The organism is Halomonas sp. CnH100-B (assembly GCF_024124605.1).
Classification (GTDB): Bacteria; Pseudomonadota; Gammaproteobacteria; order Pseudomonadales; family Halomonadaceae; genus Vreelandella.
Window position 1 is genome coordinate 115,343 of sequence record NZ_JAMXRX010000006.1, and the last position, 114,101, is coordinate 229,443.

Annotated in this window: 110 protein-coding genes (2 of these 110 running past the window's edge); 43 read left to right on the forward strand and 67 right to left on the reverse strand. The window is 60.6% G+C overall.

Translation table 11 applies throughout. The features are described 5' to 3' along the window. On the reverse strand, positions 1-711 hold the 5' portion of the coding sequence (gene lptG, locus NH398_RS14335) for an LPS export ABC transporter permease LptG (protein WP_253019154.1). It extends 354 nt beyond the left edge of the window; the window shows 711 of its 1,065 coding nt (coding positions 1-711); its start codon is at positions 709-711; its stop codon lies beyond the left edge, outside the window. Positions 712-716: 5 nt separating this feature from the next. Further along, positions 717-1,796 (reverse strand): LPS export ABC transporter permease LptF, encoded by a 1,080-nt coding sequence (gene lptF / locus NH398_RS14340; RefSeq protein ID WP_159341102.1) that lies wholly within the window; start codon positions 1,794-1,796, stop codon positions 717-719. A gap of 134 nt (positions 1,797-1,930) precedes the next feature. Here lptF and NH398_RS14345 point away from each other — a divergent pair, with 134 nt between their 5' ends. The 16 genes from NH398_RS14345 to NH398_RS14420 all read left to right on the forward strand — a co-directional run bounded on the left by NH398_RS14345 (position 1,931) and on the right by NH398_RS14420 (position 23,572). Further along, positions 1,931-3,451, forward strand: a complete 1,521-nt coding sequence (locus NH398_RS14345; RefSeq protein WP_253019074.1) for a leucyl aminopeptidase — start codon at positions 1,931-1,933, stop codon at positions 3,449-3,451. A 153-nt stretch (positions 3,452-3,604) separates the two neighbouring features. Then, complete coding sequence (locus NH398_RS14350; RefSeq protein ID WP_253019075.1) at positions 3,605-4,726, forward strand: branched-chain amino acid aminotransferase; 1,122 nt, start codon at positions 3,605-3,607, stop codon at positions 4,724-4,726. An 82-nt stretch (positions 4,727-4,808) separates the two neighbouring features. Then, complete coding sequence (locus tag NH398_RS14355) at positions 4,809-5,240, forward strand: DNA polymerase III subunit chi (protein WP_253019076.1); 432 nt, start codon at positions 4,809-4,811, stop codon at positions 5,238-5,240. Between the two features lie 59 nt (positions 5,241-5,299). After that, positions 5,300-6,478, forward strand: coding sequence for an MFS transporter (locus NH398_RS14360; protein WP_253019077.1), 1,179 nt, complete (start codon positions 5,300-5,302; stop codon positions 6,476-6,478). A 71-nt stretch (positions 6,479-6,549) separates the two neighbouring features. Next, a complete protein-coding gene (locus tag NH398_RS14365; protein WP_253019078.1) occupies positions 6,550-7,329 on the forward strand; it encodes a SapC family protein in 780 nt (259 codons plus the stop codon). A gap of 34 nt (positions 7,330-7,363) precedes the next feature. Then, the gene (locus NH398_RS14370; RefSeq protein ID WP_253019079.1) at positions 7,364-8,791 is read left to right on the forward strand and encodes a TolC family protein; all 1,428 of its coding nucleotides are present in this window, start codon (positions 7,364-7,366) and stop codon (positions 8,789-8,791) included. Then, the gene (locus NH398_RS14375; RefSeq protein WP_253019080.1) at positions 8,778-10,916 is read left to right on the forward strand and encodes a type I secretion system permease/ATPase; all 2,139 of its coding nucleotides are present in this window, start codon (positions 8,778-8,780) and stop codon (positions 10,914-10,916) included. Before NH398_RS14370 ends, NH398_RS14375 begins: the two co-directional genes overlap by 14 nt. Then, a complete protein-coding gene (locus NH398_RS14380; protein WP_253019081.1) occupies positions 10,913-12,229 on the forward strand; it encodes an HlyD family type I secretion periplasmic adaptor subunit in 1,317 nt (438 codons plus the stop codon). Before NH398_RS14375 ends, NH398_RS14380 begins: the two co-directional genes overlap by 4 nt. A gap of 106 nt (positions 12,230-12,335) precedes the next feature. Beyond that, the gene (locus NH398_RS14385) at positions 12,336-15,182 is read left to right on the forward strand and encodes a valine--tRNA ligase (protein ID WP_253019082.1); all 2,847 of its coding nucleotides are present in this window, start codon (positions 12,336-12,338) and stop codon (positions 15,180-15,182) included. A gap of 205 nt (positions 15,183-15,387) precedes the next feature. Further along, positions 15,388-16,437: an aminoglycoside phosphotransferase family protein gene (locus NH398_RS14390; RefSeq protein ID WP_253019083.1), complete on the forward strand. Its 1,050-nt coding sequence runs from the start codon at positions 15,388-15,390 to the stop codon at positions 16,435-16,437. A gap of 24 nt (positions 16,438-16,461) precedes the next feature. After that, positions 16,462-17,679, forward strand: a complete 1,218-nt coding sequence (locus NH398_RS14395; RefSeq protein ID WP_253019084.1) for an ABC transporter substrate-binding protein — start codon at positions 16,462-16,464, stop codon at positions 17,677-17,679. Between the two features lie 36 nt (positions 17,680-17,715). After that, the gene (locus NH398_RS14400; RefSeq protein WP_253019085.1) at positions 17,716-19,404 is read left to right on the forward strand and encodes an ABC transporter permease subunit; all 1,689 of its coding nucleotides are present in this window, start codon (positions 17,716-17,718) and stop codon (positions 19,402-19,404) included. Between the two features lie 24 nt (positions 19,405-19,428). Beyond that, positions 19,429-20,064 (forward strand): ATP-binding cassette domain-containing protein, encoded by a 636-nt coding sequence (locus NH398_RS14405; RefSeq protein ID WP_253019086.1) that lies wholly within the window; start codon positions 19,429-19,431, stop codon positions 20,062-20,064. Next, entirely contained in the window at positions 20,051-20,770 is a 720-nt protein-coding gene (locus tag NH398_RS14410; RefSeq protein ID WP_290441516.1) for a TIGR04283 family arsenosugar biosynthesis glycosyltransferase, read from the forward strand. Before NH398_RS14405 ends, NH398_RS14410 begins: the two co-directional genes overlap by 14 nt. Beyond that, entirely contained in the window at positions 20,760-21,383 is a 624-nt protein-coding gene (locus tag NH398_RS14415; RefSeq protein ID WP_253019087.1) for a TIGR04282 family arsenosugar biosynthesis glycosyltransferase, read from the forward strand. The genes NH398_RS14410 and NH398_RS14415 overlap by 11 nt, the downstream gene beginning before the upstream one ends. A gap of 53 nt (positions 21,384-21,436) precedes the next feature. After that, on the forward strand, positions 21,437-23,572 hold the full coding sequence (locus tag NH398_RS14420; RefSeq protein ID WP_253019088.1) for a bifunctional TVP38/TMEM64 family protein/FAD-dependent oxidoreductase: 2,136 nt from the start codon (positions 21,437-21,439) through the stop codon (positions 23,570-23,572). A gap of 32 nt (positions 23,573-23,604) precedes the next feature. On the opposite strand, the gene NH398_RS14425 is transcribed toward NH398_RS14420, so the two are convergent. After that, complete coding sequence (locus NH398_RS14425; protein WP_159341069.1) at positions 23,605-24,021, reverse strand: transcriptional regulator; 417 nt, start codon at positions 24,019-24,021, stop codon at positions 23,605-23,607. A 145-nt stretch (positions 24,022-24,166) separates the two neighbouring features. Here NH398_RS14425 and NH398_RS14430 point away from each other — a divergent pair, with 145 nt between their 5' ends. The 3 genes from NH398_RS14430 to NH398_RS14440 all read left to right on the forward strand — a co-directional run bounded on the left by NH398_RS14430 (position 24,167) and on the right by NH398_RS14440 (position 27,097). Then, positions 24,167-25,564 carry a GGDEF domain-containing protein gene (locus tag NH398_RS14430; RefSeq protein WP_253019089.1) on the forward strand — a complete coding sequence of 466 codons (1,398 nt, stop codon included), beginning with the start codon at positions 24,167-24,169 and terminating at the stop codon, positions 25,562-25,564. A 46-nt stretch (positions 25,565-25,610) separates the two neighbouring features. Further along, positions 25,611-26,798, forward strand: a complete 1,188-nt coding sequence (locus NH398_RS14435) for an FAD-dependent oxidoreductase (protein WP_253019090.1) — start codon at positions 25,611-25,613, stop codon at positions 26,796-26,798. A gap of 119 nt (positions 26,799-26,917) precedes the next feature. Next, positions 26,918-27,097 (forward strand): hypothetical protein, encoded by a 180-nt coding sequence (locus tag NH398_RS14440; RefSeq protein ID WP_253019091.1) that lies wholly within the window; start codon positions 26,918-26,920, stop codon positions 27,095-27,097. 3 nt (positions 27,098-27,100) lie between these two features. On the opposite strand, the gene NH398_RS14445 is transcribed toward NH398_RS14440, so the two are convergent. After that, a complete protein-coding gene (locus NH398_RS14445) occupies positions 27,101-27,553 on the reverse strand; it encodes an META domain-containing protein (RefSeq protein ID WP_253019092.1) in 453 nt (150 codons plus the stop codon). A gap of 156 nt (positions 27,554-27,709) precedes the next feature. On the opposite strand from NH398_RS14445, the gene NH398_RS14450 reads away from it, so the two are divergent. Next, entirely contained in the window at positions 27,710-28,423 is a 714-nt protein-coding gene (locus NH398_RS14450; RefSeq protein WP_253019093.1) for a hypothetical protein, read from the forward strand. A 19-nt stretch (positions 28,424-28,442) separates the two neighbouring features. Here the strand turns inward: NH398_RS14450 and NH398_RS16835 are convergent, their stop codons facing one another. The 3 genes from NH398_RS16835 to NH398_RS14465 are packed head-to-tail and all read right to left on the reverse strand — an operon-like array spanning position 28,443 to position 30,810. Continuing rightward, positions 28,443-29,819: an ATP-binding protein gene (locus NH398_RS16835; RefSeq protein ID WP_253019094.1), complete on the reverse strand. Its 1,377-nt coding sequence runs from the start codon at positions 29,817-29,819 to the stop codon at positions 28,443-28,445. Next, entirely contained in the window at positions 29,804-30,466 is a 663-nt protein-coding gene (locus NH398_RS14460; protein WP_253019095.1) for a response regulator transcription factor, read from the reverse strand. Before NH398_RS14460 ends, NH398_RS16835 begins: the two co-directional genes overlap by 16 nt. A gap of 2 nt (positions 30,467-30,468) precedes the next feature. Then, positions 30,469-30,810, reverse strand: a complete 342-nt coding sequence (locus NH398_RS14465) for a hypothetical protein (protein WP_253019096.1) — start codon at positions 30,808-30,810, stop codon at positions 30,469-30,471. A 150-nt stretch (positions 30,811-30,960) separates the two neighbouring features. On the opposite strand from NH398_RS14465, the gene NH398_RS14470 reads away from it, so the two are divergent. Further along, a complete protein-coding gene (locus NH398_RS14470) occupies positions 30,961-31,596 on the forward strand; it encodes a hypothetical protein (protein WP_253019097.1) in 636 nt (211 codons plus the stop codon). Positions 31,597-31,598: 2 nt separating this feature from the next. Here the strand turns inward: NH398_RS14470 and gloA are convergent, their stop codons facing one another. Beyond that, positions 31,599-32,039 (reverse strand): lactoylglutathione lyase, encoded by a 441-nt coding sequence (gene gloA, locus NH398_RS14475; RefSeq protein ID WP_253019098.1) that lies wholly within the window; start codon positions 32,037-32,039, stop codon positions 31,599-31,601. 214 nt (positions 32,040-32,253) lie between these two features. On the opposite strand from gloA, the gene NH398_RS14480 reads away from it, so the two are divergent. Then, positions 32,254-33,324, forward strand: coding sequence for a metal-dependent hydrolase (locus NH398_RS14480; protein WP_253019099.1), 1,071 nt, complete (start codon positions 32,254-32,256; stop codon positions 33,322-33,324). A gap of 18 nt (positions 33,325-33,342) precedes the next feature. Here NH398_RS14480 and NH398_RS14485 read toward each other — a convergent pair whose 3' ends face one another. From NH398_RS14485 to rho, 8 genes are all read right to left on the reverse strand, one after another. Then, positions 33,343-34,071, reverse strand: a complete 729-nt coding sequence (locus NH398_RS14485; RefSeq protein ID WP_253019100.1) for an MliC family protein — start codon at positions 34,069-34,071, stop codon at positions 33,343-33,345. Positions 34,072-34,119: 48 nt separating this feature from the next. After that, the gene (locus NH398_RS14490) at positions 34,120-34,629 is read right to left on the reverse strand and encodes a DUF3087 family protein (RefSeq protein ID WP_159341047.1); all 510 of its coding nucleotides are present in this window, start codon (positions 34,627-34,629) and stop codon (positions 34,120-34,122) included. Between the two features lie 79 nt (positions 34,630-34,708). Next, entirely contained in the window at positions 34,709-35,773 is a 1,065-nt protein-coding gene (locus NH398_RS14495) for a 3-deoxy-7-phosphoheptulonate synthase (RefSeq protein ID WP_253019101.1), read from the reverse strand. Between the two features lie 314 nt (positions 35,774-36,087). Beyond that, on the reverse strand, positions 36,088-36,228 hold the full coding sequence (locus NH398_RS14500; protein WP_253019102.1) for a hypothetical protein: 141 nt from the start codon (positions 36,226-36,228) through the stop codon (positions 36,088-36,090). 100 nt (positions 36,229-36,328) lie between these two features. Next, on the reverse strand, positions 36,329-36,457 hold the full coding sequence (locus NH398_RS16760; RefSeq protein WP_285263815.1) for a hypothetical protein: 129 nt from the start codon (positions 36,455-36,457) through the stop codon (positions 36,329-36,331). Between the two features lie 64 nt (positions 36,458-36,521). Then, the gene (locus NH398_RS14505; RefSeq protein ID WP_253019103.1) at positions 36,522-37,286 is read right to left on the reverse strand and encodes an NAD(P)H-flavin reductase; all 765 of its coding nucleotides are present in this window, start codon (positions 37,284-37,286) and stop codon (positions 36,522-36,524) included. Positions 37,287-37,327: 41 nt separating this feature from the next. Next, the gene (ubiD, locus tag NH398_RS14510) at positions 37,328-38,821 is read right to left on the reverse strand and encodes a 4-hydroxy-3-polyprenylbenzoate decarboxylase (RefSeq protein ID WP_253019104.1); all 1,494 of its coding nucleotides are present in this window, start codon (positions 38,819-38,821) and stop codon (positions 37,328-37,330) included. A 61-nt stretch (positions 38,822-38,882) separates the two neighbouring features. Next, on the reverse strand, positions 38,883-40,142 hold the full coding sequence (gene rho / locus NH398_RS14515; protein WP_038481222.1) for a transcription termination factor Rho: 1,260 nt from the start codon (positions 40,140-40,142) through the stop codon (positions 38,883-38,885). A gap of 463 nt (positions 40,143-40,605) precedes the next feature. Here rho and ppx point away from each other — a divergent pair, with 463 nt between their 5' ends. Next, positions 40,606-42,156, forward strand: a complete 1,551-nt coding sequence (ppx, locus tag NH398_RS14520; protein ID WP_253019105.1) for an exopolyphosphatase — start codon at positions 40,606-40,608, stop codon at positions 42,154-42,156. On the opposite strand, the gene tilS is transcribed toward ppx, so the two are convergent. From tilS to rpsB, 18 genes are all read right to left on the reverse strand, one after another. Next, on the reverse strand, positions 42,153-43,442 hold the full coding sequence (gene tilS, locus NH398_RS14525) for a tRNA lysidine(34) synthetase TilS (protein WP_253019106.1): 1,290 nt from the start codon (positions 43,440-43,442) through the stop codon (positions 42,153-42,155). The genes ppx and tilS overlap by 4 nt on opposite strands. Beyond that, the gene (gene accA / locus NH398_RS14530) at positions 43,423-44,379 is read right to left on the reverse strand and encodes an acetyl-CoA carboxylase carboxyl transferase subunit alpha (RefSeq protein WP_159341033.1); all 957 of its coding nucleotides are present in this window, start codon (positions 44,377-44,379) and stop codon (positions 43,423-43,425) included. The genes tilS and accA overlap by 20 nt, the downstream gene beginning before the upstream one ends. A 145-nt stretch (positions 44,380-44,524) precedes the next feature. Continuing rightward, positions 44,525-48,028, reverse strand: coding sequence for a DNA polymerase III subunit alpha (gene dnaE / locus NH398_RS14535; RefSeq protein ID WP_159341031.1), 3,504 nt, complete (start codon positions 48,026-48,028; stop codon positions 44,525-44,527). 42 nt (positions 48,029-48,070) lie between these two features. Then, entirely contained in the window at positions 48,071-48,688 is a 618-nt protein-coding gene (gene rnhB / locus NH398_RS14540; RefSeq protein WP_253019107.1) for a ribonuclease HII, read from the reverse strand. Then, the gene (lpxB, locus tag NH398_RS14545) at positions 48,678-49,853 is read right to left on the reverse strand and encodes a lipid-A-disaccharide synthase (protein WP_253019108.1); all 1,176 of its coding nucleotides are present in this window, start codon (positions 49,851-49,853) and stop codon (positions 48,678-48,680) included. Before lpxB ends, rnhB begins: the two co-directional genes overlap by 11 nt. A 28-nt stretch (positions 49,854-49,881) precedes the next feature. Next, the gene (gene lpxA, locus NH398_RS14550) at positions 49,882-50,649 is read right to left on the reverse strand and encodes an acyl-ACP--UDP-N-acetylglucosamine O-acyltransferase (RefSeq protein ID WP_253019109.1); all 768 of its coding nucleotides are present in this window, start codon (positions 50,647-50,649) and stop codon (positions 49,882-49,884) included. Continuing rightward, complete coding sequence (fabZ, locus tag NH398_RS14555; protein ID WP_044629712.1) at positions 50,646-51,089, reverse strand: 3-hydroxyacyl-ACP dehydratase FabZ; 444 nt, start codon at positions 51,087-51,089, stop codon at positions 50,646-50,648. Before fabZ ends, lpxA begins: the two co-directional genes overlap by 4 nt. Positions 51,090-51,224: 135 nt before the next feature. Next, positions 51,225-52,262: a UDP-3-O-(3-hydroxymyristoyl)glucosamine N-acyltransferase gene (gene lpxD / locus NH398_RS14560; protein WP_159341025.1), complete on the reverse strand. Its 1,038-nt coding sequence runs from the start codon at positions 52,260-52,262 to the stop codon at positions 51,225-51,227. A gap of 51 nt (positions 52,263-52,313) precedes the next feature. Then, the gene (locus tag NH398_RS14565) at positions 52,314-52,814 is read right to left on the reverse strand and encodes an OmpH family outer membrane protein (protein WP_253019156.1); all 501 of its coding nucleotides are present in this window, start codon (positions 52,812-52,814) and stop codon (positions 52,314-52,316) included. 19 nt (positions 52,815-52,833) lie between these two features. After that, complete coding sequence (gene bamA / locus NH398_RS14570) at positions 52,834-55,164, reverse strand: outer membrane protein assembly factor BamA (RefSeq protein ID WP_159343697.1); 2,331 nt, start codon at positions 55,162-55,164, stop codon at positions 52,834-52,836. Between the two features lie 121 nt (positions 55,165-55,285). Further along, the gene (gene rseP / locus NH398_RS14575) at positions 55,286-56,644 is read right to left on the reverse strand and encodes an RIP metalloprotease RseP (RefSeq protein WP_253019110.1); all 1,359 of its coding nucleotides are present in this window, start codon (positions 56,642-56,644) and stop codon (positions 55,286-55,288) included. Positions 56,645-56,687: 43 nt separating this feature from the next. Continuing rightward, entirely contained in the window at positions 56,688-57,884 is a 1,197-nt protein-coding gene (gene ispC / locus NH398_RS14580) for a 1-deoxy-D-xylulose-5-phosphate reductoisomerase (protein ID WP_253019111.1), read from the reverse strand. Next, positions 57,881-58,702 carry a phosphatidate cytidylyltransferase gene (locus tag NH398_RS14585; protein WP_253019112.1) on the reverse strand — a complete coding sequence of 274 codons (822 nt, stop codon included), beginning with the start codon at positions 58,700-58,702 and terminating at the stop codon, positions 57,881-57,883. Before NH398_RS14585 ends, ispC begins: the two co-directional genes overlap by 4 nt. After that, entirely contained in the window at positions 58,695-59,480 is a 786-nt protein-coding gene (gene uppS, locus NH398_RS14590) for a polyprenyl diphosphate synthase (RefSeq protein ID WP_253019113.1), read from the reverse strand. The genes NH398_RS14585 and uppS overlap by 8 nt, the downstream gene beginning before the upstream one ends. 88 nt (positions 59,481-59,568) lie before the next feature. Next, positions 59,569-60,126 carry a ribosome recycling factor gene (gene frr, locus NH398_RS14595; RefSeq protein WP_159341010.1) on the reverse strand — a complete coding sequence of 186 codons (558 nt, stop codon included), beginning with the start codon at positions 60,124-60,126 and terminating at the stop codon, positions 59,569-59,571. Between the two features lie 4 nt (positions 60,127-60,130). Continuing rightward, complete coding sequence (gene pyrH, locus NH398_RS14600) at positions 60,131-60,901, reverse strand: UMP kinase (RefSeq protein ID WP_139528317.1); 771 nt, start codon at positions 60,899-60,901, stop codon at positions 60,131-60,133. Between the two features lie 122 nt (positions 60,902-61,023). After that, complete coding sequence (gene tsf, locus NH398_RS14605) at positions 61,024-61,893, reverse strand: translation elongation factor Ts (RefSeq protein ID WP_253019114.1); 870 nt, start codon at positions 61,891-61,893, stop codon at positions 61,024-61,026. A 214-nt stretch (positions 61,894-62,107) separates the two neighbouring features. Next, a complete protein-coding gene (rpsB, locus tag NH398_RS14610) occupies positions 62,108-62,860 on the reverse strand; it encodes a 30S ribosomal protein S2 (RefSeq protein WP_159341006.1) in 753 nt (250 codons plus the stop codon). 321 nt (positions 62,861-63,181) lie between these two features. Here rpsB and map point away from each other — a divergent pair, with 321 nt between their 5' ends. The 7 genes from map (at position 63,182) to NH398_RS14645 (ending at position 70,973) form a co-directional block, all read left to right on the forward strand. After that, positions 63,182-63,973 carry a type I methionyl aminopeptidase gene (gene map, locus NH398_RS14615; RefSeq protein WP_159341004.1) on the forward strand — a complete coding sequence of 264 codons (792 nt, stop codon included), beginning with the start codon at positions 63,182-63,184 and terminating at the stop codon, positions 63,971-63,973. Then, a complete protein-coding gene (locus tag NH398_RS14620; RefSeq protein WP_253019115.1) occupies positions 63,973-66,648 on the forward strand; it encodes a [protein-PII] uridylyltransferase in 2,676 nt (891 codons plus the stop codon). Before map ends, NH398_RS14620 begins: the two co-directional genes overlap by 1 nt. Before the next feature lie 122 nt (positions 66,649-66,770). After that, positions 66,771-67,967 carry a succinyldiaminopimelate transaminase gene (gene dapC / locus NH398_RS14625; RefSeq protein WP_253019116.1) on the forward strand — a complete coding sequence of 399 codons (1,197 nt, stop codon included), beginning with the start codon at positions 66,771-66,773 and terminating at the stop codon, positions 67,965-67,967. Between the two features lie 33 nt (positions 67,968-68,000). Beyond that, positions 68,001-68,345: a Spx/MgsR family RNA polymerase-binding regulatory protein gene (locus NH398_RS14630; protein ID WP_253019117.1), complete on the forward strand. Its 345-nt coding sequence runs from the start codon at positions 68,001-68,003 to the stop codon at positions 68,343-68,345. Positions 68,346-68,402: 57 nt separating this feature from the next. Continuing rightward, positions 68,403-69,428: a 2,3,4,5-tetrahydropyridine-2,6-dicarboxylate N-succinyltransferase gene (gene dapD / locus NH398_RS14635; RefSeq protein WP_253019118.1), complete on the forward strand. Its 1,026-nt coding sequence runs from the start codon at positions 68,403-68,405 to the stop codon at positions 69,426-69,428. Next, positions 69,415-70,587, forward strand: a complete 1,173-nt coding sequence (dapE, locus tag NH398_RS14640) for a succinyl-diaminopimelate desuccinylase (RefSeq protein ID WP_253019119.1) — start codon at positions 69,415-69,417, stop codon at positions 70,585-70,587. The genes dapD and dapE overlap by 14 nt, the downstream gene beginning before the upstream one ends. Next, positions 70,584-70,973, forward strand: coding sequence for a hypothetical protein (locus NH398_RS14645; RefSeq protein ID WP_159340993.1), 390 nt, complete (start codon positions 70,584-70,586; stop codon positions 70,971-70,973). Before dapE ends, NH398_RS14645 begins: the two co-directional genes overlap by 4 nt. Before the next feature lie 91 nt (positions 70,974-71,064). On the opposite strand, the gene NH398_RS16765 is transcribed toward NH398_RS14645, so the two are convergent. Continuing rightward, positions 71,065-71,598: a cold shock domain-containing protein gene (locus tag NH398_RS16765; protein WP_159340991.1), complete on the reverse strand. Its 534-nt coding sequence runs from the start codon at positions 71,596-71,598 to the stop codon at positions 71,065-71,067. Positions 71,599-71,708: 110 nt separating this feature from the next. Between NH398_RS16765 and NH398_RS14655 the strand changes: the two genes are divergently transcribed. Further along, positions 71,709-71,957 carry a SlyX family protein gene (locus NH398_RS14655; protein WP_159340989.1) on the forward strand — a complete coding sequence of 83 codons (249 nt, stop codon included), beginning with the start codon at positions 71,709-71,711 and terminating at the stop codon, positions 71,955-71,957. 26 nt (positions 71,958-71,983) lie between these two features. On the opposite strand, the gene ald is transcribed toward NH398_RS14655, so the two are convergent. The 7 genes from ald to radC form a co-directional block, all read right to left on the reverse strand. Continuing rightward, positions 71,984-73,099 carry an alanine dehydrogenase gene (gene ald / locus NH398_RS14660; protein WP_253019120.1) on the reverse strand — a complete coding sequence of 372 codons (1,116 nt, stop codon included), beginning with the start codon at positions 73,097-73,099 and terminating at the stop codon, positions 71,984-71,986. Positions 73,100-73,278: 179 nt separating this feature from the next. Further along, complete coding sequence (locus tag NH398_RS14665; protein WP_253019121.1) at positions 73,279-73,716, reverse strand: acyl-CoA thioesterase; 438 nt, start codon at positions 73,714-73,716, stop codon at positions 73,279-73,281. Positions 73,717-73,762: 46 nt separating this feature from the next. Then, on the reverse strand, positions 73,763-75,001 hold the full coding sequence (locus tag NH398_RS14670) for a class I SAM-dependent rRNA methyltransferase (protein ID WP_290441532.1): 1,239 nt from the start codon (positions 74,999-75,001) through the stop codon (positions 73,763-73,765). Positions 75,002-75,032: 31 nt separating this feature from the next. Further along, positions 75,033-75,860, reverse strand: coding sequence for a bifunctional DNA-formamidopyrimidine glycosylase/DNA-(apurinic or apyrimidinic site) lyase (mutM, locus tag NH398_RS14675; RefSeq protein WP_253019122.1), 828 nt, complete (start codon positions 75,858-75,860; stop codon positions 75,033-75,035). Positions 75,861-75,998: 138 nt separating this feature from the next. Beyond that, positions 75,999-76,154: a 50S ribosomal protein L33 gene (rpmG, locus tag NH398_RS14680; protein WP_009098622.1), complete on the reverse strand. Its 156-nt coding sequence runs from the start codon at positions 76,152-76,154 to the stop codon at positions 75,999-76,001. Positions 76,155-76,191: 37 nt separating this feature from the next. Next, the gene (rpmB, locus tag NH398_RS14685) at positions 76,192-76,428 is read right to left on the reverse strand and encodes a 50S ribosomal protein L28 (RefSeq protein ID WP_038481085.1); all 237 of its coding nucleotides are present in this window, start codon (positions 76,426-76,428) and stop codon (positions 76,192-76,194) included. Between the two features lie 263 nt (positions 76,429-76,691). Continuing rightward, positions 76,692-77,366, reverse strand: a complete 675-nt coding sequence (gene radC, locus NH398_RS14690) for a DNA repair protein RadC (RefSeq protein ID WP_159340979.1) — start codon at positions 77,364-77,366, stop codon at positions 76,692-76,694. Positions 77,367-77,516: 150 nt separating this feature from the next. Between radC and coaBC the strand changes: the two genes are divergently transcribed. The 5 genes from coaBC to slmA all read left to right on the forward strand — a co-directional run bounded on the left by coaBC (position 77,517) and on the right by slmA (position 82,307). Next, a complete protein-coding gene (coaBC, locus tag NH398_RS14695; protein WP_253019123.1) occupies positions 77,517-78,785 on the forward strand; it encodes a bifunctional phosphopantothenoylcysteine decarboxylase/phosphopantothenate--cysteine ligase CoaBC in 1,269 nt (422 codons plus the stop codon). Positions 78,786-78,787: 2 nt separating this feature from the next. Then, positions 78,788-79,249: a dUTP diphosphatase gene (dut, locus tag NH398_RS14700; protein ID WP_253019124.1), complete on the forward strand. Its 462-nt coding sequence runs from the start codon at positions 78,788-78,790 to the stop codon at positions 79,247-79,249. A 42-nt stretch (positions 79,250-79,291) separates the two neighbouring features. Further along, the gene (locus NH398_RS14705) at positions 79,292-80,680 is read left to right on the forward strand and encodes a phosphomannomutase/phosphoglucomutase (RefSeq protein ID WP_253019125.1); all 1,389 of its coding nucleotides are present in this window, start codon (positions 79,292-79,294) and stop codon (positions 80,678-80,680) included. A 97-nt stretch (positions 80,681-80,777) separates the two neighbouring features. Further along, positions 80,778-81,677: an acetylglutamate kinase gene (argB, locus tag NH398_RS14710; RefSeq protein WP_159340971.1), complete on the forward strand. Its 900-nt coding sequence runs from the start codon at positions 80,778-80,780 to the stop codon at positions 81,675-81,677. Positions 81,678-81,698: 21 nt separating this feature from the next. Continuing rightward, positions 81,699-82,307 (forward strand): nucleoid occlusion factor SlmA, encoded by a 609-nt coding sequence (gene slmA, locus NH398_RS14715; protein ID WP_159340969.1) that lies wholly within the window; start codon positions 81,699-81,701, stop codon positions 82,305-82,307. 79 nt (positions 82,308-82,386) lie between these two features. On the opposite strand, the gene rpoH is transcribed toward slmA, so the two are convergent. The 4 genes from rpoH to ftsY all read right to left on the reverse strand — a co-directional run bounded on the left by rpoH (position 82,387) and on the right by ftsY (position 86,605). Beyond that, entirely contained in the window at positions 82,387-83,256 is an 870-nt protein-coding gene (rpoH, locus tag NH398_RS14720) for an RNA polymerase sigma factor RpoH (RefSeq protein ID WP_159340967.1), read from the reverse strand. Positions 83,257-83,496: 240 nt separating this feature from the next. Continuing rightward, on the reverse strand, positions 83,497-84,549 hold the full coding sequence (gene ftsX, locus NH398_RS14725) for a permease-like cell division protein FtsX (RefSeq protein WP_253019126.1): 1,053 nt from the start codon (positions 84,547-84,549) through the stop codon (positions 83,497-83,499). Beyond that, positions 84,546-85,214 carry a cell division ATP-binding protein FtsE gene (ftsE, locus tag NH398_RS14730; protein WP_159340963.1) on the reverse strand — a complete coding sequence of 223 codons (669 nt, stop codon included), beginning with the start codon at positions 85,212-85,214 and terminating at the stop codon, positions 84,546-84,548. Before ftsE ends, ftsX begins: the two co-directional genes overlap by 4 nt. Beyond that, entirely contained in the window at positions 85,211-86,605 is a 1,395-nt protein-coding gene (gene ftsY, locus NH398_RS14735; RefSeq protein ID WP_253019127.1) for a signal recognition particle-docking protein FtsY, read from the reverse strand. The genes ftsE and ftsY overlap by 4 nt, the downstream gene beginning before the upstream one ends. 89 nt (positions 86,606-86,694) lie before the next feature. Here ftsY and rsmD point away from each other — a divergent pair, with 89 nt between their 5' ends. Both rsmD and NH398_RS14745 read left to right on the forward strand, forming a co-directional pair. Then, on the forward strand, positions 86,695-87,315 hold the full coding sequence (gene rsmD, locus NH398_RS14740; protein ID WP_159340958.1) for a 16S rRNA (guanine(966)-N(2))-methyltransferase RsmD: 621 nt from the start codon (positions 86,695-86,697) through the stop codon (positions 87,313-87,315). 115 nt (positions 87,316-87,430) lie between these two features. Beyond that, on the forward strand, positions 87,431-87,625 hold the full coding sequence (locus tag NH398_RS14745; RefSeq protein WP_159340955.1) for a cell division protein ZapB: 195 nt from the start codon (positions 87,431-87,433) through the stop codon (positions 87,623-87,625). Here the strand turns inward: NH398_RS14745 and rimI are convergent. The 8 genes from rimI to NH398_RS14785 form a co-directional block, all read right to left on the reverse strand. After that, positions 87,622-88,080, reverse strand: coding sequence for a ribosomal protein S18-alanine N-acetyltransferase (gene rimI, locus NH398_RS14750; RefSeq protein ID WP_253019128.1), 459 nt, complete (start codon positions 88,078-88,080; stop codon positions 87,622-87,624). The genes NH398_RS14745 and rimI overlap by 4 nt on opposite strands. Then, entirely contained in the window at positions 88,065-88,859 is a 795-nt protein-coding gene (locus NH398_RS14755) for a hypothetical protein (protein ID WP_253019129.1), read from the reverse strand. Before NH398_RS14755 ends, rimI begins: the two co-directional genes overlap by 16 nt. Beyond that, positions 88,856-89,164: a BolA/IbaG family iron-sulfur metabolism protein gene (locus tag NH398_RS14760; protein ID WP_159340952.1), complete on the reverse strand. Its 309-nt coding sequence runs from the start codon at positions 89,162-89,164 to the stop codon at positions 88,856-88,858. The genes NH398_RS14755 and NH398_RS14760 overlap by 4 nt, the downstream gene beginning before the upstream one ends. Positions 89,165-89,204: 40 nt before the next feature. Then, positions 89,205-90,608 (reverse strand): MFS transporter, encoded by a 1,404-nt coding sequence (locus NH398_RS14765; RefSeq protein WP_253019130.1) that lies wholly within the window; start codon positions 90,606-90,608, stop codon positions 89,205-89,207. An 89-nt stretch (positions 90,609-90,697) separates the two neighbouring features. Beyond that, the gene (locus tag NH398_RS14770; RefSeq protein ID WP_062359457.1) at positions 90,698-91,084 is read right to left on the reverse strand and encodes a hypothetical protein; all 387 of its coding nucleotides are present in this window, start codon (positions 91,082-91,084) and stop codon (positions 90,698-90,700) included. 89 nt (positions 91,085-91,173) lie between these two features. Next, positions 91,174-92,685 carry a lysine--tRNA ligase gene (lysS, locus tag NH398_RS14775; protein ID WP_253019131.1) on the reverse strand — a complete coding sequence of 504 codons (1,512 nt, stop codon included), beginning with the start codon at positions 92,683-92,685 and terminating at the stop codon, positions 91,174-91,176. Between the two features lie 34 nt (positions 92,686-92,719). Next, a protein-coding gene (gene prfB / locus NH398_RS14780) for a peptide chain release factor 2 (protein WP_366070669.1) occupies positions 92,720-93,818 on the reverse strand; the annotation gives its coding sequence in 2 pieces (ribosomal slippage) (positions 92,720-93,742 and positions 93,744-93,818; 1,098 coding nt in all). A 260-nt stretch (positions 93,819-94,078) separates the two neighbouring features. Then, a complete protein-coding gene (locus tag NH398_RS14785) occupies positions 94,079-95,431 on the reverse strand; it encodes an outer membrane protein transport protein (RefSeq protein WP_253019132.1) in 1,353 nt (450 codons plus the stop codon). A 254-nt stretch (positions 95,432-95,685) separates the two neighbouring features. Here NH398_RS14785 and NH398_RS14790 point away from each other — a divergent pair, with 254 nt between their 5' ends. Both NH398_RS14790 and NH398_RS14795 read left to right on the forward strand, forming a co-directional pair. Then, positions 95,686-96,138 carry a MerR family transcriptional regulator gene (locus NH398_RS14790; RefSeq protein ID WP_253019133.1) on the forward strand — a complete coding sequence of 151 codons (453 nt, stop codon included), beginning with the start codon at positions 95,686-95,688 and terminating at the stop codon, positions 96,136-96,138. Beyond that, positions 96,111-98,624, forward strand: a complete 2,514-nt coding sequence (locus tag NH398_RS14795) for a heavy metal translocating P-type ATPase (protein WP_253019134.1) — start codon at positions 96,111-96,113, stop codon at positions 98,622-98,624. The genes NH398_RS14790 and NH398_RS14795 overlap by 28 nt, the downstream gene beginning before the upstream one ends. 75 nt (positions 98,625-98,699) lie before the next feature. Here NH398_RS14795 and NH398_RS14800 read toward each other — a convergent pair whose 3' ends face one another. The 11 genes from NH398_RS14800 to ffh form a co-directional block, all read right to left on the reverse strand. Continuing rightward, entirely contained in the window at positions 98,700-99,317 is a 618-nt protein-coding gene (locus NH398_RS14800; protein WP_159340938.1) for a YitT family protein, read from the reverse strand. Positions 99,318-99,388: 71 nt separating this feature from the next. Further along, entirely contained in the window at positions 99,389-101,185 is a 1,797-nt protein-coding gene (locus tag NH398_RS14805; protein ID WP_253019135.1) for a DHHA1 domain-containing protein, read from the reverse strand. 6 nt (positions 101,186-101,191) lie between these two features. After that, a complete protein-coding gene (gene thrC, locus NH398_RS14810; RefSeq protein WP_159340934.1) occupies positions 101,192-102,580 on the reverse strand; it encodes a threonine synthase in 1,389 nt (462 codons plus the stop codon). 3 nt (positions 102,581-102,583) lie between these two features. Beyond that, complete coding sequence (locus NH398_RS14815; RefSeq protein ID WP_159343695.1) at positions 102,584-103,900, reverse strand: homoserine dehydrogenase; 1,317 nt, start codon at positions 103,898-103,900, stop codon at positions 102,584-102,586. Between the two features lie 85 nt (positions 103,901-103,985). Beyond that, positions 103,986-104,777 carry a DsbC family protein gene (locus NH398_RS14820; protein WP_159340932.1) on the reverse strand — a complete coding sequence of 264 codons (792 nt, stop codon included), beginning with the start codon at positions 104,775-104,777 and terminating at the stop codon, positions 103,986-103,988. Then, a complete protein-coding gene (gene xerD / locus NH398_RS14825; protein WP_253019136.1) occupies positions 104,752-105,633 on the reverse strand; it encodes a site-specific tyrosine recombinase XerD in 882 nt (293 codons plus the stop codon). The genes NH398_RS14820 and xerD overlap by 26 nt, the downstream gene beginning before the upstream one ends. Before the next feature lie 104 nt (positions 105,634-105,737). Beyond that, positions 105,738-106,094: a 50S ribosomal protein L19 gene (gene rplS, locus NH398_RS14830; protein ID WP_054640811.1), complete on the reverse strand. Its 357-nt coding sequence runs from the start codon at positions 106,092-106,094 to the stop codon at positions 105,738-105,740. Between the two features lie 148 nt (positions 106,095-106,242). Then, on the reverse strand, positions 106,243-107,019 hold the full coding sequence (gene trmD, locus NH398_RS14835) for a tRNA (guanosine(37)-N1)-methyltransferase TrmD (RefSeq protein ID WP_159343694.1): 777 nt from the start codon (positions 107,017-107,019) through the stop codon (positions 106,243-106,245). Positions 107,020-107,108: 89 nt separating this feature from the next. Continuing rightward, positions 107,109-107,654 carry a ribosome maturation factor RimM gene (rimM, locus tag NH398_RS14840; RefSeq protein WP_159340927.1) on the reverse strand — a complete coding sequence of 182 codons (546 nt, stop codon included), beginning with the start codon at positions 107,652-107,654 and terminating at the stop codon, positions 107,109-107,111. 58 nt (positions 107,655-107,712) lie between these two features. Further along, entirely contained in the window at positions 107,713-107,961 is a 249-nt protein-coding gene (rpsP, locus tag NH398_RS14845) for a 30S ribosomal protein S16 (protein ID WP_009098555.1), read from the reverse strand. Between the two features lie 294 nt (positions 107,962-108,255). Beyond that, positions 108,256-109,668: a signal recognition particle protein gene (gene ffh, locus NH398_RS14850; protein WP_253019137.1), complete on the reverse strand. Its 1,413-nt coding sequence runs from the start codon at positions 109,666-109,668 to the stop codon at positions 108,256-108,258. 268 nt (positions 109,669-109,936) lie between these two features. Between ffh and ccsA the strand changes: the two genes are divergently transcribed. Both ccsA and NH398_RS14860 read left to right on the forward strand, forming a co-directional pair. After that, complete coding sequence (gene ccsA, locus NH398_RS14855; protein ID WP_159340923.1) at positions 109,937-110,734, forward strand: cytochrome c biogenesis protein CcsA; 798 nt, start codon at positions 109,937-109,939, stop codon at positions 110,732-110,734. A gap of 102 nt (positions 110,735-110,836) precedes the next feature. Further along, positions 110,837-112,111: an HlyC/CorC family transporter gene (locus NH398_RS14860; RefSeq protein ID WP_159340922.1), complete on the forward strand. Its 1,275-nt coding sequence runs from the start codon at positions 110,837-110,839 to the stop codon at positions 112,109-112,111. Here NH398_RS14860 and NH398_RS14865 read toward each other — a convergent pair. Together NH398_RS14865 and NH398_RS14870 are read right to left on the reverse strand one after the other, a co-directional pair. Then, positions 112,108-112,788: a 1-acyl-sn-glycerol-3-phosphate acyltransferase gene (locus NH398_RS14865; protein ID WP_159340920.1), complete on the reverse strand. Its 681-nt coding sequence runs from the start codon at positions 112,786-112,788 to the stop codon at positions 112,108-112,110. The two genes, NH398_RS14860 and NH398_RS14865, sit on opposite strands and share 4 nt — an antisense overlap. After that, positions 112,785-113,399 carry a TetR-like C-terminal domain-containing protein gene (locus tag NH398_RS14870; RefSeq protein ID WP_159340918.1) on the reverse strand — a complete coding sequence of 205 codons (615 nt, stop codon included), beginning with the start codon at positions 113,397-113,399 and terminating at the stop codon, positions 112,785-112,787. The genes NH398_RS14865 and NH398_RS14870 overlap by 4 nt, the downstream gene beginning before the upstream one ends. A 189-nt stretch (positions 113,400-113,588) precedes the next feature. Between NH398_RS14870 and NH398_RS14875 the strand changes: the two genes are divergently transcribed. Continuing rightward, positions 113,589-114,101: the 5' portion of an SOS response-associated peptidase gene (locus NH398_RS14875; protein ID WP_253019138.1), read on the forward strand. 174 nt of this gene lie beyond the right edge of the window; only the first 513 of its 687 coding nucleotides appear in the window; the start codon lies at positions 113,589-113,591; the stop codon falls past the right edge of the window.

Genomic DNA, 114,101 nt, shown 5'->3' on the forward strand with positions numbered 1-114,101 from the left:
CAGCAAACGCTCCAGCTGGGTCGGTGTGAGCGCCGTTTCCCAAGCCGCACTGGGCTGGTACGCCGACTCGGTGCGATTATCAAAAATGCGCGTGGTGGTCACCCCTTCGAGCAGCCATGCGCCCTCTTCCCAGCGGGCACGATTGGCATGGGTGGCTTCGACTAAGCGGCGTTCGTCGAAGCGGTAGCGGGTTAAATCCAGCACGACGTTATCCGCCCGAATGGCACCGAAGCGGTAGACGCTATCGCCTTCGAACTGCCAGCCGCTGCGGGTGGTAAGCATGGCCCCCTCGCCTTGGCGCTGCTCTAAGCGCCAGGCTTCGGCGTACTGCTCGGTCCGTGGGCTGACGAACTCTGCCACCAGTAGCACCACAACGACAACCAGCAGCACGGGCTTCATCACGCCCCAGACAATGCGCGCCAGCGATCGGCCAGCAGCACGCATCACCGTCAATTCGTTGCTAGAGGCCATGCTGCCCAGGCCAATCAGCGCGCCAATCAGCACCGCGACCGGCGCGTACTGATAAAAGCGCCAGGGGAGTCGCATCCCCAAGTAGAGCAGCACGTCTAGCGCGCTGTAGTCGCCCTGGGTATCCCCTAAATCTCCGATATAGGCAATGGTGATATCCAGCCCCAGCAGCACGAACTGCACCACCACGATGGCGGCCAGCACGTTACGGGCGATATAGCGATCCATTTGATCCATTGCGATCAGCATTAGCGCATTCCCTTACGTTGCGAGTGCCATAACAGCAGTAAGCCAAGCCCCAAGAACAGCGCATGCACCGGCCACACGCCCAGCGCCACCGCGAGCGAACCACTCCCGATGGCATCGACGGCGGCCAGCAGCAAACTCAAATAGGCAACGTAGAGAAACACGGCGGGCAGCAGTTTGGCGAAGCGTCCTTGGCGAGGGTTTACCCGTGAAAGCGGCTGGGCCAATAGTGCCAAGATGAAGACCATGAGCGGCAATCCTGCCCGCCACTGGAACTGCGCCTGGGCGCGCGGGTCGGGGTTTTGCCACAGCTCAGCGGTGGTGGCGTATTCGAGGGAGTCCAGCTCTTGACGATCCCGACTCAGCCCTAGCCGCAGCGTGTAGCGCTCGAAGGTCAAACGCTCGGCATCTTGGCGACCGGGGGTGACACCGTAGCGTTCGCCATCTTCAAGAACGAGAAAGCGACTGCCGGTGTCGACGTTCGTTTCCTGATAACCCGTACCCGCCCGTGTGATGTAGCTATGGGTCTTCTCAGCGCCGGCCATGGGCTGCTCGTGCACCAGGACTTCCTGCATTTCCGTGCCGTCACTGCTGAAGTCGGTGATGTAGGCCGTCCGCCCACCGCCGAAGTCTTGGAAACGGCCAGGGGCGAGCACCGACACGTCCAAACGGCTGCGTTGCTCCTCCAGCGTCGCCTCGGTTTGCAGCGCCCCGGCCGGAGTCAACCATACACTACATACCCCCACCAGCACCGCGACCACTGTGGCGGGCAGCAGCGTGACGCGAAAGAGCCGCGTTGGGCTCATGCCACAAGCCACCATCACGGTGATTTCACTGTTCATATAGAGCTGCCCATACGCCAGCAGAATGCCGAGGAAAAACGACAGCGGCAGAATCAGCTCCATGAAGCCCGGCAGATGAAACAGCATCAGGCTGCCTAAAATCGTGACCGGGAAGTCCCCCTCGGCAGCATCCGAGAAGTAGCGGATGAAGCGGCTGCCCATGATGACCAGCAGCAGAATGCCTGCCACGGCAGACATCGTCAGTAACACTTCGCGAGTTAAGTACCGAAATAGAATCAACGCACTCTCCGACTAGTGGTGCAGGTGACCATGCAATGCGTCCATGGCTTGGGTACACTAATCAAACTGGTAGCAAACACTAAATAACGGGGCATTATCCCGAATCACTCGTTGCTTGTCTTGTTGGAGACGTCATGGAATTTTCCGTTCAGACCGCGAACCCCGCCAAAGCCGAAACGGCTTGCCTCGTTCTCCCTGTCTATAAAGGTAGCGACTTACTGCCCGCCGTGGCCAAATTAGACGACGCCAGCGAGCGCTTGATCGGCCAGCTGCTGGAGCGCGGCGACTTCGACGCGGCGTTGGGCAACACGCAGCTAGTGCCTTTCGCACCGGGCTTGGGAGCCGACCGCATTCTGCTGGTGGGGTTGGGTGAGCGCGACAAATGCCAGGAAGCGGCCTTTATCAAGGCACTCGATGCCGCCATGGCCGCCCTGGTCAAACTGCCCGTGGACGAAGCCAGCGCCACCTTTACTGACGTACCGCTCGACGATCGCGACGCCGTCTGGAAAGCACGCAAGACCCTAGAAGCCGCCGAACGCGCGATTTACCGATTCGATCACTTCAAGTCATCGCCGGCCAAAGCGCCTAGCTTGGCCAAACTGACGCTGATCGTCAGCGATGCCGGCGATGCGCCGCTCGCCAAGCAAGGCGCCGCCCTAGGCACCGCCATTGGTCAGGGCATTAATTTCACGCGCACGCTCGGCAACCTGCCGGGCAACGTATGCACGCCGCGCTATTTAGCCGAGCAGGCAGAAGCATTGGGGCGCGATTCCCAAGGCGCGCTCGACGTTGAGATTCTAGACGAAGAGGCACTAGAGGCTCTGGGCGCTCATTCACTGCTGTCAGTGGGCCGTGGCAGCGTCGAGCCAACACGCCTCATCGTGATGAAATACCAGGGTGCAGACAACCCCGACGAGGCGCCCCATGTCCTGGTCGGCAAAGGTATCACCTTCGATACGGGCGGTATCTCGCTGAAGCCCGGCGAAGGCATGGATGAAATGAAGTTCGATATGGGCGGTGCGGCCAGCGTCTTCGGTACCGTCAAAGCCGTGCTGGCCATCAAACCCAAGCTCAACGCCGTGTTTATCGTTGCCGCCGCCGAGAACATGCCTGATGGTGCCGCCACCAAGCCGGGCGACATTATCAAAACGCTCAAAGGCCTGACGGTGGAAGTGCTCAACACCGATGCCGAAGGCCGTTTAGTACTGTGCGACGCGCTCACCTACGCCGAGCGCTTCACGCCTGCCAGCGTGGTCGATATCGCCACGTTGACGGGCGCGGCCATTATTGCCCTTGGTCACCACGCCACCGGCCTGCTCTCCAACGACGATGACCTAGCGCTTGATCTGCTGGATGCCGGTGAAACCGCCTGGGACCGCGCGTGGCACCTGCCGCTATGGGATGAGTACCAGGAGCAGCTGGACTCCAACTTCGCCGATTTGGCCAACATTGGCGGTCGCCCGGCGGGCACCATTACCGCTGCCTGTTTCCTATCACGCTTTGCCGACCACTTCCCCTGGGCGCACCTGGATATTGCCGGCACCGCTTGGCATTCGGGCAAACAAAAAGGCGCCACCGGCCGCCCGGTGGGTCTGTTGACCCAGTACCTACTCGACCGTGAAGCCGACGCCCAAGTCGAAAATGGCGACGCCTAACCTCACAAACCGGCCACCAATGGTTGCCTTTCGTTAACGCAACCGTTAAACCTGAACGTATGTGCGTGTGCCAGCGCGTCCAGGCACACGCCAACCATACGATACGCTTAATAGATGCCCTTCGGGGCTTGGCTCTAGCGGAGAGAACACGCCGTGCCCACAGCTTCAGATGCTCAGTCAGCAACACGTTTTGAGATCCTGCCATCCAATCAGCCGATGGCCGATGAGATCCGCGATAACATCCTGCAAAACCCAGGGTTTGGTAAACACTTCACCGACCATATGGCCCACGTGCGCTGGACCGTCGATGCCGACTGGCACGGCCACCAAGTACGCCCCTACGGCCCGCTCACCCTCGACCCTGCCGCCTCCGTGCTGCACTACGGGCAGGAAATTTTCGAAGGCATCAAGGCGTACCGCCATGCCGACGGCTCTATCTGGACCTTCCGCCCAGAGAAAAACGCCGAGCGTTTCCGCCGTAGCGCCCGCCGCCTAGCGCTGCCCGAGCTTTCCGATGACGACTTCATCGGCTCGCTGAAAGCACTGCTGGCCCAAGACCACGCCTGGGTACCTACCCCAGCCAGCGACGCCGACGAGTGCAGCCTCTACCTTCGCCCGTTTATGATCGCCTCAGAAGCCTTCCTTGGCGTGCGCCCGGCTCACGAAGTGGACTACTACGTGATTGCATCCCCGGCGGCGGCCTACTTCAAAGGCGGTATCGAGCCGGTCTCTATCTGGCTCTCCTCACACTACAAGCGCGCGGCCCCTGGCGGCACCGGTTTTGCCAAGTGCGGTGGCAACTACGCCGCCTCGCTGGCCGCCCAAAAAGAAGCCGCCGCCAACGGTTGCAGCCAGGTCGCCTTCCTGGACGCTGCTGAAAACAAGTGGATCGAAGAGCTGGGCGGCATGAACCTGTTCTTCGTTTATAAAGATGGCCGCATCGTCACACCGCGCCTGACCGACACCATCTTGGAAGGCGTGACCCGCAACTCTGTCCTCACTCTGGCCAAAGACGCGGGCCTCACCCCCGAAGAGCGCGCGATCAGCATCGACGAGTGGCGCGAAGGTGCCGCCTCCGGCGAGATTACCGAGGTGTTCGCCTGCGGTACGGCCGCCGTGATTACCCCGGTGGGCGAACTGGTCACGGAAAACGAGCGTATTCGTCTTCAGGGTGATGGCAATAACGAAGTGGCCAAGCGCATTCGCAAAACCCTGCTCGACCTTCAGTATGGCCGCAGCGAAGACAAATATGGCTGGCTGACCCGCTTGGTATGACCCTCTAGCGTTACCCAACACCTGGCCGCCACTCACCGTGGCGGCCAGGCTGCCAAGCGCGTTGACCCCGCTGGAGCCACCGATGGCACGCATCGATTTTTATATTCTGCCCGATACCACCCTAGAAGCGCGTTTACAGTTCGCCTGCAAGCTCGCCGAGACGATCCACCGCAAAGGGTATCGACTGCACCTCCACTGCGAAGACAAAGCGCTGGCCGAACAGGCCGACGAAGCGCTGTGGCAGTTCCGCGATGATGCCTACCTTCCCCATGCACTGGAAGATAGCGAGCTGGCCGACACTGTGCCCATCACACTCGGCTGGCAGCAGCTACCGGTGCCCACTGAAGAGACGGCGCTGCTGAACCTGCACCCCGATATTCCCGATGGTATTGAGCACTTCGCCCGGATTGCCGAGATCATCAACCAACACCAACACGTGCTGGTCGCTAAACGCGCCTGCTGGCAGCGCTACAAGGCGCTTGGGCATGAGGTCGTGCCGCATAAGCTGGGGTAGCGCTCTGCACGTTAAACGTCCCAAGCCCCATAACAACAACTCAATGGATGAGATTGCCGATGCTTTCCCATACCTTGTTAGCCCGCACGCCGCTAGCGGTTATCGTGATTGCCCAGCTGTTTGGCACCTCGCTCTGGTTTAGCGTTAACGGTGTCGGCTTAGCGCTGCAGGAAGCCGTAGGCCTTAGCGAAAGCGACCTCGGGCTGCTCACCATCGCCGTGCAGGCGGGGTTTATTACCGGCACCCTGCTGATTGCGACCACTGGCTTGGCCGACCGCGTGCGCGCCAGCCACCTGTTTGCGATGTCTGCTGTACTGGGCGCGCTGATTAACGCGGCCTTTATTAACGTCGCAGATAGCGTCACCTTGGCGGCAATGGCACGTTTCTTAGTCGGGCTTTGTCTGGCGGGCATTTATCCGCTGGGCATGAAGCTGGTGGTGAGCTGGACACCTACCCACGCAGGCTCGGCGCTTGGCTGGTTGGTCGGCATGCTCACCCTCGGCATTGCCTCGCCGCACCTGCTGCGCGGGCTCACCCTGCATCTTCCCTGGCAGTGGCCACTGCTGTTGGCCTCTGCCCTTGCTCTTCTGGCAGCGCTGATGATTTTCCAACTAGGCGTGGGGCCACATCTGCCTGCTAAGGCCAACGGCGGGCGACCTTGGGCGGGGCTTGCCGCATTCAAAGAGAAGAACTTCCGCGCCGCCGCGCTGGGTTACTTCGGCCACTGCTGGGAGCTTTACGCCCTCTGGGCGCTGGTGCCTTTTTTGGTCGCCAGAGAGCTGGAACGCTTAGGCGCGGCCCCGGGCCTGCAGCCGTGGCTAAGCTTTGCGGTCATTGCCTTGGGGCTTCCCGGCTGCGTATGGGCAGGCTGGTGGAGCCGACGTATCGGTAGCGCGCGGGTCGCATTTATCGCGTTGGCGGTATCTGGCACCCTGTGTCTTATTTATCCGCTGCTAGGCGGCCTCTCCCCCTGGCTACTGCTGGCGCTGCTTGCCCTATGGGGCGTGAGCGTGATTGCCGACTCGGCCCAATTCTCTGCCTTGGCCTCCGCCAGCGCGCCGCCCGAGCGGCTGGGCGCGGCGCTGGCCATGATGAATGCGATTGGCTTTGGCCTCACGATTCCCTCCATCGCGCTGGTCACGGCGCTATGGGCAAGCCAAGGGCCTTGGGTGATTGGGTGGCTGCTGCCTGGGCCCATCATTGGCCTCATCACGATGCGTAGGCTGATCACCCGCTGACGGTAGGGGCTACGTTTGGTAAGGTGCCCTCACCATTACCTCTCCACGCCCGATCAAAGAAGGTTGTCGCCATGAACCACGCTGCCCAGTGGGTGCCGCTCAGCCAAGAGCACCACGGCGGTTTAATGTGGCAGCGTTTTACTGCCTACCACTTCGCGCAAACCACTACCCAGGTCGCACTGGCAGACGCTGAGCTTCGCCATGTGGCGGCGAATGTTCCAATCGCGCTAACGGAAACCGCCGAAGGTTGGCAGGCCGTTGCGCTGCTGGGGCTGGACGATGGTCAGAACCTTCTGGTAGACGACCAGGGGCGCTGGCGGGCAGCCTATGTGCCTGCCGCACTGCGCAGCCACCCGTTTGGGCTACATTCTGACTATCCTGGCAGGCTGTGTATTGATCAGCACTCGCCCTATGTCGTTGAACGCTTAGATGCCGAACCTTTTTTCAACCAGCACGGCGAGCTTGCCCGCTTTCCCGCCCAGGTGCTGGCATTTCTACAGCAGCGTGAGCAAGGCTGTCAGCGGCTCTCGAAGCGTATTACCGCGTTGGCCAAGGCGGCACTGCTGACGCCCTGGCAGCCCCACGGTTATCAAGGCAGCACACCGCTGTATGAAATCGACGAGCGCGCTTGGCAGGCACTTTCTGCCAAACAAGTAGGGCTTTTCTGGCAATTGGGTGCCGTCCCTTTGGTGTACGCTCTGCTGCAATCGCAACAGCAGCTTGGCCGTTTGCAGCTCTATCAGCAACGCAAGGCGACGACAGAACCGTCCGTGCCGCCCTCAGATCCCCTTGCCCAATGGCAAGAAGCGCTGAGCAGCGACGCCGAATATGACTGGCCGAGCGCTACCTAAACGCGCTAAGTACCGATGCTCTTCAGGAACGATAATGAATGTGAACGTAACCAGGTCGCTCATACTCGGCCTACTGCTGGTCAGTCCTCCACTGATTGCTCAACCCGTGCTGGAGGAGCCGCTGGCCGAGATGCCCCCCTTGCCTGCTTCCTCTCTGGATGGCCCGGCTTTTTCGCCTGAGCTTAAAGAACTCCTTGATCGCTTTCGCTGGCAAGCCAGTGAGGCGACGGGCAGCTCTGTGGCACTGGTTGCGTTACGTGAAAAAATTCAGCGAGCCATTGAGCAGCAGCCCGGCATTCTGGCTCAGCGCTCTCGGGAGCGGGAATCCGTGCTGCGCATTGACGAAGTGCGCGCCGTGCGTCGCCCACAGGTGAACGCAGGCCTTGAGTACCGCAACGACCTCCAACGTACTGAATCACTTCCCGACCGCGGCTCCCGCGTCGATGCCGTGGTCACGCTGAGCCAGCTACTGCTGGATTTCGGCGCGAGTAGCGAACGCGTACGCGCTGCCGACCTCAGCGCAGAAGCGGCGTTTTGGCAGTCCCAGTCCAGCGTTGAAGAGGAAGTCCTCTACGCGGTGAACGCTTACTTAGACGTGGCTCGCCTGACCGCACAGCGCCAGCTGGCCGAGCATAACCTTGAGCAGCACCAGCGTATTTTTGAAGACGTGAGCCTACGCCGTGAAGCAGGCGCAGGCTCACGCGCCGACGTTCTGCGCGCGCAAAGCCGCTTGAGCGATGCCGAATCACGCTTGGTCACACTGGAAGGCGAGCTGGCCCGGGCGATTAACGTGTATCAGGAAGCGTTTTTCACCACGCCGGATGTGCTGGCGCTGCCCCAGGGTGCCACGCTATTAAGCGATGCCAATGCAGACCGCCTGCTAGACAGAGCGCTGGCGCAAAACGCCGCGCTGCGCAGCCAGACGCTCACCAGTGAAGCCAGCGACGCCGAGGCCCAGGCCACCCGGAATGCCCGCCTTCCCAGCCTAAGCGTGGCGGTAGAGGGCCGCCAGTTCGATGTGAACGATTTCAACGAATCCGACAACGACGTCGCGCTGCTCTTTAACGTGGACTACACCCCCTACAGCGGCGGTGCTACCTCCTCGCGGGTTGCCCAGGCGGTCGAGCGCCAGCAGCAGAGCCAGTACGAGCAGCAGGCGCTGCGCCGCGAGCTAGAGCGCGAAGTACGTTCTGCCTACACCGATACCCGCACCCGACGCGCGGAGCTGGAAGCGCAAACCGCCACGCTCGCCGCCGAAGAGGAAGCCCTGCTGGCCTACCGCGACCAGTTTGCCGTTGGCCGCAGTAGCATCAACGACTTGCTCGACGCTCAGCGCGACCTATTTCAAACCGCGCTGGAGCTGATTAACCGCCGGGTGCGCTGGGAACAGGCCGCTTTCCAGCAGCTCGCGGTCACTGGTGAACTGCTGGATGTGATGGAGATTCACCTTGAACGCCGCTAACCCCCATCACGACGACCTAGAGCAGTGCTTGACCTTCGTGGCCGCCCACCTAACGCTGCCCGTTTCTGAAGCTGCCGTGCGTGCTCACCGGGTAGGCAACGAATCACCGCTGACCCCGGACGGCTTCATTGATGCCGCCGAACGCCACGGCATGGTCGCCGCACTGGGCGAGCATACCCTCGCCACCCTGGGTAACTCGCTGCTGCCTGCGGTGGCGCTGCTGAAAAATGGCCGCGCGGTGGTCCTTATCGAGCGTATCGATGAGGAGCGCTTTGCGCTGTTTGATCCGGCCTTGGGGAAACAGCCGGTGGAGACCAACGTAAGCGCCCTGGAAGAGGCGTATATCGGCCACCTCATTGCCGTACGCGCCCGCTACCGCCCGGTCAGCTTAAATAGTGAACCGGAGATTCAAGGCGGCCACTGGTTCTGGAGCGCGCTCTCCTCGAATCGCTGGGTGTATACCCAAGTGATCATTGCCGCCGCGCTCACCAACTTTTTAGGTCTGGCCACGTCGCTGTTCATCATGGTGGTGTACGACCGCGTACTGCCTAACGAAGCGGTAGAGTCGTTGGTGGCACTCACCATCGGTGTGAGTATCGCCCTGCTGTTCGATTTTGCGGTAAAAACCCTGCGCCAGCTGTTTATCGAGCGCGCTGGCCAGGAAGCAGATTTGCGCATGGGACGGCGTATTTTTGATCACGTGCTCAACCTGCAAATGAGCGCGAAGCGTGGCTCCACCGGCGGCTTTGCCAATACCCTCCGAGAGTTTGAGACACTGCGCGATTTTTTCGCCTCGGCGTCACTGGTCGCCGTTGTCGACCTGCCGTTTATCCTGCTGTTTATTGGCGTGATTTATCTGATTGGCGGGCCGCTGGCCATCATCCCCATGATCGCCGTTCCCCTTGTATTGCTGATTGGCATCGCCGTTCAGCCGTTTCTCAAACGCCTTTCTGGTCAAGCCTTTGAAGAGAGCCGTTCCAAGCAGGGCGTGTTGATCGAGGCCGTTGCTGGCTTGGAGACCATTAAGGCCAGCGGCGCGGCACCGATGATTCGTAAACGCTGGGAAGAGAGCGTTCACCAGCAGTCGAATGTAGGGCGTAAAGGGCGCGCGATTCAGCAGTTCGCCCTCAACGCCACTGCCTTTGCCCAGCAGGCCGCCCAGGTCAGCATCGTGGTGTACGGGGTCTTTTTGGTGGGCGATGGCACGATCTCCATGGGGGCCATGATTGCCTGCGTCATTCTCACCGGGCGCGCACTGGCGCCGCTGGCACAGCTGGCGCAAACCATGACGCGCATCAACCAAGCGCGTACCTCCTACCGCGCGCTCGACCAGTTGATGAACATGCCCTCCGAGCGCCCGGCAGGCCGCCACTACCTCAGCCGCCCCACGCTGGAAGGCAAGCTGCGCCTGCAGGACGTGAGCTTTCGCTACCCCGAGCAAACCACCGCAGCGCTGGCGAATATCAACCTGACCATCGAGCCCGGCGAGAAAGTCGCCCTGCTTGGCCGCGTCGGCTCCGGCAAGAGTACGCTGGCGCGCCTACTGCTGGGCATTTACCCACCGGAACAGGGCGCTGTCCTGGTCGATGATACCGACCTTCGCCAAATCGACCCTGCGGATTTACGTCACAACATTGGCAGCGTTCTGCAAGAAGCCTGGCTCTTCTCGGGCACCGTGCGGCAAAACATTGCCATTGGTGCCCACCACCCCACCGATGAGCAGATTCTCAACGCCGCCAAGCTGGCCGGAGCACATGACTTCATTGCCCGCCACCCCAAAGGCTACGACATGCCGATTGGCGAGCGCGGTGAGGGGCTCTCCGGCGGGCAACGGCAGTTGATCTGCCTGGCCCGCGCACTGCTGGGCGCACCACCCATTCTGCTGATGGATGAGCCCACCAGTGCCATGGATATCCAAACCGAAAAAGAGGTGATTGCGCGCCTGAAAGCCGCGAGTCCAACGCAAACGCTGGTGGTGGTCACCCACCGCACTAGCCTGCTGGAGCTGGTGGACCGCGTGGTGATTCTCGACCAGGGCCAGATCGTCGCCGACGGCCCCAAAGCCCAGGTCATGCGCCCTGTGGAAGCCGCTCCCCACCGCTCGCGTGAAGGAACTGCCCAGTGAACCGTCCTACTTCTCAACTGGATTTTGAGCACTTCGTACGTCACGGACGTGCCAAGCGCCCCATCGGCAGTAGCCTGTTACTGCTCACGATCATCGCGTTTCTGCTGATTGGCTTTATTTGGGCCTATCTCACGGAAGTCGATGAAGTCACCCGTGGCCAGGGCAAAGTGGTGCCTTCGCGCAGCCTGCAAGTGGTCGAAAGCTTGGAAGGCGGCGTGGTCACGGAGATCAACGTGCGCCGGGGCGATACGGTGGCCCAAGGCGATACGCTCATGGTGCTCAGCGGTGGCACGCTTAGAGGTGATTACGAAGAGAGCCTCCAGCGCTTGCGTTCACTACAACTGCGTATCCAGCGTTTAGAGGCCGAAATCAGCCAAACGCCGCTGGCGCTGGATGAGGCCCTAAGCCAAGCAGCCCCCAGCGTGGCCGCCAGCGAAACGCGGCTCTTTCATGGCCGCCAATTAGAACTGAATGCGGAGCTACAGGTGCTAGAGCAGCAGGGCTACCAGCGACGCCAAGAGACAGCGGAGCTGGAAGCCGCCCTTAGCACGGCCCGCTCAGGCGTTCAGCTGGCCGAACAGGAGCTAGCGATCATCCAACCGCTGGCCCAGCGCGGCATCGAACCGGAAACCTCGCTACTGCGGGTGCGCCAATCGCTCAATGAGCTGCGGGGTGAAGTGGCCCGTCAGCAGAGCGCCGTGGCGCGCGCCGAGGCGTCGATTGCGGAAATCGAAGATCGCAAGGTGGCGGCACGCAACGCCTTCGAGGCCGATGCGTTAGCCCAGCTGGCCGAAGCGACCTCCCAAGTCGCTGAGCTGCAAAAAACCCTGCCGGGGCGTGCGGACCAAGTCGCCCGCACCACGATTCGCTCGCCGGTAGACGGCGTGGTCAATCAAGTACACATCAGTACGGTGGGCGGCGTGGCAGGCTCTGGCGAGCCGCTGGTGGAAGTGGTGCCTGCCGATGATGCCCTGGTAGTAGAAGCGCATATTCGCCCGTCCGATATCGCCTTTCTATACCCCGGCCAGCCGGTCAAAGTAAAACTGACCGCCTACGATTTTGCCCGCTACGGCGGCTTGGACGGCGAGCTGGTGACCATCGCCGCCGACGCGGTAGAAATGCCGGAAAGCGGCGAGCTGATGTATCCCGTGGAAGTGCGTACCGACGGCTATCTTTACGACGCCGATAACCAGCCTTTGGATATCATGCCGGGGATGGTGGCAGAGATCGACATTCTCAGCGGCAAACGCAGCGTGCTGGACTACCTAATGGAGCCCGTGGTGAAAGTCCGCGACCGCGCACTGCGCGACTAAACGCTACACCGAGCGCCCCTGAAAGCAAGATGCAACGCCCCTGACGAGCGCGGGGCGTTCGCGCTATACTTGCTCCCATTTTTTGCAAGCCGTGAGCCGACTCCCCATGGAAAAGACCTACCAACCCGAACAGATCGAAACCCGCTGGTACGAACGCTGGGAAGCCGATAACCGCTTCGCCCCGTCTGGCCGCGGCAAGCCCTTCTCGATCATGATTCCGCCGCCCAACGTGACCGGCAGCCTGCACATGGGCCACGCGTTCCAGGACACCATCATGGACACCCTGACGCGCTGGAAACGGATGCAGGGCAACAACACCCTGTGGCAGGTAGGCACCGACCACGCCGGTATCGCCACGCAGATGCTGGTAGAGCGTAAAATTGCCGCCGAAGAAGGCAAAACCCGCCACGACCTCGGCCGCGATGCGTTCATCGATAAAGTGTGGGAGTGGAAGGAAGAGTCCGGTGGCCACATTACCCGCCAGTTGCGCCGCATGGGCGCAAGCGTCGACTGGAGCCGCGAACGCTTCACCATGGACGACGGCTTCTATAAAGCGGTTCAGGAAGTCTTCGTGCGCCTGCACGAAGAGAAGCTAATCTATCGCGGCAAGCGCTTGGTGAACTGGGACCCTACCCTGCACACCGCCATTTCCGACCTGGAAGTGGAAAACAAAGAGCAGCAGGGCAGCTTCTGGCACTTCCGCTACCCGCTGGCCGACGGCGTCAAAACCGACGACGGCAAGGATTACGTGGTGGTCGCCACCACCCGCCCGGAAACCCTGCTGGGCGATACCGGCGTGGCGGTTAACCCGGAAGACCCGCGCTACGCCTCCTTGGTGGGCAAATTCATCGAACTGCCGCTGGTGGGTCGCCGTATTCCTATCGTGGCGGACGAGCACGCCGATATGGAGAAAGGCTCCGGCTGCGTGAAGATCACCCCGGCCCACGACTTTAACGACTACGAAGTTGGCAAGCGCCAGAACCATCTGCTGATCAACGTCTTCACCAAAGATGCGACGATTCTTGAGCAGGCGGAAATTTTCGATCTAAAAGGTCAGCCGCAGCCCGATGAAGATGCCAGCCTGCCGGCCAAATACGCGGGCTTGGATCGTTTCGAAGCGCGCAAACAGATCGTCGCCGATATGGATGCCCTCGGCCTGCTGGTGCAGGTAGAGAGCGTCAACAACACCCTGCCCTACGGCGACCGCTCCGGCGATGTCATTGAGCCGCTGCTCACCGACCAGTGGTTCGTGGCCGTAGAGAGCCTCGCCAAGCCCGCCATCGAAGCGGTGGAGAACGGCGACATTCAGTTCGTGCCAAAGAACTACGAGAACATGTACTTCGCCTGGATGCGTGACCTGCAGGACTGGTGTATTTCTCGCCAGCTGTGGTGGGGCCACCGCATTCCGGCTTGGTATGACGCCGACGGCAATGTTTACGTGGCCAGGAGCGAAGAGGAAGCCCGCGAGAAGCATGGCCTGGGCGCTGACGTCGTGCTAACCCAGGACGAAGACGTGCTGGACACCTGGTTCAGCTCGGGCCTGTGGACATTTGGCACCCTGGGCTGGCCGGAAAAAACCCCGGAGCTGGACACCTTCCACCCCTCCAGCGTACTGGTGACGGGGTTTGACATCATCTTCTTCTGGGTCGCCCGGATGATCATGATGACGCTGAAATTCACTGGCGAAGTGCCCTTCAAAACCGTTTACGTACACGGCCTAGTGCGCGACGGTCAGGGTCAGAAGATGTCCAAATCCAAGGGCAACGTGCTGGACCCTATCGACCTGATCGATGGCATCACGCTGGATGACCTGCTGGAAAAACGCACCGGCAACATGATGCAGCCCCAGAAGGCCAAAGCGATTGCCAAAGCCACCAAAGAGGAATTTAAAGACGGTATCGAAGCCCACGGCACCGATGCGCTGCGCTTTACGTTCCTTTCCCAGGCCACCACCGGGCGCGATATCAAGTTTGATATGAACCGCCTGGACGGTTACCGCAACTTCTGCAACAAGCTGTGGAACGCCTCGCGCTACGTGCTGATGAATGCCGAAGGCGAAGATTGCGGCACCAGTGGCGAAGACGTTGAGCTGTCGCTAGCCGATCGCTGGATTATCTCTCAGCTACAGAAAACCGAGGCGCAGGTCACCAAAGCCATGGACGAGTACCGCTTCGACCACGCCTCCCAAGCGCTGTACGAGTTTGTTTGGAACGAGTACTGCGACTGGTACCTGGAGCTTTCCAAGCCGGTCCTGTGGGACGAAGCGGCCAGTGCCGACGCCAAACGCGGCACCCGCCGCACCTTGGTGCGGGTACTGGAAACTATCCTGCGCTTGGCTCACCCGATGATGCCCTATATCTCTGAAGAGATCTGGCAGCGCGTGGCACCGCTGGCGGGCACCTATGTGGGCGACGGTGCCTCCATCATGCATCAGGCGTGGCCGGAAGCCGACGAGAGCAAGATCGACGAGCAGGCCACCCGCGATATCGAGTGGCTGAAAGGCGTGATCATCGCGGTGCGCAACATCCGCGCCGAGATGAACATCGCCCCCGGTAAGCCGCTGGATGTGCTGTTGACCAAAGGCCAGCCCGAAGACGCCGAACGCCTGGAGCAGAACCGCCGCTTCCTGGCCAAGCTAGCGAAACTGGAAAGCGTGACGTGGCTAGCCAACCCAGAAGACGCCCCGCTTTCAGCCACGCAGCTGGTCGGCGATATGGAAGTCCTGGTGCCCATGGCGGACCTGATCGATAAAGACGCGGAGCTTGCCCGCCTCGCCAAAGAGATCGAGAAGCAGGACAAGCTCATCGGTGGCATTGAGAAGAAGCTTGGCAATGAAGGCTTTATCGCCAAAGCCCCCGACGCCGTGATCGAGAAAGAGCGCGGCAAACTGGCGGAATTCCAGTCCGCCAAAAAGCTGCTCGAAGAGCAGCAGGCGAAGATTGCTGCGATGTAAGTCAGCGCTAACGGCAGTAGTTCAACGGCACCCCCTGGGGTGCCGTTGTCGTTAATGCGCCTCGCAATCCCAGCCGCTGCGCGCAGCGTCATCGTTTTTTATGATGAACCGTGTAAGGTTGGTCATGATTCTGCCACTGAGTGGCAACACCGAAGGTTCAGCCATCGTTAATTCGGCTACCGTTTCTCACACTACGGAATGCGCTATGTCCACACTCTCTGAGGCTCAACTGCAGGCATTAGACACGACCCTGCAGCAAGCGGCGATCGACTACCAATCGCTGTCGCCCATGGCCGATACCGGCCTGGCCCATGACCACGTGTGGATTCACCGCAAGGCAGATGACTGGGTGGCGCGACTGCCCAAGCAGAGCCAGATGAACCTGCCGCCAGCGGAAAACTTGACGTATCAGGCCGCCTGCTACGAACGGGCTAGTCACGGCGGGCACACGCCACGCCTACACGGTGTACTGCCGCCCAGCGAAGCGCTGCCACGCGGCGCGCTGCTGGTCGAGGCGATTCGTGGGCGCTTGGCCGAACTCCCCCAGGACCTGCCTGCCATCGCCGACACCCTCGCCAGCCTGCACCGCCAGCCGCTGCCTCGCCAGCGCCCGCCGCTGCTGGCCCCCAAATCGCCTTGGCAGGCCATGGTGGAGGAGGTGTCTCAGCAGGCCCAGTGGTTGAGCGATGCCCAGCTTCCCAGCGGTATTCACCTGCGTATTCAGCAGGAGCTGGATTTACTGCCCCGCACGCTGGACGACGCCGCTCCTACGCTGATCAGCTTCGATACGCACCCCGGCAACTTTTTAATCACCGACGATGGCCGGGCAGTGCTGGTGGATCTCGAGAAGTGTCGCTATGGCCTACCGGGCATCGATTTGGCCCACACCTCGCTCTACACCTCGACCACCTGGGACCTCAACAGCCAAGCGGTGCTCAGCCTGGAGGAGGTTGTTGGGTTCTATCGCCGCTGGCAGGCTGCGATGGCCACAGCGCCTGAGGTTACGCTGCCCAGTGTCGATACGCTGATTGCTTGCCGACGCGCCACCTGGCTGTGGTCGCTCACCTGGTGTGCCAAGTGGCGCGCTCAGCACCTGCATCGCCAGGATGACGAGCGCCGGGGGGAGGATTGGTCGGCCGAACTGACCGATGCGGTCGTGATTGATCACGTGCGCGACCGTGTCGAGCACTACCTCTCGCTGCCCATTATCGAACACGTCCACAGTGAACTTCAGTGCCTACAAACCGCTCTATAACCAACTGATTTGATGAGGTGTGCGATGAAACCACGCTCTGCTCTGGCCACCGCCGTGGCGCTTGCTCTAGTCACCTTCACCGCCCCTGCGGTCGCCGCCCCCGACCCGCAAGAGTGGGAGAGCGTACTGGACGCCGCCGACGGCCAAACCGTGTACTGGAATGCCTGGGGCGGCGATGCGCGCACCAATCGCTACATTGCCTGGGTCGCAGAACAGATGCAGGAGAGCTATGGCGTTCGCGTGGAGCACGTGAAACTCGACGATACCAGCAGCGCCGTGGCGCGGGTGCTGGGTGAGCAGCAGGCGGGTAACGACAGCGAGGGCAGCATCGACTTGATTTGGATCAACGGCGAAAACTTCGCCGCCATGCACGAGCAAGACCTGCTGTTTGGGCCTTTTGCTGAATCGCTGCCGAACTTCGCCCTCACCTATCCTGACGAGAATCCCGAAGTCGTCACCGACTTCACCCTGCCCACCGAAGGCTACGAGTCCCCTTGGGGCAAAGCGCAAATCACCTTCTACTACGACAGCGCCCAAACCGACACGCCGCCCCAAAGCATTGAGGCGCTACTCGCCTGGGCCAAAGAGCATCCCGGGCAGTTTAGCTATCCGCGTATCCCCGATTTCACCGGCAGCACGTTCCTCAAGCAGGCGCTGATCGAGCTGACCGATCAAGATGAAGCGCTCTACGCGCCGGTCGAAGACGCCGATTTCGAGGAGATCACCGCACCGCTGTGGGCTTACTTGGACGAGCTTCACCCACATTTATGGCGCAGCGGGCGCAGCTTTCCCGAATCCGGCCCTAACCTTCGCACGCTTATGAGCGACGGCGAACTCAGCCTCGCTTTCTCGTTCTACCCCACCGATGCCGCCGTAGCAGTGATGGAGTATGAGCTGCCGGAAAGCGTGCGTAGCTATGTGTTGGAAGGCGGCACCCTGGGCAACGTGCACTTCGTGGCGATTCCCTACAACTCGCCCCATAAAGCGGGCGCGATGGCGCTGGCCAACTTCCTGCTCTCCCCGGAGGCGCAAGCCCAGAAGCAGTCGCTGAGCATGTGGGGCGACCGCAGCGTGTTAGCGATCCAGCAGCTTGAGCCAAGCGACCAAGCGCTCTTCGAGCAGGGCGAGAGCCACCCAGCAGCGCTGCCCGCCGATGCGCTCTCGCAAACCCTCGCCGAACCTCACCCCAGTTGGATGAACGCGCTACAGGATGCTTGGCTTGAGCGTTACGGTGTCAACTAAACGCACGACTCACACCCGCATGCGACTCACTGAACCATGCTGCGGCTAGCGCCTCTTCTGATCATTGCCCTGCTGGTGATTCCCGTCACCGCAGGGCTTGGCATGGTGTTGCTGCCTGCTTTTGGCTACCTGCCGGTACTGGGCAGCGAGCAGGCCAATCTATCCGCTTGGCAAATGCTGTTCGCCCAGCCGGGGCTTGGCCGCTCGGTGGCGGTGAGCTTTGCCAGCGGCTTGGCCAGTACGGCGCTGGCGCTGCTGATCGTCGTGCTGTTTTTAGCTGCCAGCCAAGGCACTTGGCTGGACCGCAGCCTGCGCCGCTTGGTGTCGCCCCTGCTGGCGATTCCCCACGCGGCGGTGGCGTTCGGCTTTGCGTTTTTGATCGCGCCTTCCGGGCTGATGGCGCGATTCATCTCCCCCTGGCTCTCCGGCTGGGAATCGCCTCCCGATGCGCTGATCGTCAACGACCCCTGGGGGCTTGCGCTCACCTTCGGCCTGGTACTCAAAGAAGCCCCGTTTCTCTTATTAATGAGCCTGGCGGCGCTGCCCCAGTTACAGGCGGAACAGCGCCTGCGGCTGGCGCGGTCGCTGGGTTACGCGCCCACGCTTGCCTGGCTCAAAGTGGTGCTTCCTTCGCTCTATCCGCTGATTCGCCTGCCGGTGTATGCGGTCATCGCCTACGCGACCTCCGTGGTGGATATGGCGCTGATACTGGGGCCACGCTTGCCGCCCACCTTGAGCGTCTCGATTCTTGGCTGGTTTAGCGATCCGGACATGACCCACCGTTTTATGGCATCAGCCGCCGCGGTACTGCAACTGGGCGTGACGCTGGCCGCGCTGCTGAGCTGGTGGTTGTTAGAGCAGCTAGCCCGCAGGCTGAGCCAGCGCTGGCTGACCAACGGCGACCGGCAGCGGGGGGAAGCCCTCTTCACCGTAACAGGCCGAGCGGGGCTAACCCTGGCAAGCCTAGCCGCGCTGGCGGCGCTGATCGGGTTAGGGCTTTTCTCGGTGGCCGGGTTTTGGCGTTTTCCTGAGCTGCTGCCGCAGTCGTTTACCGTCGACCACTGGCAGCGCAGCGCCGACATGCTGGCCGGGCCGCTGGTGAATACCGCGCTGGTTGCGCTGCTCGCGACCGGCTTGGCGGCCGTGTTGGTCGTCGCCACTCTTGAAAACGAGCAGCGCCAGCAGATTCACCCTACCCGTTCGCTCTGGCTGCTCTATTTGCCACTGCTGGTGCCGCAAATCGCATTTTTATATGGCTTAGTGGTGGCCGCCGAGCGCCTGGGCATTCGCCCCCAGCTAGCGCTGGTGGTGGCGGGCCACCTGCTGTTCGTGCTGCCGTATGTGTATCTCTCGCTAGCCGAGGCCTACCGCCGCTTAGATCCTCGTTGGCTCTACATTGCACAGTCGCTGGGCGTCTCGCGCCGCCGGGCGTTTTGGCGCGTGCGGCTGCCGCTCCTACTCGCCCCGCTGCTTACCGCCGTGGCGGTGGGTTTGGCGGTCAGTATTGGCCAATATTTACCCACCCAACTATTAGGCGCAGGCAGAGTACCAACAGTGACCACTGAAGCCGTGGCGCTGGCCTCTGGAGGAAACCGCCGCTTAATCGGCGTGTGGGCGCTGGTGCAAGCGGGCCTGCCGCTTGTAGGCTTTATGGCCGCCGTCGCCCTGCCCCGGTGGCTAGGCGCTCCACGCCGCGCCTCTCTCAACGTTCAACGCCAAGGTTAAGACGCCCTGTGGATAAGGAGCCCCGTGAATAACGCTGCCAATGCCCTGGCCCTAGAGCAAGTAAGCATTCACTTATCTGGCCGCCCGCTGCTGCATGTGAACGCCACGGTGGCCCCCGGCGAAGTGCTCACCGTGATGGGCCCCTCGGGTTCCGGCAAATCGACACTGCTGGCCTTTATCGCCGGCTTTTTACAGAGCACGTTCACCGCCCAAGGGCAGGTTCGCCTTGGCGACACCGACGTACTCAGCCTGCCCGCCGAGCAGCGCGGCGTTGGCCTGCTGTTTCAAGACCCGCTGCTGTTTCCCCACTTGAGCGTCGGCGGCAACCTGCGCTTTGGCCTGCCCCATCACAGCCCGCAAAAGAGCGCGCAGATTGCCAAAGCGCTCGATCAGGTAGGGCTTACGGGGTTTGAAGCCCGCGACCCGGCCACGCTCTCTGGCGGGCAGCAGGCTAGGGTAGCGTTGATGCGTTTGCTGCTCTCCCAGCCTCGCGCCGTGCTGCTGGATGAACCTTTCTCCAAACTCGATACGGCGCTGCGCCAAGAGATGCGCACGTTGGTTTTCGGCCAACTGCGGGAGGCGGGCCTGCCTGCCCTGCTCGTTACCCATGACGAAGCCGATGCCACCGCTGCAGGAGGGCCGATCATTGCCCTTGGCTGATCCACACCCCGCGCCTGCGTCCCTGAGCATCATCATTCCCATGCTCAATGAGGCAGCGGGTATTCAGGCAACGCTCACGCGGCTGCAACCGCTGCGCGCCTCAGGCGTTCAACTCCTCGTCGTGGATGGTGGCAGCACCGATGCCAGCGTGGCCCTCGCAGCACCGCTGGCCGATGCGGTACTCAGCAGCGCCCCCGGACGAGCACGGCAAATGAACCTGGGTGCGCAGCACGCCCACGCCCCGGCGCTGCTTTTTTTGCATGCCGATACCCAACTGCCCCCCGGCGAAGAGCAGCGTGCGGTGGTAGATCTACAAAAGGCGCTGGCCCAACACGCTTGGGGGCGATTCGATATTCAGCTCGCGGGGCGAAGCCGTTGGCTGCCGGTGGTCGCGAGCTTGATGAACCTGCGCTCGCGGATTAGCGGTATCGCGACCGGCGACCAAGGCATCTTTGTGCGCCGCGATACGTTTTGCGCGCTGGGCGGCTTTCCCGATCAGCCGCTGATGGAAGACATCGAACTTAGCAAACGCCTGAAGGCGCATTCGCCCCCCGCCTGCCTGCGCCAGAAGGTGATAAGCTCGGGCAGGCGCTGGGACGAGTTCGGCGCTTGGCCCACCATTCGCCTCATGTGGCGGCTACGCTACCGCTACTGGCGCGGTGTCAGCGCCACACAATTGGCTAAGGAGTACCGCGATGCACGTTAAGCCCGCCGCGCCCCACCTGCACCTGCTGGCCAAAGCGCCGCTGCCGGGTCAGGCCAAGACGCGTTTGATCCCCTGCTTGGGCGCAGAGGGCGCCGCCGAAGCCCACGCCGCCATGGTGCGCCACTGTGTTGCCACCGGCTGCGAAGCGCTGGGGGCGGAGAATGTCACGCTGTGGACCTCGTTAGACCACCATCACCCGCTATTTTTAGAGCTTCAGGCCCAACACGGCATTACCTTGGCCGCTCAGCAGCAGGGCGATGTGGGCATGCGTGTTCGTCACGCGCTAAACAGCACCGATGGCCCCGCTATGGTGATGGGCACCGACTGCCCCAGCATTACCAGCGCCATGCTCAAACGCTGCCGAGCGGCCTTGAGCACCTTCGCCGTGGTGATTCTACCGGCTGAGGATGGCGGCTACGGGCTGATTGGCAGCCACCAGGATCATCCAAGCCTGTTTGAAGACATTCCCTGGGGCACCGAACAGGTATTGAGCGTGACGCAAGCGCGCCTGGCGGCGTTGGGCCTGGAAGCCGCCTACCCAGATACCATGTGGGACATCGACCGCCCCGAAGATTGGCAGCGCTGGCAACAGTTGCGTCACGCCAGCGTGTAAGGAAACGTTCCGTTTTCGCACTGAGTACGAACCTCTTTTCCAAGGAGCCTGCCATGAACCGTCAGCGCCTGCTGATTATTGCCCTACTGCTACTGGCCGTGATTGGCTTCTACGTTAGCGGCGCCCATACGTTCTTCACTCTGGATACCCTGCAGGCCTACCGCAGCGATTTTCAGGCAGCGTTCCAGCAGTCGCCCTGGCAGGTGGCGGGCATTTTCTTTACGGTGTATGTGGCGATGGCTGCACTCTCGATGCCCGGCGCGTCGCTGTTAACGCTGCTAGGCGGCGCGCTGTTTGGGTTGGGCTGGGGGCTAGTGATCATCTCGTTTGCCAGCGCCATCGGCGCGACGCTCGCCTTTCTACTCTCCCGCTTTCTGTTTCGTCAGCCCATCGAAAAACGCTTTCCCCGCCAGTTCCATACGGTGAACCGGGGCGTCGAGAAAGATGGCGCGTTTTATCTGTTCACCCTGCGTTTGGTGCCCATTTTCCCGTTTTTCATGATCAACCTGGTGATGGGCCTAACGCGGATTAAAACCACCACGTTTTACTGGGTGAGCCAGCTCGGCATGCTGCCCGGCACGGCGGTTTACGTGAATGCGGGCGGCCAGCTCGGCGAGCTGGAAAGCCTGAGCGGCATTATCTCACCTGGGCTCATCGCCTCGTTTGCGCTGCTGGCGGTGTTTCCTTGGGTGGCCCGGCGCATTGCGCTGATGGTGCAAAAGCGCAACGCCTATAAAGGCTTCAATCGCCCTAGCCGTTTTGACTACGACATCGTGGTGATTGGCGGCGGCTCGGCGGGACTGGTGACCAGCTATATCGCCAGCGCCGTGAAAGCCAAGGTGGCTCTCATCGAAAAGCACAAGATGGGCGGCGACTGCCTTAACACTGGCTGCGTGCCTTCCAAAGCCTTGATTCGGGCTGCCCGCGCGGCCCATGAAATTCACACAGCAGAGCGCTTTGGCGTGAGCGCCAGCGAGCCCAGCGTGGATTTCGCCAAGGTGATGGGGCATGTGCATCAGGCCATCCGCGATATCGAGCCCCACGACAGCGTCGAGCGCTACACCAAGCTCGGTGTAGAGGTGTATCAAGAGCACGCCACCCTGGTGTCACCGTGGGAAATTCGCGTGGGCGATCAAACCCTCACCGCTCGCCATATCGTGCTGGCCACCGGAGCGCGCCCTCGCGTGCCGCCCCTGCCCGGTATCGAGCACGCGCCGCTGCTCACCTCTGAAAACCTCTGGTCGCTCACCGAGCTGCCCAAACGGTTGGTGGTGCTGGGTGGCGGTGCGATTGGCTGCGAACTGAGCCAGAGCTTTGCCCGCTTAGGTAGCCATGTCGTCTTGGTAGAGGGCGCACCGCAATTGCTGGGCCGGGAAGATAATGAAGTTGGCGAGCACGTAGAGCGCACGCTCACTCAAGAGGGCGTGACGGTGATGACCGGCGCGAAAGCGCTGGAGGTAAACCAAGTCGACGGGGAGCATCAGCTTGTTATTGAACACTTGGGTGAGCGCAGCACCTTAGCGTTCGATTACCTGCTGGTGAGCGCGGGCCGTCAGGCCAACGTGGAAGGGTTAGGACTGGAGGCGCTAGGGATTACCACCACCGAAGGCGGCACGCTGGCCCTCAACGAGCGGCTGCAAACGCGCCTGCCCAACATCTGGGCCTGCGGCGACTTAGCGGGCCCCTACCAACTTACCCACGCGGCAGCCCATCAGGCGTGGCACGCCGCCGTGAATGCGCTGTTTGGCGAGCTGAAAAGCTTCGCGGTGGACTACCGCTTTATGCCCGCCGTTACCTATGTTCAGCCGGAAGTAGCGCGAGTGGGTCTCAACGAAAAAGAGGCCACCGCGAAAGGTGTCGCCTTTGAAGTGACCCGCTACGCCATGAGCGAAAGCGACCGCGCCATTGCCGAAGGGGCGCCCGAAGGCTTTATCAAGGTGCTCACCGTGCCCGGCAAAGACAAAATTCTGGGGGCGACGATTGTCGCGGAAAACGCCGGGGAGTGGCTGGGCGAGTTCACCATCGCCATGAAGCATGGCCTGGGGCTGAATAAACTGCTCGGCACCATTCACCCCTACCCCACGCTAGGCGAAGCCGCCAAAGCCACCGCAGGCGTTTGGAAAAACGCCCACAAGCCAGAACGAGTGCTGGCACTATTGAAGCGGTATTTCGATTGGCGACGGGGATGAGATTGACGAGCGCGAGTGGCGCTACCTACAAGTCACTCGCGCTCGGGAAGTACTAGCGAGTCGCCGTACGCCTTGGAGAAGGTTTCCACCACTTCATGGACAATTTTACGCTGAGGCTGCGGCAGCGTCTTATACATTGCGAGAAGATGATGCTCTTCTCTAGTCAGCGAGGTTTCCCACTGCCCCTGCGGCTCCTTAACGGCGTTATCTTCTGCCCCGCCATAACGCAGATAATGGGGCGTGACAGATAACCAACGCGCCAGCACCTGCAGTTTTTCCTGACTTGGAATCGAGTCTCCTCGCAACCAGCGCCTAACGGCCTGGAAGGTGATCGGTTTTCCCCAGTAGCGCAAATTGAATTCACGCTCTAGCACGGAGGGCCGAGTGTCGTACCCCGCCGCTTGCATAGAGGATTTTAAGCGCTCGGCAAACATGATTTTTTCATTCATGCCGCCAATGTGAATCGATTATTCAATAGTTGTTGAATAATGATTTACCTTTTGATTGAATCATTAATTCAATTTTGATGTGAAGTGGCGCTCGGCCTATGGCCAACATGGACGTGCTATCTCGTGTTTTGAGGAGTCATTCAGGATGAGCGAACAGCGTCAACACTTGCTCCATGAGCACGGCGGCCTATACGACTCTCTGATGAAAATCAGCCACGCGCCGTCTCTGACGGCGCTTTTTGAGCAGCTAACATGCGCGCTTCACCGAATGACCCACCAAATGCCCATTGCTATATACCGTCATACCAAGACTATGGAGTTGCGTTTGATACACGTTTTTCCATCCGCATGCTCCCTAAAAGCGCACCCACGTCTTATCTCTATCCGCTCGGTCAGCACATTGTTGGCGTCGGAGCTGCAATATTATGAATTAAAATGTGAAGCAGAGACATGGGGCTACATAGCTCTCCCCCCCTCTTATCACCTCGTCTCATCCCGTTGGAGTCGCTTGGTCATTACGATTGCGGCGCAGCGACTAGGTCTATTAACCATGGAGCAACTGGCTGAGCGCCGAGCAGGCTTAAAACGATACCGCCAACAACTCTCTAGTGACATCAAGCGTTTTTCTGACTTCAAAGACATTGTCCGACATCACGGAGAGCGGCTATGCAAACTGTTCGAATCGCAAGGCATTGCCCTCCTAAGAAAACATCAAATGCACAGTTTTGGTGACTGTCCCTCCGAACGACACATTCTCAATGCTCTTGAAACTCTAACAAGAGGGAATACTAATGATGCGACCGTAGAGCTCGACGGCATGTGCCAAGGCGGCGTAGTAACAAGGCTAGATATCTCATGCGTCACGCCAAGCTGGCTCTTTCTTTTTCGTCACACTCCCCTCTCTCATCTGCCAGAGAACTTCTCGGCCAATGTTGATCCTATGGGTTACTGGTCACCATTGGAAATGGCCACGATGACGGAGTTAGCCGACCATATTGCCATGGCGATTACCGCCATGGACGCCGTTTACTTGAATCAGCAGTTGACGCACAGCAATCAACGCTTGCAAACATTAGCCCGCACCGATCCATTAACCCAGTGTTGGAATCGGCACTACACAGAAATGACACTGAGCCGCCTAATCGATTCGGACGTCTCCCTATCTGTCATACTGTTCGATGTTGACGACTTCAAAAATATCAATGATACGTTCGGCCATTCTGTGGGGGACGACGTCCTGAGGCGTCTAAGCCAAGTTGTCCAAAACACGCTTCGTGAAGAGGATCATCTTGGCCGCTGGGGAGGAGAAGAGTTCCTCATCATCATTCGAGAGACAGATACCGCTGCCAGCTTGCTTCTTGCACAACGTCTTTGCAGTATTGTGTCAACGACACCTTTCAAACTGCCGCTCCCCGTGACGATCAGCATTGGCCTTACGTCGAAGAAGACTGGAGATACAGTGCGTCATTTGGTGGAACGCGCCGATCACGGTATGTACTTGGCCAAGAAAGCTGGCAAAAATCGAGTGACTATCGGTAAATAACAATGCGCTAACAACGTCGTCTCATCGCTCCCTCAAGGAGGCGGACATGCAGCTACTGCTCATCGGCGCGGGTCACGCCCACGCCTTCGTACTGGAGGCGTTTGCTCAACGCCCGGATAAAGCGGTATCGATCACCGTCGTGAGCGACAGCCAACTGGCCGCCTACTCGGGCAGCGTACCTGCGTGGCTCTCTGGGGAGTGCACGCTGCGGGAGACTCAGATGGATATCGCGGCGCTCTGCCAGCGGGCGGGGGCTCTCTTTATTGTTTCTCCAGCCGTGGCGTTCAGCACGAGCGAGCGCCAGGTAACGCTGGCGGATGGCAGTGTGATTGCGTTTGACGTGGCCTCCTTCAACGTCGGCTCGACGCTCGCGTTGCCGAAAGTTATTGCCCCGCAAAGCGATGAGTGTATCGGGGCGAAAAGTATTGAGGTGAGTGCGCTGCCCACGCTGCTGGCCATGCGCCCACTCAGCTCGTTGCACCACCGTTGGCAAGCATTACGCGAAGAGGTGGCCAAACTGCCTGCAGGAGTGCTCCAGAACGTAGTGAGCGTAGGCGGCGGCGCAGCAGGCTGCGAGACGCTGATGAGCGTCCTGGCGCAGCTTCGCCAGCAGCGCCCGGACATTCACTGGCAAGGCGAGCTGATCAGCGCCGCCGAAACGCTGCTGCCCGGCGCTGGCTGGCTGCCCCGCCGGTTAACGGCGCGAGCGCTCACACGTGCGGGCGTGCGCGTCGATACAGGCGTGCGAGGGCACGCCTTGGTACCCGGCGGCGTGCAAACCGACACCGGCAACCACATCGCCGCGGATATCGTGCTCTGGGCGACCGGAGCCGTGGGCCAAACGTGGCTGCAGCAAACGGCGCTGCCGTTGGATGAGCAAGGCTTTATCCCGGTGGAGACGTCACTTGAGGTCATCGGCCAACCGGGCATCTTTGCCGCTGGCGACTGCGCTGCGCTGCGCTCGTCACCGCTGCCTAAGGCAGGCGTTTATGCGGTGCGAATGGGGCCCGTATTGGCAGAGAATTTACGGGCTGCCTGTCACGGCAAACAGCTCACCCCGTGGCAGCCTCCGCGTCGCGTGCTGGCACTGATTGGCACCGGCGACGGTCACGCCATTGCCAGCCGCGGAGCGATTGGCTTTTCGGGGCGCTGGGTATGGCAGTGGAAAAAGCAGATTGATGCGCGCTTTATCGCTCGCTTCAATCCGCCTTTTCATGCGTCGCAAAGAGAGTAAATAGAGCCTGAACCACTGATTCAGCGGTCATTCAGCAGGCCAGGGGTAACCTCAAGCACCCCGCTGTTTTCAGCGACTTGAAAACAGTTCCCCCTCTCCGTGTTGTTTGAGGATCTCTTATGCGCTCACTGCACACATTGAAAACATCCATCACGCTACTGTTTCTCGCGTTCATGCTTGCCGGCTGTAAAGGTCTTCACGGACCTGGTGGCTTTGGCAAGCACGATGAGTGGTTTTTACTCATTGTCGGTATCGCCATTGGCGCGGGTTGTATGGCCCTGTACCAGCGCCGTCACTGACCGTCAGTTAGCTTCCCGCCAACCGCCGAGCACACGGCTATCCGGTCCGAAGAACACCAAACGGTCGTGGTCGATCAAGTAGCGATACGCGGTATCCAGCATATCGGTGACCCGCTTGGCGTCTTCCATATTGGGGCAGGCCATTCGGGTGGAGGCCAGTTCGCTGAACTCAATGCGCTGGCTTTCGCCCAGGCTCACCTTGCCGGTGAACTGGTTGCAGCCATCCGAGCCGCTAACCTTGCCGTCGCGGCCGATGCGGAAAAACGGCGTCTCGGGCATTGATAGCCGTTCATCGGTCCCTACCAACAGCAAGTTCCAGCGCTGCTCGACCACTGGCCCAGAGAGCGTGCCGCCTTGCGGCGCGTCGATGCGCTCTTGTTGCGGTGCGCTGCTGCAGCCTGCCAGCGTGACCATGCTTAGCGCGGCTAGCCATCCTTTCATGCCCTGTGATGTCATCTCGACTCCCTTATCCGATCAGCTCGTTAATCCTGAATCAAACTTGAACCGGTGATTTAGTCTCGGTTCAGCAGCGGTTGCGTAGGCTTGGCATTGTCACTTGCGGGGCTATCTCTTCACAAGCTTGCCCCAACTTGCCAACAAGAGGAAACCGCTATGCAACCGACTCCATTAAAAGCCCTGGCTGCTGCCATCTGCACCCTTGCCCTCTCCGCTCCGCTGGCGGCGCAGGAAGAGGTGCGCATCAACGGCGAAGTGGTCGAACGCTTCAATGACCTGCTCGTGGTCGATGAAGGCGACCATCGTCTGCTGGTTCGCCCGCAAGGCAACAGTGGTGAGCGCTTCCAAGTAGGCGACGACATTATGGTGGAAGGCCGCTTGGAAGGCGATACCGTCACCGCTTCGTCGCTTCGCGGCTCGGCAGATGAGCCCGATAACGGTGACCAGCCACAAGCGCGCGTCGTCGCCCCCGACGTCGAGGCGCTACAGCGCCAGCTCGATGAACAAGGCTTCGGTGAGATGATTGAACTGAAGCGCCGCGACGACGTCTATCGCATTACTAGCATTAATGAGGAAGGTGTCGACGTTCACAGCTTCTTCTCACCGGACGGTGAGTTACTGGAATGGCACATCAAACGTCCTGGGCATGACCGCCCTCACCGCGATGAGAGCCTGTCGACCCTAGAGCAGAGTGACGTGGAGAACGCGCTGAGCGAACAGGGCTACCGTAATGCCGCCCTGGTCGACTTCAAGGGCCGCCATATGGAGTGGATGGCGCAGAATGACGCCGAAGAGCAGGTCATACTGCATGTGGACTACCGCGGCGACGTTTACCGCGAAAAACGCCTCCCCGCGTGGCCCGCTGAATAAACTCACTAATCTTTTGGCGTTACGATGTACCGGAAAGGTCGCCCTTGGGCGGCCTTTCGGCGGCGGGTAGCGTCAGCTCGACGCGTAACCCGCTGGGCGAGTTAGCGGCAAGCGCCAAATGCCCACCGTAAAGCCGCGCCAGATCCTGCACGATGGCAAGCCCCAAACCATCGCCGGGGGTCGATTCATCGAAGCGCTCGCCTCGCTCCACAGCTTTTAGCCGCTGGGTTTCGGGCATACCCGGGCCGTCATCGCTAATCACCACGGTCAACTGCTCTGGCGATACCCGGCGTGCCTCGATCATCACCTCCTGACGCGCCCACTTGCAGGCGTTATCCAGCAGGTTGCCTAACAGCTCATCGAGGTCTTGTGACTCACCTCGAAACGCTAGCGCATCATCGCACTGAACGCTGATATGGAGTGGCGCGGGGCCGCGGGCGTATACATGGCGCATCACGCTCACTAGCCCCTCTAACGTGTTTGCTACCTGGGTGCGCTCGCCCATGTGGTAGCCCGCACCGACGGCCCGAGCGCGGCGCAAATGGTGGTCGACCAAGCGCTGCAGACGTGACAATGCCTCCTCAGTGGTGGCGTCGTGTGTCTGCTGAGCCGATAGGCTGTTGGCTAACATCGCGAGGGGCGTTTTGAGGCCGTGAGCCAAGTTGCCCACGTGTTGACGGCTACGGGCAATCACCTCTCGGTTATGGGTCACCAGCGCATTGATCTCATCCACCAGCGGCTGTAGCTCTTCCACCGTGGCGTGGGCTAACTGTTCGCGGTACCCCTGACGTACCGCAAGAAGGTCGCGACGCAGCCGGGTGAGCGGCTTTAACCCCCAGCGAACTTGCCACCACACCGCCACCGCTAGCCCGACTCCCAGCAGCGCCAGCGAAGCCACTAAAGGAAGGACGATGCGCGACAGGGCATTATCAATGTCGTTTTGGGGGCCGGCCACGGTGATACTCAACGGCGGGCCGCTGCCTGGGGCTGAGAAGTGACGGCCTCGGGCGCGTAGCGCCTCGCCCTCTGGCCCGGTCAGCGCCAACGCCTGAGAAACATCGCTGGTCAGCGCGGGCAGGCTAGCATTCAGCAGCGAACGCGAGGCAATCAGCACCTCATCATCGTGGACAATTTGCCAATACCACCCCGAGTAGGCGCGATCGAACTGAGGGCCGCCAATATCACGGGTTTTGATCAACTGGCCCTGCTCATTGAACTCTACAGAGGCCATCAGCCCCAGTAGGTTGGCGTCCAGCCGGGCGTCAAAGGTGCGCTCGGCGTGATCTTTGAACAGCCAGTAGATAAATAGCCCCACGCCCACTAACGCAATGGCACTCCATAGGCCAGCGGATCCTAGCAGACGCGCTCGCAGTGACAGCTTCACGAGCGGCCGCACAGCCGATATCCCTGACCACGCAGGGTTTCGATACGCTCTGCCCCCACTTTGCGCCGCAACCGACTGATGATCACTTCGAGGGAGTTATGGTCACGGTCGTTATCGTAAGAGTAGAGATGTTCGGAGAGCTCGGTACGGCTGACCACCCGCTCAGCGTTATGAATCAGATACACGAGTAGCTGATGTTCAAAGGCGGTGAGTTTTAACGGCAGGCCAGCGAGATGGAAGGTGCCTAGCTGAGTGTCGTACTCTAGCTCGCCGCTGCGGATCATCACATCAGCGTGGCCCGACGCGCGGCGAATCAGCGCACGCAGCCGCATGATAATCTCCTCCATGCGAAAGGGTTTGGTGACGTAGTCATCCGCCCCGGCGCGGAACCCCTGCACCTTCTCACTCCAGCCATCCCGGGCGGTCAAAATCACCACCGGTAGCGTGCGGCCATGTTGTCGCCAATCGTGCAGAACACTTAAGCCATCCCGCCCAGGCAGACCCAGATCCAGCACCGCCGCGTCATAGGTTTCGTGATTGCCCATGTACACGGCTTCGTTACCGTCGTTGACAACATCGACGACGAAACCATTACCCTCAAGCGCTTCACGCATTTGAGCCGCGAGATGCTGCTCATCTTCGACAACTAACACTCGCATTATTAGGCTCCGCCGTTATCGCGGGTAGGCGGCAAACGCGCCTCAATTTGGCCCCTGCCGTCAATTTCAAGAAAACGACCATCTTCTCGGGCAATGCGAATTTTGAGTACGTTGCCTTGGGCCGTCAGCAGGCGCAGCTCATACACCTGCTCGCTATTTTCCCAGCCACGTCCGCTTTTCATTTCGATATCGAGTAGTTCGCCCTCATAGCGCTGCTGTACCACGGCGATGGCGTCATCCACCGTCAGGGCGGATTGAGCGCCCCCCGGGGTGGGAACGCTGACGAACAAGAGTGTGCTCAGCAGGGCGCAGCGAAGCACGCTGCCGCGATGGTCACTGTTCATAAAAGACTCCTGGCAAACGCCATACTCTAAGAGTAATCAAACACTATAACGGGAAGCGCCTTAACCTTGACTGAACAAGCGCGCCATTCAGGTTATCGTCAGCTTTCGGTGCGTATACTCGTTGCATTGGCGCTAAGTGAGGCCCGACCTATGATGTTCTCTATCGTACTGCTAAAACGGCGTGTTTGGTTACCCTGGGTGAACACGATGCGCGGCTTGTTGCTGTGTACACTCACGCTGCTGCTGGGCTTACCGGTGCTTGCGGCACCACCGTCTCTGGAAACGCCCGCCACCCCGATTGCCACTGCGCAAAGCGCGGGGGTTTACTTGAAAGGCCGCATTAGCGAGCGGTTCGGTAATAGTTTCATTCTTGAAGATGAGAGCGGTCGCGTCTTAGTCGATACCTGGCCGGAGGGGCGTTCAGCACTCACTGCGAACGCGGGTGATGAGATCGGTGTGTTTGGCCTGCCGACGGGCCAGCGCATGCAGGCTCGCTGGCTGGTGATCGGTGAAACGCTCGTCGAAGTGGAAGAGCCCTACGCGTCTCGCTTACCCGGAGACCGCTTGAACCGCTCGGCCCCAGTCTCCGCGCCTCCGCTCACCGAGCGGCCCAATAGCGATGCTTTTTTTATGCAGCGCGCCGAGCAGGCGGGTTATCAACCGCTGGGCGGCGTCGAGTACAAGCCTCGCCATGTGGAGCTACGCGCAATGAACCCCTATGGCGAGGCGGTTGAACTCCATATGGAGTTCAGTGGCGACATCTATAAAGAGCGCCACCGAGAGTAGTGTTACCAGCTACCGCTGTTTTCCATGGAAGCCCAGGGCTCCTGGGGGGCCAACGCATCGCCTTTTTGCAGCAACTCCACGGAGATGCCGTCCGGCGACTTCACGAAGGCCATGTGGCCATCGCGGGGCGGTCGGTTGATGGTGACGCCGTTATCCTGCAGATGCTGGCAAAGGGCGTAAATGTCATCGACCCGGTAGGCCAGGTGACCAAAGTTACGACCGCCAGTGTACTCCTCCGGGTCCCAGTTGTAGGTCAGCTCAAGCTCAGGGGCCGTGAGGCGCTCGGAGCGCGCTTCATCTTCAGGAGCCGCCAGGAACACCAGCGTAAAACGGCCCTTTTCGTTCTCTTTGCGGCGCACTTCTTTCAGGCCGAGCAGGTCACAATAAAAGTGAAGCGAGGCGTCTAAGTCGCTGACACGTACCATGGTGTGTAAAAACTGCATGTCATTTCCTCTTCATTGAAGAATGGTAATTATATCCCGTGCAACCGCCGAGTGCGGTGCCGAGCCGGTCACGTAGCACCATTAAAACATAGACAACAGTGCGACAGTAAAATAGAAAGTAGACACGTTGTATAATGACGTCACGGCGATTCATCTCGTGTGTCATGTCTGGGTGACGATCACGATTCGCTATCAGCACGTCGAGGAGAAGTCTGTGGATTCGATTACGCAAGCAGCGCTTGGCGCAGCCGTCGGGGGCACCGTACTGGGTAAGCGTCTGGGTCGCAAAGCCATCGTACTGGGTGCGCTGCTGGGTACCCTGCCCGATCTGGACGTCGCGCTGGATTATGGCGACGCCATTGCCAATGTCACGGAGCATCGCGGGTTTAGCCATTCACTGTTCGTACTGACGGGTCTTGGCACGCTGCTGGCCGTGCTGAGTGCCCGCTTTGCTCCAGCACGGGACATCTCGCTGGGTCGCTGGTGGTGCTTTTTTACGTTGATATTAGTGACTCACCCGCTGCTCGACTCGCTGACCACCTACGGCACACAGTTGCTCTGGCCGCTAGACGCACCGCCCGCCGCGTGGCCTATCGTCTTCATCATCGATCCGTTCTACACGCTACCGCTGCTTATGGCGCTGATCATCGGCAGCGTGTCGGGCAAGGTACGCAGTGCCTGCCGCACGGGGCTGGTGATCTCCTGCGCTTACCTCATGATGGCCGCAGGTGCCAAATGGAGCGTCGAGCAGCGCCTAACGCCAGCCCTAGCCGAGGCGAACTTACAAGCTGCCCCCGTACTCATCCAACCCACGCCGTTCAACATCGCACTATGGCGGGCAACGGTCATCGATGAAGACCGCTATTACGAGAGTTTGATCAGTGTATTCGATCGTGACCGAGTCCCCGCACTGGAGCCGCTGCGTCGTAACGTCGAACTGGAGGCCAACGCTTTGGAGGGACCGCTAGGGCAGCGGCTGACGTGGTTCACCGGGCCGTTTTTACGTTTCGAAACCCGTGATATCAATGGACAAGAGACGCTGATCGCCACCGACATTCGGTTGGGCTTCCCAGGCTTTCACCCCTTCAACTTCACCTTGGCAACCCGTGAGGGCGACCGCTGGATGCCGGTGGCCATCAGCGAAGAGGTGCGCTCCCCCAGGGGGTTACACCTAGCCACACTGGCGCGGCTGGCGGCCCGAGCGGGTGGTGATGTCTCGGCGCTGTGCGCCAGCGATTACGTGGAACCACAGTGGCGCGCAGAGCCGTTTCTATACCGCTGCTAGTGGGCCGGGGCGTGATGACTAGGGCGCGATGCCCTGGCCACACCCTTTGTACTGCTCGCCGCCAATGGTGAGCGTCACGCGAGCAGGATAAGGCTCGCCGCTCATGTCATCGAAGCAGGCACCCGATTCAATGCGAACGCGGAAAAACTGCTCGGCGTTGGCGTTCTCGATCACTACCCTGCCTGCCTCGTTGTCCATCACGCTGACCATATAAGGCATGGTGGTGGTGTCGCTGCCGTAGTTGGTAGTCCAGGTCATCACGGGCGCATCGTTCGCCAGCTCGATCGTCCAGCCGGGCTCGTTACCGCGAGCGAGCAGCATCACGCCAGGATGGCTGCTACGCGTCGCGATCTCCCGCTGAACTCCCTGCTGGCACTGTAGCTGCCCACGGGGCGTTTCGATTTGCGCCTGGTCGCCGCGATTCCAGAAGCTGATATCGCCATCCTGATAGCGGGCACCGCTGGCCACGACGGCTTGAGGCAATCGCCACGCGCCATGTAGCGACCACAGCCGTAACTCTTCCCCATTGACGGCCGTGACCAAGTCTTGATTGGCTGGTTGGCAGTTCCAAGCTTGAAAGCGCTCGGCACTACCGGGAAACAGCACCGAAGGCAGTAGCGGTGCGCTGCTTTGCACGGTGGTTTTTACCGGCGGCTCAGGGTCGGGCGCACGGGTGGCGCAACCAGCTAGCAGCACACCGGCAGCCGCTGCCGTGGTGAATCGTCGTAATGCAGCATTAGCCTTCATCGAACGTGCTCCCTGTCAGATCCCTCATGATATGTCTTAATGCACGGTTTACTTCTTAAAAGCGCTCAGGTCGTGTGGGTCGAACGTGGTGACGTCTTTGGGTAGGCCTAACGCTTCACGCTTCACTTTGACCTGCATTTTTTCCGCTAACCGCTCGGCATCGTCATCGGTGGTACGGCCATTCAGCTCGGCAAGCTGGGCCATGCCCTGATGGTAAAAGGTAAGAATATCCAGCGCTAGGCGGTTATCGTCTTCCACTGCGCGACGTAGCGGCTGCAGGTAGCTGCTGATACGCGACAGGTGGTGCTTGAGTTGCCAAACATAGCGCATCTCGGCCATCCAGGGGCGCTCTCTTAGTGCCGCGAACATAGCGCTGGTGGCAAGCAAGCCCAACAATACGCCCAGCGCGTTCAGCCAGACGCTGCTACCAAAGGTCGTGGTGAGGAGCATGGAAAACAGCAGGCCAAAAATAATCAGCTGCCCGGCCATCGCCACGCTGATAATGCGGGCTTTACGCCGGTACGTATCGGGGTCGTGCTGTTCAAGGGAAAAGGCCATGGCCAACCTCGTGATCAAAAGGAACTCTTATGATACGGGGCTGGCCGGGGCAGTCAACGCACTAGGATTTGTACGAAAACTAAGCAATACGCTCAGCGGCAGTTTTTAGCAGTCGCTCAGTGGTTTCCCAGCTTACACAAGCGTCGGTGACCGATACACCGTAACGCAGCGCCTTGGGCGCCAACGCTTGCTTGCCTTCGAACAGGTGGCTCTCCAGCATCAACGCGACCAGATTGGTATCCCCTGCTTGACGCTGGGCCAGCACATCCAGCATCACTTCGCTTTGGCGGCGGTGATCCTTGCGTGCATTGGCGTGACTGCAATCCACCATCAAACGCGGATTCTGACCCGCTTCGCGCAGCGTATTAACGGCGCTGCGCACATGGTGGGCTTGGTAATTGGGCTCGCCATGGCCGCCGCGTAGCACCACATGGGTATGCGGGTTGCCGGCGCTCTCCTGCATGATGGGACGCCCCTGGGCATCCATGGCAAAACGCTGATGGGAGTGGGCTGCCGCCTGCATGGCATCGATCGCCACCTGCACATCGCCACTGGTGGCATTCTTGAAGCCTACGGCAGCGCTGAGGTCGCTGGCCAGTTCCCGGTGCAGCTGGGATTCCGTCGTGCGCGCCCCAATCGCTACCCAGCTCAACAGGTCATCCAGGTACGGGGCTAACAAGGGCTGTAACAGCTCGGTGGCTACCGGCAGGCCACGGGAGGCGACGGCGTGCATAAGCTCACGGGAAAGGGCGATACCGCGCGGCATGTCGCCGCTGCCATCAAGATCAGGGTCGTAAGCCAGCCCCTTCCAACCGACCGTGGTGCGCGGCTTTTCAACGTACACTCGCATCACCGGCAAAATCTGCTCGCTGACCTCATCGCTAAGCGCTGCTAGCCGATCCGCGTACTCCAGTGCAGCGTCCGGGTCGTGAATCGAGCACGGGCCTACCACAACGAGCAAGCGGTCATCCTGCCCATTGAGAATGCGCTGTACCGCTTGGCGCTGATGGTCAATTTGTGCGCTGAGGGTGCTGTTCACCACCACCCGTTGACGCAGTTCAGCCGGTAGCGGTAGCGCCGTTGCAGACATTAGTGTGGAGGCCTGGGCAGTAGGGGAACAAGCGGTGTTGATAGGGGCATTCATAGGTTAACTCTCCGAATTCGTATGACATAACGCGTGACATCGCATCACCAACTTGCCACCCAAATGGGCACGGTCGGAGGTGGCAGCTTGCACCGACCGCGCGACGCTAAATCGCCAGCCATAGCCATAACCGGGATAACGGATGGTGTTGGGGCTAGCGATGGAGTAAGCGCGGTAAGACATGGTGCAGCTCCTTGATAATCTACCTATGAAAAATGCGGATGAATGAAACGAAAGAAGCCTCGGTGGAGTTACCCACCGAGGCTTCTTTGCATGCGGCAGGCAACCTAGGCGGTGTGCCTGCTGGCGCGACGTTAGGCGTCGGCCAGGGGCACACCGTGGCTAAACCAATACGCTGCATAGTAACCGAATTGAGTCGTCCCCACGCTCGCCCAGGCGCACGCCACCGTTACCGGTTTGGCAGTGACGCTGGATGATGGCGTACCGTGTGACATAGGGCTTCCTCAATCGATCAATAACGAACTGTCTTTATCCTGCCTGCGCATTCGCCAAATGGCAACCGGGAATTACGCGCCGGTTAGATCAGGCAAATGATTAGCTGCCGAACGCCTGAATCCAGCCAATGGTGGCGGGCAGCGCGCTCATACCGACCAGAATCACAATACCGAGAATAATCGGCAGGATGCCAGAGTCGTCTTTGAAATTGTCGTCGTGATGGGCCATGACAGCCTCCTCATAATGGGTCGAGTTCACGGCACGGGCCGTACGCCAAAAGTGATGGATTATTCTAGTGAGGCCGGGGAGCGTAGGCAAATACATCCGAGAACATTCGCTCGCTGTTCACGCCCAAGCGCTCCAGTACGTCCACGCAGGCGTAGACCATGCCCGGCGAGCCCGAGAGGTAGACATCACAGTCGCTTGGCGTGATGGGGGCCTTGGCCAGTTCGCTCTCCAGCACCAAATCGACGCGGCCCTGGTGGTGAGTGATTCGCTCCCCAGGTGCGAGCGGCTCGGTGAGCGGAAACTCGGTGACCGCATGAAACGCCACCTGATCATGCTGCCGTGCCCACGCACAGGCGAGATCTTCTGCATACAGGTCGCGATGCTCGCGGTTCGCCCACCATAGGGAAATGGGCCGTGCAGGCTGATCACGCAGTGCGGCCTCGATGATGGCTTTCATTTGAGCAAACCCCGTGCCAGCGGCAATCAGCAGCAGCGGGCGCTCGCTTTGTGTATCCAACACGCACTCACCGCTCGGCAGACGAACGGTGAGCTGATTCGCCACCTGCAGCAGTTGGCGCAGGCGCTGGGAGTTGTCCCGCTCGGGCCAGTGCTGAATCTGCAGCTCTAGTGTACCGTCGCCCCGATCGCAGCTCGCAATCGAGAACGGCACCCACGTCGCCTCGTCCAGCATTAACTCAAGGTATTGACCAGGGGCGTGCTGCATTGCTTCGGCGCGCCCGGCGAGGGTCACTTTGAACACGTCGGGATTGAGATCCTCAACGGCCGTGACCTGGCAGGTTAGCGTTTTGCACGTTAACGTAGCGCTCATGAAAGCCTCTTTATGGAAAATCGTTCGGCCCGCACGGCCGGTTAACCGTGGCGCGGTGTGGGTAACGGAATGTCGATGCCCAGCTCGTCCCAGCGCTCGTCGACACGGGTTTTCACCGCCTCGTCCATGACGATGGGCGTTCCCCACTCACGGTCGGTTTCGCCGGGCCACTTGTTGGTCGCGTCCAAGCCCATTTTGGAGCCAAGCCCAGACACCGGCGACGCAAAGTCGAGATAGTCGATGGGCGTGTTTTCCACCATCACCGTGTCACGAGCGGGATCCATGCGCGTAGTGATCGCCCACATCACGTCTTCCCAGTTGCGTGCATCCACATCGTCATCCAGCACGATGACGAACTTGGTGTACATGAACTGTCGCAGGAAGCTCCATACCCCCATCATCACGCGCTTGGCGTGGCCGGGGTACTGCTTCTTCATGGTGACGACTGCCATACGGTAGGAGCAGCCCTCTGGCGGCAGGTAGAAATCGACGATTTCAGGGAACTGCTTGCACAGAATGGGCACGAACACTTCGTTGAGCGCTACGCCCAAAATGGCGGGCTCATCAGGCGGACGGCCGGTGTAGGTGGAGTGATAGATCGCATCGCGACGCATGGTCATCCGCGTCACGGTAAAGACTGGGAAGTGATCCACCTCGTTGTAGTACCCCGTGTGGTCACCAAATGGCCCTTCCGGTGCCATATCGTCTGGGTAGATGAAGCCTTCCAGAATGATTTCGCTGGAGGCAGGAACCTCCAGATCCGCATGGCCACACTTGACCAGCTCGGTGCGCGAACCGCGTAGCAAACCTGCAAAGGCGTACTCTGACAGCGTGTCGGGTACCGGCGTCACTGCGCCAAGGATGGTCGCTGGGTCAGCGCCGAGCGCCACCGCCACGGGGAACGGCTCGCCGGGATGGGCTTTTTGGAACTCGAGAAAATCCAGCGCGCCGCCGCGGTGGGAGAGCCAGCGCATGATGAGGCGGTTCTTGCCGATTTTCTGCTGACGATAGATCCCCAGGTTCTGGCGCTTTTTGTGCGGCCCTTTGGTGATCACCAGCGGCCAAGTGACGAGCGGTGCCGCATCGCCCGGCCAGCAGTGCTGGATCGGCAAGCGGCCCAAGTCCACGTCATCGCCTTCGTAAACGACTTCATGCACCGGCGCACGCTTGACGCTTTTGGGCCCCATGCTGAGCACCTGCTTGAAGATCGGCAGTTTGTCCCAGGCATCTTTCAGGCCTTTGGGCGGGTCCGGCTCCTTCAAGAAAGCCAGCAGTTTGCCCACTTCTCGTAGCGCCTCGACCGAATCCTGCCCCATGCCCAGCGCTACCCGTTTCGGAGTACCGAACAGGTTGCCCAACAGCGGCATGTCGTGACCCTTCACATTTTCGAACAGCAGTGCAGGGCCACCGGCACGCAGCGTGCGGTCGCAGATTTCGGTGATTTCCAAGTAGGGATCTACTTCGGCCGTGATGCGCTTTAGCTCACCCTTGGCCTCTAGCGCCGCAATAAAGTCGCGCAAGTCGTTGTACTTCAATGCCCTCTCCTCAACCCGGCTGTCTCTGATGCCGTTTGGCGCTACGCCTATGCAAAGCGCCTTAGCGGCGCTTCATGGCTTCAAAGAATTCCAGATTGGTCTTGGTGTCTTTCAGACGATCAATCAAGAACTCGGTGGCCGCCGTATCTTCCATCGGGTTGAGCAGTTTACGCAGAATCCACATGCGCTGCATTTCATCCTCAGAGGCCAGCAGGTCTTCGCGACGCGTACCGCTGCGGCGAATGTTGATGGCCGGGAAGACACGCTTTTCCGCCAGCTTGCGGTCCAGGTGCGCTTCCATGTTACCGGTGCCCTTGAACTCTTCGAAGATGACTTCGTCCATTTTCGAACCGGTATCGACCAGCGCAGTAGCGATGATCGTCAGGCTGCCGCCCTCTTCGATGTTACGCGCGGCACCAAAGAAGCGTTTCGGCTTCTCGAGCGCGTGGGCATCCACACCACCGGTGAGCACCTTGCCAGAGCTGGGTACCACGGTGTTGTAGGCACGCGCGAGACGAGTGATGGAGTCGAGCAGAATCACGACGTCTTTCTTGTGCTCTACCAAGCGCTTGGCTTTTTCGATGACCATTTCGGCTACCTGCACGTGGCGGGCAGGCGGCTCATCGAAGGTGGAAGCGACCACTTCACCGCGCACGGTGCGGGACATCTCGGTGACTTCCTCCGGGCGCTCATCGATCAGCAGCACGATCAGATGACATTCGGGGTTGTTGCGCGTGATGGAGGTAGCAATGTTCTGCAACATCAGCGTCTTACCCGCTTTCGGCGGAGACACCAGCAGGCCGCGCTGGCCCTTACCAATCGGCGCGGTCAAATCGATGATTCGGGCCGTCAGGTCTTCGGTCGACCCGTTGCCGATCTCCATGCGCAGACGGTCGTCCGGGAACAGCGGCGTCAAGTTCTCGAAGAGAATCTTGTGCTTGGCGTTTTCCGGGCGGTCAAAGTTGATCTGGCTGACTTTGAGCAGGGCAAAGTAGCGCTCACCCTCTTTGGGCGGACGGATTTTGCCGGAAATGGAGTCGCCCTTGCGCAGATTGAAACGACGAATCTGTGAAGGCGATACGTAGATATCGTCCGGTCCGGCGAGGTACGAGCTGTCGGCGCTCCGCAGGAAGCCAAAGCCATCCTGAAGAATTTCCAGCACACCGTCGCCGTAGATATCCTCGCCACTTTTGGCGTGCTTCTTGAGGATGGCGAAAATGATGTCCTGCTTGCGCGAACGGGCCAGATTGTCGATGCCCATTTCGCGGGCGATATCGAGCAGCTCGGGAACGGTTTTTTGCTTGAGTTCAGTGAGATTCATCGGTGTGTTAGAAAATTGCTCATGAAAGCTAGGCGCTAGGCGCCGGGAATAAGACAGGAGGCGTGGCCGAAATCATAGGGCTAAGCGCCGAGTGATGCGTTCAGACCCCATCTAGGCACACGCTCGAGTGATAAAAGCTGGGCAGTCGCCGCGACAATGCCGAACACGTAGACGTGGCATTACTGACTGCTTAGCATGAGGGTGCAAATAAACTAGTTAATCTGATTGGCACGGAGAATGCGTTTCAGCGGGTTATCTGACGACTTGGACATCTGGCTGATGCCATCTGGATACGTACTGCTCGGGGTGCCCGAGTCAGTGCGCTTGTTAAGACGAACAAGCCAACTCGGATCAAGCCAGTAGCTCGATGGTAGTCAAGGCCCGCGACAAACGCAAGCCTTTGGCAATTGACAATAGTCAGAGGTCACCGCAACCTTGGCATAGCCAATTTGAAGGATAGCTCATGCCCAAGGACATTTCGCTCCCCATCGCCGCCCCCACTGCCGAGTTCGAGAGCGGTGAGCCGCAGCGCCTAGCCGCCATTGACCTTGGCTCCAATAGCTTTCACCTGCTGGTGGCCAACTACCAGAACGAACGTTTACAAGTAGTGGCACGCTTGGGTGAAAAGGTCCAACTGGCGGCAGGACTTGACGAGAACGGTTACCTCAGCGAGGCCGCCATGCAGCGCGCACTCGACTGCCTGGGCCGCTTTGCGCCGTTTTTGACCGATATCGAAGGCCCTAACCTTCGCGTCGTGGGCACTAACGCCTTGCGTGACGCTCACAATAGCCAAACGTTCATTGAGCGCGCGGAAGCCCAGCTCGGCCACGCCATCGAGATCATTGCCGGGCGCGAAGAAGCCCGCCTGATTTACCTGGGCGCCGCTCACGCGCTGGCCGAAAGCGGCCGCCGCCTGATTGTCGATATTGGCGGCGGGTCCACCGAGTTCATTATCGGCGAGGCCTTCGAACCCAAAGCGCTGGAGAGCCTGCGCATGGGATGCGTTACCTTTACCGGGCGCTTTTTCGCCGACGGCGAATTGACGGAAAAACGCATGCGCCGCGCCGAGCTGGCGGCCCTCTCGGAGCTGGCCAACATCCAGCGCCCCTACCAGCGCTTGGGTTGGGACGACCCCGTGGGCTCCAGCGGCACGATCAAGGCCGCCGCTAGCGTCCTATTCGCCTATGGTGACACGCCTCAAGAGGGAGTGATCACGCGCAGCGGACTCAAGAAGCTGCGCGAGCGGCTGCTCAAGTGCAAACAGCTCGACAAAGTCGAACTGGAGGGTTTGAAACCCGATCGGGCGCGCGTTTTCCCTGCGGGCATTGCCATCTTGAGCGCCATCTTCGAGGCTTTCGATCTCGAGCAGATGCGCTTTGCCGATGGCGCGCTGCGCGAAGGCGTGCTGTACGACATGGCCGGGCGCAATAGCGCCGAAGACACCCGCTCCAACACACTGGAGATGCTCAAACGGGTCTACGATGTCGATACACGCCAAGCGGAAAACGTGGCCGATACGGCCACACGTCTGTTCGATGAGGTCAAAACGGCATGGAAACTGACCGCCGAGCAGGCGAACTACCTGACCTGGGCCAGCCATGTGCATGAAATCGGACTGGCGATCTCTCACAGTCAGTTTCATCGCCACGGCGCTTATCTTCTCGAACACTCCGACCTGGCCGGTTTTTCTCGCCCTGAGCAGCGGTTGCTGGCGTTTTTGGTGCGCGCTCATCGGCGTAAATTCCCGACCAAGGAGTGGCAAGCCCTGCCGGCCTCGCAGCAGCCAAGCGCCGCCAAACTGGCTCGCCTGCTGCGCCTCGCCGTCTTGATCAACCACTCCCGCCCGGAAGGGGCTCCCTTACCGCCCGACATCAACGCGGACAGCCAAGACGAGTCGTTGACCATCACGCTGCCCCCCAGCGATGAACCCACGCTGCTCAGCACCGATTTGGAGCAGGAGCAGGCCTTCATGGCCAATGCAGGGTTCGTGCTCCACTTGAACAACCCTGCCTAACCCTCGCGCTGAAACACCGTCCCTTCCGCCTGCCAGAGCACTTGGGCAGGCGGTTGCAGCACCCCCAGACAGCGCTCCCCCGCCATGACGATCACCAAACGCTCCCTCTCCCAGGGTGGCAGTGCCTGCTCTTGCAGCCAGCGTTTCAGGTCGCGTCGACCACGCCCTGGCAGGTCGAGCACCTCGCCGCCTCGTCGCCTGCGCAGCATGACGGGGGCGACTGAATCGCTATCATCAGCCAGGCGAAGCTGCAGCGGCCCCAGGGGCGTTGTCACCCCCGGCGTGCCGTCCCAAGGCATTTGCCAATGCGGTAGCGCGCTCACAGGTGTCATGAGATATAGCCTGCGACGCCAAACCCGCGCCTGGACACCGGGCCACTCCACTAGCACCTGAGCATCCCGGGCAGCGTTCAGCTGGTCGAGCAAGCTGGTCAAACGCGCTTGGGGAGGCGTTGGCAGCCCTCGTTGCTGGCAGAGCGTACGCACCAGCAGGCGCTGGCGGGGCATTGGCAGCGCCACCAGTGCCGACGCGTCGAGGCAGCCCGGCGCTAGTGTGAGTGCGGCCAACTCGTCGACGGCGTAGCTGGCCAGCAGCGCATCGGCCTCGCCAGCCCACCCTGCGCTTTGGGCCAGCGAGCGCACCGCCCCTGGCCAGCGCTGCGCCAGCGTTGGCAAGACCTCATGGCGCAAGCGATTACGATCAAACGCCACATCGCGATTGCTGGGGTCTTCACACCAGTCAAGCGATAGCGCGTGAGCCGTATCGGCCAACGTTTGGCGACTGACGCCAAGCCACGGGCGCAGTAGCGTGATGCCCTGCCACTCCCGCCGGTATGGCATGCCTGCCAGCCCGCGAATGCCGCTGCCCCGCAGCGCCGCCAGCAGCAACGTTTCTGCCTGATCGTCCTGATGCTGCGCCAGCCATAGGGTGTCACCCGCAGGCACATGCAGCGCAAAGGCCGCGTAGCGGGCACGCCGGGCAGCGGCTTCCACCCCGTCCCCCTGTCCATCGACGGTCACACGCTCGATGGTGAGTGGGACGCCCTGGTGCTCGCACAGCCGCTGGCAGTGACGCTCGAAGGCGCTGGAAGCGGCTTGAAGACCGTGATTGACGTGCAGCGCGCGCAGCCTATGGCCGTTGCCGCGACACACCTCGGCAGCCAGCGCCAGCAGCAGCGAGGAGTCCAATCCGCCGGAGAGGGCGACCCAAACGCAACGCCCCGGCGGGGTCTCCGCCAGGGCGTCATCGAGCAGGCCTAACAGCCGGTTAGGCGGCTGGGGCGCCATAGCTCATCAAGCGCGCGTAGCGGCGCTCTAGCAGGGCGTCGCTATCCAGCGCCTGCAGTCGCTCGAGACTAGCCGACAGCGCATCCTTCACCCGTGCAGCAGTGTCGACCGGATGACGATGAGCGCCGCCCAGCGGCTCTTTGATCAGCGAGTCAACGAAGCCCAGCTCTTTCAAACGCTCGGCGGTGATGCCCATGGCCTGGGCCGCGTCGGAGGCTTTCTCGGCACTCTTCCACAAAATGGAGGCACAGCCTTCCGGAGAAATCACCGAATAGGTGGAGTACTGCAGCATATGCAGCTCGTCGCACACGCCGATCGCCAGCGCGCCGCCGGAGCCGCCCTCGCCCACCACGGTGGAGATGATCGGTGTCTTCAAGCGCGACATAACCGCCAGGTTATAGGCAATCGCTTCCGACTGGCCGCGCTCTTCGGCGTCGATACCCGGATAGGCCCCTGGGGTGTCGATGAAGGTCAAAATCGGCATCTTGAAACGCTCGGCCATCTCCATCAGGCGACAGGCCTTGCGGTAGCCTTCCGGGCGTGGCATGCCGAAATTACGGCGCACCTTCTCTTTTACGTCGCGGCCTTTCTGATGTCCAATCACCATGACCGGGGCATCGTTCAAGCGGGCGATCCCGCCGACCAGAGCGGCATCGTCGGCAAAGTTACGGTCGCCGTGCAGCTCGTCGAAATCGGTGAAGATGTGCGCTAAGTAATCCAGCGTGTAAGGACGCTGGGGATGCCGCGAAAGCTGCGACACCTGCCACGGTGTCAGGTCTTTGAAGATGGATTCCGTCAACTTGCGGCTCTTCTCCTCCAGCCGTGAAATCTCATCAGAGAGATTCACTTGGCTGTCGGAACTCACCAAACGCAGCTCCTCAATTTTTGCCTGGAGTTCGGCAACGGGCTGTTCAAAATCGAGATAGTTAGGATTCATCGGCTCTGCCTATAAGCTGCCTATAAAAAATAAGCCTTGTCGAAACGCGCATATTGGGCGCCATTATCGCACCCTGACCCTGCCACGCAAGGCAATGCCCGCCCAATTCCGCACGAGCGCCCTGGAGCGCTCACACGCGGGGTGATTAACGGTAGCGTAGCTGGACGCCTACCTGCCCTTGCACATCACGCAGCGCAAGCAGCAGATCATCGCTCGGCGCAACCTTCCACTCCTCGGCCAGCTCCAGCCAAGCGACCGCGTCCGGATGGCGGTACTGCAGCCGCACGGGCAGTCCGGTGTCATCCCGAAAGGGCGTCAAACTATCCCGCAGGCTGTCGACCAAGCGGCCATTGATCTGTCCGGCATCCAGCGCTAGCTCGACGGCTTGGCCGTAGCGCACGCGGGCCGTGACCATCGGCGTCACGTCTTTACCGCGCAGGCGTAGGCCGCCGGAGAAGTCGTCGCTGGAAACTTCGCCCTCCACGATGATCACTTGATCCGATTCGATTTGGCCACGTAGCTGCTCGAAAAGTTCGCCGAACAGGGACGCTTCGATACGTCCGGTGCGGTCGTCCAGGGTGATGAATGCCATGGTGTCGCCACGTTTGGACTTCATGGTGCGCATGGCGACCACCAAGCCCGCTACCCGCTGCGGCTCCCGAGAAGGCTTTAAATCGCTGATACGGGTCGACACGAAGCGCTTGAGTTCGCGTTCGTACTCGTCAATGGGGTGTCCGGTCAGGTAGAGCCCCAGGGTGTCCTTTTCACCGGAGAGCCGCTCACGGTCGGTCCATTCGCGCACATGACGATACTCGGCGTAGACATCGCTGGTCTCTTCCTCGGCAGCAAAGGCATCGCCAAACATGTCCATCATGCCCAGGTTCTGGTTAGCATGATTTTGTGCGGCGGCCTTCAGCGCATCTTCCATCGCCGCGAACAGCACCGCCCGATTGGGCCCCAGATTATCCAACGCGCCAGAGCGTATCAGCGCTTCCAGGGTGCGCTTGTTCATCCGTTTCGGATCGATACGACGGCAGAAGTCGAACAGATCGTTGAACGGCCCGTCGGCCTGACGCGCTTCGACGATGGCACCAATCGGCCCTTCACCGACGCCACGGATCGCCCCCAAGCCGTACACCACCCGGCCGTCGGTATCCACGGTAAACTTGTAGCCACCTACGTTGACATCCGGCGGCGTCACCGTGAGCTTCAAGTGGCGGCACTCTTCGATCAGCGGCACCACTTTGTCCAGGTTATCCATCTCCGTGGACATCACCGCCGCCATGAAGGGGCCTGGGTAGTGCGCCTTCAGCCATGCGGTCTGATACGACACCAGCGCGTAGGCTGCCGAGTGTGATTTGTTGAAGCCGTAACCGGCGAACTTCTCTACCAGGTCGAAGATGTTGCCCGCCAGATCCTTATCGATGCCGTTGGCCGCGCAGCCTTCCATGAAGCCTGCCCGCTGCTTGGCCATCTCTTCGGGCTTTTTCTTACCCATGGCACGGCGCAGCATGTCGGCTTGGCCAAGGGTGTACCCCGCCATCACCTGAGCGATCTGCATGACCTGCTCTTGGTAGAGAATGATCCCGTAGGTGGGCGTCAGCACCGGTTTCAACAGATCGTGCTGATAATCCGGGTGTGGATAAGAGACTTCCGCCCGGCCATGTTTCCGGTTGATGAAGTCATCCACCATGCCCGACTGCAGCGGACCGGGGCGGAATAGGGCCACCAAGGCGATCATATCGTCCAGCGAGTCCGGCAGCAGGCGCTTGATCAGCTCCTTCATCCCGCGGGATTCGAGCTGGAAGACCGCGGTGGTCTCCGCCCGTTTGAGCATCTCGAAGGTTTTGCCGTCGTCCAGGGGGATGGCGTCGATATTGAGCGGGCCTTGGCCAGCAGCGTCGCGCACCTTGTCCACCATCTCCAGCGCCCAGTCGATGATGGTCAGCGTGCGCAAGCCCAGGAAGTCGAACTTCACCAGCCCGGCGTCTTCGATGTCGTTCTTGTCGAACTGCACCACCAGCCCCGAGCCATCTTCGTCACACAGCAGCGGCGAAAAGTCGGTGAGCTTGGTGGGGGCGATCACCACGCCGCCCGCGTGCTTGCCGGTACCGCGCGTGGTGCCCTCGAGCTTCAGGGCCATTTCCCAGATCTCTTCGGCCTCTTCGTCGTTCTCGATGAACTCCTTGAGGGCTGGCTCTTGCTCGATGGCTTTGGCCAGCGTCATGCCCACTTCAAAGGGAATCAGCTTGGAGAGCTTATCCCCCAGTGAGTAGGGCTTGCCCTGGGCGCGGGCCACGTCGCGCACCACGGCTTTGGCGGCCATGGTGCCGAACGTGACGATCTGGGAGACCGCGTTACGGCCATAGCGGTCAGCCACGTACTCGATGACCTTGTCGCGCTTCTCCATGCAGAAATCGACGTCGAAGTCGGGCATGGAGACACGTTCAGGGTTAAGAAAGCGCTCGAACAGCAGATCGTAGCCGATAGGGTCCAGGTCGGTGATTTTTTGCGCATAGGCCACCAGAGACCCCGCACCGGAGCCGCGCCCCGGGCCTACCGGCACGTTGTTGTCCTTGGCCCACTGGATAAAGTCCATCACGATCAGGAAGTAGCCAGGGAACCCCATCTGAATGATAACGTTGAGTTCGAACTCCAGCCGGTCACGGTAGCGCTGGTCGATCTCGCGAAACGCGTCACTGTCTCTCGGGTACTGCTCGGCGGGGAACAGGAAATCGAGCCGCTCCGTCAAGCCATCGTGGGAGACCTTGCGAAAGAACTCATCCTGGGTCATGCCTTCAGGAATGCCGAACTCGGGCAGAAAGATCTCTCCCAAGCGCACATCGACGCTGCACCGCTCGGCAATCATCACGCTGTTTTCCAGCGCTTCGGGAATATCGGCAAACAGCGCTGCCATCTCTTCCGGGCTTTTGAGGTACTGCTCTTCGGTGTAGCGGCGCTCGCGGCGCGGGTCGTCCAGCGCCTTCCCCTCACCAATGGCAACGCGGGTTTCGTGGGCCCAGAAGTCTTCACGCTCTAGAAAGCGCACGTCGTTGGTGGCGACGACCGGCGTGCCGGTGTCGATCGCCAGTTGAACGCTGGCGTGTACGCACGCCTCTTCCAGAGGTCGGCCGGTACGGATGAGTTCCAGGTAGAAGCGGTCGGGAAACGCCTGCTGCCACTCTTCCAGCAGTTGGCGCGCTTCCCGCTCGTGCTCGGAGAGCAGATGGCGGCCAATCTCGCCTTCGCGCCCGCCCGACAGGGCAATCAACCCCTCGCTTTGCGCCAGCACCCACTGTTTATCGAGGATTGCCCGTCCCTGGCGCTGGCCGTCGGTCCAGCCCTTGGAGATCAGCTCGGTCAGGTTTCGATAGCCCACATCGTTCATCGCTAGCAGCGTGATGCGGTACGGGTGGGCATCGTCGTGGGGATTTGAGAGCCAGAGATCGCTGCCAATGATCGGCTTCAACCCGGCGCCCTGCGCGGCTTTGTAGAATTTGACCAAACCAAACAGGTTGGCTTCGTCGGTGAGCGCCAGCGCCGGCATCCCGCGCTCAGCGGTCGTGCTGACCAGTGACTTGAGTTTGACCAAGCCATCGACCAGAGAGTATTCACTGTGCAAACGAAGATGAACGAACGGAACCGTCATGGGACTCTCAGCATTGAACGCTTAACAAAATGAAGTGTGCGACTACAGCAGCGCTAACTGGCGCTGTACGGGCGCGAAGCTTTTGCGGTGCTCGGCCAGTGCACCGTGGGCTTCCAGCGCCGCCAGGTGCTCTTTGGTGGGGTACCCTTTGTGGCGGGCAAACCCATATTCAGGATAGCGCAGATCCAGTTCGGCCATTTGTGCATCCCGCGCCACCTTGGCCAGAATCGAGGCGGCGGCAATCGCGGGGTGGCGGGCGTCACCCTTCACCACGGCCTGGCCCGGCAGCGCGTGCCCCGGCAGGCGGTTGCCATCCACCAGCAGGTATTCGGCCTGGGGAAGCAGCGCATCCACCGCGCGGCGCATGGCCAGATGCGTCGCATGATAGATATTGAGCGAGTCGACCTCTTCAGCGCTCGCCTCCGCCACTGCAAACGCCAGCGCACGCTCGCGAATGAGCACATCCAACGACTCACGCCTGCGGGCAGTGAGCTTCTTGGAGTCGGTTAAGCCGTCGATAGGTGCCTTGGGGTCCAGAATCACGGCGGCGGCTACCACGCTCCCCACCAGCGGCCCACGGCCGACCTCATCGACCCCCGCCAGAAAATCCCCCGCATACTCCACCACGAGCGGCGGAAAGTCGGCTGGTTTAGTCGCCATCCGGTTTAGCCTCCAGCGGCTCGCCTGCAACCAAGGCGGTAATCGCCTGCGCGGCGCGCTCGCTGGCCGTGCGCTGCAGCGTGGCATGCATCGCGGCAAAGCGTGCCTCCAGAGCGTGACGCGTCTCGGCATCGCTAAGTAGCTGGCTTATCTGCTCGGCAACTGCCTCCGGCGTGGCCGCGTGCTGAATCAGCTCAGGCACCACGCTCTCCTGGGCAATCAAATTGGGTAGTGAGATCCACTGGGTTTTCACCAGCCGTTTGGCGAGCCAATGGGTCGCGGGCGCCATTTTGTACGCCACCAGCATGGCGCGATGGCAGAGCATGGCCTCTAGCGCCGCCGTACCGGAGGTCAGCAGTACCGCATCGCTGGCGACCATCGCCTCGCGGGCTTGGCCCTCCAGCAGCGTGACCTGCTGGGCCAACGCGGGGTAGCCTGCCAGCAGCTCGCCAAGCTCGGTATAGCGCTGGGCAGTGGCCGCAGGTATCACCACCTGCAACCCTGTGTGGCGCTGGCACAGCAGCGTCACCGCATCCAAGAAGGTGGCACCCATGAAGCGGATTTCGTTCCGCCGGGAGCCGGGCAGCAACGCTAGAACCGGTGCGTCCGCGTTCAACCCTAGCGTACGGCGGGCCACGGCACGGTCATTCTCCAGCGGCAACTCGTCGGCAAGCGGATGGCCTACGAAGGCGACCGGCACTCGGTGGCGATGATAGAAGTCCGCCTCGAAGGGCAGCAGCGTGAGCATGGCATCCACGGCGCTGGCGATCTTCTTCACCCGCCCCTGCCGCCACGCCCATACCGAGGGGCTCACGTAGTGGGCCGTCGTGACGCCAGCGGCACGCAGCTGCTTCTCCAGCCCAATGTTGAAGTCCGGGGCATCGATACCGATCATGACGTCCGGCTGCCAGGCCAGCGCCTCTTCGCGCAGGGTGCGACGCACGCGAACCAGTTCTGGCAGGTGCTTGAGCACCTCGACCAACCCCATCACCGAGAGGGTTTCGAGGGGGAAACGGCTCTTCAGGCCTTGGGCCTCCATGCGGGGACCGCCCATACCGCGAAACTCCACCTGGGGGTGACGGGCGCGCAGCGCCTGCATCAATCCCGCACCGAGGATATCGCCAGAGAGTTCGCCTGCCACAAGGTATACGCGCTGCAGTGTCATAGTGACGGGAGAGCCGGTTAGAAAAGGGTTAGCGAACGATACCGCGGGTTGAACGCTCGATAGAGTCGGCAAACAGCGCGACTTCCGGTAGATCGAAACGGCTGCGCATTTCACTGACCGCTTGTTCGACGGTCAAGCCTTGGCGATACACCAGCTTGTAAGCAGAGGTTAGCGCGGCGATCGCTTCGCGACTAAACCCGCGGCGTTTCAAGCCGACGAGGTTCAGCCCGCGCGCTTCTGCCGGATTACCGTTGATCATCACGTAGGCCGGAGTGTCCTTGGTGATGATCGAGCCCCCCCCCGCCATGGCATGGTCGCCAAAATGGCAGAATTGGTGCACGGCGGCCAGGCCACCCAAAATGGCATGATCGCCCAGCGTCACGTGGCCCGCCAGCGTCACCTGGTTGGCAAGAATACAGTCGTTGCCAATGACGCAGTCATGGCCCACGTGTACGTAGGCCATGAACAGGTTACGGGAGCCGATGGTGGTTTCGCTTCGGTCTTGCACGGTGCCGCGATGCAGCGTTACGCCCTCGCGAATCACGTTGTCGTCCCCCATTACTAGGCGCGTCGGCTCACCTGCGTACTTCTTGTCCTGGCAGTCTTCGCCCACCGAGGCAAACTGAAAGATACGCGTACGCTCTCCCAACACCGTGGGGCCTTTTATCACCACATGGGGGCCGATGACCGAGCCTGCGCCAATCGTGACGTCAGGCCCAATCACGCTGAACGGGCCAACCTCAACGTCATCAGCAAGCCGTGCCGCTGGGTCGACCAAAGCAGTAGGATGTATCAAGCCACCTTCCTCTCGGCACAAATGATTTCTGCTTCGCAGGCCAGCTCGCCGTCTACCGTGGCACGGCAGGCAAATTTCCAGATACCGCGCTTGCCGCGAATCACGTTCGCTTCCAGCGTCAGTTGATCACCCGGCATGACAGGACGCTTGAAGCGGACATTGTCGCTGCCTACGAGGTAGTATACATAGCCGTCGGCCGGCAGCTTATTGACCGTTTTGAACCCTAGGATACCGCATACCTGAGCCAGCGCTTCAACGACCAGTACACCGGGCATGATGGGGTGGTGAGGAAAATGGCCGTTGAAGAACGGCTCATTGATGCTCACGTTTTTGTACGCAACGATGGTTTCGCCCACGGTTAACTGCGTGACTCGATCCACCAGCAAGAACGGATAGCGGTGGGGCAAGTATTCGCGAATTTCGTTGATATCCATAACCATCGTAACGACCTCTAAAATGACAAAAGGCCTGAGCAGTATCAGGCGCGCACCAGTAATCCTACTGGTAAAAAGGCAGTGGATTATAACCTGCTGCTATGAAGCCTCAAGCCACTCCCTCAGGAAATCCTTCTTTCTTCACGATTCTCGCTGGCTTTTTTCCACCCGCGCCAAGCGCTTGGCAATATCGTCGAGCTGCTTGAAGCGCACCGCATTTTTTCGCCACTGGGTGTTGCTCATGGCGCCGGTACCCGACGAGTACACCCCCGGCTCGTGAATCGAATTGGTGACCAAACTCATGCCCGTGACCTGAACGCCATCGCAAATGGTCAGGTGGCCCGACAGCCCGACACCGCCGCCCAGCATACAGTGCTTGCCCACTTTGGTAGAGCCGGCGATGCCAACACAGCCTGCCAGCGCGCTGTGGTCACCAATGGTGACGTTGTGCGCAATCTGGACTTGGCTGTCGATTTTGACATCGTTACCAATCACCGTATCCCCCAGCGCGCCCCGGTCGATGCTGGAGCAGCTGCCGACTTCCACGTCATCGCCAAGCACCACGCCACCCAGTTGCGCAATCTTGTGCCAGCCTGCCCCATCGTGAGCAAAGCCGAAGCCGTCACCGCCAATCACACAGCCGCTTTGCAGGATGACGCGCTTGCCCATCACGACGCCGTGGCACACGGTGACATTGGCGTGCAGCCGCGTGTCGTCGCCAATCACGCAGTCCGCGCCGATCACGCTGCCTGCCCCGACGACCACGCGATCTCCCAGCACGACGCCAGACTCGATCACCGCATTCGCTTGCACACAGACACCGTCGCCCAGCGTGACGCCATCGGCGACGACGGCAGAGGGGTGAATGCCCGGCACGTCTCGCGCCGGTAACGGATCGAACAGTTGCGACAGCTTGGCGTAACCCAAGTAGGGGTTTTCCATCTCCAAGCGTGGCACCGGGCAGTTCTTGCCATGCTCTGGATGCAGCAGAACGGCCGCCGCCTTCGTCGTGGCCAAGTCTTTCAAGTAGGCGCGATTGGCTAGAAAAGCGACCTGATCCGACGCTGCTTCCTTGAGCGTTGCCAAACCGCGGATTGGCTGATTGGCGTCGCCTTCGAAATCAACGTCGAGATGACGTGCGATGTCCGCAAGGGTGAGGTAGTGAGAAGCGTGCGTCATGGGAGCCCAAGGAAGCAGTGGTGCGGCTAAGCCGCACCGAGGGTCATAAAATTAGTTCAGCGAATCGAAAATCTGAGTGACTTCGTTCGTCACGTTGGGCAGGTCCGTCGAGGAGTGCAGTACGCCTTGCGGCTCCACTAGCACGTCAATGTTGTGACGCTCCAGCACCTGCTCTACTGCTTGCTCCAGCTTGGCTTCGGCCCCTTGCAGGAACTGCTGCTCGGAAGCCTGCTGCGCCTGCAGCACTTCACGGCGCAGCTGTTCGAAGCGGCCGCCCTTCTCCTGCAATTCAGCAATCAGCGACTCGCGCTCGGATTGCGACATGGTCTCGCCTTCCTGCTGAAGACGCGTCTGGAGTTGCTGCAGCTCGCCACCCAGCGCTTCGGCTTCGCGCTGCTGGCTGCCGATCTGCCCTTCGAGCTGGCTCAGCGAGGATTGGGCCGACTGAGTATTCATCAGTGCCGCACGCCAATCCAACACCGCGACTTCAGCGGCGTAGGCCGGGAGAGTCATCGCCCCCAATAGACACACAGCAGCGGTCAGTTTACGCATCATGGTGATACTCCTTAAATTAGAACGTTTGACCCAGCGAGAACTGGAAGAACTGTGTATCGTCACCACTTTCGTCATTCAGCGGCTCAGCCACGCTGAACGTCAGCGGGCCCACCGGCGTCAGCCACGAAAGACCCACACCCACGCTGTAGCGCAAGTCGCCTAGATCCACGCCGGAGCTGCACTGCTGGCGTCCTGCATCGGCGTCGAGCACGTCGTAGCACGAGCTCAAGAAGGTGTTACCGGCATCTAAGAACAGCGAAGGCTGCACCGAACGCTGGTTCTCTACGAACGGCATCGGGAAGAGCACTTCGGCGGAGCCTTCTACCAGTACGTTACCGCCCAAGGTGCGGTCACGGCCACCCTCACGGGCGGGCGTGGTGCGCTCACCCAAAGTGTTGGAGGTAAAACCACGCACCGAGCCCAGGCCGCCTGCATAGAAGTTTTCGTAGAACGGGTAGGGGTCGTTGCTGCCCAGCGTATCGGCGTAGCCCAGATTACCGCTGAACTTCAGCGCCCAGGTTTCGTCATCGTTAAACGGGAAGAGCTGCTGCGCGCGGGCCTGGAGTTTGTAGTACTCCGCATCGCTACCCGGCACGCCGGTTTCCAACGAGACGCGCTGGTAGTTACCGGCGGTCGGCATGATGCCGCGGTTCAGGTTGTTGCGTGTCCAGCTCGCGGTCAGCTTGAGGCTTTGTGCGTTTTCGCCCTGATCTTCCACATAGCGGCGGATTTCAGAGGCGGTGTCGAAGTAGGTCTTCACCGTGACGTCTTCGACACTGGCACCAAAGTTCAGACGCGACAGCTCGCTGATGGGGTAGCCGAAGTTGATACCGGCACCGTAGGCATCGGTCGAGAAGGTCGAGATATCGGAGTCGGCATAGTCGGTTTCGCGGTAGAACACGTTGTACCCGCGAGAGATGCCGTCCAGCGTCCAGTAAGGATCGGTGAAAGCAAAATTGACGCTGGTGAAGGTGTCACTGCGCTGGGCGCCGACGTTGACGCGGTTACCGGTGCCAAGGAAGTTGTTTTGAGCCAGGCCGACCCCGTAGATCACGCCCGCGCTCTGCGAAAAGCCGACGCTGGCAGAGACCGAACCCGAAGGCTGCTCTTCCACGTTATAGGTCACGTCCAGCAGATCGGGCTCACCCGGCACCGGCTGCGTGTCGACTTCCACTTGGCTAAAGAAGCCCAAACGCTCCAGACGCTGACGCGACTGAGTGATCGACTCCGTCGATGCCGGGGCACCTTCGAGCTGGATCATCTCACGACGCAGCACTTCGTCCTGGGTCGTGGTGTTGCCGTAGAACTCGATACGACGCACGTAAGCGCGCTGACCTGGATTCACGGCGATCACGAGATCGACCGTTTCGCCGTCATCGGCCACTTCAGGAATGCCCTGCACCTCGGCAAAGGCGAAGCCTTCCGCGCCCAGGCGCTGGCGCAGCGCTTCCGTCGAGGCGTTGACATCGCCACGGGAGAAGATATCGCCGCTGTTGATTTCGAGCAGGTTGCGGGCTTCGTTTTCGCTGATCTGCAGATCGCCGGCAAAGCGGATATCGCCTACGCGGTACTGACCGCCTTCATCGATATTGAGGGTGATGAAGATGTCGGACTTCTCGGGGCCAATCGATACCTGGGTCGACGTGACGTCAAAGTTGACGTAGCCACGGTCCAGATAGAATGACCGTAGACGCTCGATATCGCCAGAAAGCGCTTCCCGAGAGTACTCGTCGTTGGAGAACCAGCCGAAGATGCGCCCTGGGCGGTCATTCAACTCGAAAATGTCCCGCAGGGTTTCATCGTCGAAATCCTGGTTGCCGACGATGTTGATCTGACGAATCTTGGCGACTTCGCCTTCGTTGATATCGATGTTGACCTGTACGCGGCCTTCATCGATCTCCTCGACGTCCACATTGATACCAGCGCTATAGCGCCCCTGGGCTTGATACACGCCCTCGAGTTCACGCTCGATCTCGTCGAGGGTGGAGAGCTGTAGCACTTGGCCTTCCGACAGACCCGATTCGCGCAGGCCGTTGCGCAGATCTTCATCGGAGATCTGGTCGTTGCCTTCGATGTTCAAGCGCGCAATGGTAGGCCGCTCGACCACTTGGATCACCAGCACGTCGCCTTCCCGGGCCAACGAGACGTCTTCAAACAGTCCGGTCGCGAACAGGTCCCGTGCGGCGGCGGCGAGCTGCTGCTCGTCGACGCGATCGTTCGCGCTCACGGGAAACGCATTAAAGACCGAGGCGGCGGAAACCCGCTGCAGTCCTTCCACACGAATGTCTGAAACATCAAAGGATTGTGCTTGGGCGCCGCTGGCGCCTACCAGCAAGAGTGCCGCCATTCCAAGGGTCTTGATTTTCATGCAGTCAGTTCGCTCGCGTTGGTCTGCCCGTCGGTTAAGACAGGCACCATATACATTTGTGCAGGCAGATGACAAGGCATCCTGCGCGCTACACGCGTTATTACCACAGGCGCATCAAATCGAAATAGAGCGCCATCAACATCAGAGTGCCGACCATGGCTAACCCGATGCGCAGCCCTATCGCTTGTGTTTGCTCAGAAACCGGCCGCCCACGTAATACCTCGACGAAATAGTAAAGCAGATGACCGCCATCGAGCACGGGGATGGGCAGCAAATTCAGCACCCCTAAACTGATCGAAAGATACGCGATAAAGCCCACGAAAGCTTCTACCCCCGCGCGTGCCGAATCGCCGGAAATTTGTGCGATGGTGATCGGCCCGGACAAGTTGGACGGGGAGATCAGCCCTACCAACATCTTACGGATCGCATCCACCGTCAGCAGAACCATCTCACCGGTGCGTGACAGCGCTTGCCCGACGGCCTCGATCGGCCCGTAGCGAATCTCGCGCTGCAGCGACTCAGGCCAGCTAAACGGCTCTGCACCGGCTCCAATGTACCCAACCTCGTCACCACTCTCCAGCGTATTACGTCCTGGGGTGAGCGAAAGCGTGCCCTGCTCCCCATCACGCTGGTACCCAACGCGCAGGGTCTCGCCAGCGCTATCGCGAATCACCGCGACAAACTGCATCCAGTCGTCGATGGGTTCACCGTTGAGCGAGACGATACGATCACCGGCTCGAAGCCCGGCCGCCTCGGCCGCCTGTCCTTCGACGACCTGACCAAGCACCGCCGGCACGTTAGGCTGCCAAGGAGAGAAGCCCAGCGTTTGCAGTGGCTGCGGTGGGTCTTGGCGCACCATATAATCATCGACCGGCAGCTGATAGCCGCGCGTCGCACTTGCTCCCTCCGGCATGGCCTCGATGGTGAGGTCGCCGCTGAAACCGATCATGGACACCAGTTTCAGGTTGATCTCCTCCCAGGAGCGCATCGACTCGCCCTGAATGGCGGTGATCTCACTTCCCTGTTCCAAGCCAGCCTGAGCAGCGGGCGAGTTCGGCGTGATCTCGCCTACGAGGGGGGCCACGGTCGTCGTGCCCGCCACGAACAGCGCCCAGTAGGCGACGATGGCGAGTAGGAAGTTGGCAATGGGGCCTGCGGCGACGATTGCAATGCGCTGCCACACGGTCTTGCGGTTGAAGGCGTGTTGCAACTGATCGTCTGGCACCGGCGCTTCGCGCTCGTCTAGCATCTTGACGTAGCCGCCCAGCGGAATGGCCGCCACCGCAAACTCGGTGCCGTGGCGATCCACCGTCGACCACAGCGGCTTACCAAACCCTACCGAAAACCGCAGCACTTTGACGCCACAGCGACGCGCCACCCAGAAGTGACCAAATTCATGAAAGGTCACTAGCAGTCCCAACACGACGATGACGGCTAAGATATTCTGTATCAGGCCCACTTTTCGCTCCTTTCCACGACGCGCTGCTCAGCGTTGACTGAGATTAAGCGGTTAACTGACGTAAGGTGATTGCCGCTTGCTCGCGCGCCCAGCGGTCCGCCGCCAGCACTCGCTCCAGCGAATCGGCTTGACCGGGATACGCCAGCCCCATGACCGTTGCGACCAGCTCTGGAATCGCCCCGAACGTGATGTGCCCCGCCAAGAAGGCCTCGACGGCCACTTCGTTGGCCGCGTTCAACACCGCCGGGGCCGCGCCACCGGCCTGCATGGCCTCCCGGGCCAAGCGAAGACAGGGAAAGCGTGTCTCGTCAGGGGCTTCGAAATCGAGCCGGGCGACTTGGAACAGGTCGAGCGTTTCCACGCCGGCGTCGATCCGTTCAGGCCAAGCCAAGCCATAGGCGATGGGCGTTCGCATGTCGGGATTCCCCAACTGGGCGATCACCGACCCATCGTCGTAGGCCGCCATGGAGTGAATGACGCTCTGCGGATGGACGACCACCTGAATCTGCTCGGGCGTGGCATCGAACAGCCAACATGCTTCGATGAGTTCGAGGCCTTTGTTCATCAGCGACGCGCTATCCACCGAGATCTTGCGACCCATGGACCAGTTGGGATGCGCACAGGCTTGATCGGGCGTGGCACTGGCGATCTGCTCCGCCGACCAGCCACGGAATGGCCCACCGGAGGCCGTCAACAGCAGCTGCCGCACACCGTGCTTGGCTAACCCGCCACGATGCTCGCTGGGTAGACACTGGTAGATGGCATTATGTTCAGAATCGATCGGCAGCAGCGTGGCCCCAGAGCGCGCGACGGCATCCATGAACAGCGCACCGCTCATCACCAGCGCTTCTTTGTTGGCCAGCAGGACGCGCTTGCCCGCCTCGGCGGCCGCCAGTGAGGGCAACAGCCCCGCCGCCCCTACGATCGCTGCCATCACGGTATCGACCTCTGCCGCCCGCGCAACCTCGCACAGCGCCTCCTGTCCAGCCAGCGCCGTTGTGCTGACCCCTGCGCGGCGCAGCGCTTGCTGCAACCACTGGGCATCGGCATCGGTATCCAGCACGGCAAACCGCGGTGAGTGCGCGATGCACTGTTCGAGCAACGCCTCTTTCGACGTATGCGCCGTCAGCGCATGCACACGGTAACGGTCGGGGTGGCGGGCGATGACGTCCAGGGTGCTTTTACCGATGGAGCCGGTCGCACCGAGCACGGTGACCGACTGAACTGAGACGTGACTCATAGCGCGCTCACCTGAAGTGACAGTACCTGCAGATAGAACAGCGCGAAGATGGGAATAGCTGCGGTCAGGCTATCGATACGGTCCAACACACCACCGTGGCCCGGCAGTAGCTGGCTGGAGTCTTTGATATTGCGGTAGCGCTTCAACATGCTCTCAAACAGATCCCCTAGCACGGAGGTCAGCGTCACCACGGCAGTAATCACCACCAGCGCTACCCCGCCCATGGGTCCAAGAGGCTGCCAAAGCGCAAAGAGCATCGCCAGCAGCGTCGTGGCGGCCAACCCGCCGTAGACGCCTTCCCAGGATTTTCCCGGGCTCACCCGTGGGGCCAGCTTGCGCTTGCCCCAGCGACGGCCGGCAAAATAGGCGCCGATATCGGCCGTCCAGACCAGCAGTAGCACGAACAGCAGCCACACCGCACCGCTATCGCGCAGTACATTGAAACCCACCCAGCACGGCAGTAACACCCAAACGCCCATCAGCAGGCGGCGCGACGTGGTGTGCCACTGCTGGCTGCTGTGGGGGTACTGGGTCACCCAGTAGAGATTGAGTAGCCAACCGGCAGCAGCGAGCCACAGCGGCCACACCGCATACGCCGCGCCGCCGAGCCATAAAAGCGCCAGCAGCACCGCCATTCCCGCGACCAGTGCCAGCCGGGTACGCGAAGCGCCTACGCCCGCCAGGTTGGTCCACTCCCAGGTACCTAACAGCACGATCAGCGCTGTAAACAGCGCAAAGGCACCTCCCTGTAAGCCGAACAGACCGATCAGCGTCACAGGCGCCAACCAGGCTGCGGTGATCATCCGCTGTTTAAGCACCTTGCGCCTCTATTTGTTCGTCGGTCATTCCAAAGCGGCGACGTCGTAAGCAGAAATCGTCGAGTGCTTGGTCGAAGGCCGCCCCATCGAAATCTGGCCATAATAAGGGCGAAAAATGCAGTTCGGCATAGGCCAATTGCCAGAGCATGAAGTTCGAGAGCCGCTGCTCGCCGCTGGTACGGATACATAGATCCACCGGCGGTACTTGGTCGGTGTTCATGGCCGCATCCAAGCGCGCTTCGTCGATGGCCTCGGGCGACAGCTCTCCGGCGGCCACCTGCTCGGCAAGCTGGCGGGCGGCACGGGCGATGTCCCACTGGCCACCGTAGTTCGCGGCAATCACCAGATGCATGCCGGTATTCTCGGCGGTCAGCGCTTCGGCGCGCTGGATATGCTTTTGAATCGCATGGGAAAAGCCACGCTGCTCGCCAATAATCGACAGGCGGATATTGCGCTCGTTGAGCTTTTTGACTTCGCGCTTGAGCGCCATCAAAAACAGCTCCATGAGCGCGTTCACCTCAGCGGCGGGACGCTTCCAGTTCTCGCTGGAGAACGCGAACAGGCTCAGCGTCGGGACGCCTCGCTCTGCCGCGCGCTCGATCACTGCGCGCACGGCTTCGACACCGGCGCGGTGACCGCGCACACCCGACAGCCCACGTGCCCGCGCCCAGCGGTTGTTACCATCCATAATGATAGCAACATGGGACGGCAGCGCTTCCTCGGATCGAGAAAGCGTCGTGCCGCCCGGCTGCTCTTGGGGAAGCTGCGGAGACGTCATGGGTTCTCGCACCAAAGATCAGTCATAAGTAAGCCAAGCGATGGCCCACGAGCGGCCAAGCCGCCCGTGGCAGAGTGAACGCAGGGGGTTATACCTGCATGAGATCCTGTTCTTTTGCGGCCAGCGCCTTGTCGATCTCAGCGATATATTTGTCGGTCAGCTTCTGGATCTCGTCTTCGCCCTGACGCTGATCATCTTCGGTGATCTCTTTGTCCTTGAGCAAGGATTTGAAGTCACCGTTGGCGTCACGACGCACGTTACGCACGGCCACACGCGCCGTTTCCGCTTCGCTACGCGCCTGCTTGATGTAGCCTTTACGGGTCTCTTCGGTCAGCATCGGCATCGGTACACGAATCACGTTACCAGCGCTGGACGGGTTCAGACCCAAGTCAGAGGTCATGATCGCTTTTTCGATTTTCGGCACCATTCCCTGCTCCCAAGGAGCCACGGTCAAGGTACGCGCATCTTCAACGTTCACGGACGCCACTTGGTTCAGCGGCACTTGACCACCGTAATACTCGACGGTCACGGCATCCAGGATGCTAGGGTGAGCACGGCCCGTGCGGATCTTGTTGAAGTTGCTGTGCAGCGCCTCAACGCTCTTCTTCATGCGAGACTCTGCATCTTTCTTGATGTCGTTGATCACGTTGTTACCCTCTGTCTATCAGCGTGCCTTCCTTGCCTCCAACCACGAGGTTAAGCAGGGCACCAGGCTTGTTCATATCAAATACCCGCACCGGCATATTATGGTCACGTACCAGGCAGATTGCGGTCAAATCCATTACGCCCAGCTTCTGGTCCAGAGCGTCGTCATAGGAGAGCTGGTCGTATTTTACGGCGTCGGGGTGCTTCACCGGGTCCTTATTGTACACGCCATCCACCTTGGTGGCCTTGATGACGACGTCGACATCCACTTCGATGCCGCGCAAACAGGCCGCAGAGTCCGTGGTGAAGAACGGGTTTCCGGTGCCCGCAGAGAACAGCACCACGTCGCCCGACGTTAAATAGCGGATGGCAGTGCGGCGGTCGTAATGCTCCACCACACCACTCATGGGAATCGCTGACATCACGCGGGAGCGAATGTTGGAGCGCTCCAGCGCATCGCGCATGGCGAGCGCATTCATCACCGTTGCCAGCATTCCCATGTGGTCACCCGTGACCCGATCCATACCGGCCTCGTTGAGCGCCGCGCCACGGAACAGGTTACCGCCACCGATCACGATACCGACCTGTACACCAATTCCCACCAGCTGGCCGATCTCCAGCGCCATGCGATCCAATACCTTCGGATCGATACCAAAATCGTGCTCACCCATCAGCGCTTCGCCCGACAGCTTCAGCAAAATACGCTTGTACTTCGACTTCGACTTGTCGATTTTGGTGGCAGCAGTGGGGGTAGACTCTTGAACATCACGTGACATGGCATCTCTCCTGAGGCAGACCTGGGCACAGGTGGGCGAGGCAGCGCCTGTATTTCACAGGGGCCGGATACACGAAGGCGTGCGCTCGCGCGCACGCCATCTTCTTGCTGGAACCTCTGACCTTAGCGACGGCCAGCCTGTTCCATGACTTCTTTAGCGAAGTCGACTTCTTCTTTCTCGATGCCTTCGCCCACTTCAAAGCGAGTGAAGCTGACCACTTCGCCACCGGCTGCTTTGACGAACTCAGCAACGGATTGGTTCGGGTCTTTGACGAACGGCTGTTCGGTCAGGCTGTTCTCGGCCAGGTACTTCTTCAGGCGGCCTTGAACCATCTTCTCAGCGATCTGCTCAGGCTTACCGGCCATGTCCGGCTGGGCCAGGATGATCGCTTTCTCTTTGTCCAGCTGCTCTTGCGGCATCTCTTCCGGATGGGCAACGGCCGGGTTGATCGCCGCAACGTGCATGGCAACGTCTTTGGCTGCTTCGCTGGTGCCGCCTTTCAGGACGGTCAGAACGCCAATGCGGCCGCCGTGAACGTATTCGCCCACCAGACCACCGTCAACGGCATCGACGACAACGGCACGACGTACGCCGATGTTTTCGCCGATTTTCTGAACCAGCTGCTCACGAGCGGACTCAAGGTCACCCGCCATCACCGCGGCCACGTCTTCGTTCTTCGCCGCAAAGAACGCATCCGCGATCTTGTTGGAGAAGTCGATGAAGTTGTCGTCACGGGCAACGAAATCGGTCTCAGAGTTGATTTCGACCATGACGCCGTAGCTGCCATCGTCTGCTACGCGAGTAACGACCGCACCTTCAGCAGCGGTACGACCCGCCTTCTTCGCGGCTTTAAGACCAGAGCTTTTACGCAGGTTTTCGATCGCGACTTCGATGTCACCGTCGGCTTCGGTGAGTGCTTTTTTACACTCCATCATGCCAAGACCGGTACGTTCGCGCAGTTCCTTCACCTGAGAGGCGCTGATAGCTGCCATGAGATTTCACCTCGGAAATGGTTCTAACTGAGAGTTAAACGCGCTACAGAGTATAAGCACGATAAATGACCGTTGCGTATCACTGTGCAGAGCGCTTGCCGGCATTGATCCGGCGTGATCGGCCCGCCAGGGCGAACCCAAAGCGGGAAAAAGGGGGCATAAGGCCCCCTCTTAACACGATGCGGCTCAACCTGCCCGCCGCACCCCTGTCGCCTTACTCGGCGGCAGCGTTTGTGTCGGCAGAAGCGGCTTCTTCTTCAGTCACTTCGACGAACTCGTCCGGACGACCTTCTTTCGCACGGCCACACGCGTCGGCAATCGCCTTCACGTAGATCTGGATGGCACGAATGGAGTCATCGTTACCCGGGATCACGTAATCAACGCCATCCGGGTTGGAGTTGGTATCTACCACGCCAATGACTGGGATACCCAGCTTGTTGGCTTCGTTGATCGCGATGCGCTCGTGGTCAACGTCGATAACGAACAGTGCGTCCGGCAGGCCGCCCATGTTCTTGATACCGCCGATAGAACGCTCAAGCTTCTCTTGCTCACGCGTTGCCATCAAGACTTCTTTCTTGGTCAGCTTCTCGAAGGTGCCGTCTTCGCGCATGACTTCCAGGTCACGCAGACGCTTGATGGACTGACGAATGGTCTTGAAGTTGGTCAGCATGCCGCCCAACCAGCGATGGTTGACGAACGGCTGGCCAACGCGATTCGCTTCTTCTTTGATGATCTTGCTAGCGCTGCGCTTGGTGCCAACAAACAGAATTTTGTTGTTGGATGCCGCCATCTTCTCGACCACGTCGATCGCTTCGTTCAGCGCCGGCAGGGTGTGCTCGAGGTTGATGATGTGAATCTTGTTGCGCGCGCCGAAGATGAATTTACCCATCTTCGGATTCCAGTACTTGGTTTGGTGACCGAAGTGAGCACCTGCTTTCAGCAGGTCACGCATATTGACGTGAGACATGGTAAAACTCCTGAAACTCGGGTTAGGCCTCCACGCACCCCATGGATCCGACCAGTAGCGTCCTCGAACGTCGCTAAAGGCACCCGGGACCATGTGCCGGTGCATGTGTGTTTTCAAGGCTTGCTGTTGTGCAACCCAGCGGTGCTGCGTTGCGATCTCGTTGCCCTTTCGCGCCGCGCCAGCCAGTAAAGAAGCATTGGATGGCGATTGCAGGAAAGCGCGCGGCTTTATACCATAGATCATTGCCAAGATGAAGCCGCAGGCGCGTTTCGACGCGCAATTGGCCGCTCATCACTTACCCAGAAGCCACATCGAGAATTCATGAACGTTCCCATCAAGACGCCTTCTGAAATCGAGAAAATGCGCGAAGCCGGTCGCCAGGCGGCCAGCGTTATCGAAATGATCACGCCCCACGTCAAAGCGGGCATCAGCACCGGCGAGATCGACCGCCTGTGCCACGAGTACATCGTTAACGAGCTGGGCTCGACGCCGGCACCGCTGAACTACCACGGCTTTCCCAAAGCAACCTGTACCTCCATCAACCATGTGGTGTGCCACGGCATCCCCGATGACGCCAAAAAGCTCAAAAACGGCGACATCATGAACCTGGACATCACCGTACGCACGCCCGATGGCTACCACGGCGACTCCAGCGTGATGTTCGTGGTGGGCGACACCATTCAGGGCGAACGCCTGTGCCGCATCACCCAAGAGTGCCTTTATAAAAGCATCGAGCTGGTCAAGCCTGGCGTGCGTCTTTCTGAGCTTGCCCGTGTGATTCAGCAGCACGCCGAAGCCCATGGTTACTCGGTGGTACGTGATTTCTGCGGCCACGGCATTGGTGCCGACTTTCACGAAGACCCGCAGTTCCTGCACTACGACGGCTACGCCCCCGATGCCGACATCCGCCTGGAAGCGGGCATGTGCTTCACCATCGAGCCGATGATCAACGTGGGCGGTTACAAAACCAAGGTACTGCGCGATGGCTGGACCGCCGTCACCAAAGATCGCAGCCTATCGGCCCAGTGGGAGCACACCCTGCTCGTCACCGACACCGGCGTTGACGTGCTGACGGCACGCAGCGACGAAGACTTTAGCTTCCTGAATCGCTGATGCTTCTTCACCACTACCGGTTCGAGCCGGACACGTCGCTTTACGATCTCGATCTGTTTCGCACCGAGCTTGCCGGGTCACGCTCTCCCATCGCCCCCTTCAAAGCGGCTTTACGAGACATTCAGGCACGGCTGGACGAGCAGTTTCGCGCCGGTGCCGATATCCGCGACCTAGTTCGCGGCCGGGCGTGGTATCTCGACCAGCTTCTCGCCATTGCCTGGGCCCAGCACGCCTGGCCCGACGACGGCGTCGCGCTGGTAGCGGTGGGAGGCTACGGGCGTGGTGAACTGCATCCCCACTCGGACATCGACCTCCTCCTACTGCTCGAACACGACGATGACACCCCCTACCGGGAGCCGCTGAGCGCTTTTATCACCTTTCTCTGGGATATCGGCCTGGAGATCGGCCACAGCGTGCGCTCACTCAACGACTGCGAACGGGAAGCTGAAGCAGACGTGACGGTGATCACCAACCTGCTGGAGTCGCGCCTCATCGCCGGACCGGAGAGCCTGCGCGAGAAAATGCGCGAACGCTTGAGCACGCCGAACCTGTGGCCCGCCGACCGCTTTTTCGAGGCCAAGTGGCAGGAGCAGATCGCCCGCCACTACCGCTACAACAACTCCGAGTACCACCTGGAGCCCAACCTCAAAAGCTCTCCCGGCGGCCTGCGCGATATCCAGATGATTGGCTGGGTGGCCAAGCGCCATTTCGGCACCGAGCAGTACACCGACATCGTCGCCAACGGCTTCATGAACGACGCCGAGCTGCGCATTCTTAGCCAGGGCCAGGCATTTCTCTGGCAGGTGCGCTACGCCCTGCATATGCTCACAGGCCGAGCCGAAGATCGGCTGCTGTTCGATCACCAGCGCACCATTGCCGAGATGTTCGGCTTCAAGGACACTCCCGAAAGGCTCGCCGTCGAGCAGTTCATGAAGCGTTACTATCGCCATGTAACGGCCCTTGCCGGGCTCAACGACATGCTGCTGCAGCACTTCGACGAAGTGATTCTGCGCGGCAAGGAGTCACTGGAAACCGTCAAGCTCAACGAGCGCTTCGAAACCAAGGGCGGCTATATCCAGGTACGTTCGCGCAACCTCTTTCGCGAGCGCCCCGCGGCCATGCTGGAACTCTTCCTGCTGATGGCCAAGCACCCGGAGATCGAGGGGGTTCGCGCCGACACCATTCGGCTGATTCGTGACCATCGCCATCAAATCGACGATCACTACCGGGAAGACCCGCGCCACCAGCGACTCTTCATGGCCATCATGCGGGCACCGGGGAACGTTCCTCGCCAGCTGCGACGCATGAACCGCTACGGCATTCTCGGCAAGTACCTGCCGGAGTTTGGTCGCGCCGTGGGGCTGATGCAGCACGACCTGTTCCATATCTACACGGTCGATGCCCATACCCTGCGCCTACTGAAATTCCTGCACGGTTTCCGCAAGCCAGAGGCCAAGGGCGACTTCCCCGTGGCAGCGACGCTCATCCACCAGTTACCCAAGCTGGACCTGCTGTGGATTGCGGGCCTGTTCCACGACATCGGCAAAGGCCGTGGCGGTGACCACTCCGAAATCGGCGCGCGGGATGTCGAGCAGTTCTGCCATCGCCACCACATTTCCCAGCACGACACCAACCTAGTGAGCTGGCTGGTGGAGCACCATCTGCTGATGTCGATGACTGCCCAGAAGCGTGACATCAGCGACCCCGACGTAATCCGCGACTTCGCGCTGATCGTGCGCGACGAGACCCGCCTGGACTACCTCTACGTGCTCACCGTCGCTGACATCAACGCCACCAACCCCACCCTATGGAACGGCTGGCGGGCATCTCTATTGCGCCAGCTCCACGCCGAAACCAAACGCGCCCTGCGCCGTGGGCTGAAAAATCCACCGGATCGAGACGACTGGGTGCGCGAAACTCGCACTGAGGCACGCTCGCTGCTACAAACGGTGGGCGTCGATAGTGGCCAAATCGACCAGCTGTGGGAGTCGCTGGGGGAAGATTACTTCCTGCAGTACGCGCCCAGCGAGATCGTCTGGCAGACACAAGGCATTCTGGCGCACCAGCCCTCGCCGCTGCCGCTGGTGTTGATCAGCGCGCCCACCGCCGACATGGCCGAAGGCGGCACCAAAGTGTTCATTCACACCCGCTCGGTGGATGACTTGTTCGCCGCCACCGCCGCCGCCATGGAACAGCTCGGGCTCTCGATTCACGATGCGCGCATTGCCACGTCGCACAACGACTGGACGCTCAACACCTTCATCGTGCTGGATAGCCACGGTCAGCCGATTCGCGACGCGGAGCGCATCGAAGAGATGCGCAGCCACCTGGTAGAAGAGCTGGACGACCCAGACGACTACCCCGAGATCGTCACCCGACACACGCCGCGCCAGCTCAAACACTTCAAAGTGCCAACCGAAGTGGTGATCGAACAGGACCCGGCCAACGAGCGTACCCTGCTGGAACTGACCGCCCCCGACCGCCCCGGCCTGCTGGCTCGGGTAGGGCGCATCTTCATGGAGCAGGATATTGCCCTCTCGGCCGCCAAGATCGCCACGTTGGGCGAGCGGGTAGAGGACGTGTTCTTCATTACCACCAAGGCAGGCGAGCCGCTCACCGACTCCGAACGCCAGCAGCAGCTTCGCGAACGGCTGATAGAAGTGCTAGGCGTCTAAACCATAAAGTCGCCCTGCCCTGGTGGTTAGGTTTGAGCCTGCCCCAGGGCTTGCCTATAATCGGCGGTTCGATAAATGGTTTTGCCTACCGCTCCCGCCCTTACGCTCTCAACGGACGCGCCATGAACCCTGATCTCAACGCCCTACACCCCTATCCGTTTGAAAAGCTGGCTGCCCTCAAAGCGACGCTCACGCCCCCGGCGGGACTGACGCATATTCCGCTGACGATCGGCGAACCTCAGCACGCCCCCTATCAAGGCGCGCTGGACGCTCTCATTGCCCATCAGCTCGACATGGCCCGCTATCCGGCCACCAACGGCCTGCCTGCGCTACGTGAGACCATCGCCGCCTGGGCGACCCAGCGCTTTGGCCTCGCGGGGCTGGACGCCGAACGCCAGGTACTGCCGGTGAACGGCACCCGCGAAGCGATCTTCGCCTTCGTGCAGGCCGCGCTGGATCGCACGCGCCCCGCCAAGGTGGCCGTGCCCAATCCGTTCTACCAAATTTACGAAGGCGCGACGCTACTGGCAGGCGGCGAGCCGCTCTACCTGGACTGCACCGCCGAAAACGGCTTCCGCCCCGATTTTTCAGCGGTCAGCGCCGACACTTGGCGCGACGTGCAGATCGTGTTTATCTGCTCGCCGGGCAACCCGACCGGGGCCGTCACGCCGCTGGCCGAGTTCAAACAGCTGATTGCCCTGGCCGATGAGCACGACTTCATCATCGCCTCCGACGAGTGCTACTCCGAGCTTTACCTAGACGAGAACACGCCGCCGCCCGGGCTTTTACAAGCCTGTGCCGAGCTTGGCCGCAATGACTACCGCCGCTGTGTGGTCTTCCACTCGCTCTCCAAGCGCTCCAACCTACCAGGGCTGCGCTCTGGCTTCGTGGCGGGCGATGCGAACCTACTCGCCCCGTTCAAGCGCTACCGCACCTATCACGGCTGCGCCATGTCGCTGCCGCTGCAGCACGCGTCCATCGCAGCCTGGCAGGACGAAACCCACGTGCGCGCCAACCGCGACGCCTACCGGGAAAAGTTCAGCGCGGTGACGGAAGTACTCGCCCCGGTGATGGACTTCCCCACCCCCGAAGCGAGCTTCTACCTCTGGCCTGCAGTACCGGGCGGCGACGATATCGCCTTTACCCAGCGGCTATTCAGCGAACAACACGTGAGCGTGCTTCCCGGCAGTTTAATGGGCCGCCCAGGCCACAACGGCCATAATCCTGGCGCGGGTCGGCTACGCTTAGCCTTAGTGGCGGAGCTTGAGCCGACCTTGGAAGCGGCCACGCGCCTTCGCCAACTGATCGAGCGCGGCTAGTCCGCGCCGCCTAAGACGACGACAGGAGGCTCTATGCTGACGCTCTACATCATTCATAACTGCGACACCTGCCGTAAAGCGCGCAAAGCGCTGGACGACAAAGCGCTGATGTATAAAACCCACGACCTGCGTAAAGATGGCTTGTCGGCGGCGCTACTCGAACACATCCTGAACCGTGTTCCGCTGGTCGAGGTAATCAACAAGCGCAGCAAAACCTGGCGGGATCTTTCTGACGAAGAGAAAGATTACGATGCCAACTCGGCGCGTCAGCTGCTGCTCCAGCACCCCACGCTGCTCAAGCGGCCACTGCTGGAACTCGACGACGGCACCATCATGATCGGCTACCGTGACGGCGACTATGACACGCTAAGCGGCTAACCCGGACTCGCCTTCTCTCACTCACTTTCTCTCACTAACCTCTAAGGAATACGCGTTATGCTGAGCTTCGCGCTTGGAATCGGCACCCAAAACACCCAGGGCGACTGGCTGGAAATCTACTACCCGGCCCCGCTGCTCAATCCGGATGCGAGCCTGGTCGCCGCCGCCCAAGAAGCGCTGGATGCACCGGCAGGCAATGCCCCGGTGAGCTTCCTGCCGGAAGACTGCACCCGCCTGGCCAAAGCGCTGGAAGCGGCAGGCCACTCCGAGCAGGCCGCCCTGGCCGAGTCGCTGGCCACTAGCCAGCGCCCGCTGGTGGCGATGTTCCTGGAGAGCGACCAGCCGCCGCAAACCGCCCCTGAGGTGTACCTGAAGCTGCACCTGCTGTCGCATCGCCTGGTGAAGCCTCACGGTCTGGACCTGACCGGCATGTTCGGCCTGCTGCGAAACATCGCCTGGACCAACGAAGGCGCCATCGACATTGAAGAGCTGCCCGCCCGCCGTCTCAAGGCACGCCTGGCTGGCCGCACGCTGTCCGTCGACTGCGTGGACAAATTCCCCAAAATGACCGACTACGTCGTGCCCACCGGCATCCGCATCGGCGACACCGCCCGCGTACGTCTGGGCGCTTACCTGGGCGAAGGCACCACGGTCATGCATGAAGGGTTCGTCAACTTCAACGCGGGCACCGAAGGCCCCGGCATGATCGAAGGGCGCATTTCCGCAGGCGTGATGGTCGGCAAAGGTTCTGACCTGGGCGGCGGTTGCTCGACCATGGGCACGCTATCGGGCGGCGGCAACATCATCATCAAGGTGGGCGAAGGCTGCCTAATTGGTGCCAATGCCGGCATCGGCATTCCGCTGGGTGACCGTTGCACCGTCGAAGCTGGCCTCTACATCACCGCAGGCTCCAAAGTGACGCTGCTGGATGACCAGGGCCAGGAAGTCAACACCGTTGCCGCCCGCGAGCTGGCAGGCCAAGACGACCTGCTGCTGCGCCGCAACTCACAGAGTGGCCGCATCGAGTGCCTGACCAATAAAAGCGCCATTGCGCTGAACGAGGCGCTGCATGCCCATAACTGAGCCTGACTCACTGTCACCGACACTGACGCTGGCGTTCGAGCTGCTTAGCCGGGCATCGGTGACACCCGACGATGAAGGCTGCCAGGACCTGATGATCGAGCGCTTAACGGCGCTCGGTTTCCATATCGAGCAGCTCCCCTTTGGCGACGTGAAGAACTTTTGGGCCGTACGCGGTCATCACGGCCCGGTGATTGCCTTTGCCGGACACACCGACGTGGTGCCCAGCGGGCCACACACCAACTGGGAATTTCCGCCTTTCGAGCCCTGTATCGACGACCAAGGCATGCTCTGCGGGCGCGGCGCGGCGGACATGAAAGGCAGCCTAGCAGCGATGCTGACGGCGGTGGAGCGCTTTGTCGCCCGCTACCCCGACCACGAGGGGCGGATCGCATTTTTGATCACCTCCGATGAAGAGGGGCCCGCCATCGACGGCACCCGCGCGGTGGTCGAACACCTTCGCGAGCGCAATGAACGCTTGGACTACTGCATCGTGGGCGAGCCCTCGTCTACCGCTCGCCTGGGCGACGTGATCAAAAACGGGCGCCGTGGCTCTTTGGGCGGCGTGCTGCATGTAAAAGGCGTGCAGGGCCATGTGGCCTACCCTCACCTAGCGCGCAACCCGATTCACCAAGCGATGCCAGCCCTGGATGCGCTCGTCAACGAGCATTGGGATGCAGGCAACGACTTCTTCCCTGCGACCAGTTTTCAGATCTCGAACATGCGTGCCGGTACCGGAGCCACCAACGTGATTCCTGGCGAGGTAGAGGTGGTGTTCAACTTCCGCTACTCCACCGAAGTCACCCATGACGAGCTGCGCTCACGCACCGAGGCGATTCTGGATCAGCACGGCCTCGAGTACCACATTGACTGGACCCTGAACGGCGAGCCATTCCTGACCGCAGAAGGCGAGCTGGTGGATGCGGCGATTCGTGGCGTGGATGCCGTGACCGGTGAGCGTCCGCAGCTCTCCACCAGCGGCGGCACCTCCGATGGCCGTTTCATTGCCACCCTAGGCACCCAGGTGGTCGAACTCGGACCGCTCAATGACACCATTCACAAGGTGAACGAGCGCGTGCGGGCCAGCGATTTGGATGGGCTGAGCCGCATCTACGAAGCAACCCTGCAAGCGCTGCTGACCACCGATGAGGTAAGCGTATGATGGAGCGGTTTCCGGATATCGAAGTGTATCTGGCGCGGGTCACGCTGGATGACGTCAATGCTTGGCTGGCCGAGGTTCTGAGCGCACCACCCCTCAGCCCGGCAGGCAAGGGGAAATGGAAAACCCGCGGCCAACATCAGGGCGATAGCGTGCCGGTGCTGCTGGTGGACAACGCTGCCGATGGTTTTGCAAGTCTCTGGTTCGACAGCAGCCAGACGCCGTGGCACACCGACCAAGAGTGCGCCCAGCACGCCGCCGAAGCGCTGCAGGTGGAAGTCCGCTGCTCGCTGGGAGGCTGGCACCCCGGCGATGACCCTGACCGCTTTTGGCAAGTGCTGCCCGGCGGGCAGGAGAGCGCCATCGAATGGCCGGACTCAGGCCGCTAAACGCAAAAACCCCCGCACGTTGCGGGGGTTTTCTCTATCGGCACGCCGACACGCCCGTTAGCGCTACGCCTATGCGGCAGCGCCTGAACGCTTACTCGATAATGCTGACGTCATCGGCCTGCAGGCCGCGATCGTTTTTAATGACGTGATAGCGAACGATCTGACCTTCTGCCAGCATGCGCGGGCCACGGCCACGAATCGCACGGAAGTGAACGAACACGTCTTCCCCGTTATCGCGGGTAATGAAGCCGTACCCTTTATTGGTGTTGAACCACTTGACCTCTCCCTCTTCACGGCCATCGTTGGGGTCGATGATATCTTCCTCTTCATCATCTTCCGCCACCGGAGCAGGCGCTTGAGGCTGGCGCGGTGCTGGTTTTACTCGTGCCACATCCGCTTTCACCACCATCGGCGGTGCCAGAGCCGCTGCGGCTAACGTGCCCACAAACAACATGACAAAGCAGCCAAGGGCCACGGCGGCATACACACTAAACGCCGCTTCGGCCAACCACTGATCAGCCATCGGTGCATTGGTTAAATGAACGATCCCCGCCAACAAAAGCGGCGTGGGGGCGGCGAGTAAGATACTGATAAAGAAACAGCGAAAAACAACTTTTGGGTTCATAGATGATGAAAGCTCTCTTGTTGTATGGGTAACAGACGAAGGACAATACTCGAACTACCAGGCCCATTCCTAACAGTACCGAGCATACTACACAAGGTGACGATGTTATCATGACAAACGAATTATCGCCTGCCGAGCTCACTCAACGTCTTGAATCGATGGAGAGTCGGCTGGCTTATCAGGAACACTGGTTGGATACGCTCGACCAAGCGGTCGCCCAGCAAGAGCGCCGCTTGGAAAAACTCGAGCAACTTAGCGCCTTGATGCGCGAACGGCTACGGGAACAGCATCAGGCGCTCCAGGCGGGTGATACCCAAGGCAGTTTCCGCCCTGAAGATGACGTTCCGCCCCACTATTGAGCGCTAGACCACGCTTCACCCCTTTATCACCCCACTACACTGCCGGGGTCCACGCTCTCCAACCCAAAGGCCTCTGCGACCGCGCGGTACGTGATCTGACCGTTATGTACGTTCAAGCCGGGTAAAAAGTGCGCATCGTCGGCGAGGGCTCGTTGCCAACCTTTATCGGCGAGCGCCAGCACGAAAGGGAGAGTGGCATTGGTCAGCCCTAGCGTAGAGGTCCGCGCTACGGCGCCGGGCATGTTGGCCACGCAGTAGTGAACGATGCCATCCACGAGATACGTAGGCTCGGCGTGGGTGGTGGGCCGGCTGGTTTCGAAACAACCGCCCTGATCGATCGCCACGTCTACCAGTACGCTCCCCGGCTTCATGTCTGCCAGCATGGCACGCGTGATCAGCTTGGGGGCTGCAGCCCCCGGAATGAGCACGGCCCCCACGATCATGTCCGACTCTCGTACCGCGTGATCCAGCGCGTCGGCCGTGGAGTAAACGGTTTTGATGCGCCCCTGATAGCGATCATCCAGCACTTCCAGCCGGGCAATGGATTTATCCAGAATCATGACGTCCGCGCCCAGTCCCAGCGCCATGCGAGCAGCGTTCTCGCCCACCACGCCACCGCCGATCACTGTCACTTTGCCTGGCGACACACCGGGGACACCCGGCAGCAGTACGCCAGAACCGCCCTGCGCTTTCTCCAGGCTATGCGCCCCCGCCTGTACGGCCATTCGGCCAGCGACGGTGCTCATGGGGGCAAGCAGTGGCAGGCCGCCTTTGGCATCGGTAATGGTTTCGTAGGCAATACAAGTGGCACCGCTTTCCATTAGCCCTTGGGTGAGGGACTTTTCAGCGGCCAAGTGCAAGTAGGTAAACAGCGTATGCTCCGGGGTGAGACGCGCGACCTCCTCTGGCTGCGGCTCTTTGACTTTCAAGATCAGCTCGGCGTGTTGCCACAGCGCCTCCACGCTTTTTTCGATGGTGGCGCCCGCGCTTTGATAAGCGCTATCGGGAAAGCCTGCGCCGTCGCCCGCGCCACTCTCCACGTAGACATGGTGGCCACGCCTGGTTAGCTCGCGCACCCCTGTCGGCGTGAGGGCGACTCGGTACTCGTGATTTTTGATCTCTTTGGGAACGGCAATTTTCATGGCTGAATTCTCCACAATTCGGATGAACGACACGTCGCTCACTGCATTACAGCACAGCCGGTGAGAACCACCACCCCTATGAATCAAAACGAAAAAAACGTCGGCTAAGGCGTTTTTTAACAGAAAGATCTAGTGCGTGAGCGCGGCACACGAAAAAATCGACGCTCCTCAGCGCCGCCTCATCGCTCCTCGATCACCGCACTGCCATAGATACGCTGATACTCGTCGGGCAAACGCTTCGGGCGGCCGCTGGAGAGGGCCACGCAAGCAAATCGGGTGCGGGCGTTGAGCAGCGTTTTGCCATCCTCCACACGCTTCAACTGAAAGCGACGGGTTAGGCTAAACCGGCCGTCGCAGGCGACGATCCAAGTCGCAAGCTGCAGCGCATCGCCGGAAAAGGCGGGTGCGAGATAGTCCAGCTCATGGCGGTGTACCACCATTGCCCTGTCCAGCGTTCGGTAGCGCTCAAGAGAGAGCCCCAGTGCCTCGGAGTGCGCCCAGCTAATTTGCTCAACCCAGCGCAAGTACTCGCTGTTATTGACGTGCTGATAGGCATCGATCGCCTCGGGCAGCACCTTCAGGTCGATCACAAACGGGTCTGGCAATGCCCACTCCATGTGGCTCTCTCCTTGTTCTACCTCATATTGACGGTTAGCGGGGGGTTCAATCGCGGAATACGCGAACGCCCAGCGCCTTCAAATAGGCCGTTTCCGGAATGGCCGGATGCACCGGATGATCCGGCCCTTGGTGGCCCTGGAAGATGACCTGGCCGTGACGATCCTGGTGGCGCACCGCGCCACGGACTACGTCGACCAAGCGCTCGGACGCCAAGTGCATGGAACACGACGCCGACAGCAGCAGGCCGTCGCGGCCCAGCAAACGCATCGCCTCACGATTGAGACGCGAGTAGGCGCGCTCACCGTTGGGAATGTCCTTGCGCTTTTTGATGAACGCAGGCGGATCGAGAATCACCACGTCGAACTGCTCGCCATCGGCCTTCAATGCCGCCAGGGCTTCAAAGGCGTCGCCTTCGCCAATCGCCACCTGCTCTTGAACACCGTTGAGTTCGGCGTTACGCGCCACCTGCTCCAGCGCCGCACCGGATGCGTCTACGCAGAGCACTTCTGATGCCCCGCTGGCCGCTGCCTGAACGCCCCAGCCACCCACGTAGCTGAAGACATCCAGCACGCGCTTACCCGCCACTTGGCTGTTGAGCCAAGCGCGGTTGACGCGGTGATCGTAGAACCAGCCGGTTTTCTGGCCGTTCAGCACCGGCACGGCAAAGGTGACGCCATTTTCGACCAGCAGCACTTCATCGGGCAGCGTGCCTTTGACCACTTCCACGTGGGCTTCCAGACCCTCCTGACGGCGGCCACCGGTGTCGTTACGGAAGACGATGGCGCTCGGCTTGACGACTTTCTCCAGCGCATCGACGATCTCCTCTGCCAGTGCCTGCATACCGGCGGTGTTGAGCTGCACCACCAGCACATCGCCAAACCGGTCGATCACCAAGCCCGGCAGCAGATCGCCTTCACCGTGAATCAGACGATAGAACGGCTGATCGAACACGCGCTGACGCAGCGCGAGCGCTTGATTGAAACGATGCACGAACAGCGAGCGGTCCAGGCGCATTTCAGGATCGCGGGACATGACGCGCCCACAGATCAACGAGTGGGGATTCACGTAAGCCACGCCCAGCGTTTTTCCGTTGGACGCCTCCACGAGCGCAGGCTCACCCGCCGCAAAGTTTTTCAGCGGCGTCTCTTTGATATCGACTTCGTTGGAGTAGATCCACAGATGGCCAGCCTTCAAGCGGCGATCGGCGTTCTTGTTCAGGCGCAGGCGTTGAGTCACAACAATCTCCAAAAGAGCAGGCGAGCAACGTCGACGCGCTGCCCGCATAAGCAAAACAGGTCGCCGCCCAAGGCGGCGATTAGCGCTGGCAGCCGGGGCAAAACACGCTGGCCCGCTGGCCCAGAGTGATCCGCCTCAGCTCGCTGCCACAGCGCAGGCAGGGCTGCCCGTGGCGACCGTAAACGTTCAGCCGCTGGGCGAAATAACCGGGCTCTCCTTGGCCGCTGACGAAATCGCGCAGCGTGGTGCCGCCCTGGGTAATGGCTGCCGCCAAGACCTCTTTGACGGCGGCCGCCAGCGCATCGTAGCGCGCCCGGGAGATACGCCCCGCCGCACGGCGCGGGTCGATACCAGCCATGAACAGCGCTTCAGCGGCATAGATATTGCCCGCACCCACGACCACGCGGTTATCCATCAAAAAGGGTTTGACTGCCACGCGCTTGTCACGGGACAGGCGGTAGAGCCACTGGCCATCGAAAGCCTCGCTCAGCGGCTCGGGGCCAAGATGCGCAAGGCGGGTATCGCGACTGCCGTCGCCCTGCTGCCAGTCGACGAACCCAAACCGCCGCGGGTCATGGTAGCGCAGCACATAGCCGCTGGCCGTCACAAGATCCACATGATCGTGTTTTTTAGGCACGTCGCCCAGGCGCGCAATACGCAGGCTTCCCGACATGCCCAAGTGCCACAGCAGCGTGGCATGGCCATCGGGCATGGCTAGCGGCATCTGCAAATACTTGGCGCGGCGCGCCAGCTCGCCGACGCGCGCGCCGATCAGGCGATCGGCCAGATCGTCAGGCACCGGCACGCGCAAGCGCGGCTGGCGCACTCGCACTTCGGTAATCTCTTGTCCTTCGAGATAGGGGGCAATGCCACGTCGTGTGGTTTCTACTTCAGGCAGTTCGGGCATGATGAAAGCCTATGATGACAGCGCCGTGACAGCCAGGACCAGCCAGGGCACTAACGACAGACATGCAAAAACCCGGCTTTGGGCCGGGTTTTTCAACAGGCGCTCGCCTGCGGTGAAAGCCGATCATCGTAACCGCGATTACTTGATCTTGGCTTCCTTGTAGATGACGTGCTTACGGACCACCGGGTCGTATTTCTTGAATTCGAACTTATCCGGGGTGTTCCGCTTGTTCTTATCAGTGGTGTAGAAGTGGCCAGTACCGGCACTAGACACCAGCTTGATCTTATCGCGCATGGTTTAACTCTCCCAAAAGTGCTTAGCAGAAGCTAGCTTAGATAGCGTCGCCGCGTTTGCGGATGTCGGCCAGAACCGTCTCGATACCTTTCTTGTCGATGATGCGCATGCCTTTGGAGGAAACGCGCAGCTTGACGAAGCGGTTTTCGGATTCAACCCAAAAACGATGGGTGTGCAGGTTCGGCAAGAAACGACGACGTGTCTTACGCTGGGAGTGAGAAACGTTATTACCAGTTACCGGACGCTTGCCGGTAACCTGACATACTTTGGACATGAGAGCCTCCAACCGCTTGGCGAGTTGTTCAAAACTGTCGGGCAAACCGGAGCAGGGAGGGAGTCGACGCAGTTAACCGCCTAGCTGTACCCAAATCCGTTATTCAACCCAAGTTCAAAGGTGGCACTTTATACCAGAGCACCTAGCTACCAGCAAGCGAAACCGCCCAAAAAGGCCAAAAAAGCGCGTTTTTGGACAATTTACTTAGAAAAGAGGCATTGGCCTTACGACCCGCCGCACGTTTTCTCCTGCTGATATGACGGCTATAGCCAGCCACGCTCGGCAAACGACACCACGTCTCCGTCTCCCACCACAAAATGATCGAGAACCCGCACGTCAAAGAGTGCAAGGGCATCTTTCAAGCGTTCGGTGATACGTCGATCGGCATCGCTGGGCTCAGCCACACCCGAGGGGTGATTGTGGGCCAGGATGACAGCGCCAGCGTGTAGTTCCAGCGCACGCTTGGCAACTTCGCGGGGATAAACGGATGCGCTGTCTAGGGTACCGCGAAACAGGGATTCATAGCGAATAATTCGGTGCTGCGTATCCAAAAAAAGTACCGCGAACTCTTCATGCCCCAAATGACGCAGCTGAGAGCTCAGGTAGTGACGCACTAAGGCAGGTGAGGTTAACGCATTGCCACGCGCCAGTTGACTGGCTAAATGCCGCCTTGAAAGCTCAAGTGTGGCCTGTAGTTGCGCAAATTTAGCGCTCCCCAGCCCCCGAGCGGCACAGAACTGGGTTTGGTCGGCTTCCAGCAACTGCCTTAACCCCCCGAAACTGGTCAGCAGGTCCCGCGCCAAATCCACCGCAGATCGCCCCTGCACCCCTACGCGAAGAAAAATAGCCAGAAGCTCCGCATCCGAGAGCGCCTGAGCGCCCATATTGAGCAGTTTTTCCCGTGGCCGCTCGCCCTCAGGCCAGTGATTAATTCCCATTCGACGCCTCCCTGCCTCTACACTTGATGAGCGATGCCTACCGCATGCCTCACTTTACCTAGCTTTATTAGCGCTCGCCTGAGCATGCCAAAATAATCGGTCAAATGGTATGGTAAGCCCCTTGTTGATCGTCACACTGGACTGCCCACCATGGCCTCACTTTCGCACTCCCCTTTGTCGTCACTTGCGGGTAAGCGCCTGCTGCTCGGCGTTAGCGCGGGCATCGCGGCGTACAAAAGCGCGCTGATCGTACGGCTGCTCAAGCAGGCGGGCTGCGAAGTGCGCGTGGTCATGACCGAGGGGGCCCAAGCCTTCATCACGCCCCTCACGCTTCAGGCGCTCTCGGGCGAGCCCGTGCGGACCTCGCTCCTCGATCCTGACGCGGAAGCCGGCATGGGACATATCGAGCTCGCCCGCTGGGCGGATGCCATCGTCATCGCCCCCGCCACGGCCGACCTGATCGCGCGGCTGGTGCACGGCATGGCTGATGACCTGCTCACTACGCTCTGCTTGGCCTCCGAGGCGCCACGACTCATCGCGCCAGCGATGAATCAAGCCATGTGGCGCCACCCCGCCACTCAGCGCAACGTCGCCCAGCTGGCCAGCGACGGCTGGCAGCTCATTGGCCCCGCCGCAGGCGACCAAGCTTGCGGTGACGTCGGCCCAGGGCGAATGAGCGAGCCTGAGGAGATCATTGAAGCGCTTCGCCGCCATTTTGCTCCACCGTCCATTGCCTCCCAAGATGCTCCGCACGTGGTGATTACTGCTGGTCCTACCCGGGAAGCATTAGACCCCGTCCGCTACCTGTCGAATCACAGCTCAGGCAAGATGGGCTATGCCCTGGCAGCCGAAGCCGCCGCGCAAGGGGCACGGGTAACGCTGATCAGCGGCCCGGTCAATCTGCCCACCCCTCAGGGGGTCGAGCGGATCAGCGTCGATACGGCCCTGCAGATGCACGAGGCAGCGCTACGTCTCGCACCAACGGCAGCGCTGTTCATTGGTTGCGCAGCGGTGGCCGATTACCGCGCCGCCCATGCGGCCGAGCACAAGCTGAAAAAAACCGACGACCAGGACACCCTGACGCTCACGCTGGTGAAAAACCCCGACATCATTGCCGACGTGGCGGCACTGCCAGACGGCCAGCGCCCCTTCGTCGTGGGCTTTGCCGCCGAGACCCAGGACGTGGAGCGCTACGCCCAGGACAAGCTCACCCGCAAAGGGCTCGACATGATCGTCGCCAACGACGTTTCCCAGCAGGGCCTGGGCTTTGGCAGCGACGACAACGCCGCGCTCCTGCTATGGCGAACGCCCCATGGAAGCGAGCAATGGGCGGCGGCGCCGCAACCCAAAACCCACTTGGCCGCGCTGATCGTTCAACGCGCTTTCACACAACTCTCCTTGACCAACTCTGGAGCCTGACCATGAGTAGCCCCCGCCCGCGCCTACAGTGCCACGTTTTGGACGAGCGTCTGCATGACTATCTGCCCACCTACGCCACGGCAGGCTCTGCAGGCATGGACTTACGGGCGTTGCTGGATGAGCCGCTGACGCTCGCCCCTGGCGAGTGTCAGCTCGTGCGCACCGGGCTGGCCATCTATATCGAAGATCCAGGCTTAGCGGGCATGATTTTGCCGCGCTCTGGCCTTGGCCATAAACACGGCATCGTACTGGGCAATCTGGTAGGTTTGATCGACTCCGACTACCAGGGCGAGCTGATGATCTCGGTCTGGAACCGCGGTCAGGCCAGCTTCACGATCACCCCCTTCGAACGGCTCGCCCAATACGTTCTGGTGCCCGTGGTGCAAGCCGATCTCGACCTCGTCGATCGCTTCACCGACTCGTCCCGCGGCAGCGGCGGTTTTGGCAGCACCGGGCGTCAATAACGCGCCGACTCACTCCCCTATCAGCGTTTTCAAGGATCGATGATGACCGTACCCGCTTCGATATTTCGCGCCTACGACATACGCGGCGTAGTAGATGACACACTTGACGACGCCACCACCGAGCTGATTGGCCGCGCCGTCGGCTCCGAAGCGGCCGCTCGTGGCGAACAGACGGTGATCGTGGCCCGGGATGGCCGGACGTCTGGGCCGCGCCTGCAGGCGGCGCTCATTCGCGGCCTACAGGCCGCAGGGCGGGACGTGATCGACATCGGCATGGTGCCCACACCGGTCCTCTACTTTGCCACGCATACGCTGGCAGAGAGCCGCTCAGGCGTGATGCTCACCGGTAGCCACAACCCGCCGGACTACAATGGCTTTAAAATCGTCCTGGCGGGCGACACCTTATCGGGCGACGCGATTACTGCGCTCTTTGAGCGCATTCAGGCAGGTAATTTCACTCAAGGCAACGGTAGCGTTCGCCACCACGATTTGCGCGCCACCTACCTGGAGCGCATCTTGAGCGATGTGACGCTGGCACGCCCGCTCAGCGCCGTGGTGGATTGCGGCAACGGTGTGGCAGGCGAATTAGGCCCCCAGCTCGTCGAACGCTTGGGCGTCGCCACCACGCCGCTGTTCGCCGAGATCGATGGGCGCTTCCCCAACCATCACCCCGACCCCGGTAAGCCTGAAAATCTGCAGGACCTGATTCGCCACGTTCAACAGACCGGTGCCGACGTCGGCCTGGCCTTCGATGGCGACGGTGACCGTCTAGGCGTCGTCACGCCCCGAGGGCGCATGATTTATCCCGACCACCTGATGATGCTGTTTGCCACCGATATGCTGTCGCGCAACCCAGGCGCCAAAGTCGTCTTCGATATCAAGTGCACCGGCAACCTAGCGAAGGTGATTAGCGAGGCAGGCGGCGACCCCGAGATGTGGCGCACCGGCCACTCGCTCATCAAAGCGCGGATGAAAGAGACCGGCGCGCTGCTGGGCGGTGAAATGAGCGGTCATCTCTTTTTCAAAGAGCGCTGGTACGGTTTCGATGACGGCCTCTACTCGGCCGCTCGACTGCTGGAGATCCTTGCCCAGTTCCAAGGCGATGCGGACGCTTTTTTCGACCAGTTCCCCCAGGATGTCAGCACGCCAGAGATCAATATCAGCGTTGCCGATGAAGAAAAATTTGCCATTATCGAGACGCTTGCCAGAGAGGGCGACTTCGGCGAAGGTATCAAAACCACGCTGGATGGCATTCGCGTTGATTACCCAGACGGCTGGGGATTATGCCGCGCCTCAAACACGACGCCTGCACTGGTTCTGCGTTTCGAGGGAAAGGACAGCGAAGCACTTGCTCGCATCCGTGAACGCTTTGCAAACGCGCTGCACGGTGTCGCACCTACACTGACCATACCGGCCACCACAACGGCATGATCGCGCCTTTAGAACGCGCGACGTGTTAAACAGGCTGTGATTGCCAGCCGCGCACAACGACGCAACCGACATTAAAAAAGAGCCAAGGGACATCGTCATGAGTTCAGCTAGCCGCGACCCTCAGGTCGTTGTGGAGGTGCTGTCAGAAGCACTTCCCTATATTCAGCAATTTTCCGGTAAAACCGTCGTCGTCAAATACGGCGGCAACGCCATGACCGAAGACACGCTGATCGACTCGTTTGCTCGTAACATCGTGCTGATGAAAGAGGTTGGCATCAACCCGGTAGTGGTGCACGGCGGCGGCCCGCAAATTGGCAGCCTGCTGGAGAAGCTCAATATCGAATCCCGCTTCGTCAACGGCATGCGGGTCACCGACTCCCAAACCATGGACGTGGTCGAGATGGTACTGGGCGGCTTGGTCAACAAGAGCATCGTCAACCTGATCAACCAAAGCGGCGGCAAAGCGATTGGTTTGACCGGAAAAGATGGCGCTCAAATTCGCGCTCGCCAGCTCAAGGTAGAGCACCAAAGCCCGGAGATGACCGCGCCGGAGATCATCGATATTGGCCACGTGGGCGAAGTGGAGTCGATCTCCACCGACCTCATCGAGATGCTGGCCGCTCGCGACTTCATCCCGGTCATCGCGCCTATCGGGGTCGATGACGAAGGGAACAGCTACAACATCAACGCCGACCTGGTGGCAGGAAAGCTGGCCGAAGCGCTGAACGCCGAAAAGCTGATGCTGCTCACCAATGTGGCAGGCTTGATGAACAGCGAAGGCAAGGTCCTGACCGGGCTCACGACCGCTCAGGTGGACGGTCTGATTGCCGACGGCACCATCTACGGCGGGATGCTCCCCAAGATCCGCTGCGCGCTGGACGCGGTGAAAGGCGGCGTGAACAGCGCCCACATCATCGATGGGCGTGTGCCCCACGCCGTACTGCTGGAAATTTTCACCAACGCCGGGGTAGGCACCCTGATCACTGACGCAGGCTAATCGCGACGGAGGGCAAGAGTCATGAGTGACGATCGCAAACCTCGCCGCCGCGAGCAGATACTGCAGGCGCTGGCCATCATGCTGGAAGAGGATAGCGGTAAACGCATCACCACGGCTGCCCTGGCGCGCCAAGTGGGCGTTTCCGAAGCGGCGCTGTATCGCCATTTTCCCAGCAAGGCGCGCATGTTCGAGGGCTTGATCGACTTTATCGAAGAGAGCATTTTCGCCCGAATCACCCGCATTCTCGATGATATTCCCGACGCAACCACCCGCTGCGGAACGATTCTCTCGCTCCTGCTTGGGTTTGCCGAGAAGAACCCAGGGCTTGCCAGGGTACTGGGAGGCGATGTGCTCACCGGAGAGACCGCTCGACTGCGCCAGCGGGTACACCAGCTCTTCGAGCGCCTAGAGACCCAGCTCAAGCAGGTGCTCCGTGAAGCCGAGCTGCGCGAAGGGCTGCGCACCAGCATTTCCGCCTCGGCCGCCGCCAATTTGTTGATCGCTCAGGCCGAGGGGCGTATTTCGCAATACGTACGCAGCGACTTCAAGCGGCTACCTACCGAGTATTGGGACGACCAGTGGACGCTGATCTCGGGCCAGCTGTTACGGGCCACTGCCCAACCTGCATGACGTGACAGACGAACGAGGCAAACGAAAACGCCCCGGCGGTGCGAACCGTCGGGGCGTTTTTTATCGTGACGACTCAGCGTTACGCTGCGATCACCGCGTCGCCCATTTTCTGGCGAAGCTTCTTCATGGCGTTCTTTTCGAGCTGGCGAATACGCTCGGCGCTAACGCCGTACACATCGGCCAAATCGTGCAGCGTGGCTTTATCGTCGGTGAGCCAGCGGCGCTGCAGAATATCCCGCGAGCGCTCATCCAGCCCTTTGAGCGCCAATTGAAGACGGCGCGTGGAGTCCTCTTCGAAGTCGCTATCTTCGAGCTGCGTTGCCGGGTCGGCGGAGGCATCATCGAGGAAGTACGCTGGCGCTTGGTACGTGCTCTCTTCGTCGTCGCTGGGCGACGCATCGTACCCGGCATCGAATGCCGAGAGGCGGCCTTCCATATCGCGCACGACTTCCGGTTTCACGTCGAGGTCTTTGGCAATTGCATCGACCTCGTCGTTGTTCAGCCATGCCAAACGCTTTTTCGCGCTGCGCAGGTTGAAGAACAGCTTACGCTGCGCCTTGGTGGTGGCGATTTTGACGATACGCCAGTTACGCAGCACGAACTCATGAATCTCAGCTTTGATCCAATGCACGGCGAACGACACCAAGCGCACCCCTTGATTCGGGTCGAAGCGCTTCACGGCTTTCATCAAGCCTACGTTGCCTTCTTGGATCAAGTCCGCTTGCGGCAGGCCGTAGCCTGAGTAGCTGCGGGCAATGTGCACCACAAACCGCAGGTGCGACAGCACCAACCGGCGCGCTGCCTCCAGATCGCCCTCATCGTAGAGGCGGAACGCTAGCTCGCGCTCTTCCTCGACGCTCAGCACAGCGATGCCATTCACCGCTTGAATATAGCCTCCCAGGTCGTTACCTGGCGAAAGCTGTCCCACCGGTAGAAGACTAGTGCTCATGTGCAGGTGGTCTCCCTTAAAACCTATCGTGGTTGACGTGCTGGCGTGACGTGAATACGTGCTGCCAAACGTCTTGCATTAACGCTTAAGACCTTAGTCGAAGCCTAAGGTTCAAATGACCGATGCCAACACTGCATCGACCAACGGGGGTAGATATTCCCCGTGGTTGCCCGCATGACACAGGGTGTCGAGTCTAGACGCTGCATGTAACTCTATGATGACAGCGGTGCAGGCGTCGGCTCAGCGCGGGCGAATACTGGACAGATGACGCGTGACGGCAAGCCAAGCGCCCAGCCAGCCAAGTAGTGTACTGCAAGATAGCAGAATTGTAGAGCCTGTCACGTCCAACTGCGGCAAGCTGAAGCTGGCACCGTAGCTGGCCGCCAGCGCGGCCACTGGCAACGATAGCCAGTGGTTGCCCAAGGCCAACAGCCCCAGCGCCAAGAGCCCTCCCCCCGCGCCATACCAGGCACCGCTGTACAAGAAGGGGCGACGCACGAAGGCGTGTGTCGCGCCGATCAGCATCACCACTTCGATTTCTCGACGCCGACTCTCCACCGCCAAGCGGATGGTATTGCCAACGACCAGCAGCACACCGAAACCGAACAGCACGCCCAGCGCCAGCGCAACGCGGCGGCCGAGTGCCGCCAAATGGCGCAGCCGCTCGACCCAGGCTAAATCCACGCGGACTTCGTCGATGCCAGCTAACCCCTCCAATCGCTCGGCCAGTTCGGCCATCGCAGCGGGCTCTACATCTTGGGGGGAAATGACGATGCTCGCGGGGAGCGGATTGTCCTCGAGCCCTGCTAGGGTATCGTCGATACCCAGCGACTGCTGAAAATCCGCCATGCCTTGCTCAGGGCTAATCATGCGCGTCTTGGCCACGCCGTCATCAGCGCTCACCGCCTCTTCGATTCGGGACGCTTGCGCTGCGTCGACGCCCATCTCGAGGTACACGGTGAGCGATGCGCTTTCATCCAGCTCGGCGTCCAGCAGCTTGGCGCTGTCCAGCGTCAGCCACAGGGCTGCGGGAAGCACCAGGGCGATGGCAATCGCCAGCATGGTCAGCAAGTTGCCCAGCGGGTAGCGCACCAGTCGAAAAAGGCTATCCAGCGCCATGGCACGATGGTGACGGCCCCACGCTCGCAGGCGACTGCTAACGCGCGTTTGCTGAGAGCGAGCGCCGCTGCGGGGCGTTTTCTCGGGTGTAGGCGTAGCGGGCTTCACGGGCGCGCGGGCGGCGCGCGGACGCGGAGCAGCGCCGCTTTGGCGAGGGGTGGTCGAGCGCTTCATACGGCCCCCTCATCGGCTACGAGACGCCCATCACGCAGGCGCAGAATTCGATGACGTAGGCGCGCGATCAGCGCCAAGTCGTGACTCGCAATCATCACCGTGGTGCCGATACGGTTAAAGTCTTCGAATAGCGCCATGATATCGGCAGAGAGCTGGGGGTCGAGGTTTCCGGTGGGTTCGTCGGCCAGCAGCAGTGCGGGTTTGTTAACCACGGCGCGGGCGATGCCCACGCGCTGCTGCTCACCGCCCGACAGCTCGATGGGCAAGGCTTTTTCACGGTGTAACAGGCCAACCTTGTCCAGCGCGGCGCGCACGCGCCGGGCCGCTTCGCGGGGTTCCACCCCCTGAATGTCCAGCGGCAGCGAGACGTTGTGAAACACGCTACGATCGAACAGCAGCTGATGATCCTGAAACACCACGCCAATCTGACGGCGGTAGAACGGCACTTGGCTGGCGTGGAGCTGGGCGATGTCGTGCCCGGCCACGACGACGCGTCCCCGGCTGGGTTTTTCCAGCCGCATGATTAAGCGCAGCAGCGAACTTTTTCCCGCTCCCGAGTGGCCGGTGAGAAACACCATTTCACCTCTCGCGACGCGAAAGTTCAGGTGTGCCAGCGCCTCGAAGCGCCCTCCATAGCGCTTCCCCACGTGCTCAAAGGCAATCATGCGCGGCCATCGTCTCCTTGGCGGTCAAACAGCGCGTTGACGAAATCGTTGGCGTTGAAGGGGCGCAGGTCGTCCAGACCTTCGCCTACCCCAATGAAGCGGATCGGCGTCTCGAGCTGCTTTGCCAGCGCGAAGATGATGCCGCCTTTGGCGGTGCCATCCAGCTTGGTCAGGGTAATCCCGCTAATCGGCACCGCTTCGTTGAAGGTCGTGGCCTGGGAAATGGCGTTCTGCCCCGTGCCCGCATCCAGTACCAGCATGACCTCGTGGGGCGCTGTGTCATCGAGCTTCTGCATTACCCGATGGACTTTTTTCAACTCTTCCATCAGGTGGCTCTTGTTGTGCAGCCGCCCGGCGGTATCGGCGATCAGCACGTCCACGCCGCGAGACTTGGCGGCCGCCACCGCGTCGTATATCACCGAAGCGCTGTCGGCACCGGTATGCTGAGCAATGACCGGCACACTGTTCCGCTCGCCCCACACCTTCAACTGCTCGACCGCCGCGGCACGGAAAGTATCCCCGGCCGCCAGCATGACGCTCTTACCTTCGCGCTGAAAGCGCTGGGTGAGCTTACCGATGGTGGTGGTCTTACCAACGCCATTGACCCCGACCACCAAAATCACGAAGGGGCCATCACTCTCTTTCTCGAAGCTGAGCGGAGCCGACACGGGGGCCAGCAGCGCGGCTAACTCTTCCTGCAAGCCACGGTAGAGCGCCTCGGGGTTGTTCAGCTCTTTGCGGGACACCCGCGCTTCCAAGCGCTCGATGATCTCGCTCGTCGCTTCGATACCCACATCGGCCATGAGCAGCTGAGTTTCCAGATCTTCCAGCAGCTCGTCATCGATATGCTTTTTGCCGAGGAACAGATCGGCCAGGCCGTCGGTCAGGTTGGCGCGAGTTTTCCCTAGACCAGACTTGATACGCGCAAACCAGCCTTTCTTTTCGCCCTTTTCCGCCACTGGCTTCTCTTGAAGGGCTGGCTTCGCGGCGGGCTCTGGCTCTGGCTCTGGCTCTGGCTCTGGCTCTGGCTCTGGCTCTGGCTCTGGCTCTGGCTCTGGCTCTGGCTCTGGCTCTGGCTCTGGCTCTGGCACAGTATCCATCATCGGCGCCGGGGCCACGTCCTCATCGACCCCGGTGGGCTGCACATCCTCTTTATTCACCGGCTCGGGCGACTGCTCCTGAGCGAGCGCGTCGGCGTCCTCGCGTGCTGCCGGCTTGAGGGATTCTTCTTCCTGCGGCTCAGCCGGCGATGTCGCCGGGGCTGAAACCTCCGCCTCAGGCGCCGTATCGGGCGCGCCTTCGGGCTCTTCCGGCAGCGCTGGCTGCTCCTGGGCGTCTTGAGGCTCCTGCTGGGAGTCGTGCTTTTTCTTACGTTTGAAAAAACCGAACATAGGTGTCATCCGACTAAATAGGTGATCATTGGGATTATCCTACCACCGCAGACCAAGACTTTGGATAAGTAGCCCGCTACAATCGCGATATGAAACGACAACGCCCTTCTCGCGCTTCCTCGCGCCCATCGACATCCTCTCGCGGCCAAGCCAAACCGCCAGGGAAGCTGCGCATCATCGGCGGTGATTTTCGCCGCCGTCAGCTACCCGTACTCGATCGCCCGGGCCTGCGTCCCACGCCGGACCGCGTACGCGAAACGCTGTTCAATTGGCTAGGCCAGGCCCTCTACGGCAAGCAGGTGCTGGACCTGTTTGCAGGCACCGGCGCGCTAGGCATCGAGTCGCTCTCACGGGGGGCCGCCGAGGTCACGTTCGTCGAGCGTGACGCCCAGGTGGCGTCGCATATTCGTGAGAATCTCACCACCTTGAAAGCCGCGCAGGGCAAGGTCATCACCGCCGATGCCCTAGCGTTCGTCGCGTCGCCAGGCCAGCCGATGGACGTGGTGTTTCTCGACCCGCCCTTCCACCAGGGATGGGCCGCGTCTTGCTGCAGCGCATTAGAAGCACACGGATGGTTAGCCAAGGAAGCGATGATCTACTTGGAAACCGAACAGAGCCTGACGCCAACGGTACCGGCCAACTGGCAGCTCCATCGTGAAACCCAGGCAGGTGAAAGCATGGCCAGGCTCTATCGACGGTTACCCGCGTAAAGCGCTTGCCGCCAAGTAACAGCGGCGTTACGCTCGCCCCATTACGTCACACATCGCGATCCATTTTATGACAAGACGACAGGCAGCCGCCTGTCGTTCGTTACTGGAGGTAGGCATGAGCCTTGAGTTGTTCAATCAGTTGGAGCAGAAAGTCACCGACACCGTCGAGGCGTTGGAGATGATGAAGCTGGAAAACGAAGAGTTGCGCAACGAAAATGCGCAGCTAAAACAAGAGCGCGAAGAGTGGGAGCGCCGTTTGCAGGGTGTGCTCAGCAAGTTCGACGGTATGGACGACAGCAGCGCGTCCTAAGCCAGCGTTCGAGACATCAGTAGCGCATCTTCCCGCCCGGTCGCGCCGTTGGCGGCCGGGTAGTAGCCCTTCCGACGAGCATCTTCCTGAAAACCTACCTGCCGATAGAGCGCAATGGCTCGCTGGTTTCCGGCGCGCACTTCCAGCAGTAATCGCTCGGCTTGCCAGCCCGTTGCCATGGCAATGACCTCATCCAACAAGCGTCGCCCTATGCCTTGCCCCTGGCAATCAGGCCGCACGCCAATGGCCTGTAATTCGGCATCGAACGGTAGTTTCGCGACCAGGGCGTAGCCTGCGAGCGCGTCGCCCTGCCAATCCCCCAAGACCCACGCTTGCTCATCGGCCAGCGCCTCCTCTAGCTGCTGGCCACTGGCGCCGCTTTGCGCGAGGGCTTCGAGCGCGAGCAAAGGCGCTCGGTCGACCGCGCTCAGCCGACGAATCAAACCTTGCCCCACTGCTTGCCTAATGCCACCAAATGGGGCCATAGCGCGCGCTTGGCGCTAGCGTTCTGGATGAGCGCTGCCAGCGAGGGGCCTTGCCAAACCGGTAGCGCGAGCGTTTGGCTCTGCCCTTCATCAAGTGCAATGACGCGTGCCAAGTCGGGCGAGGCCGTCTCTGCGCCCCACCACAGCACTTGCTCTAGTTGCCAGCCTTGCCGACTTGCCGCCCCGGCAATGAACGCCGCCACGCCCTCTTGGGCTTCTTCGAGGGGCTCTTCCGGCTCGAAAGCGGTGGCCATGGGTGGCCAGGTGAAGTGAGTCACCGTCGGCAGCTCGCCGCGCCAGATGCCCGCAGCACGCAGTATATTGGCCAGCAGCTGTTGTTCCACCACCGATAGCGTGCCTTCACAGAGACTCAACCACCGCCCGCCAAGACAGACGCAGGAAAGACTGAAGTTCAGCGGTTTGGCGCGCTCGCGGGGCCGGGCCGCCGGCTCAGGCGCAGGGGCGGCTTCCGGTTGAGGCGCCGTCACGGCCTGCCCTAACAGCGCTTTGACGGCTGAAGGCGACGTCACCGACGGCGCGTTTGGCTCGGCATCGGCTTGACGCGGCGGGCGAGGCGCAGGGGCGTCGTCCAGCAACGCCTGCAGGCGCTCGCGCGGGGCCGCTTTGGCCGGTGCGTCCTCCCACTCACAGGCGCCGGTTGGCAGGGCGTTGGGCAACTGATAACGGGACGCCCAGGACGTAATGCCCATGGCATCCAGATAGTGCCGACGAGTGACTTCTGGGGTCACTGGCCGCCGCCACGACAGTTGGGAGAGTTGGGACGCTCGCTGCCGCGCGCCTGCCACTCACGGGGCGTATAGAGATGTAACGCCAGCGCGTGGACCGGGCCCGAGAGCTCGTCGGCCAACAGGGCGTATATTTGCTGATGACGCTTCACCGGCATCATGCCGTCAAAGCTATCGCTTACCAGGGTGACTTTGAAGTGCGTTTCCGAGTTGGCCGGCACGTTATGCATGTGGCTCTCGTTCTCGACTCGGAGCACGTCTGGGGTGAGCGACGCCAACTTTTGCTCAATTTGTGTCTGTATCGCCATGGGACTCTCCTTCCGTCAGCAACGCCTCTATTGTACGCCCTTACTTCCCAACAGACGATGCCCGCCGCTCGATGAGCGCCCGCTGGGCCAGCGACACCCGAGACAGGCTCGCCAGTAGCGCCAACAGCGTCGTTCCTGCCCCCAGCCATAGCGTGACCTGTATCGGCGCACCCAGCGCCAGCGCCGCCCCTACGAGCGCCACCCCGAAAGATTGCCCCACCGTACGGGTCGTACTCATCACACCGGAGACGTTGGCGCTGCGCTCTGGCGGCAGGCTGCCCATCATTTCGCGGTTATTCGGCGGCTGAAAAAGCCCAAAGCCGATCCCGCAGAGTGCCGTCCGCCACAGGCTACCCACCACTCCCGTGCTCTCGTCCACCAGCGCCAGCGCCACCAGTCCGACGATCAGCAGGACCAGTCCCGTACTCGACAGCAGGCTGGGGTTAACGCGATCCGCCAAGCGCCCTGCGACGGGCCCCACCAGCATGATCGCCAGCGGCCATGGCGTGAACAGCCACGCCGTCTCCAGAGGCGAAAACCCCATCTGTTCTTGGTAGAAAAACGACAGCGCTACAAAGGTGAGTCCTTGACCGATAAACGCCAAACCGGAGGCCGACACCGCCAGCGTAAAGCGCTTCTCGGCAAACACACTGAGCGGCAGCAACGGGTAAGGTGCCCGGTGCTGGCGACGCACGAACAGCACGCAGGCTGCCACTGCCAGTAGCCCCCAACCGCCGCTCTGCCACACCGGCGCGGCGTGCCCCACGGCGTCCATGGCGATAAAAAAGCTCGCCAGCATCAGCATCGAGTAGAGCGCCCCCAGCGTATCGAAGCTGCCTTGTCGCGGCGTCTCTTTCGGCAGTGCGCGTCGCGCCAGCCAGAGTGAGCAGAGCCCCAGCGGCAGGTTGAGCGCGAACAGCCACGGCCACTCCACGAACGAGAGAATCACACCGCTGAGCGTGGGGCCTGCGGCATAGCCGCCAGCCACGACCAGAGCGCTCAGCCCCAGCGCGCTGCCAAGCAGCCGAGAGGGAAAAATAGCGCGATAGAGCGACGGCCCGATGGAGAGCGTGGCCGCCGCGCCCAAGCCCTGCAGCGCACGAAAAACGAGCAGCGTTTCGAGGTTACGCGACAGCGCGGCACCGAGTGCCGCCAGCACGAAAGTGGCCAAGCCAAACAGATACAGCCGTCGGCGAGTGATCAACTCGCTGATTCCGGCAAACACGAGCAAAAAGGCCGCACAGACGACCTGAAAGAGATTGGTGATCCACACCGCCCGGGATGCCGAGACGTCTAGGTCCGCCGCGATGGTCGGCAAGGCCAAATTGATCATGGTGGTATCGACTACCGCCATCAGCGTGCCGGTCACTAGCGCCAGCACGGCCAACAAACGCTCAGGCCCGGGCAGCCCATCGTCGCCGGGGCGAGTTTCAAACAGTCGCATGGTGATGAATTCCTGAACAACACCCTCTGAAACGGCAAAACCGGCCGAAGCCGGTTTTACAGTGCGCTCATGCTAAAAATAATAGCACGCTAATCTTGTTCGTTGTCGAGCAGCAGTGCGTCGTCAACATCCGAGATTTCCAGAGCCGTTTCGTCGTCCAGGTCGATGGCGAGGTAGCTGTGCTCCACGCGCAGGAAGTCCTGAAACAGCGACCAATCGAGTTTTTCTGGCCACTGACGCTCATCCTCTTCCCAAGCGCGCAGCTCGGTCTCCAGGATTTCTACGTGACGCTCACGCACGAACGTCTCCAACGCCTCTGGGGTATCCATCTCGGGGATCAGGTATACCGTACTTTCACGTTCGACGTCGTCCAAGGTCAGGTCGTCGTCTCCCATGGTGGGTTCGAGCGCATTGATCCAGTCCACGAAGGTCTGGGTCGGCCTGACGCTCAGGGCAGAGCGATTTAGCAGTTTCATGGGATTCTCCTCGCCGTCGAAACGTTGACCATTATGGGCGCTAAATCGCGCCCTTACCAACTTTTCGTCCGCTACCGCCTGGTTGAGCGTTAATCCACCTCGGGGCGCATGGCCGGGAACAGCAGCACATCTCGAATGGAGGGGCTATCGGTGAACAGCATCACCAAGCGGTCAATGCCGATGCCCTCGCCCGCCGTCGGCGGCATGCCGTACTCCAAGGCGCGCACGTAGTCGGCGTCATAGTACATGGCTTCCAGGTCACCGGCGTCTTTTTCGGCCGCCTGCTCGCGGAAACGCTCTGCTTGGTCTTCGGCGTCGTTCAGCTCCGAGAAGCCGTTGGCGATCTCGCGGCCACCGACGAAGAACTCGAAGCGATCCGTGACGAAGGGGTCCGCATCGTTACGACGCGCCAGCGGGCTGACTTCGGCCGGGTATTCGGTGATGAACGTCGGCTGGTCCAGCTTGTGTTCCGCCACTTCTTCAAAAATCTCGGTTTGGACTTTACCCAGCCCCCAGCTCTCTTTGACCTTGATACCGAGTTTTTCTGCCGCAGCACGGGCAGCATCCAGGGTGTCCAGCTCGGCGTCGGTGATGCCGTCGCCGTGATCCAGAATCGCTTGGCGCAGGGTGAGACGCTTGAAGGGCTGGCCGAAATCGTAGCTGGCCCCTTGGTACGTGATCGTAGTAGTGCCCAGCACTTCCTGCGCCGCGGTGCGCAGCATGGCTTCGGTCATGTCCAGAAGGTCGCGGTAATCCGCGTAGGCCCAGTAGAACTCCACCATGGTGAACTCGGGGTTGTGCCGCGTGGACAAGCCTTCGTTACGGAAGTTGCGGTTGATCTCGAACACTTTCTCGAAACCACCCACCACCAGACGCTTCAGGTAAAGCTCCGGGGCAATACGCAGGTACATATCGATATCCAGCGCATTGTGGTGAGTGATGAACGGGCGCGCCGCCGCACCGCCGGGAATCGGCTGCAGCATCGGCGTTTCCACTTCCATGAAGCCACGGGCTTCGAAGAAACGGCGCATGGAGCTGATCACCGCTGCGCGGGTCTCGAAGACCTTACGCGACTGCGGGTTCATGATCAGGTCCACGTAGCGCTGGCGATAGCGGGCTTCTTGATCGGTCAGGCCGTGGAACTTGTCCGGCAGCGGACGCAGACTCTTGGTCAACAGCTGCGCCTCGACCATCATGACGTACAGATCGCCCTTGCCGGATTTGTGCACCGGGCCACGGGCGGCGACGATATCGCCGATGTCCCAGCCCTTGATGTCTTCCAGCACGTCTTCCGGCAGCCCCTTTTTATCCACGTAGAGCTGGATCTGGCCCGCCACGTCCTGAATCACGATGAAAGGACCACGTTTGCGCATCACACGACCGGCCACCGACGCTGGGTGGTTCAACGCTTCCAGCTCGGCTTTGTCTTTCTCGCCCAGCAAGTTGTGCAGCTCGACGGTGAGGCTGTCGCGGCGGAAATCGTTCGGGAAAGCGCTCTTGCCCTGCTCGGCCGCCCGCTCACGGCGGGCCGCCAGCTTGGCACGGCGCTCGGCGATCAGGTGATTTTCATTATCGAGAGAAGACGCGTCTTGGTTAGCCATCGGGCACCCTATTCATGTTCGAACGCTAAAAAGATTACAAACCCTGCTTCAGGCTGGCGACGATAAACTGGTCTAAATCGCCGTCGAGCACTTTGTCGCAGTTGCTGGACTGAACGCCGGTACGCAGGTCTTTAATGCGCTGATCATCCAGTACGTAAGAGCGAATTTGGCTGCCCCAACCGATATCGGCTTTGGAGTCTTCCGCCTCCTGCTTGGCCGCATTGCGCTTTTGCATTTCGTGTTCCCACAGCTTCGCCTTCAACTGCTTCATAGCAAAGTCGCGGTTGGCATGCTGGCTACGCTGGCTCTGGCACGCCACCACAATGCCGGTCGGCTCGTGGGTAATCCGCACGGCGGAATCCGTGGTGTTGACGTGCTGCCCCCCGGCACCGCTGGAGCGGTAGGTATCGACACGCAGGTCGGATGGGTTGATCTCGACCTCGAAGCTATCGTCGATTTCCGGCGACAAGAACACCGATGCAAACGAGGTGTGACGGCGGCCGCCGGAATCGAACGGACTTTTGCGCACCAGGCGGTGAACGCCGGTTTCCGTGCGCAGCCAGCCAAACGCATGGTCACCCTGAATATGTAGCGATGCAGACTTGATGCCCGCTACTTCCCCCGCCGAAATCTCGATGATCTCGGTTTTGAAGCCGTGGCTTTCGGCCCAGCGCAGGTACATGCGCAGCAGAATGTTGGCCCAATCCTGCGCCTCGGTGCCCCCGGAGCCCGATTGAATATCCAGGTAGGCGTTGTTCTCGTCCATCTCTCCCGAGAACATGCGGCGAAACTCGAGCTTTTCCAGCGCGCCTTGCAAGCCGTTGAGCTCTTTACGCACTTCCTCGACGGTGCCTTCATCCTCTTCCATCTCGGCGAGTTCCAGCAGGTCGCGGCTATCCGCCAAGCCCTGGTCCAGCTCGTCGATGGTCGCCACGATGGCTTCGAGGGAGGCGCGCTCTTTGCCTAGCTTTTGGGCGTAGTCTGGGTCGTTCCAGACGTTGGGGTCTTCGAGTTCGCGGGAAACTTCTTCTAGCCGATCTTTACGCTCGGCATAGTCAAAGATACCCCCTAAGAACGTCTGTCCGCTCAGACAGGTCCTTGATCTGGTGATGAATCGGGTTGGTTTCCAACATGGATCGCTCTAGCCTTGGTCAGTAATGGGCGATGTCTCACGGCCGTATTCAACACGGCATAAAAGAGACAGGCGCCGCTGGAGCGGCTCACGGTTAGGCGGAGACACCTGCGCGAGCTACCCCAGCGGCGATATTCTGGCTCGCATTGTAACGAAACCCAGCGCTCACCGCATCCACCCAGCCCTTCGTTCCTCACGTAAAAAACCCGGCCGAAGCCGGGTCAGTGTGTCGCAGATCGATCAGTAAGCGCGAGCAGCCGATCAGAACCGATAGGTCAGCTGGGCACCGAAGCCATGGGCTTCGTTTTTGTAGTCCGCAGAGTAAGTGGCACCGCCAACGGGGACACCACCGGTTTGGGCACTGGCAAGCAAATCTTGGCGGTCTTGCTCAACAAAGGTGCTACGCTCAGTGAGATAGGAATAAGCGAAGTCCAGGGTCAGGTCGGGTGTGGGGCTCCAACCCGCCCCGATAGAGAAGATACGACGCTCATCGGAGGGGATGCGTACGCTACGGTCTTGGTCATTGGTGGGTGTGAAGTCGAGCGTAACACCCGCGCGCAGCGCAAGACTCGGTGTAAGCTGATACTCGCCGCCCGTTGCAAAGGCCCAAGCGTTCGAATAGTTCTGCTGCTCGTTAGTAATTTCATTACCCTGGCTGCCCAGAATCGAGATTTCCTCGAACTGACTCCAGCGCACCCAAGAAGCCCCAAACATCAGCTTCAGGCGATCCGTCATCTGCTGGGTCAACGAGAAGTTAACCGTTTCAGGAGTGGTCAGATCCAGGTTAGCGGTATCCGCACGCACTACGCTACCCAGCGGATCCGTGGCTTGGAAGGTGCCTTCCAGCTCGTAATCCACGGCTGAGCGATAGGTCAAACCCAGCGTGGTTTCGGGCACTGGCTGATAAATCACCCCCAGGTTATAACCCCATCCATCGTCGTCACCCTCCACCCGCGAATCTATATCTTCGGCGGCATTGAAAGCGGCGCTGGTAGGCAATTGACGACGCAGCTCGCCTTCTACCTGGTTGTACGTGATGCCGATACCGGCCGACCACTGATCGTTAAAGCGGTAAGAGACGGTCGGCTGCGCACTCACTACACGAAGCTCGGTGTAGTCGCCAAAGTAGCGGCCTTGGAAGGTATCTTCGTACTCGGTTTTAGAACCGAACGGGGCGTAAACGCCAAAACCAAACGCCAGTTGTTCATTGACTGGGTGAGCATAGAACGCGAAAGGCACTAAAGTACCCGGCACCATATCGCCATCATTCGTGCCCGGAATCGCACCGATGGGCACCTGAGTCCCTACCGGGGCACCGCCTTGAGCAACCCCGACATCCAACGTACGGTTGGCCGAGACATTACTAATATCCGTATCGACGCTTAGGAAAGTACCACCCGCTGTAATCTGAGCGCGGTCGAGGAACGACATACCCGCCGGGTTACCGTACACGATCGTGGCATCATGAACGTTGGAGCTGCGTCCTGCATGGCCGTAGCCCTGGCCGCTGACGCTTTGCTCGTTGATTTGATATCCGCCTGCGTTGGCTTGGCTAGCAAAAGCTACTGCTGCTACCGCGGCCACTAGGGTTAGTTTTTTGAAGTTATTATGCATTGTGGGCCTCTCTCCCGATGATCCGGCGGACTCTGCCATCCACCCGCGTTGTTCCTACATCTCAGTTTTCGCCCAATGTCGGGTTTGGTTCAAGGGCAAACGAGCGTTTTATTTTGTTTTTTACTTATACATTAGTCGCACGACCGTTTTAAATCAGTGTTTTAGTCCTTTCGACTGAGGCAACGGTAACGCTTGACCTATGGGTTACCCAAGGGTTTTACACTCACAGAACGTCAATTACACGGGGATTGGGCATGTCATTGAGCGATTTAAAAGTGGGGGAGCTAGCCAAGCGTGCTCACGTGACGCCAGAGACGGTTCGCCACTACACACGCGAAGGCCTGCTCTCCCCTCGTAGGCACCCTGAAAACGGCTACCAGCTCTTTTCTAATAACGACCTGGAGCGGCTGCACTTTATTCAGCGGGCGCGAAAACTGGGATTCAGCGTCGCGGAAATTCGCGACATTCTGGCTCATGCCGATCAAGGCGACTCCCCCTGCCCGCTAGTGCGTGATCTGCTCGCTCATCGGCTGCCGCAAATACGCGCACGCATCGCCGAACTCGAAGCGCTCGCCCAGCGAATGGAGCAAGCGCTCGTCAGTTGGCAAGACATGCCCGACGGCACCCCCGATGGTCACAGCCTGTGCCGTTTGATCGAAAGTTTTCCTGAGGAGGCCCCATGCAGCGCGACACCGAACAAACCGTGATGCTGATACGCACCGTTCCGGGCATGAACTGCCAGGGCTGCGTCAAGCGCATGCGTGAGGCCATTCAAGCCCAGGACCCGGCCGCCCAGGTGGATGGATTCCCTGCCGAAAAGCGCCTGGAAGTGACCAGCTCCCTCGATGATCAGGCGCTGGATAGTGCACTCAACGAAGCGGGCTATCCACCCAGCGACGACGCGAGTGACGCACTACATCCCGACGCGCCTGAACTCGCTGAATCGCAGAGCGCCAACGCGGATGCACCCCAACTGCGCCTGCTGATTAGCGGCATGACCTGCGCGGGCTGTGTCAAAAGCGTCGAAAAAGCACTGGCCAACACGCACGGTGTAAACAGCGCCTCGGTGAATTTTGGCACCCACACCGCACACGTCACCGGCAGCGCTACTCAGGAAGCGCTAATGGCCGCCGTTGCCGAGGCGGGCTATCGCGCCGAGCCGATTGTGGATATGCGCGAAGCCGAGCGTACTCGCGAGGCGCAAGAGGCCGTTACCTATCGCCAGCGCCTCAAGGGCAGCGTGCTGTCACTCTCCCTCGCGATTCCACTGATGCTGAGCATGTTCGTCTATCACCCACACCCCATGGGCGTTGGCCGCCTGTACTGGCTGGTGATTGGCCTGCTGACGCTCGCTATTTTGGCCTTTCCCGGGCGGCACTTTTTCACCAACGCCTGGAAACAGCTCAAGCATCATCAAGCCAACATGGACACCCTAGTGGCGATGGGCACCGGCACCGCCTGGCTCTACTCGATGATGGTGGTGCTCTTCGCCCCCTGGCTGCCGGAGGTGGCTCAGGGCATCTATTTTGAAGCGTCGGCCATGGTGGTCGGGCTTATTCTGCTGGGCAACGCTATGGAGCTACGCGCCCGAGGCCGCACCAGCAGCGCGCTGAAACGCCTGCTCGACTTACAGGAAAAAACGGCACGGGTCATTCGTAACGGTGTGGAGCAAGAGATTGCGGTAGACGACGTAGCGCTGGATGATCATATTCGCGTGCGCCCCGGTGAGCGGCTGCCGGTGGATGGCGTAGTGCTCGACGGCCAGAGCTATATCGATGAGTCGATGCTCACCGGCGAACCCGTGCCGGTGCACAAAACAGCGGATGACGAGGTGAGCGCGGGCACGGTGAATGGCAACGGCAGCTTGGTGTACCGCGCCACCCGCATTGGCCGCGATACCCGCCTGGGACGTATCACCGAGCAGGTGGCCAGCGCACAAAACTCCCGCCCGCCGATTGGCGAGCTGGCCGATAAAATCTCCGGCGTGTTCGTGCCCGCCGTGATGATCATAGCAGTGCTGACGGCGCTGGCCTGGTACAACTTGGGGCCTGCTCCGGTGGTCATTCACATGCTGGTGACCGCGACCACCGTGCTGATTATCGCCTGCCCCTGCGCGCTGGGTTTGGCCACTCCCATTTCCACTATGATTGGCGTGGGCAAAGCCGCCGAGCATGGCGTGCTGGTGCGCAGTGGCGAAGCGCTGCAAACCGCGAGCCGCCTGACCACACTGGTGGTGGACAAGACCGGCACTCTGACCGAAGGCAAACCTCGTGTGACCGAGGCAACGGTGCTGCATAACGACAGCACCCAAGTGTTGGCCTGGGTGGCCGCCCTAGAGAGCCGCTCCGAGCACCCCCTTGCCAAAGCGCTGACGGCCTACGCCGAAGAGCATGATGCCCGCGCCGATAGGCTGGCTAGCTTTGATAGCGTGACCGGCGGCGGTGTGAAAGGCACCAGCCAAGCCAATGACACGCTGCTGCTGGGCAATGCGCGCTTATTGGAAGCATCTGGCGTCGACCTTTCCCCAGCAAACCAGCACATTCGCCAGCTGGAAGCCAAGGCGCGCTCGCTGGTCTATTTAGCGGTGAATGGCAAGCTGGCCGCCCTCTTCGGCGTTAGCGACCCGCTGCGCAAAGATGCCGCTGCCGCCGTGAAGCGCTTGCAGGATGATGGGTTAACCGTGGTGATGTTGACGGGCGATAACGAGCATACCGCTTCTGCGGTGGCCCGCGAGGTCGGCATTAGCGAGTTCAAGGCAGGCATGACGCCCGACGACAAGCACGCCGAGATTGAGTGCCGCCAAGCGGCAGGCGAAGTGGTCGGCATGGTGGGCGACGGTATTAACGACGCCCCCGCGCTGGCCCGGGCCAACGTGGGTTTTGCGATTGGTCAGGGTACCGATATCGCCATGGAGAGCGCCGGTATTACGCTGATGCGCGGCTCGCTGCACGGCGTGGCCACGGCGATTGAACTGAGCCGTGCCACGCTCTCTAACATCAAACAGAACCTGATCGGCGCGTTTGGCTATAACGTGCTGTGCATCCCGATTGCCGCTGGCGTGCTCTACCCCATGACTGACATGTTGCTCTCTCCCATTATCGCAGGCGCTGCCATGTCACTCTCTTCGATCACCGTGGTCAGCAACGCCAACCGCCTGCGGTTATGGAAGCCCAGCCAACAGGAGGCCGTATGAGTTTACTGATCAACCTTGCGGGTATCGCCGTCATTGGCTTGGTCGTCTGGTGGTTTTGGCTTAACTAGCAACTGCCTAGCTAACCCCTATGTAACGTCCCGGCTTATGGTTTAGGGCGATAATCAGGTTGAGCATCAGTGCGCCGAGTACCGAGTAGCCTACGCGGTCTAGGGGTAGCTGGGTTAGGGCGATAAGCAGAATCACGCCATCGATGCCGAGCTGCACATAGCCCGCCCGCAGGCCGTGCTTGTCCTGGAGGTAGAGGGCGAGAATGTTGATACCGCCGAGGCTGGTGCGGTGGCGAAACAGCATCAGCATGCCAATCCCCATCAATGCGCCGCCCATCAGCGCCGCGTAGAGCGACGGCATGTTGGCAAATTCGACCCACCCCTGAGTAAGCTCGGAGAACAGCGAGACCAAGCCGATGGCGACAAAGGTGCGCAGCGTAAAGCTCCACCCCATGCGTTTGATCGCCAGATAGTAAAACGGCAGGTTGATGGCAAAAAACCACACGCCAAATCCCCACCCGGTCAGGTAATTGAGCAGTAGCGCCATCCCTGCGGTGCTGCCGGTAAGCAGCACTGCGTGAGTGTAGAACGTCACTCCGAGAGCAACAAACAGCGTCCCCAATAGCATCGCCATGATGTCTTCATAGGGCTTGTGGGGGTCTTTAGGCAGGTCTTCCATGCGCATGAGTGCGTCCTTTTTTGGGATTATTAGAGCGGCCGCTTAAGCGGCCAAGGACGCGAGGATAGCGGAGAGTATTAAACGGGGCTAGCGTGCTCCACCATCAGCTGCAGTGACTCGCGACCGCGCCAGCGGTTGCGATTGAGCTTGTAAGCGCAGTGCAGCGTATCGCCCACGCTAAACGAGGGCAGCTCCCCCGGCGTGAGCGCACGAAACCAGATCGCTTTGCTGGTCACGGCCCCCATGGAGAGCTCCATCATCAAGTGCGAACCTTCTGCCCCCACTGGGCGCAGCGCTTCCACAATAAAGCGCCCTTCAAATAGCGGCGGGTCGAATTCCCGCCCGTAGGGACCCAAGGCTTCGATCTCTTCAAGCGTGGCCAACGAGAGCTGGGCAGTCGAGAGCTCGCCATCGGTCCACAGACGCGGGTAGAGCGGGGTATCGCCAAGTTGCTCGCCCACCGCTTGCAAAAACGCGGCTTTAAAGGCCGCTAGCTGCTCCCGTGGCACGCCCACGCCTGCGGCACCACTGTGCCCGCCGAAGCGCGGCAGCGCCTCGGGCGCAAGTTCGAAGGTGCGTTGCAGGGCATCTCTTAGGTGCAGCCCCTCGATGGAGCGGCCAGAGCCGGTGAGCATGTTGGGTGCCGCTGCCCGCGTCAGCACCACGGCTGGGCGTCCGTAGGCCTGCACCAGCCTTGAAGCGACGATGCCCTGCACACCGGGGTGGCCATCTTCCAACAGCACCACAACGGCAGGCTCGTTGGCCTCTAAGGCGGGAGCGGCGAGCGCCCGCGCCTCCTCGGCCATGTCCGCTTCGATGGCCTTACGGGACTGGTTATCCTGATCCAGCACTTCAAGCTGCCGGTTCGCGACGCCGTCGCTCTCTGCCAGCATAAAGTGCAGTGCCGCGTAGGGGTCATCTAGCCGCGAACGGGCGTTGATCCTGGGGCCCATCTGAAACGCCAAGGTTTCAGCGTTGAAGGGCACGCTGTCAGCCCCTAAGCGCGCTGCCATGGCCCGCCAGCAGGCGGCGTCCATGCGGTTGATCAGCGTTAAGCCGTAGCTCACCACCGCCCGATTGGCGGGGCTTCCGCCGAGGGAGACGCAGTCCGCCACGGTGCCTAACGCCACATAGGAGAGCCACGGCGAGAGCTTCGGCGTGGCCTCCGGCAACGCTCCCCAATCCACCAGTACGCCGCGGGCGAGCGACATCAGCAGCCACGCCACCATGCAACCTGCAATGGTTTTATCCGGGTAGTCGCAGTCGCTGCGGGTCGGGTTCACACAGGCATACGCCGAGGGCGGTGGGCCTTCCAGGGGCAGCGCATGGTGATCGCTGACCACCACATCGATACCGGCTGCTTTCAGCCGCGCAATGCGCGGCTCGTCAGAACTGCCGCAGTCGGCGGTAATCACCAGCGTCGGCAGCGGCTTTAAGCTCAGCGTCCGCTCCACCAGCGGCAGGCTGATGCCGTAGCCGTCGTGAATACGATGGCCAATCAAACTATGCAGCTTGTGCTCCGGCACGCCAAATAGCTCGACCAGCGTACGCCGAATGACCACGTGGGAGGTGATGCCGTCCACATCGTAGTCGGTCAGAATACCAATGGACTCGCCTTCAGCGACTGCCTGGGCAACTCGCTCCGCCGCGCGGCGGCCATCGGCGAGTTGTTCAGGATGCACGAGATAGCGCAGGCTGGGCGACACCAGCGGCGCAAGCTCCCCGGTATAGCCGGGCAGCCGCGACGCTAAAAGCCTTGCCTGAAGCTCGCTCAGCCCTTCTGACTGCGCGCGCAAATAGACAGCCTCGTCCAGGGGACGAGGCTCTAGGCGGGGCTGGTTACTCTGCTGAGAAAGGGGTGACACCTGGGTCATATCACCTCAGCGACGGTTGTCAGCAACGAACTGCTGTACCGCGCTCAATTCTGCGGGCAACACCGTATAGCGCTCTTCGCGCTCCAGCAGGTCGTCCATGTGGGTCGGCAGCGGCACGCCCTGGAAGCCCGCTTTTACCACGGCTTCGGCAAACTTCGCCGGGTGGGCGGTGGCCAGGGTGATCATCGGCGTGGAGGTGTCTACACGTGCCCGCTCGGCCGCTCGGTAGCCGGTAGCCGTATGCGGATCGAGAATCTCGCCGGTACGATGATGGGCTTCACGAATCACTTCCAGAATCGTCTCGTCATCGACACTGTGGCTGGCGAACTTCTCGCGCAGCTTGGCCAGCGGCGCATCGGCAAGCGCGGTGGGCTCTTGCTGGAAGCGCTCCAGCAGGGCTGCCACGGCGGCACCATCGCGGTCGTAGGCATCGAACAGCAGGCGCTCGAAATTGGACGACACGACGATATCCATAGAGGGTGCCAGCGTGGCCGCGAGCTCTTTCTTGGAGAAGTCGTTAGCCGCCAACGTGCGGTGCAGAATATCGTTGGCATTGGTGGCGATGATGAACTGCTTCACCGGCAGGCCCATCTTGTAAGCCATATAGCCCGCAAAGACGTTGCCGAAGTTAGCCGAGGGCACGCAGAAGCTGACTTCCCGCTGGGGCGCGCCCAACGCCACGCCTGCGGCCACGTAGTAGACGATCTGGGCCATGATGCGCGCCCAGTTGATCGAGTTCACCGCCACGAGCCGCGTGCCGTTCAAGAAGTCTTGATTGGCAAAGCTGGCTTTGACCATCGCCTGAGCATCATCGAAGTTGCCCTCAATGGCGATGTTGAAGACGTTGTCGGCGAGCACCGAGGTCATCTGACGGCGCTGCACTTCGGAGACGCGGTTGTGGGGGTGCAGTATGAAAATATCGAGGTTGTCGCAGTGGCGGCAGCCTTCGATGGCCGCAGAGCCGGTATCCCCGGAGGTGGCCCCCATGATCACCGCACGCTCGTTGCGCTTTTTCAGGAAGTGATCCAGTAGTCGCCCCAGCAGTTGCAGCGCCACGTCTTTAAACGCCAGCGTCGGGCCGTGGAACTGCTCTAACAGGAAGTGGCTGGCATCCAGCTGCTTTAACGGCAACACCGCGTCGTGGTTGAACGTGGCGTACGCCTCGGTCACCAAACGGCGGAAGGTCTCGTCGTCGATCTCGCCGTTGACGAACGGCTTCATCACCCGAAAGGCGATCTCGGCGTAGGAGAGCCCGGCCATGTCGGCCAGCTCCTCCTTGGAGAACTCAGGCAGCGTTTCCGGGACGTAGAGGCCGCCGTCGCTGGCCATACCGGTGAGCACCACCTCTTCGAAAGAGAGCGCGGGCGCTTGCCCACGCGTGCTGATATAGCGCATCGGTTACTCTCCTTCGTCCAGGCTTTCTACGCGAATACGCGTGACGGGGCCTGCGATATCGGCCATGGCTTCGATCTCGCGGATCGCTTCGTTCATCTGCTTCTCTTTGGTGCGATGCGTCAGCAGAATGATCGGTACCAGCTCGCCTTCAGTGGCTTCTTTCTGAATCAGCGCTTCAATGGAGATGCCCTGCTCGGCCAGAATGGTCGCTACACGGGCCAGCACGCCGGGGCGATCCACCGCCAGCAGGCGCAGGTAGTACGCCGTGGTGATCTCTTCCATCGGCATGATCGGCAGCTGGCTGACATCTTCGTCGATGCCGCTAAACGCCAGGTACGGCACGCGGTAGTGATGGTCGGTAGCGATGTCGCGCGCCACGTCCAGCAGATCCGCCACCACGGCTGACGCCGTTGGCTCGGCACCGGCTCCCGCGCCGTAGTACAGCGTGGGGCCAACCGCGTCGCCCATGACGGCGATGGCGTTTTTCACACCGTGGACGTTTGCCAGCAGACGCTCTTTGGGAATCAGCGTGGGGTGAACCCGAAGCTCCAGCCCTTGATCGGTGCGCTTGGAGATCCCCAGATGCTTGATGACGTAACCGAGGTTGTCGGCCTGCTCCACGTCTTCGGCGGTGATACGCGAAATGCCTTCGGTGAAAGCTTTTTCGAACTGCAACGGCACGCCGTAAGCAATGGAGGCAAGAATGGTCAGCTTGTGGGCGGCATCGATGCCTTCCACATCGAACGTCGGGTCGGCTTCGGCATAGCCAAGCGCCTGGGCCTCGGCCAATACGTCTTCAAAGGCACGGCCTTCGTCGCGCATGTGGGTCAGAATGAAGTTGCCAGTGCCGTTGATAATGCCCGCGACCCACTCGATACGGTTGGCGCCTAGGCCTTCACGCAACGATTTGATGACGGGAATGCCTCCCGCGACGGCTGCTTCAAACGCAACGATCACGCCCTTTTCATGGGCGGCGCGGAAAATTTCGTTACCGTGGACGGCAATCAGCGCCTTGTTGGCGGTGACCACGTGTTTGCCGTTGGCAATCGCGGTGAGTACCAGCTCACGAGCGATATCGTAGCCGCCGATCAGTTCGACCAGCACGTCCACGTCGGGGTTGTTGGCGACTTCGAAGACGTCGGTCGTCGCGTTAATGCCGGTAATATCGCAGTCGGGATGAATACTGCGGTGAGCCACCTGCTCAATCACAATCGGGCGGCCTGCACGACGGCTAATATCGTCCGCGTTGCGCGTCAATACGTTGAAGGTGCCGCCACCTACAGTACCTAACCCACAAATGCCTACTCTTACCGGTTTCAAAATACTTCCCCTTTCGTGTTGGGCACCCGCAGGTGCCACTTCTTGAATCAGTGTCTCAGCGTGTTCGTTCGCCACTCATGTGACGTTATTCGTCTTCCAAGCCTAACATGGCAACGAGCCGCTCGGGGGGTACAAATCCAGGCACCATTTGCCCATCGGGCAGGATGATGGCGGGCGTCCCTTGCACCCCTAGCGCTTGCCCCAGGGCGTATTGGTCGGCCACCGGGTTGTCGCAGCTGGCCGAAGCGGCGATCGTCTGGCCCTCTTTGGCTTGATTCATCGCTTCGCTGCGATTTTCGGAGCACCATACCTGCTGCAAGGTATCGGCAGCGCCACTGCCCATACCGGCCCGCGGAAAGGCGAGGTAGTGTACCGCAATCCCCCGCTCGTTGAGTTCGGGAACGGTTTCATGGAGGCGTTCGCAGTAGGGGCAGGTAGGATCGGTAAACACCACCACCGTGGCCTTGGGCTCCTCGACGCCCCTAAACACGACGCGCTCGCTCTCGGGAATCGCCGCCAGCGCCGCTGCTCGCTCTTGGTTGCGGGACTGCTCGGTCAGATTCACTAGTCCATTATCCGCATTTTGGTAGAGGTCCCCTACCAAAAAGTGGCTACCGTCGGCATTGGAGTAAAACGACTCACCGCTCTCCAGACGAACATGATAGATCCCTTCCATCGGCGTGGCGCTCACCTGCTCTACCGGCATCGGCTGGCCGTTCACTTGTAAGTTCTCAGCCAAGCGCTCGGCAACGTCATCGGCGAAGGCGGTCATAGGCAACAAACTGCCCGCCAGCACCAGCCAAGGGGCACAGGATTTCGCAACGGATGGCATACGTGGGTGCATTCTTTGGTTAACCTCGCGGATGGTGGTCAGCATGCAGTTGCTCCAGGCGTGCCTGGGCAACATGGGTATAAATTTGCGTGGTGGAAAGGTCGCTATGACCCAACAGCAGCTGTACGACCCGCAAATTCGCCCCATGATTCAATAAATGGGTCGCAAAGGCGTGGCGCAGCGTGTGAGGAGAGAGCGGCCGAGCAATGCCCGCCGTGATGGCATGGGCTTTGATACGGTGCCAAAACGTCTGCCGCGTCATGGCCTTATCGCCTCGCCCGGGGAACAGCGCCGGGCGTGTGGGGTCTTGCATCAAGACTGGCCGCGCCGTTTCGATATATTGCGCTAACCACTCGGCGGCCTCTTCTCCCATCGGCACCAGACGATCTTTATCCCCTTTACCGCGCACACGCACCACGCCTTGACGCAGATTGACCGCGTCACCGGTCAGCCCGACCAGTTCCGATACCCGCAGTCCGCAAGCGTAAAGTAGTTCCAGCATGGTGCGATCACGCACACCCAGCGGCGTGCCCACATCCGGGGCCAGCAACAGGCGCTCAACCTCGTCTTCCTCCAGCGTATTGGGCAGGCTGGGGCGTACTTTGGGCAGCGAGACATTCGCCAGCGGGTCGCTGTCGATATGCCCATACAGTCGTGCCCAGCGATAGAAACTGCGTAGCGACGACAACACCCGTGCATTGCTGCGCAGCTGGTATCCCTGCTCGCGGCGCTGCTCCATCCAGGCGCCAAACCGCGCGGGGGACGCCGTGAGCAGCGTTTCATCATCGCGTTCAAGCTGCTCTTGCCAAGCGGTCAAATCACGCCGATAGGCCGCTAGCGTATGGTCGCTGGCGCCCTGCTCTAACCAAAGGGCATCCAGGTACGCATCAATCACGCTCATAGGCTAACGGTCTCATTGCAAAGCCATAAACAAAAACCCCGCCCCGCAAAGCGGTGACGGGGTTTTCCGTATCCGAGCGCCAAGCGCCCGAGAAAAAGTGGCGATTAAGCCAGCTTTTCCTTGATACGCGCCGACTTACCGCTACGCTCACGCAGGTAGTACAGCTTGGCTTGACGAACGTCACCGCGACGCTTGACTTCGATGGAGTCCACCAGCGGGCTGTAGGTCTGGAAGGTACGCTCGACGCCAACACCGTGGGAGATTTTACGCACGGTGAAAGCGGAGTTCAGGCCACGGTTACGCTTACCGATGACCACACCTTCAAACGCCTGCAGACGCTCACGAGTGCCTTCTTTTACTTTAACCTGAACGACGATGGTGTCGCCCGGTGCAAAAGCAGGAATCTCTTTGCTCATTTGCTCGGCTTCGATCGCCTGGATCACCTTGTTCTTGCTGCTCATCTTCATACTCCTAAATAACGTAATGGCTTGCCACGCAGTCGTGGAAGGGGCAAACCGTGATCCCGGCGCTCGAAGCGAGCTACGCGGGAGTCGTTATGGGTGACGCAGGTACGCACACATGGCTGGCGTCCTGCACCGCCGCTTTGCGCTACGGGCGGGAGGCCGCCGTAGAGGACAAAGCGTATTCCTCGATAAACTCGTCTAGCAGCGCCTGCTGCTCGGCGTTAAGCGTACGTCCTGCCAACAGATCAGGACGACGTTGCCAGGTACGCCCCAGCGACTGCTTCAACCGCCAGCGCTTGATGGCTGCATGATTTCCGCTTAGCAGCACGTCAGGCACTCGGCGCCCGTCGATCACTTCAGGACGGGTATAGTGCGGGCAGTCTAACAAACCGTCGTTAAACGAGTCTTCGATCGCGGAATCCTGGTGGCCCAGCACGCCGGGTACCAGCCTTGCCGCTGCATCGATCAGCACCATCGCGGGCAGCTCGCCGCCGCTCAACACATAGTCACCAATCGACCACTCTTCATCGATGTCACTCTCCACCACGCGCTCGTCGATACCTTCGTAGCGCCCGGCGACCACGACCAGCGGGCCTGCCGAAGCGAGCGCTTGTACGCCCTGCTGATCCAGCCGACGCCCTTGGGGCGACAGGTAGATCACCGTTGGCGTCAGGCCGGTGGCCTGCTCGGCGCGTTGGCGAGCGTCGAAGATAGCCGCTCGAAGCGTGTCTACCTTCATCAGCATGCCTGGGCCGCCGCCATAGGGGCGATCGTCCACGCTGCGGTGGCGGTCGGTGGCGTAATCCCGCGGATTCCAGAACTCCAGGGAAATGCGCCGTTTCTCTACCGCTCGACCGATCACGCCTTGCTGGGTAATCGCATCGAACATATCGGGAAACAGCGATACCACGCCAATCCACATCGCCGGTACGTCTGTTGGACGCTCTTCGGGCACCGTTGACGCCACCGTTGGATCGTCCGCTGACAGTTCGTTCAAAGCGTCTTGGCTCATCAGAACTCAGGGTCCCAGTCGACCACCATGCGGCCATCTTCTAGGTCGATCTCAACGATCACATCATCGGGCAGGAAGGGTAACAGCCGCTCACGCTTGTCGATTGCGTCGTTATCACCGCGTACCACCATGACATCGTTCGCGCCGGTTTCAAACAGATAGCTGACCTGCCCTAACCGTTCGCCTGACTGAGTGAAGACAGTGAGACCTTCAAGCTCATGCCAGTAATACTCATCGTCGGTAAGCTCGGGCAGTGCCTCTTTGGGCATCAGGATGTCCGCTTGTGCCAACCCTTCGGCGGCGGTTCGGTCATCTACGCCTTTCAGCTGCACGACAAGCCCTTTGCCTTGCCGACTCCCCTGCAGGACGGTCATGCGCGTGAGGGTTTCCCCTTGGCGCACCCACCATTCGGGGTACTCTAGAATGCTGTCCATGGGATTGGTGTAAGAGTATACCTTCAGCCAACCTTTGATCCCGTGAGGGCTGGTGAGCTTACCAAGCACCACGTGCGTGTCGTCAGTATGGCTAGTATTGAAACGCGTCATCGACGACCACTCCAGCTACAACAGCATCTATTGCTACAACGTGCGACGGGCAACAGGCTTATGCCTGTTTGCGCGCTTCTTTAACCAGCTCAGCAACACGACCAGACAGCTGGGCGCCTTGGCTCTGCCAGTGAGTCACGCGGTCCAGATCGACGCGCAGACGCTCTTCTTGACCACGGGCAACCGGGTTGAAGAAGCCGATACGCTCGATGAAACGGCCGTCACGGGCGTTACGAGAGTCGGTCACAGTCAGGTGATAAAAGGGACGCTTTTTGGCGCCACCACGTGCCAAACGAATGGTAACCATACGATAACTATCCTTCGGTTGAGGTTACGCGAGTGGGACATAGCGCAAGCCGCTATCAGAACACTCGTCATACTGTTTTCTTGGCGCGCCACCGGCTCATACGAGCTTGGACGAGGCGCCATCAGGACCTTCACTGGGTAGTGTCGAGGGCCGCGCTAACGCACGTTTTCCCAACACCCACGCATGAAGAGGCCGCATTCTACGCAAATGCGCCCGGCTTGGAAAGCCTGACAGCCAGAAAACTCACAGGCCGTCAACCGTGCCGAGCGCACTCAAGCGTGCTCGCTAGGCGTGTTAACGCCAGGGTAGACCGCCTGGACCACCCATACCGCCCATGCCGCCGGGGCCACCCGGTCCGCCACCGCCGCCCATCATGCCCGACATGCCACGCATCATTTTCTGCATGCCGCCCTTCTTGCCTGCTTTCTTCATCATCTTCTGCATCTGCTTGTGCTGCTTGAGCAGGCGATTCAAGTCGGGCACCTGAAGGCCAGCCCCCGCCGCGATACGACGTTTGCGAGAGCCGTTGATGATATCGGGCTTGCGGCGTTCGTTGGGCGTCATGGAGTTGATCAACGCCTCCAGCTTGCCCAGCTCTTTTTCAGGGCCAGGGCCTTGCGCCAATTCAGCCATTTGCCCCATTCCCGGCAGCTTGCCGAGCAAGCCGCCCATACCGCCCATTTTCTTGAGCTGCTGGAGCTGGTCGCGGAAGTCTTCCAGATCAAAACCGTCGCCTTTCTTGACCTTGCTGGCCAGCTTCGCGGCCTTGTCCTTATCGACGGTGCGTTCGGCCTCTTCGATCAGCGACAGCATGTCGCCCATGCCGAGGATACGCGACGCGACCCGGTCAGGATGGAAGGGTTCGAGGGCGTCGACCTTCTCACCCACGCCCATGAACTTGATGGGCTTGCCGGTGATATGGCGTACCGAGAGCGCGGCACCGCCGCGTGCATCACCGTCCGCCTTGGTCAGAATGACACCGGTGAGCGGCAGCGCGTCATGGAAGGCCTTGGCCGTATTCACCGCGTCTTGGCCGGTCATGGCATCGACGACAAACAGCGTTTCCTGGGGAGAGATCGCCTTATGCAGCGCCTGGATTTCCGCCATCATCGCTTCATCGATGGCCAGGCGGCCGGCGGTATCCACCAGCACCACGTCATGGAACTGAATCTTGGCGTGCTTGATGGCCGCATTGGCGATATCGACCGGCTGCTGATCGGAGCGCGAGGGGAAGAAGTCGACCTGAACCTCTTTCGCCAGCGTTTCAAGCTGATCGATGGCGGCCGGACGATAGACGTCCGCCGAGACGACCAGTACTTTCTTCTTCTCGCGCTCACGCAGGTAGCGGGCCAACTTGGCGACGGAGGTGGTTTTACCCGCCCCCTGTAAACCCGCCATGAGCACGACGGCAGGCGAGCCCTTCAAACTCAAGCCTTCGTTGGCCTCGCCCATGATCGCTTCCAGCTCTTGCTGGACGATTTTGACGAACTGCTGGCCCGGCGAGAGGCTTTTCGATACCTCTTGGCCGACCGCCCGCTCGCGCACACGCTCGATGAAGGCTTTAACGACCGGAAGCGCCACGTCGGCTTCCAGCAGCGCTTTGCGTACTTCGCGTAACGTATCTTTAATGTTGTCGTCGGTTAGCCGTGCTTGGCCTTTGATCGACTTCAGCGTCTGGGAAAGACGCTCGCTCAGATTCTGAAACATGGGGCCTCTGCCTCCGTCGCTGTCGCCGGGCGTATTCACCGGACGAATGTGGCGGCGATTATACGCGCTCGCGGCCTGAGTCTCCATGGTCGTCAGCGTTGGCGCTCGATGGCTGTGCGACGCCGCCTTGATTGGTTATAGTAGGGTAGCCGTTCTAGAGGGAACGGACGAAAGCCTGAGGCACACTGGTAAGGTGCTCCTCAGCAAACGCTGTCGCCGTTTTGGCCCTATTGTTCAACAACGCGCTGCAAGGCGCATGGATAGCATCATGCAGGCGCTCCCGTTCGCCACGATCGCTTTTATACTCTATGTCGCCGCTGCCATTTGGCAGGGCATGACGCTGTTTCGCCGGGTGCCTCCCCGCCAGGGCATGGTGCGCCTGCTGGGTGCACTCGGCCTGCTGTTACACATTCCCGTCGTCGTCAAACTGGTGGGCGCTTCCCCCGGCCTGCTCCCCGGCTTTACCACCAGCGCCACGCTGCTGATGGCCGTGGCCGTCAACGTGGTGCTCGTCGCCAGCCTCTTCAAACCGGTACTGAATGCCGGCATCGCGCTTTTCCCACTGGCCGGTATTGCGCTGATCGTGGCGACGTGGCTACCGAGCCAAGGCAGCCATAGCGGCCTGACGCCGGGCATCTTACTGCATGCGGTCAGCTCTGCACTGGCTTTTGCCGTACTGGCCATTGCGGCAGTTCAGGCGGTGCTGGTGGGCTTGCAGAATCAGGCGCTGCGTCATCATCACATTCGCGGCATCGTCCAGTCGCTACCACCGCTGACCACCATGGAGCGCGTGCTGTTCGAGCTGGTGTGGGCAGGCATCGTGCTGCTCACCCTATCGATCATCAGCGGGCTGATTTTCCTCGACAACCTGTTTGCTCAGCACTTGGTTCACAAGACCGTGCTGTCGCTGGGCGCCTGGGTCATCTTTACCACGCTCCTGGTCGGGCGTTACCGGTTTGGTTGGCGCGGCATGCGTGCCGTGCGCTGGACCCTTGGCGGCTGTGCCCTTCTGCTGCTGGCCTACTTTGGTAGTAAATTCGTGCTGGAAATTCTGCTTAACCGCTAAGCCTATGGGCCTAGCGGTTAACGCAGCGTTGGACGCGCGCTTGACACGCTACTGCCATACTTCTACAAATCGAGCTTAATACGCCATAAAGGAACTTTCGACTTGAGCGACGACTTCCCCCTGGGGTTACTGTTCGGCCTGCTAGCCTTACTCATCTTGCTGTCTGCCTTCTTCTCCAGTTCTGAAACGGGCATGATGTCGATCAACCGCTACCGGCTTAGCCATCAAGCCAACAGCGGCGACCGTAGCGCCAAGCGTGTCATGCGCCTGCTCACCCGGCCCGATCGTCTCATTGGCGTCATCCTGATTGGCAACAACTTCGTCAATAACCTGGCAGCCTCGATTGCCACCATCATCGCCATTCACTTTTTTGGCGACGTCTCAGGCCCTGCTATTTCTACCGCACTGCTGACCATCACCATTCTGATTTTCGCGGAAGTGACGCCCAAGACGTACGCGGCCATCAAACCCGAGCGCATCGCTTACCCCACTTCCTTTGCCTTGGAGCCGCTGCTCAAACTGCTCTACCCCTTGGTATGGCTGGTCAACGTGATGTCGAACGGCTTGCTGCGGTTAGTCGGTGTCAAAAGCGTGGATAACGGCGGCGACAGCCTGACCCGCGACGAGCTGCGCACCGTGGTGCACGAAGCAGGCACGCTGATCCCTTACCGCCACCGAGCAATGCTGCTGTCGATTCTGGACCTTGAGAACGTTACGGTGAACGACATCATGGTGCCCCGACACGAAGTGCTGGGCATCGACCTGGACGATTCGCTGGAAGATATTCTGACTCAAATTCGGACCAGTCAGCACACACGCCTGCCGGTCTACAAAGGCGATATCAACAACATCATTGGCATGTTGCACCTGCGTAACGCCGCACGCTTCTTATCCCGCAGCGAAGTCACCAAAGCGGCCATCGTTCAAGAAGCGCGGGAGCCCTACTTCATTCCCGAGTCCACGCCGCTGCATACCCAGCTGCTGAATTTTCAGAAGCAGAAGCGACGGATCGGCATCGTGGTGGATGAGTACGGCGATGTAGAAGGGTTGGTCACGCTGGAGGATATTCTCGAAGAGATCGTCGGCGAGTTCACGACCGACGTGTCCGAAGATGACGAGATTCATCAACAGGACGATGGCAGCCATGTCATCGAAGGCACGGCGAATATCCGCGAGATCAATAAGATGCTCGGTTGGCAGTTGCCCACCGACGGCCCCAAGACGCTGAACGGATTGATTCTGGAGCACCTGGAAGCCTTCCCGGAAGGCCCGGCCTGTCTACAAATCGGCAATACGCGGATGGAGATTCTGGAGATTCGCGACAACCTGATCACGTCAGCGCGCTGCTGGCAAAAGCTGCGTCTGCCTCGCCGCTAACTCTGCGTTGTTGACTGGCTGCGGGCGATCTCGCTGTCGCCTGCGGCCTTCAATGCTCTGACACGCTGCTCCAAAAAGCGCCTTAACGCGACACCTTCGACTTCATGGACGGCAATGGGCGGGCCAAAATGGAGGCTCACCGGCGCCCTAAAGCGTGACGGCCACTTCTTCAGCGCCTTACCGCCGTAGTGAGACGTCCACGACCCCCACAGCCCGGCCAACCCTGCTGGAATCACCGGCACATTGTCACGAGCCAGGATGGTTTCGAGCCCACGGCGGAACGTGTGGATCTCGCCATCGGGGGTCAAACGCCCCTCGGGAAACACCATCACGATATCGCCCTGGCGCAGCGCCTTGCTCACTTCATCCAAGGTACGCCGCAGCGCTCCTGGGCTATGGCGCTCCGACTCGATGGGAATCGCCCCCACCAGTTGAAACCACCACTTCAGCCAGCGGGATTCAAAAATGGGCTGGTCCATCACGAAGCGCAGCGGACGAGGGCTGCCACCACCCAACACCAGCGCATCCATAAAGCTCACGTGGTTACAGACGACCAGCGCCGCGCCCTGTTTAGGTACGTGACCTTGGCCATGCACCGACAGCCGGTAACAGCCGCGCATGGCCACGTAAATGACACGACGCAGCAGGCACCGAGTGGCGTTGATCCCCCATGTCACGTCGCTGCCCCCCGGTGTCGTAACCCGGCCAGCACGGTGCTCATGAGTTGATCCAACAGCTCATCGACCTTGAGCTGCTGCCCCTGCCAGTAGCCAAGCCGCTCGTTCAACCCCAGCTGTACCAAGCCGTGAACGCTGCCCCACAGCGTGCGGCCAAGGCGGCGCGCTTCCAGATCGTCTAGAACGGGCTGATACTGCTTTAACGACGTTTCCACCTGGGTAAACAGGGCTTCGATGAGATCGCTCTGACGCTGGTCCAGCTCGCCTTCCTGAGCCAGCGGGTAGTCGAACAGTAGCTGCCAACGGTAGCAATCCTGCTCGGCGAATCGCCAGTAAGCGTGGGCCAGAGAGCGCAACCACGGCTCGGGGTCGTCTTCGGCCAGGCTCGTAATGGTGTGCTGCAAACGTGCGAGGGTTTCGACGTTGACGTGCTGCAATAAATTGTTAAAGCTGCCGTAGAGTTTTAGCAGCGTACTGGGCGCGCAGCCCACCTCTCTGGCCAAAGCACGCAGTGATAAACCATGGACTGGCTGCTTAGCCAACCACTCATCACAAGCGTGCATGACCTGCGCGTGGAGGGCATCGGGCGCATGCTGTCTAGGACGGGCCATGGCGATCTCTTCAGGTCAACGGCAAACAGGGAAGAATGCCTCCTCGCGCTTTAGCGTGAGCAAGGTATACGATAGGATACCTTACATCGAACACTGTTTTCGACACTAAAACGCCACATTTAACGTATTACGACTTCCCTTTGCCATTTTGCATCAGCGCCGCAGGTATCGCGCCTAAAGGAGACCGGCATGACGGGACGCCTACACGTACAGCGCCTATCGCTCGCCCGCCTTGCGCCCAGCCTCAAAAGCACTGCTTCGCTCATCGAGTCTCCCAACTTAGCACCGCGCCAGCCCGTGTCGGCCCTTCGTCTAGAGCAGGGGCAGTTGACCCACACGCCGCTCTTTTGGGGGCTGACGCCGCCGTGGCTCAAGGTTCTCGACCACGCTCCGCACTGCGCGCGGGCGGAAACGCTCAGCAAACGAGCCATGTTCCAGGAGGCCTTCAGTGCGCGGCGCTGCGTGATTCCGGTGAGTGGCTTTTACGTGTGGAAGCCCCAGGCACGCAGTAAGCAGCCGTTTTTGGTGACCCACGTGAATCGCACCCCGCTGCTGCTCGGCGCGCTTTGGTGTCGTTACCACACCACGCTGACCACCTTTACCGACTCGACGGCGCTGATCAGCGTGCCTGCCAATGCCTGCCTATCGTCGCTCACCGATCGCTTACCGGTGATCCTTCCACCAGAGGCGCTACACCAATGG

What these genes read in the sequence shown, in the direction of transcription:
- dapD (WP_253019118.1), top strand. Translation starts at nt 68,403, where the DNA reads ATGCTGAGCTTCGCGCTTGGAATCGGCACCCAAAACACCCAGGGCGAC.
- gloA (WP_253019098.1), bottom strand. Translation starts at nt 32,039, where the DNA reads ATGCAGTTTTTACACACCATGGTACGTGTCAGCGACTTAGACGCCTCG.
- NH398_RS14820 (WP_159340932.1), bottom strand. Translation starts at nt 104,777, where the DNA reads ATGCTGACCACCATCCGCGAGGTTAACCAAAGAATGCACCCACGTATG.
- bamA (WP_159343697.1), bottom strand. Translation starts at nt 55,164, where the DNA reads ATGGCGGCACTCTTGCTGGTAGGCGCCAGCGGCGCCCAAGCACAATCC.
- NH398_RS14665 (WP_253019121.1), bottom strand. Translation starts at nt 73,716, where the DNA reads ATGGAGTGGGCATTGCCAGACCCGTTTGTGATCGACCTGAAGGTGCTG.
- dapE (WP_253019119.1), top strand. Translation starts at nt 69,415, where the DNA reads ATGCCCATAACTGAGCCTGACTCACTGTCACCGACACTGACGCTGGCG.
- rho (WP_038481222.1), bottom strand. Translation starts at nt 40,142, where the DNA reads ATGAATCTCACTGAACTCAAGCAAAAAACCGTTCCCGAGCTGCTCGAT.
- NH398_RS14500 (WP_253019102.1), bottom strand. Translation starts at nt 36,228, where the DNA reads ATGTCACACGGTACGCCATCATCCAGCGTCACTGCCAAACCGGTAACG.
- NH398_RS14420 (WP_253019088.1), top strand. Translation starts at nt 21,437, where the DNA reads ATGAACCGTCAGCGCCTGCTGATTATTGCCCTACTGCTACTGGCCGTG.
- NH398_RS14620 (WP_253019115.1), top strand. Translation starts at nt 63,973, where the DNA reads ATGCTTCTTCACCACTACCGGTTCGAGCCGGACACGTCGCTTTACGAT.
- thrC (WP_159340934.1), bottom strand. Translation starts at nt 102,580, where the DNA reads ATGCGCTATATCAGCACGCGTGGGCAAGCGCCCGCGCTCTCTTTCGAA.
- pyrH (WP_139528317.1), bottom strand. Translation starts at nt 60,901, where the DNA reads ATGTCACGTGATGTTCAAGAGTCTACCCCCACTGCTGCCACCAAAATC.
- NH398_RS14765 (WP_253019130.1), bottom strand. Translation starts at nt 90,608, where the DNA reads ATGCGACTGTTTGAAACTCGCCCCGGCGACGATGGGCTGCCCGGGCCT.
- uppS (WP_253019113.1), bottom strand. Translation starts at nt 59,480, where the DNA reads ATGACGTCTCCGCAGCTTCCCCAAGAGCAGCCGGGCGGCACGACGCTT.
- rpsB (WP_159341006.1), bottom strand. Translation starts at nt 62,860, where the DNA reads ATGTCTCACGTCAATATGCGTGACCTGCTGAAAGCAGGTGCTCACTTC.
- NH398_RS14670 (WP_290441532.1), bottom strand. Translation starts at nt 75,001, where the DNA reads ATGCGGGCAGCGCGTCGACGTTGCTCGCCTGCTCTTTTGGAGATTGTT.
- dut (WP_253019124.1), top strand. Translation starts at nt 78,788, where the DNA reads ATGAGTAGCCCCCGCCCGCGCCTACAGTGCCACGTTTTGGACGAGCGT.
- NH398_RS14470 (WP_253019097.1), top strand. Translation starts at nt 30,961, where the DNA reads ATGATGTTCTCTATCGTACTGCTAAAACGGCGTGTTTGGTTACCCTGG.
- NH398_RS14505 (WP_253019103.1), bottom strand. Translation starts at nt 37,286, where the DNA reads ATGAGCGCTACGTTAACGTGCAAAACGCTAACCTGCCAGGTCACGGCC.
- NH398_RS14705 (WP_253019125.1), top strand. Translation starts at nt 79,292, where the DNA reads ATGACCGTACCCGCTTCGATATTTCGCGCCTACGACATACGCGGCGTA.
- mutM (WP_253019122.1), bottom strand. Translation starts at nt 75,860, where the DNA reads ATGCCCGAACTGCCTGAAGTAGAAACCACACGACGTGGCATTGCCCCC.
- NH398_RS14370 (WP_253019079.1), top strand. Translation starts at nt 7,364, where the DNA reads ATGAATGTGAACGTAACCAGGTCGCTCATACTCGGCCTACTGCTGGTC.
- NH398_RS14495 (WP_253019101.1), bottom strand. Translation starts at nt 35,773, where the DNA reads ATGAATGCCCCTATCAACACCGCTTGTTCCCCTACTGCCCAGGCCTCC.
- NH398_RS14360 (WP_253019077.1), top strand. Translation starts at nt 5,300, where the DNA reads ATGCTTTCCCATACCTTGTTAGCCCGCACGCCGCTAGCGGTTATCGTG.
- rnhB (WP_253019107.1), bottom strand. Translation starts at nt 48,688, where the DNA reads ATGGCGACTAAACCAGCCGACTTTCCGCCGCTCGTGGTGGAGTATGCG.
- rpmG (WP_009098622.1), bottom strand. Translation starts at nt 76,154, where the DNA reads ATGCGCGATAAGATCAAGCTGGTGTCTAGTGCCGGTACTGGCCACTTC.
- NH398_RS14630 (WP_253019117.1), top strand. Translation starts at nt 68,001, where the DNA reads ATGCTGACGCTCTACATCATTCATAACTGCGACACCTGCCGTAAAGCG.
- NH398_RS14795 (WP_253019134.1), top strand. Translation starts at nt 96,111, where the DNA reads ATGCAGCGCGACACCGAACAAACCGTGATGCTGATACGCACCGTTCCG.
- NH398_RS14435 (WP_253019090.1), top strand. Translation starts at nt 25,611, where the DNA reads ATGCAGCTACTGCTCATCGGCGCGGGTCACGCCCACGCCTTCGTACTG.
- rpoH (WP_159340967.1), bottom strand. Translation starts at nt 83,256, where the DNA reads ATGAGCACTAGTCTTCTACCGGTGGGACAGCTTTCGCCAGGTAACGAC.
- ispC (WP_253019111.1), bottom strand. Translation starts at nt 57,884, where the DNA reads ATGAGTCACGTCTCAGTTCAGTCGGTCACCGTGCTCGGTGCGACCGGC.
- ppx (WP_253019105.1), top strand. Translation starts at nt 40,606, where the DNA reads ATGCCCAAGGACATTTCGCTCCCCATCGCCGCCCCCACTGCCGAGTTC.
- map (WP_159341004.1), top strand. Translation starts at nt 63,182, where the DNA reads ATGAACGTTCCCATCAAGACGCCTTCTGAAATCGAGAAAATGCGCGAA.
- NH398_RS14870 (WP_159340918.1), bottom strand. Translation starts at nt 113,399, where the DNA reads ATGGCCCGTCCTAGACAGCATGCGCCCGATGCCCTCCACGCGCAGGTC.
- NH398_RS14465 (WP_253019096.1), bottom strand. Translation starts at nt 30,810, where the DNA reads ATGAACAGTGACCATCGCGGCAGCGTGCTTCGCTGCGCCCTGCTGAGC.
- NH398_RS14745 (WP_159340955.1), top strand. Translation starts at nt 87,431, where the DNA reads ATGAGCCTTGAGTTGTTCAATCAGTTGGAGCAGAAAGTCACCGACACC.
- rpsP (WP_009098555.1), bottom strand. Translation starts at nt 107,961, where the DNA reads ATGGTTACCATTCGTTTGGCACGTGGTGGCGCCAAAAAGCGTCCCTTT.
- ccsA (WP_159340923.1), top strand. Translation starts at nt 109,937, where the DNA reads ATGCAGGCGCTCCCGTTCGCCACGATCGCTTTTATACTCTATGTCGCC.
- NH398_RS14805 (WP_253019135.1), bottom strand. Translation starts at nt 101,185, where the DNA reads ATGACCCAGGTGTCACCCCTTTCTCAGCAGAGTAACCAGCCCCGCCTA.
- NH398_RS14445 (WP_253019092.1), bottom strand. Translation starts at nt 27,553, where the DNA reads ATGACATCACAGGGCATGAAAGGATGGCTAGCCGCGCTAAGCATGGTC.
- NH398_RS14485 (WP_253019100.1), bottom strand. Translation starts at nt 34,071, where the DNA reads ATGAAGGCTAATGCTGCATTACGACGATTCACCACGGCAGCGGCTGCC.
- NH398_RS14490 (WP_159341047.1), bottom strand. Translation starts at nt 34,629, where the DNA reads ATGGCCTTTTCCCTTGAACAGCACGACCCCGATACGTACCGGCGTAAA.
- NH398_RS14400 (WP_253019085.1), top strand. Translation starts at nt 17,716, where the DNA reads ATGCTGCGGCTAGCGCCTCTTCTGATCATTGCCCTGCTGGTGATTCCC.
- dapC (WP_253019116.1), top strand. Translation starts at nt 66,771, where the DNA reads ATGAACCCTGATCTCAACGCCCTACACCCCTATCCGTTTGAAAAGCTG.
- NH398_RS14645 (WP_159340993.1), top strand. Translation starts at nt 70,584, where the DNA reads ATGATGGAGCGGTTTCCGGATATCGAAGTGTATCTGGCGCGGGTCACG.
- NH398_RS14355 (WP_253019076.1), top strand. Translation starts at nt 4,809, where the DNA reads ATGGCACGCATCGATTTTTATATTCTGCCCGATACCACCCTAGAAGCG.
- NH398_RS14390 (WP_253019083.1), top strand. Translation starts at nt 15,388, where the DNA reads ATGTCCACACTCTCTGAGGCTCAACTGCAGGCATTAGACACGACCCTG.
- radC (WP_159340979.1), bottom strand. Translation starts at nt 77,366, where the DNA reads ATGGGAATTAATCACTGGCCTGAGGGCGAGCGGCCACGGGAAAAACTG.
- NH398_RS14655 (WP_159340989.1), top strand. Translation starts at nt 71,709, where the DNA reads ATGACAAACGAATTATCGCCTGCCGAGCTCACTCAACGTCTTGAATCG.
- trmD (WP_159343694.1), bottom strand. Translation starts at nt 107,019, where the DNA reads ATGTGGATTGGCGTGGTATCGCTGTTTCCCGATATGTTCGATGCGATT.
- NH398_RS14345 (WP_253019074.1), top strand. Translation starts at nt 1,931, where the DNA reads ATGGAATTTTCCGTTCAGACCGCGAACCCCGCCAAAGCCGAAACGGCT.
- NH398_RS14395 (WP_253019084.1), top strand. Translation starts at nt 16,462, where the DNA reads ATGAAACCACGCTCTGCTCTGGCCACCGCCGTGGCGCTTGCTCTAGTC.
- NH398_RS14565 (WP_253019156.1), bottom strand. Translation starts at nt 52,814, where the DNA reads ATGCGTAAACTGACCGCTGCTGTGTGTCTATTGGGGGCGATGACTCTC.
- lysS (WP_253019131.1), bottom strand. Translation starts at nt 92,685, where the DNA reads ATGGCTAACCAAGACGCGTCTTCTCTCGATAATGAAAATCACCTGATC.
- lpxD (WP_159341025.1), bottom strand. Translation starts at nt 52,262, where the DNA reads ATGACGCACGCTTCTCACTACCTCACCCTTGCGGACATCGCACGTCAT.
- NH398_RS14785 (WP_253019132.1), bottom strand. Translation starts at nt 95,431, where the DNA reads ATGCATAATAACTTCAAAAAACTAACCCTAGTGGCCGCGGTAGCAGCA.
- NH398_RS14770 (WP_062359457.1), bottom strand. Translation starts at nt 91,084, where the DNA reads ATGAAACTGCTAAATCGCTCTGCCCTGAGCGTCAGGCCGACCCAGACC.
- xerD (WP_253019136.1), bottom strand. Translation starts at nt 105,633, where the DNA reads ATGAGCGTGATTGATGCGTACCTGGATGCCCTTTGGTTAGAGCAGGGC.
- fabZ (WP_044629712.1), bottom strand. Translation starts at nt 51,089, where the DNA reads ATGGTTATGGATATCAACGAAATTCGCGAATACTTGCCCCACCGCTAT.
- argB (WP_159340971.1), top strand. Translation starts at nt 80,778, where the DNA reads ATGAGTTCAGCTAGCCGCGACCCTCAGGTCGTTGTGGAGGTGCTGTCA.
- coaBC (WP_253019123.1), top strand. Translation starts at nt 77,517, where the DNA reads ATGGCCTCACTTTCGCACTCCCCTTTGTCGTCACTTGCGGGTAAGCGC.
- ffh (WP_253019137.1), bottom strand. Translation starts at nt 109,668, where the DNA reads ATGTTTCAGAATCTGAGCGAGCGTCTTTCCCAGACGCTGAAGTCGATC.
- ftsX (WP_253019126.1), bottom strand. Translation starts at nt 84,549, where the DNA reads ATGAAGCGCTCGACCACCCCTCGCCAAAGCGGCGCTGCTCCGCGTCCG.
- ftsE (WP_159340963.1), bottom strand. Translation starts at nt 85,214, where the DNA reads ATGATTGCCTTTGAGCACGTGGGGAAGCGCTATGGAGGGCGCTTCGAG.
- slmA (WP_159340969.1), top strand. Translation starts at nt 81,699, where the DNA reads ATGAGTGACGATCGCAAACCTCGCCGCCGCGAGCAGATACTGCAGGCG.
- NH398_RS14790 (WP_253019133.1), top strand. Translation starts at nt 95,686, where the DNA reads ATGTCATTGAGCGATTTAAAAGTGGGGGAGCTAGCCAAGCGTGCTCAC.
- NH398_RS14800 (WP_159340938.1), bottom strand. Translation starts at nt 99,317, where the DNA reads ATGCGCATGGAAGACCTGCCTAAAGACCCCCACAAGCCCTATGAAGAC.
- NH398_RS14425 (WP_159341069.1), bottom strand. Translation starts at nt 24,021, where the DNA reads ATGAATGAAAAAATCATGTTTGCCGAGCGCTTAAAATCCTCTATGCAA.
- rplS (WP_054640811.1), bottom strand. Translation starts at nt 106,094, where the DNA reads ATGAGCAGCAAGAACAAGGTGATCCAGGCGATCGAAGCCGAGCAAATG.
- NH398_RS14365 (WP_253019078.1), top strand. Translation starts at nt 6,550, where the DNA reads ATGAACCACGCTGCCCAGTGGGTGCCGCTCAGCCAAGAGCACCACGGC.
- ald (WP_253019120.1), bottom strand. Translation starts at nt 73,099, where the DNA reads ATGAAAATTGCCGTTCCCAAAGAGATCAAAAATCACGAGTACCGAGTC.
- NH398_RS14450 (WP_253019093.1), top strand. Translation starts at nt 27,710, where the DNA reads ATGCAACCGACTCCATTAAAAGCCCTGGCTGCTGCCATCTGCACCCTT.
- NH398_RS14440 (WP_253019091.1), top strand. Translation starts at nt 26,918, where the DNA reads ATGCGCTCACTGCACACATTGAAAACATCCATCACGCTACTGTTTCTC.
- ftsY (WP_253019127.1), bottom strand. Translation starts at nt 86,605, where the DNA reads ATGTTCGGTTTTTTCAAACGTAAGAAAAAGCACGACTCCCAGCAGGAG.
- tilS (WP_253019106.1), bottom strand. Translation starts at nt 43,442, where the DNA reads ATGGCGCCCCAGCCGCCTAACCGGCTGTTAGGCCTGCTCGATGACGCC.
- rpmB (WP_038481085.1), bottom strand. Translation starts at nt 76,428, where the DNA reads ATGTCCAAAGTATGTCAGGTTACCGGCAAGCGTCCGGTAACTGGTAAT.
- NH398_RS14430 (WP_253019089.1), top strand. Translation starts at nt 24,167, where the DNA reads ATGAGCGAACAGCGTCAACACTTGCTCCATGAGCACGGCGGCCTATAC.
- NH398_RS14460 (WP_253019095.1), bottom strand. Translation starts at nt 30,466, where the DNA reads ATGCGAGTGTTAGTTGTCGAAGATGAGCAGCATCTCGCGGCTCAAATG.
- tsf (WP_253019114.1), bottom strand. Translation starts at nt 61,893, where the DNA reads ATGGCAGCTATCAGCGCCTCTCAGGTGAAGGAACTGCGCGAACGTACC.
- NH398_RS14760 (WP_159340952.1), bottom strand. Translation starts at nt 89,164, where the DNA reads ATGGCGATACAGACACAAATTGAGCAAAAGTTGGCGTCGCTCACCCCA.
- NH398_RS14385 (WP_253019082.1), top strand. Translation starts at nt 12,336, where the DNA reads ATGGAAAAGACCTACCAACCCGAACAGATCGAAACCCGCTGGTACGAA.
- NH398_RS16765 (WP_159340991.1), bottom strand. Translation starts at nt 71,598, where the DNA reads ATGAACCCAAAAGTTGTTTTTCGCTGTTTCTTTATCAGTATCTTACTC.
- dnaE (WP_159341031.1), bottom strand. Translation starts at nt 48,028, where the DNA reads ATGACGGTTCCGTTCGTTCATCTTCGTTTGCACAGTGAATACTCTCTG.
- NH398_RS16760 (WP_285263815.1), bottom strand. Translation starts at nt 36,457, where the DNA reads ATGGCCCATCACGACGACAATTTCAAAGACGACTCTGGCATCCTGCCG.
- accA (WP_159341033.1), bottom strand. Translation starts at nt 44,379, where the DNA reads ATGAATCCTAACTATCTCGATTTTGAACAGCCCGTTGCCGAACTCCAG.
- rimM (WP_159340927.1), bottom strand. Translation starts at nt 107,654, where the DNA reads ATGACGCGTTTCAATACTAGCCATACTGACGACACGCACGTGGTGCTT.
- rsmD (WP_159340958.1), top strand. Translation starts at nt 86,695, where the DNA reads ATGAAACGACAACGCCCTTCTCGCGCTTCCTCGCGCCCATCGACATCC.
- NH398_RS14415 (WP_253019087.1), top strand. Translation starts at nt 20,760, where the DNA reads ATGCACGTTAAGCCCGCCGCGCCCCACCTGCACCTGCTGGCCAAAGCG.
- lpxB (WP_253019108.1), bottom strand. Translation starts at nt 49,853, where the DNA reads ATGACACTGCAGCGCGTATACCTTGTGGCAGGCGAACTCTCTGGCGAT.